Genomic DNA, 111881 nt, shown 5'->3' on the forward strand with positions numbered 1-111881 from the left:
TGAGTTATGCGAAGCAAGTTGGCGCGGCGACGGTCGCCTTGTCCTGCAATCCGGCCTCGACCATTGCCGGCATCGCCGACATCGCCATCTCGCCGGTTGTCGGGCCGGAAGTGCTGACAGGCTCGACCCGGCTGAAATCGGGAACCGCGCAGAAGCTGGTGCTCAACATGCTGACCACCGCCAGCATGATCCGCATCGGCAAGAGCTACCAGAACCTGATGGTCGACCTCAACCCGTCCAACAAGAAACTGGTCGCCAGGGCAACCAGGATCGTCATGCAGACCACCGGTTGCGCGGCGCAGCAAGCCAAGCAAGCGCTCGCCCAGACCGGCAACGATGTGAAGCTGGCGATCCTGGTGACGATCACCGGCATGGGCGTCGAGGAGGCGCGCGTGGCTCTCGGCAAGGCCGGGGGCTTCCTTCGAAAGGCAATCAGCGACACGACAGCATGAAGCCGCATGAGACAAGACGGCGTGAAGCCGCATAGACTGGGCCGATACTCCAAAGCATGTGTGTCTTGGAAGCGGTCCGCAGAAACTGCAAGGCATCGAGTTCAATCATAATGGGAGACGAGAATGGTTCACCTCACAAGAAAGCTGCTGTCGGGCATCACGCTGGCGGCGATGCTCGGCGTGGCCGCGGTTTCAACGCAGGCGAATGCAGCGACGCTGCATATGGCCTGGTCGCAAGACGCCACCGGGCTTGATCCGCACAAGCAGACGGCCTTTTCGTCGCTGCGGCTGCTGGAGCTGATCTATGAGCCGCTGGTGCGGGTCGACGCCAGCCTGCAGATCATCCCCGCCATCGCCACCTCTTGGGAATTCTCCAAGGACGGCAAGGAGCTGACTTTCAAGCTCGATCCCAAGGCGAAATTCCAGGACGGCACAGCGGTGACCTCGGCCGACGTCAAGGCATCGTTCGAGCGCATCCTCGACGAGAAGACGGGCGCGGCCGCCCGCGCCAACTTCCTGTCGATCGCCAGCATCGACACGCCCGATGCGACGACCGTCGTGTTTCATCTGTCGCAGCCCGACGTGCCGATCCTGACGGCGATGAGCGACGTCAACGCGGCCATCGTTCCGGCAAGCGAGATCAAGGCCGGCTCGATCGGCACCAAGGCGGTCGGCTCGGGACCGTTCAAGCTCGACAAATGGGATCCCAATGCCAAGGAAGTGCTGAGCGCGAACAAGGATTGGGCCGGCGGCGCGACCGGAGTCGACGGCATCGAAATCAGCGTGCTTCCCGATGAAGCCGCGATCCTGGCCGCCATGCGCACCAAGCAGATCGATTTCGCACTGCTCAACGACCCGCTTGTCGCCACGCTGGTGCCGAAGGAAGCCAGCCTGCAGCTGAACCGCGTGCCGGTGCTCGCCTATCACGTGCTGCAGCTCAATCCCTCACGCAAGCCGATGACCGAGCTCAAGGTGCGCCAGGCCATCTCCTGCGCCATCGACCGGCAGGAGGTGCTGGACACCGCTTCGCTCGGCGAAGGCAAGGTCACGGGACCGCTGACGATCCCGGCTCTGGCGACTGATCCGAGCCAGCTGTTCTGCTACAAGCGCGACGTCGAGAAGGCCAAGAAGCTGATGGCGGAAGCCGGCTATGCCGACGGCTTTTCGGCGACCGTGATCGGTGCCACCGGCGAGCCGCCGACGGCGGCGGCGGAAGCCCAGGTCATCCAGTCGCAGCTGGCCGAAATCGGCGTCAAGCTCGACATCAAGATGATGGAGCTGAATGTCTATGTCGACGCCTGGCTGAAGGGCGATTTCGACATGGCGATCGCGCTCAACGGCGGCCGTGCCGACCCCTACACCATGTACAACCGCTACTGGACCAAGGCAGGCAATTTGCAGAAGGTGGCCAACTACATCGACGACACGCTCGACAGCCAGATGCAGAAGGGCCGCGCCGAGACCGATCCGGCGGCGCGCAAGGCGATCTTCGCCGAGTTCGAGAAGCACCTCGCCGAGATGTCGCCATGGATCTGGCTCTACACCTCGTACAGCTACACGGCGCAGCAGAAGAACATCGCCGGGTTCGTACCGACGCCGACGGGCACGCTGTTCAGCCTGAGCAAGGTGACCATCCAGCAGTAGCCGGCGGCCTTGGACGAGAGGACTTCTTCGCGTGAATTATCTGATGCGACGACTGGCGACGTTTCCTCTCGTCCTGCTTGGCGTGTCCATCCTGGTCTTCGTTGCGATCCGGATGGTGCCGGGCGATTCGATCACGGCAATGCTGGGCACCGAGGCGGGCCTGCTGACGCCGGCGCAGCGTGAGTCGCTCGCCGCCTATTTCGGCATCGACCAGCCCTGGTTCGTCCAGTACTGGCGCTGGATAGGCGGCATCCTGCACGGCAATCTCGGCATCTCGGTCACCTATGGCAGGCCGGTGCTCGACGTCATCGTCGAGCGCTTCCCGCTGACGCTCGAGCTGGCCATCCTGTCGATGATCATCGCGCTTGCGGTTGGCATGCCTGCCGGGATCTTTGCCGCCACGCACAATGAGAAACTGTCCGATCTCGGGGTGCGCATCGTCGCCATGCTCGGCCAGTCGACACCGAGCTTCGTGCTTGGCCTGCTGATCATCTACACGCTGTCGGCCGGCTTCGGCGTGCTGCCGGCGATGGGCGAATTCGCGCCGCTCTGGCAAGATCCCTTGCGCAATCTCAGCCAGCTGATCCTGCCTGCCATCACGCTCGGTTTCGCCTTCGCAGCCTCGGTCACCCGCATATCGCGCTCGGCCATGCTCGACGTGCTGAGCGACGACTACGTGCGAACCGCGCGCAGCAAGGGCGCCTCGGCGCGCAGCGTCATCTGGCGGCACGCGCTGCCCAATGCGCTGATCCCGGTCGTCACGCTGAGCGGCATCGAGTTCGGCTATCTCCTCGGCGGCGCCGTCATCGTCGAGCAGATCTACGCGCTGCCCGGTCTTGGGCGAATGGTGCTGGATGCGATCCAGCAGCGCGACTATGCGCTGGTGCAAGGCGCCGTGCTGTTCATCGCCTTCAACTTCATGATCGTCAATCTCCTGGTCGACCTCGCCTATGTCGCGCTCGATCCGCGCATCCGGCTGGGAGAGCCGTGATGCGCATCCTGCGCGCCATCTTCAGCCACGGCAGCGGTCGCATCGGCGGCGTCATCGTCGGCGTCTATCTGTTGGTCGCCATCCTCGGCATGCTGGGGCTGACGCCGCACAATCCCATCACGCAATACCGGGTCGATCGGCTGCATGCGCCCAACGGCGCCTACTGGATGGGCACCGACCTGTTCGGCCGCGACGTCGCCAGCCGGCTGATGGCGGGCGTCGGACAGTCCTTCACGGTCGCCTTCTTCTCGGTCGCCTTCGCGACCCTTGCCGGCACCGTGCTGGGGCTGGCCGCCGCCTGGCTCGGCCGCCGCTGGGACGGCGTCCTGATGCGGATCATGGATGTGCTGCTGGCCTTTCCGGCAATCCTTTTGGCCCTGCTCATCGTCACGGTCGCCGGGCCGGGCACATGGACCAGCGTCGTTGCCATCGGCATCGTCTACACGCCGATCTTCACCCGCGTCGTGCGCGGCCCCGCTTTGTCGCTCAAGGCGCGCGAATTCGTCGACGCCGCGCGCACCTTCGGCAGCAGTTCGAGCTACATCGTGACCCGCCATCTGCTGCTCAACCTGGTGGCGCCATTGACCGTCCAGGTGACGCTGGCGCTGGCCTGGGCGCTGTTGACGGAGGCGGGCCTGAGTTTCCTTGGGCTCGGCACGCAGCCGCCCGCCGCCTCGCTCGGCCTGATGCTGAGCGACAGCCGCAATCTGATGGAGACCGCGCCGTGGCTGATGATCTTCCCCGGTCTGGCGATCATGATCAGCATCCTCGGCTTCAACCTGCTTGGTGATGCCTTGCGCGACATCCTCGACCCGAAGATGCGGAGGGCGCCGGCATGACCCCGCTGCTGTCCGTATCGGATCTGCGTGTCGGCTTCGGTCGCAATCCGCAAGCCAATGAGGTGGTGCGCGGCGTCAGTTTCGACCTCGCCGACGGCGAGACACTGGCCATTGTCGGCGAAAGCGGCTCGGGCAAATCCGTCACCGCCTTGTCGATCAACCGTCTCATCGATTTCGGCGGCGGCCGCATCACTGGCGGGGCGATGAAGTTGAAGCGGGCCGATGGCAGCGTCTTCGACCTGATGAACGCCTCCGAACCGCAACTGACCGGCATTCGCGGCGCCGAGATCGGCATGATCTTCCAGGAGCCGATGACCTCGCTCAATCCGGTGCTGACCATCGGCAGGCAGATCGAGGAATCGTTTCGGCTGCACCGTGGGCTGACCGGCAGGCAAGCCACGGCGGCAGCCAAGGATGCGCTCGACCGCGTGCGCATTCCCGACGCCGCGCGGCGGCTGAAATACACCCCCAACCAGCTGTCCGGGGGAATGCTGCAGCGGGTGATGATCGCCATAGCGCTGGCCTGCAATCCGCGCCTGCTCATCGCCGACGAGCCGACGACGGCGCTCGACGTCACGGTGCAGGCGCAGATCATGGCGCTGCTGGCCGAGTTGAAGCGGGAAACCGACATGTCGATGATCTTCATCACCCACGACATCGGCCTGGTCGCCGGCATCGCCGACAGGGTGATGGTGATGCAGAACGGGCAGGCCGTGGAGCAAGGCGAGTTGAACCAGATCCTCGATCGTCCGCAGCATCCCTACACGCAGCACCTGCTGCAGGACGTGCCGCATTTCGCCAATGGCAGCGCGACGCGCGCCGACGGGCAGCGCGACACGGGTGCAGCCAAGGAACCGGCCTTGAAGGTGGATAACCTGGTTGTACGATTTCCCCTCAAGAGCAGCTTCTTCAGCCGCGCCACAGGCGCGGTGCATGCCGTCGATGGCGTCGATTTCGACCTGATGCCCGGCGAGACGCTGGCCATTGTCGGCGAGAGCGGTTCGGGCAAATCGACCACCGCGCGCGCCGTCCTGGGGCTGGTGCGGTCGACACGCGGCAGCTTCTCGGTCGGCGTCCGAAAGGCTTCGGCCGAGCAGAGCGCCCTGCCCGTGCAGATGGTGTTCCAGAACCCCTATGCCTCGCTCAATCCAAGGCTCAGCATCGAGAGCATCCTGGCCGAGCCGGTGATCGCCACCGGCGGCCGGGTGAATGCCGAGACACGGGCTAGGATGGCAAGCCTGCTGGAGCGCGTCGGACTGCCGAAGAACAGCCTGGAACGCTACCCCCACGAATTCTCCGGCGGCCAGCGGCAAAGGCTGTGCATCGCCCGCGCGCTGATGCTCAACCCTTCCGTGGTCGTTCTCGACGAAGCGGTGTCGGCGCTCGATGTTTCGGTGCAGGCCAAGGTGCTGGAGTTGCTGGTCGACCTGCAGCGCGAGTTCGGGCTGGCCTATCTGTTCATCTCGCACGACATGGCCGTCGTCGAGCGGATCGCCCACCGGATCGCCGTCATCTATGCCGGCCAGATCGTCGAGATCGGCGACGCGACCTCGGTGCTGTCGAGGCCGCAGCATTCCTATACGAAGAAGCTCATCGCCGCCGTTCCGACCATCGACCGGCGCCACGAACATTTCGAACTCGACACGCGCCAGGTCCCCTCACTGGTGCGCCCGCAGGGGTACGAGCCGGCGCCGGCGAGATGGGAGCAGTTTGGGGCTGATCATATGGCGAGGGTAGAGGTGTGATTACGGGACAGCACCCCCCTCTGTCCTGCCGGACATCTCCCCCGCAAGGGGGGAGATTGGATGTCGCATCGGCCTTCGCCAATCTCCAAAGTCTGAAGGCTGACGRCGCGCACGAACTGCCAATCTCCCCCCTTGCGGGGGAGATGCCCGGCAGGGCAGAGGGGGGTGGGACGGAACGCTGCCTTTCAGATGGAGGCTCGTGTTGAGCGCCCTCGCCCAGCTCTTCGATCGCGCGTTCGCACCGCTGAAAGCCGCGGTGGTTGCCAAGCGCATCCCGGGCGGCGTCCTCGGCATTGTCGACAGAAATGGCGCTCGCGTCGTCAGGTCGGTCGGCTCCGCGCAGCTCGTGCCGAAGGCGCGCCCGATGCACGACCAAACCTGGTTCGACCTGGCGTCCTTGACCAAGGTGATCTTTACGACACCGCGTATCCTGGCGCTGGCCGAAGACCGCCTCATCGATCTCGATGCGCCGCTGATCTCCGCTCTGCCGGACCTTCGCCAGTATGATGCGCAGGCCTGGGAACGGAAGGTGACGTTCCGCCAATGCCTTGGCCACCAGACGCCTTTTCCTTCTGTCGAGCCGATCTATACGTATGGACGCGATCCCGAGCTGCTGCGCGCCTTCATCCTGCAGCGCGAATGGCGCGCCCGCGACCCGGTCTATTCCGACATCAACTTCATCCTGCTCGGCTTTGCGTTGGAGCGGATGTCGGGAAAAACAATCCGGAACATGGATCCCGGCCCGGGCTTCGCTTTTTCCGCCGAGCCGGATGCGTCAGCCGCGACCGAGGACTGCACCTGGCGCCATCGCGTTTTGTCCGGCGAGGTGCACGACGACAATTGCGCGGCGCTGCAAGGGGCCGGACATGCCGGCCTGTTCGGAACAGCCGCTTCCGTCCTCGATTTCGCGCAGGGGCTATTGGACGGCACGGGTGCGTCCGAGCGTTCGATTGAGCTGATGCGAACGCCCCTGTCCGCAACCCGCACCCATGGCTGGGAGCGCCGCTATGGGGGCTGGTCCGGCGGGGCGCTGTGCAGCCCGGAAACCATCGGCCACACGGGCTTCACCGGCACCGGACTGTGGATCGACTTCGACAGCGGCAAGGCCTGGACCTTGCTCACCAACCGGATCCATCCGACACGTCATTTCGACAGCGGCATCGCTCCGCTTCGGCAGGCGGTCGGCGATCTTGTTAACGAGGATTGTTAGGGAAGTGACCATGGAACCAATCTGGGCCGTCGGCCTGATGACCGGCACCGTGCTTGACGGCAACATCGACGTCGCGCTGATCAAGACCGATGGTGAGCGGATCGACGATTTCGGCACCTATCGGCTGATGCCCTATCCCCCGTCGATCCGCTCGCTGCTGGAAGAGACGCTGAGCGAGGCAAGGGTCTGGAATTTCACCGGGCCGGAGCCGGCGATCTTTCGCAAGGCGGAGGAAGCCCTGACGCGAGCCCAGTCGGCGGCGGTCAAGGAACTCGTCGAAGGTTACGGCATGACGATGGCCGATATCGGCGTCGTCGGCTTTCACGGCCAGACCGTCCTGCATCGCGCACCGCAGGTGGGCAGGCTCGGCCAGACCCGGCAGCTCGGCGACGGCGAACTCATGCACGCAATCCTCGGCACCAAGGTCGCCTATGATTTCCGCTCAGCCGACATGCGCGCCGGTGGCCAAGGCGCGCCATTGGCCGCGGCCTATCACACCGCTTTGATGCGCAGCGCCGGCGCCAGTGGCGAGGTGGCTGTGCTCAATCTCGGCGGCGTCGCCAACATCACTTGGTGGGATGGCGCCGACAACGTCGTCGCCTTCGACACCGGACCTGCCAACGCGCCGCTCAATGATTTCATCAAGTCGAAGGGGCTCGGCGACATGGACCGCGACGGCGCGCTTGGTCGCGCGGGAACAGTGGATGAGGCACGGCTGGCGAAACTCCTGCAGCACCCTTATCTGACCAAGCCCTACCCGAAATCGCTGGACCGTTTCGACTTCGGCGCCGCCATGGCGGACGGCCTGAACGCCGAGGATGGCGCAGCCCTTTTGACCGCCTTCACCGCTGCCGCCGTCGGCAAGGCGCTCGACCTGTTGCCGCGCCGCCCGAAAAAACTCGTGGTCAGCGGCGGCGGCCGCCACAACCCGACAATGATGGCGATGCTCGCCAGCCGCGCCGGCGTCGAGGTGGTGCAGGCCGAAAGCCTTGGCTGGAGCGGCGACGCGGTGGAGGCGGAGTGCTTTGCCTTCCTCGCGGTTCGCGTGCTGAGGGGTCTGCCGATCAGCTTCCCCAGCACGACCGGCGCACCGCAGCCGATGCGCGGCGGACGGCTGGCCGGTTAAACCAGCGTTTTGCGCAGGAAGATGCGGCTGCGTCCGACCGGGAAGTCGGCAAGCGTTCCGAAGGGCTGATAGCCCTGGCGCTGATAGACCTTGGCGGCATGCGGATTGAAGGTGTCGATCCAGGCATTCCGACAGCCGCGAGCCACCGCTGCCTGCTCGGCCGCATCCAGCATGTTGCCGGCCATCTGCTGACCGCGCAGCCTTTCATCGACCCACAGCCACTGCACGTAGAGCCAGCCCCAGGCGGTGTAGCCCGAGATGCCGGCGACGACCGTGCCGTCCTCGTCGCGCAAGAACACGGCCAGGGCCTTTCTTTCGGAAGCACCAACATCGCCGTCGTTGAACGCCGTCAGCCGTTCGGCGAGAAAGGTGAGTTCTTCCGGCGAGGGATTTGCCGTCGTTTCAAGTGTCGTCTTCATGGCCTTTTCCGAGATGCGCAGCTGGATACAAAGGCAGCGTTACGAGGGGCATGGCGCTTGTGCAATGTCTATATCTGGCTCCGAACAGGGTGCGTATCCGCATCGCCGCCATTGCGAAACTCGGACGCTGCAATGCCGTAGCGCTTGAGCTTGTCGTAGAAGGTCTTGCGCGGCACGCCGAGTGCGTCGATGGCGCTGCGCACATCGCCGCCGTGGTCGCGCAGCGCGTCGCGGATGAGTTGCGCCTCGTAGTGGCCGACCCGTTCGGGCAGCGTGGCCGCCGGCTCCGGCAACTGCGCGGGAACCGTTTTCGTATCGTCGTCCGGACCGAGGCCGAGCGCGACGCGATCGGCAAAATGTGCAAGCTCGCGCACATTGCCCGGCCATGCATGCGACTGGAGATGATCGCTGACCGCCGCGTTGACCCCGGCGACCGGCCGGCCGAACCGTTCCGCGGCCTTGCCGAGGAAGTGGCCGAACAGCATTGGGATGTCGCCGCGCCGCTCGCGCAACGGCGGAATGCGCAACGTCACCACGTTGAGGCGGAAATAGAGATCCTCGCGAAAGTCGCCGCGCTGGTCCTGCCGTCCGAGATCCACCTTGGTCGCCGCGACGACCCGGAGGTCGACGCGCCGGGTCTCGTTCGAGCCAAGCGGGGTGACGCTGCGCGTTTCGAGCACACGCAGCAGCTTGACCTGAAGGGCCGGCGGCATGGATTCGATCTCGTCGAGGAACAACGTGCCGCCGCTGGAGTGCTCGATGCGGCCGATCCGTCGCCGCTGCGCGCCGGTGAACGCGCCCGCCTCGTGGCCGAACAGCTCGCTCTCTATGACGGTCTCCGGCAGCGCACCGCAATTCAGCGCCACGAAGGGCTTTGCGCGCCGCCGCCCCCATCGGTGCAGGAGGTCGGCCACCACCTCCTTGCCGGTTCCGGTCTCCCCTTCCACCAGCACGTCGACGTCCATGTCGGCGATCTGCCGCAAGGTCTCGCGCAACCGCCGGATGGCTGGCGCTTCGCCGATCAGCGGCAGGCCGTCGGCAGCCTGCGCCGCGGCTTCTCGCAGCCGCCGGTTCTCCATCACCAGCCGCCGCTTCTCCGATGCCCGTCTGAGTGCCTCGACGAGGCGGTCACTGGCATAGGGTTTCGGGATGAAATCATAGACACCATCCTTGAGCGCTGCCACCGCGAGATCGACGTCGCCATGCCCGGTGACCAGGATCACCGGTATGTCGGGGTCGATCGCCTTGACGCGATCGAACAGCTGCAGCCCGTTCATGCCCGGCATGCGGATGTCGCTGACGACCACGCCCTCGAAATTCCTGTCGACGACGGCAAGCGCCGCCTCGGCCGCGTCGAGCGCGACCACCGCGAAGCCGGCAAGCTCGAACAATTGCGTGGTGGCGTGAAGCAGGTCCGCATCGTCCTCGACGAGCGCCACCAGCCCTGATGCGTCTGTCATTCAATTCGCCTCAAGTCGATGGTGAAGGATGCGCCGCCGGCGCTGCCGGGATCGAGCCGGAGCGTACCGCCCAATTCCTGGGCGATCTCCTGCGAGATCACCAGTCCGAGGCCAAGCCCCTTCTCCTTGGTGGTCTGGAACGGCATGAACAGATTGCCGGCCGCCTCCGGGCCGAGGCCAGGGCCGTTGTCGCGCACCGAAATCAGCACCCTGTCGTCGCGCTCGGCGATGTCGATCTCGATCTCGATGCGGGGATCGGGCTGGTCCTTCATCGCGTCCAGCGCATTCTGCAACAGGTTGACGAGGATCTGCTCGAGCCGGATACGGCTGGCCATGACCACCGGCGACGCGCTGCCGCGCGGCTTGACGATGGTCACGCCGGAATCACGGATGCGGCCGGACAGAAGCGACAGCGCGCCGTCGATCGCCTCGCGCACCGGCAATGGCGAGGCGGCGACGCCTGGCCGCCGGGCAAAGGTGCGCAAGGTGCTGGTGATCGCGCCGATGCGCTCGGTCATCGAAACGATCGATGTCAGATTGCCGCTGACCGGCTCGGTCTTGCCGGCGTCGAGAAAGCGGCCAGCGTTCTCGGCATAGGTGCGGATGGCGGCGACAGGCTGGTTGATCTCGTGCGCCACGCCGGCGGCGATCTGGCCGAGGATGGAAAGCCGGTTGGCCTGGGCGAGATCGTCACGCAACCGGCGGACCTTGGCTTCGGCGTTCTCACGCTCGGCGATTTCGCCGGCAAGTGCGGTGTTGGAGCGCGTCAGCTCGGCCGTCCGGGTGCTGACCCGGCTCTCCAGTTCGGCGTTCATGCGCGCCAGCGCCTCCTGCCGCAGCCGGCGGGCGCGCCGGCGCCGGGTGAGCACGAAGGCAAGCAGGCCCATGAGCTGCAACCCGAGCAGCGTGGTCAGGCGCGCCGTGTTGGCGGCGGACGACAAAGCGGCGTCGGCGGGCGTCAGCAGCCACAGACGCCAGCCGGGCACCGCACCGGGCAGGTCCTGCACCACTTCAACGAACTGGCGCGACTTTCCGGAGCTGTCGATTGTCGCCAGGCCGTCACCGGCACCGCGTCGCAACGGCAGCGGTTCGAAGCCGGCATCGGCCAGCTGAAGCTGCTCGCGGGCAGCAGCGGCGTCCTGCGCCGAGAGTGGCGCCAGGGCATGAAACCGCCACTCGGGCTGGCTGGTGGCCAGCACCACGCCGCGTTCGTCGGTGACGAAAACAAGAAAGCCGCTGGAGCGCCAATTGGCTTCGACGCGGTCGAGCTCGACCTTCAGCACCGCAACGCCAAGCGGCTTGCCGCCATCGTCGACGCGGCTGGCAAGATAGAGGCCCGGCCGGCCGCTGATCGTGCCGAGGCCATATTGGCTGGCAGCACTCGTGGCCATCGCCTCCTGGAAATAATGCCGAAAATTATAGTCGATGCCGACAAAGCTCGTCGGCTCGCCGGCATTGCTGGCTGATATCGCGATGCCGGCCGTGTCGATGACATAGATGGCTGACGCCGATGCATCGCCGGCAATCGCCCTGAGCTTGTCGTCGAGGGCCGCTTCTTGCATCTTTCCGGCCCGGCGCAGCGCCCCGCGCACGGCATCGTCGCGTGACAGCACCAATGGAACCAGGCGCTGCTTTTCGATTTCGCCGGTCAGGGTTCCCGCCGCCAGCGGCAGGGCGGCAAGCGCTCCGTCGCGCAGATTGTCGGCCGCCTGGCCGGTGGCGATGCGACCGGCGATGGCGATCGCGCCTGCCAGAACCGCAAGAGCGACGACCACGACACGCCAGCGGCCATCGCGCAGCCGGGCCACCGCTTCGCGCAGCAATTCACGGCCGGCCGCGTACCCCCTATCGATGCCTGCTTGCGACGTCTGCCCTCTCCCTTTTCCTCGCGGCCCGTTTTTCCCCGCAGCCTTGGGGCCCAGTGTAATGCGAAATTCCGCCCAGGCAAACGCTGCCTGTGCGGAAATCCGCACAGGCATTCGCGGCAAAGCGGCTGACAACCGCCGAAATCCAGGGATTCCGGCCTTTCACCGATCTGGCACAGCGCTTGCAAAAGTCCTTGCAGCGGCGCGCGACCGGAGCGCCGCGACGGGAGAAGTCACGCAGGGCGGTGCATTTCCGCCCCTCCGGCAAGGGAGAGTTCGATGCACATCGCAGACCAATCAGGCGCGCCTTCCGCGCAGCGCAAGCCTTTCTATGCCCAACTCTACGTGCAGGTGCTCGTCGCGATCACCGTCGGCATCCTGCTCGGTCACTTCTATCCGTCGATCGGCGAGAGCATGAAGCCGCTCGGCGACGCCTTCATCAAGCTGGTCAAGATGATCATCGCCCCGGTCATCTTCCTGACCGTAGCGACCGGCATCGCCGGCATGAGCGACCTGCAGAAGGTCGGACGTGTGGCCGGCAAGGCGATGCTCTACTTCCTCACCTTCTCGACGCTGGCGCTGATCATCGGCCTTGTCGTGGCCAATGTCGTGCAGCCGGGTGCCGGCTTCAACATCGACCCGGCGACACTCGACGCCTCGACCGTCAACACCTATGCCGCCAAGGCGCATGACCAGTCGGTCACCGGCTTCCTGATGAACATCATCCCGACGACGATCGTCGGCGCCTTCGCCGACGGCGACATCCTGCAGGTGCTGTTCTTTTCGGTGCTGTTCGGCATTTCGCTGGCGCTCGTCGGCGACAAGGGCACGCCGGTCCTCAACTTCCTGCAGGCGCTGACGACGCCGATCTTCAAGCTGGTCAGCGTGCTGATGAAGGCCGCACCGATCGGTGCCTTCGGCGCCATGGCGTTCACCATCGGCAAATACGGCATCGGCGCGGTCATCAACCTCGCCATGCTGGTCGGCACCTTCTACGTGACGTCGCTGCTGTTCGTGTTCGTCGTGCTGGGTGCTGTCTGCCGCTATAACGGGTTCTCGATCCTGTCCTTGATCCGCTACATCAAGGAAGAGCTGCTGCTGGTGCTGGGCACGTCCTCGTCGGAAGCCGCCCTGCCCTCGCTGATGGAAAAGATGGAGAAGGCCGGCGCCAAACGCTCGGTGGTCGGCCTGGTCATCCCGACCGGCTATTCCTTCAACCTCGACGGCACCAACATCTACATGACGCTGGCGGCGCTGTTCATCGCGCAGGCGACCAACATCCATTTGTCGATCGGCGACCAGATCCTGCTGCTGCTGGTTGCCATGCTTTCCTCCAAGGGCGCCGCCGGCATCACCGGAGCCGGGTTCATCACCCTGGCCGCCACGCTGTCGGTCGTTCCGGCGGTGCCGGTCGCCGGCATGGCGCTGATCCTCGGCGTCGACCGCTTCATGTCGGAGTGCCGGGCGCTGACCAACTTCGTCGGCAATGCCGTCGCCACGCTGGTGGTGGCACGCTGGGAAGGCGAACTCGACGAAGCCAAGCTCGCCAGGGCACTGGCGGGCACGGCCGACGACAGCCTGCCGGCTGATCTCGTTCCCGCCGAGTAATCCGAGCGCTTCAACACCAATCAGCGGCCGGAAGCCCATGGCTTCCGGCCGCTGCCGTACAGATGACAACAATGTCAGGCGGTTTTGCGCAGCGGTGCCAGCGCCTTGCCGTCGGTGGCGAAGAGATGGCAGCGGGAGGGGTCGGCCTGCATGGCGATGGGGCTGTGCAGCGGTGTCGTGTCGATGCCCTCGGTCTGAACGACGAGCCTCGTCTTCTCGCCGATGTCGGCATGCAGGATGGTCAGGCCGCCCAGCCGTTCGGCCAGCACCGCCTCGCCCTTGAACTGGCCCGCATCCGCGATGCGGATATGTTCCGGCCGGATGCCGAGCAGCAGCTCGCTGTCTTGTGCGAGCGCGCCCGCCTCGACCGGAACGACCAGGCTGGATCCGCCCGGCAGGGCAACGGCAACGCCATCCGCGTTGGCGGACAGAACCCTGACCGGCAGCATGTTCATCTTCGGCGAGCCGATGAAGCCGGCGACGAAGACATTGGCTGGCCTGGCATAGAGGTCGAGCGGCGTGCCAACCTGTTCGATCGTGCCGCCATTGAGGACGACGATCTTGTCGGCCATGGTCATCGCCTCGGTCTGGTCGTGCGTGACATAGACGATGGTGGCGGCGAGCCGTTCGTGCAGCTGCATCAGTTCCAGCCGCATGTTGACGCGCAGTGCCGCGTCGAGGTTCGACAGCGGTTCGTCGAACAGGAACACCTTCGGCTGGCGCACGATCGCGCGGCCGATGGCGACACGCTGGCGCTGGCCGCCGGACAGCTCCTTCGGCCGCCGCTCGAGCAGATGCGACAATTGCAGCACCTCGGCCGCCGCCTTGACCTTGGCGTCACGCTCGACGACCGGCAGCCCGGCGATCTTCAGCGCAAAACCCATGTTTTCGGCGACCGTCATATGCGGATACAGCGCATAGGACTGAAACACCATGGCGAGGCCGCGCTCGGAAGGATCGACCTCATTGATGCGCGCGCCATCGAGCATCAGCTCGCCGGAGGTGATCTTCTCGAGACCGGCGATCATGCGCAGCAGCGTCGACTTCCCGCAGCCCGACGGGCCGACGAAGACGACGAACTCGCGGTCGCCGACATCGAGGTCGACGCCCTTGATCACCTCGGCATTGCCATAGGATTTGCGCACGCCGCGCAGCTTGAGCTCAGCCATTGAAGTCCCTCCTCGCATCCGGATATGTGCTTGGACCGACAGGCATGCGTGCCGCCAGCGTACGTCCGTCATCGAACAGGACAAGGCTGGCAGCACCAACCAGCCCGGCGTGGCGGCCAAGCTGGGCCTGAACGACCGGCACGTCGCGATAGGCACGCATGGCCCGCTGCCTGATGGTTGCCTCGATGGCAGGTGCCATGAGGTCGAGGCCATTGGCAATGCCGCCGCCGACGACCAGCACGTCAGGCGAATAGAGATGCAAAAGATTGGTGAAGCCGATGCCCAGCCATCGGGCCTCCTCCTCGAGCAGGGCCAAGGCAAGCTCGTCCAGCAGCCGTGCCGCCTCGACCACGTGACGGCCGGTCACTTCACCGTTGCCCGAGAGGCGCCGGAGCGCCGAGCCATCAAAGGGTGCTGTCGCGGCGTTGGCGCGGCGGCCGAGCGCGGTGCCCGAGGCAATGGCCTCGAAGCAGCCGACGACACCGCACATGCAGCGCTCGCCTTCATTGGTGATGGTCATGTGGCCGATCTCGGCGGCAAGGCCACGGCGGCCATGCAGGATGCGCCCGTCGACGACGACGCCGCCGCCGATGCCGGTGGAAACCGTGACGAAGACCAGCGAGCGGGCGCCGTGACCGGCGCCGAAGCGCCATTCGCCGAGTGCCGCGGCATTGGCGTCGTTCTCCAGCCGCACCGGCAGGCCGAGCCGCCGTTCGAGGATATCGGCAAGCGGCACGTCCAGCCAGCCGGCGAGTGTCGGCGGTCCGACGGCGATGCCGGCCAGCGGATCGAGCGGTCCCGGCGCGCCGACGCCGACGCCGACGATGGCGAGCGCCGGCGCCTCGGCGTGTATGGTCGCGGCCAGCGCCTCGATCTGGCCGATCACCACGTCGGGGCCAGCCTGCGCCTGTGTCGGCACTGCGGAGAACGCCAGGATCTTGCCTTCACGGTCGACCAGGGCGGCACGAAGCTCGGTGCCACCAAGATCGATCGCAAGGGCGGCTTCGTTGCTCATGCCGCGACCTTCAGGCCATGCAGCCAGCCGATGCGGCCGGCCAGATCCTTGTCGCCGAAGGCGAGCGAGCCGAGGACCACGGTTTCGGCGCCGGCGGCACGCAGCAATGGCACGGTCTCGTGGCGGATACCGCCATCGGCGGCAAGAACCACGGCCGCCTCGCGGCCGGCCTCTCGCAGGATGGCGCGGGCAGCACCCAGCCTGTCGCAGGCCCCGTCCGAAAGGCTCTGGCCCTTGACGCCGATGGCAGTGCCAAGCAGCGTGACGAAGGCGACCTCCGGGACGAAGGGCGTCACCATCTCGACCGGCGTCTCCAGCCTGAGCACGACGCCGGCTTCGGCACCGAGTTCCCGCGCCAGCCGGACGGCGCGCAGTCCCGCCTCGCCGTTCTCGGCATGGACGCTGATCATGTCGGCGCCGGCCTCGATGAATTGGCGCGTCTGCGACTCGACTACCGCCGCATCGACCATCAGATGGACATGGATGGGTTTGGCCGTCAGCCCAGCGATGCGGGCGACGAGATCGGGAAAGAACAGGAAGGACGGCGCGAAATGACCGTCCGCCACATCGATGTGGTGAAGGTCGACATAGGGCTCGATGCGCTTCAGGTCGCTCTCGAAATTGACGAGGTCGGCGGACCACAGCGAGAATTCAGCGATCATGCGATCGCGCGGCAGTGCGGCGATGGCGGCCTGGCCTGAGAGAGGTTTCGAGATCATGACTGGTCCTGGTTGTTGAAAAGATCCTCGAGGAAGCCCGCGATAGCGGCGCGGACCTCGGCGAAATGACGATCCTTGTCGGTGGCCTTAGGCGTCACCTCGGCAAAGGCGGCGTTGGGGATGCTGTCGGCGAGGAAGCGGGCGGTCGCCAGCGGATGGATGAGATCGATGCCGCTGCCGATGACGAGCGCGGGGATAGCGAGATTCCCGGCAGCCGCCGGCGTGACGCCGGGCCCATCGTTGGCGATCGCCCGCATCACCTCGGCGAAGACAGCCGCATTTTCGCGATCGAAGAAACCAAGCAGGGAAGCAAGATTGTCCGGCGCTTCGCTGCGAAAACGGGTCCCTGTCGCGGAGGCCGCGAAGGCGTTGCGCGCGTCCTCCAGCGGACGGTCGCGGATGAGCTTCGCCACCTCCGAGAAGGGCCGCATGTTCTGCGGCGCGGGATCGAAGCTCCAGGCTGGGCGCACCAGCACCAAACCCAGGACGCGGTCCGGATAACGGCTTGCAAGCCTGAGCGCGATCGCCGCGCCCATCGAGACGCCGCCGGCGACGAAACGGTCGAGCCCGGCCGCGTCGGCGGCGGCCAGCACGTCGTCGGCAAACATGGCGATCGAAAAGGGCCGCGTCGAGCCGGCGCCAGAGCCGCCGTGTGCGCGGCATTCGACGGTCAGCCGGCGGTATGACAGGCTGTCGGGAAAATTCTGCGCCACCTGCGCCGCATCACCGCCGAGACCATGCTGGAAGATGACCGGAAACCCCTGCCCGGTATCGAAGACACAAAGCGCCGCATCGTCGCGAAGCATGACCGTCGGAGCGGTGTCCATCAGAGGAGCCTCCGCAGGAAGGCCGCGACGCCGGGGGCTTCGCCGGCGGACAGCCCGTGGGTGACGAGCGCCCTGTCGAAGCCCACCGCCTTCAGCCGCGCGATGAAATCCGGGAAGTCGACGATGCCTTGGCCGGCGCTGGCAAAACGGCCGTCACCATAGCGGTCCTTGGCGTGCGCCATGGCGATGTGGCCGGCCGCCTCGCCGATCGCGGCGGCGACAATGGTACGCGCTTCGCCGGGCGTCGCATGTTCGAACAGGTTTGCCGGATCAAGCACGATCTTCAGGCGCTTCGATCCCATCTCGGCGATCAGCCTGCTGGCATCCTTCGCAGAGGTGACGATGTTGGCCTGCTCGGGCTCGATGCCGAGATCGACACCGGCGGTTTCGGCCAGCGCCAGCGCCTTCGCCATCTCGGTGGCCATGTCGGACCAGGCCGCCGGGTCGGCATTGTCGGGATGGTATGCCCATTGGTCGGCGGCGTTGCGCGAGCCGGTGCAGAGCGTGACCAGGGGAATGTCCAGGGCAGCAGCAGCCTCGATGACGACGGCAAGGCGCCTGAGGCCATCGTCGCGGACGGCCTTGTCGGGATGCACCATGTTGTAGGTGCCCGATAGTGCCGCGAGCGAAACACCGCTCGACTGCGTGGCGGCGCGGATCGCCGCGATGGCGTCCGACGGCACGGCATCCGGCATTGACGGCAGGCCGGCGCAGGCGAGGTTGAACTGCGTGGTCTCATAGCCAGCATGCCGCACGGCAGCCAGCACGGCGGCTGGCTCGGCGCCTGGAAAGGTCTTGGCGAAAATGCCGAGACGCATCACACCGCCCCCGAAACCGAGGCGAGCTCAACCCGCTCGCCTGATACCACCGAGCGCGCGATGGCGACCATGGCGCGGATCGACGCGACGCCGTCCTCGACGTTGGCGCCGCGCATCGGCGCGCCTTCGAGCACCGTTTCGGCAAGAGCTTCCAGCTGGCGGCGGAAGAAATGGCCGTCAGCGCCGAGCGGCTTGTGGGCCGTGGCCGACTTCTCGTGAAAGATCTCGACCTCGCTGGCGCGGAAGTACCAGGGGTTGAAGGTCTTGGCGATGACAGAGCCGTTCTCGCCATAGAGCTGGAAACCTTCGTGCCAATCCATCCGAACGGCAACGGTGAGATCGAGATGGCCGAGCGCGCCGCTGGCGAATTCGGTCTCGACGAACCAGCAATAGGCGCCAAAACGCTCGTTGAGGCGGGCGCGCACGGCGACGATATCGCCGCACAGGAAGCGCGCCGTGTCGACGAGATGCGAGCCGTGCGCCAGCATGAAATACTGCCTGAGATCAGCCTTCGGATTGCCGCTCGGTTTCCTCGCCAGTTTGCTGGTGACGGGCAGCGGCTGAACGGCATCGGTGTTGGTATAGCGATAAGTGGAATCGCAGTACCAGGCCTTCAGCGCCAGCACGTCGCCGATCTCGTCGCGGACGAAATCGCGCGCCGCCTCCAGCGCGGGATCGAAGCGCTTCATGTGGCCGACCTGCAGGACCTTGCCGGAGCGCCTGACCGCCTCGGCCAGCGCCTCGCCCTCCTCCACCGAGGTGCCGATCGGCTTTTCGCACAGCACGTGCTTGCCGGCATCGAGCGCCTTGATCGACATCGGCACGTGATAGGCGTCCGAGGTGGCGACGATCACCGCTTCCAGTTCGGGATCGGCGAGCATCGCGTCATAGTCGGCATACATCTTCCGCGGCTCGTAGGTAGCACCCATGCGGGCGAGAAGGTCGGGTGCGGCGTCGCAGATGGCGTAGAGATCGGCATTGCTGGCCTTGGCGCAGGATTGAAGATGCGCAAACTGCGCGATGGGGCCGCAACCGAGCACGCCGACCCTGAGGCGTCTGTCCTGTTTCTTGATCATCGTCTCGTTCTTCAGGCGCCGTAGCTGCGCATTGTTTGGCGGTTGGTCTTGACCGCGCCGGCGGGGTCCGCGGCGGCGGTGTCGGATTCCTCTTCGAGCACCAGCCAGCCGGTGAAACGCGGCGCGGTGCCGGCGATCTCGATGACCGCCGGGGTGTCGCAGACGCCTTGACCGAGCATGGCCCATTTGCCCTTGGCGTCGACGTCCTTGAGATGGACGTAACGGATGCGGTCGCGGTGGGTGCGCAGCGTGTCGAGCATGTCCTTGTGGCCGCGCAGGATGTGGCCGGTATCCGGCACCCAGCCGACCAGATCGGGGTCGAGCAAGGCAAAGATCGTGTCGTATTCGGCGCGGTCGAAGAGCAGCGTGTTGTGGTGCGAACTCGGATGCACCGCGACATCCACACCGGTCTTGCGGCCGATCTCGGCAGCGCGATTGTAGAATTCGGCCGATATGGCGAACTTGTCTTCGCGCGGACCATCGGAGACGACGGTCGCCGAGCCGATCGATACCAGTGCGCCGGGAAAGTTCGCGGCAAAGCCTGTCCAGCGCCGGGCGGCTTCGAGGTCGCTTGCCAGCGCCTCTTTCAACGTGAAACCGCTCTTCGAGCCAAAGGCAAAGGAAACGAGGTTGAGGCCTCGGGCGTCGAGCGCGGCAGCGAATTCAGCCGGCCTGTCGGCGTAGCGGCCGATCATGGTGTCGGTGATCTCGATGCCGGCATAGCCGCCATCTTCTATCGCCTTCAACAGATCGTCGGGGCCGCCGGTCCAGCCCTTGCCCAGCATTTCCCAGGTGAAGGTCTGGCAGCCGACCTTGAGCTTCGTCTCCGTCATGTCATTCATTCCTTGACGCCGCCCTGGGTCAGTCCTTCGATGATGTGGCGCTGGAAGAACAGCACCAGGAGGATCAAGGGCACGGTCACCACGGCGGAAGCCGCGGCGATGTCACCCCAGGGGACGTAATAGAGGTTGGTGAAGTTGGCGATGCCGACCGGTATCGTCTGCCGATCGATGTTGGAGGTGAAGGCGAGCGCGAACAGGAATTCGTTCCACGCGGTGATGAAGGCGAGCAGGCCGGTGGTCACCAGGCTCGGCAGCGACATCGGCAGGATGATGCGCCAAAGCAGGCCGGGCACGCTGACGCCATCCATGCGCGCCGCCTCGTCGATCTCGCGTGGCAGCGTCTCGAAATAGCCGAACAGCACCCAGGTCACCAGCGGCAGGCCGAGCGCCAGGTAGGTGATGATCAGCGCCGTGTAGGTGTCGAGCAGGCCGAGATTGGTGGCGACCAGATAGAGCGGGCCGACCAGCGCGATCTGTGGGAACATCGACACAGAAAGGATGACCATCAGAATGCCGAAGCGGCCCTTGATGTTGAGCCGCGACAGCGCGAAGGCGGCCAGCGAGCCGACGAACAGGCAGAGGAACGTCGTTGCCAGGGAGACCACCAGCGAGTTCCAGACGTAGCGGTGAAGCTGCTTCTCGACAAAGGCGTTGTAGTAGTGCTCCAGCGTGAAGGGATCCGGGATCAGCGATGGCGAGCCCGACGTCAGCGCCTTGTCAAGCTGGAACGAGGTCGAGAACTGCCAGATGAACGGACCGCCCGACCAGACGAGGATCAGCAAGGCGCCGAGATAGATGGCGAAGGTCTGCAGCGGCGAGCGCGTGTCGTTCATTGCGCTCTCCTGATCTGGCGGACGAGGTACAGGCAGAACACCAGCGCGATGATGCCCTCGGTGGCAAACATCGCCGTCGAGACGGCCGAGCCGTAGCCGAACTGCAGCGTCGAAAAGAGCACCTTGTAGGACAGCGTCGAAAGCGTTTCGGTCGAATCGGCCGGGCCGCCACCGGTCAGCACGTAGACGAGGTCGAATACGCGGAAGGCGTCGAGCGCGCGGAACAGGCCGGCGATCAGCAAGGTCGGCATCAACAGCGGCAGGCGGATGTACCAGAAGGTGATCCAACCCTTGGCGCCATCCATGCGCGCCGCCTCGATCAGCGAATTGGGCACGGTCTGCAACCCGGTCAGAAGCAGCAGCGCCATGAACGGCGTCGTCTTCCAGACATCGGCGATGATGATGGTGATCATCGCCGTGTCGGTGGAGCCGTACCAGTTGATGTTCTGGTCGATCAGCCCGGCATGCAGGAGGATGTAGTTGATGATGCCGTTCTGGCCGTCGAACAGCCAGCCGAACATCTTGGAGGTGACGACGGTGGGCATCGCCCACGGCACTAGCATGGCCGCGCGGACGAGCCCCCGCCCCTTGAAGGCTTCGCACAGGATGAGCGCCATGCCGAGCCCGATCACCGTCTCCAGCACGGTCGAAGCGGTGGTGAACCAGATCGTGTGCCACCACGCATTCCAGAACTGCGGGTCGCCCCACAGCTCGACATAGTTGGAGAAGCCGGTGAAATCCTGTTCCTGCGTGATCAGCGAGGTGTTGGTGAGCGAGAGGTAGAGCCCGTTGACGATCGGGTAGAAGGAGACCGACGCCAGCGACACGAAGGCCGGCGTCAGCAGGAGCAAGGCCCACAAGGCGCCCGGAAGCGCCTTGCCGAGACGCCGCGGCCGGCCGACACTGGGAATGGTGGCCGCCGCGGACATTGGTTCAGCCTACGATCTTGTCGATTTGCGCCGCCGTCGCGTCCATCTCGGCCTGGACATTACCGGAGACCAGCGCCTTGGAGATGCCGGACTGCAAGGCAAGCGTCACTTTCGCGTATTCAGGCGTGATCGGCCGCGCCGTGGCGCCGGTGAAGACTTTCTCCAGGCTGGCCATGAACGGCTGTTCCTTCTTGATCTGTGCGTCCTGGAACAGCGCCGGCCGCGTCGGTGCGAGGCCGAAGTTCAGCGCGATGCGGTGCTGGACCTCGGTCGACGACAGCCAGGTCAAGAGCTCGATCGCGGCTTCGCGCTGCTTCGAGTTGGCATTGACGCCGAGCTGGTAGCCGCCGAGGCAGGCCGAGCTCTTGCCGCCGGGGAACGACGGCAGCGGCGCGACGCCGACCTTGTCGACCACCTGGGAAGCCTTGGCGTCCTGGGCGATCGGGTAGACATAGGACCAGTTGCGCATGAACATCGCCTTGCCCGAGGTAAAGGGCTGGCGCGACGGTTCCTCGTCCCAAGACAGCACGTCCTTCGGGCTGATCTTGTTGGTGGCGAGGGTGTCGTGCAGGAACTGGATCGCCTCTACCGCGCCCTTCTGGTTGATCAGCGACGACTTGCCGTCGGGCGCCAGGATGGCGCCGTTGTTGGAGGTGATGATCTCGACCGCGTCGCAGACCAGAACCTCGGCCTGCTTACCTTGCCAGAGGTAGCCGTAATCGATGTCGCCGGCCTTCTGCGCTGCGGCGGCAATGGTCGCCATGTCGGCCCAGCTTTCCGGCACCTTGCCGCCATGCTTTTCCAGCACGTCCTTGCGGTAATAGAACATGCCCGAATCCATGAACCAGGGAAGGGCGGTGAGCTTGCCGCCATAGGTACAGGCATCGAGGGTCCCGGTGAAGTAGGCGCTGCGCTTGTCGGCCGGGAAATACTCGTCCAGCGGCAGCGCCCATCCGGCGGCGGCAAAGCCGGCGATCCAGATCACGTCCTGGCTGAAGACGTCGGGCGTGCCGGTGCGGCGGGCGAGCTGCTGCACGAGGCCCTGGTAGACCTCGGTCGAGGAGCTCGGGGGCGGCAGTTCGATGTTCTTGACCAGGATGCGGTCCTGCGATTCGTTGAAGGCCTTGATCAGGTCGCCAAAGGTCTCCTTGCCGAAGAAGGCGGCGCTGGCGAAGCTGATCTCGGCCCGGCTCTGGGCGCGAGCTCGGCCAATGCCGAGCGACGTCCCTGCCCCGAAAGCCGCCGCGCCGAGAAGGCCGGCGGAACCGATGAGAAATTGCCGGCGATCGGCGATGGTGACATGCCCAATCGACTTGGAACCGCTGCGCGGCCCCTTCCTTGACTCGTCCATGTGTAGTCCTCCCAGAGTTGACGGCAGCCACTCCCGCCCGTCCAACTTCGCACATGATTTATAAAAAATTGTCGCGCGTCAAGATTTAAACTGCATAATGGTGCATCAATATGCTTATGACTTGGGCGAAGGATGGCCACGTGAACGAAGAATCGCCGATCCTGACGGACGGACGCCGATTGGAGGAATAATGGAAAAGCTTGGTGTAGGGGTCATAGGTTGCGGCAACATCGCCATGACCTACATGCGCAACGCAGCACTTTTTGCAGGCGTGGAGTTGAAGGCCTGCGCCGACATCTCCGCGGAGGCGGCTGCCCTGCGGGCCCGCGAATACGGCATCAGGGCAATGGGCGTCGATGCCCTGCTTGCCGATCCCGAAATCGGCCTGGTTCTCAACCTCACCATTCCCGCCGTGCATTTCGACGTCACCATGTCGGCGCTTTCGGCCGGCAAGCACGTCTTCACCGAAAAGCCGCTTGCCACCTCGGCCGCCGACGGACAACGACTGGTCAGCGAGGCGAAGTCGCGCGGCCTGCTGCTTGGCTCGGCGCCCGACACCTTCCTCGGCGCTGCCGGACGCCGCGCGCGTCGGCTGATGGACGCCGGCGCCATTGGCCGTCCGGTCACCGGCACCGCCTTCATGATGGGCCGCGGCATGGAGCACTGGCACCCCAACCCGCAATTCTACTACCAGCCTGGCGGCGGCCCGGTGTTTGACATGGGCCCCTATTATCTGACCATGCTGGTCAACCTGCTTGGCCCGGTCGAGCGTGTCATGGCGATGGCGACGCGCGGCCAGGAGGAAAGGCTGATCACCGCCGACGGACCGTTCAAGAACACCACATTCAAGGTCGGCACGCCGACCAACGTGCTGTCGCTGCTTGAATTCCGCTCCGGCGCGACGGTCACCTTCGGCGCCTCGTGGGACGTCTTTCGCCACTCCAACCACCCGATCGAGCTGCACGGCACGGAAGGCTCGCTACGCCTGCCCGATCCCGACACGTTCGGCGGCACGGTGTCGCTGTCGGAGCGAGGCGCCGACTGGAAGGATTTTGCCAGCGAAGGCGACCTCTACGGCGCCCGCAACTGGCCCTATGCGGCGCCCGACCGCGCCAATTACCGCATGCTCGGCGTCGCCGATCTGGCGCGTTCGCTTCAATCCGGTAACACGCCACGCGCCTCCGGCAACCTCGCGCTGCATGTGCTTGAGATCATGGAGGCGATCCTGCGTTCCGGCGAGGGCCAGGGCTCGGTGATGGTCGCGGGCGAAGTCACCCAACCTGCGCTGCTGACCGAGGAAGAGGCAAGCGACCTGCTTGCCTGAGGATATGACGATGACACTCGACCCGGATGCGCTGCAGGTCCTCGAAATCGGCCGCGCGGCTGGCGGAAAGCCGTTCGAGAATGGGGACGTGGCGGCGGCGCGGGCCGCTTACAACGCTTCGTTCCCGACACTGCAGGGCGAGCGCGAACCGGTCGCTGCGACCCTGGAAAAGCGGATCGAAGGGGCGAACGGTCCCATCTCGGTCCGCATCCATCGCGGCCTCGGCGCACCACAAAGCGGGGCGCCGGCGCTGCTCTACCTGCATGGCGGCGGCTGGGTCGTCGGCAACCTCGATTCGCATGACGAGATCTGCCGCTGGTTGGCCAATCTCGGCGGCGCCGTCATTGTCTGTCCCGACTATCGCCTGGCACCGGACCACAAGTTTCCCGCCGGGCTGGAGGATTGTCAGGCGACACTGCGCTTCATGACGCAGAACGCCGCCGCTCTCGGGATCGACCCATCCCGCATCGGCGTTGCCGGCGACAGCGCCGGCGGCAATCTCGCCGCCGTGCTGGCGCTGCTTTCTCGCGATGGGCTGGCGCCATCCCTCGCCGCACAGATCCTGATCTATCCCAACACCGATGCGCGGCAGACGGCCGACAGCTACCGGCGTTTCGGCGACGGTTTCGGGCTGACGGCAACCACCATGGCATGGTTCCGCGACCACTATGTGCGAACGCCTGACGACATCGTGGACTGGCGCGTCTCGCCCTTGCTGGCACCCGATCTCGGCGGCGTCGCGCCGGCTTTCGTCGCACTTGCCGGCTGCGACATCCTTGCCGACGAAGGCGAAGCCTATGCCGAACGCCTGCAAGCCGCGGGCGTGCCGCTGGTCCTGCGGCAATGGCCGGGCAAGATCCACGGCTTCGTCTCGATGGGGCGCCATATCCCCGCCGCGCGGCAAGCGGTGGCCGAAGCGGTGGCGGCCTGGCGCCAGTTCGAGAAGGATCGCTGAAGCTGGACGCTCAGGCCGACTGACGCATCACCAGCGTCGCGCCGAGCTTGACCCTTTGCGCCATGCCCTGCCTTGGCGGTTCGGCCTCGTCCAGCAGAGCTAGCAGGATCTCGACGCTGCGGCCTGCCATGGCGGCGAAATCCTGTGCCATGGTGGTCAGTGCCGGACAGGTGTAGCGGCTCAGCGGATGATCGTCATGCGCGGCAACGCGCAGATCGCAGTCAGGTCTGCGGCCGATCTTCAGTCCGCGCGAGAACGCGGCCGCCATCACGCCGAAGGCCAGACGATCATTGGCGCACAGGATGGTGCGGCCTGGCAGACCGCCAACATCGAGTGTCCTTTCCATCCATTCATGGCCGATGCGCTCGAAGTCCCAGGTGTAGTCGCGCGCCGCGTCGATGACGACCGGTTCCAAGCCGGCGACTTTCATCGTCGCGATGTAGCTTTGCAGCCGCTCCCCCGAATTGTGGTTGACATGCGGAATGTCGACATAGACAGGCGGTTCTCCGGACCGGTTGAGATAGTCAACCATGGTCGACGTGCTCTGGTGGTTGTCGTTGCCGACGAAGGGCGTGTCACCCTCGATATAGGTGTCGAAATAGACGATCGGAATGTCCGTCCCGAGCTTGTCGAAAACGTTACGGTCAGAGGCCAGGCCCAGCGGCGCGATGATCGCGCCGGCGACCTTAAGCGATAGCAGCGTCCTGACCGATTCCGCCTCCAGCTTCTGCGAGCCATGCGAAGAAATGACGATCGGCCAATAGCCCTCGTCGCGGCAGCGAAATTCGATGCGGCTGACCATCTCGGCATAGAACGGGTCGGTGATCGTCGGTACGACGATGCCAATGTTGCGGGTGCGCTTGCGGTTGAGATTGCGGGCGAAAAGATTCGGCTGATAGTCCGAAGAACGCAACGCGGCTTCGATGCGTGCCCGCGTGGCCGGCTTCACGCTCGCCGGATCGTCAAAATATTTCGACAGCGTCGGCCGGGACACGCCACATGCCCGGGCAAAATCATCCATCGTGCGGTGCGTCTTCTCCGCCATCGAACGTCAGGTCCCTCTTGCCCACACCCGCCGATCGGAACGATCCGCCCGTCACCAGTCATGCGGCCGTTGTCCGAAGGCGGCAATGCTTGGCCGAACTTATTCAGTCAATTTTCACAGTTTCCAGTACAGCGCGAAAACATTACGAGCGTCAATTTATTTGTTGACGATATGAAAAATGACATTCCTCGATCAGAACGAAGGCTCCCGTCGTGCGTCGGGATTCCAGATCGCCGTGTGACGGGATAGGTTCCGACTAGATGCTTGCCGCGCGGGCCATCGGCAAGGGTCCGGCTTGCCAAATGCCGCCGTGCCGCCCATACACGGCTGGGCAATCGCCCCCGCCCCGTTCACGCCCCACCTGCCAGGGATCCTGTCCGATGTCTGCGACGCCGTACCCCCGGGCAAAGCCGTGACGGATCCCTCCGTGCCATCTCTCGCCAGCCTGGGCTGGACGGATTTTTTCGGCGACCAGCTCGAACCCGGCGAAGCCAATCTCGTCCCTGCGCGGATCGCCACGGTCCATCGCGACCGCCTGACCGGCCTGTCCCAGGCAGGGCCAATCGATCTCACGCTGCCGGCGCAGGCGAACACCGGCGACTATGCCGTTGGCGACTGGGTGCTCGTCGACGCGCATGAGTGGCTTGTGCAGCGCCGCCTGACCCGCAAGACGGTGCTGGAACGCCGCACCCAGGGCGGCAGGGTGCCGCAGCTGGCAGCGGCCAACGTCGACACGCTGTTCATCGTCACCTCATGCAATGCCGACTTCAATCCAGCCCGGCTCGAGCGCTATCTGGCGCTGGCCAACGAAGCCGGAACGACGCCGGTGATCCTGTTGACCAAGGCCGATACCGCAGCCGATGCCGAGGCGTATCAGCGGCAGGCTGCCGCGCTGCAACGCGGCCTGGCGGTGGTGACGCTGAATCCGCGCACATCGGATGCGGCGACCGCGCTCGCCGCCTGGTGCGGTGCTGGCCAGACGGTCGCGCTGGTGGGCTCCTCCGGCGTCGGCAAATCGACCCTGGTCAACACGCTGGCCGGATCGGGCCAGCGCTTGCCGCAACAGACCGGAGACATCCGCGAACACGACGCCAAGGGGCGCCACACCACCACGTCGCGGTCGCTGCACGCCATTGCCCGTGGCGGCTGGGTGATCGATACGCCGGGAATGCGGACGCTGCAGGTCAGCGACGTCGCCTACGGCATCGACACGCTGTTTGCCGAAATCACCGAGCTCGCGCCGCTCTGCAAGTTCCGCGACTGCACCCACGTGCATGAACCGGGCTGCGCGGTGCAGGCTGCCTTGAAGGCAGGCACGCTCGATCCGGAGCGTCTTGCCCGCTGGCGGAAACTGTCCGACGAAAACCAGAGCAACACGCCGGTTCAGAGCGGACCTCGCGGAGCCAAATCCCCCGGCGGTCGCGGAAAAAGGCGTTGAACGACCGAGGCACTGCCCCTGGCTTCAGAGCCGCGCCGTGCCGAAAACACGATCCCAGAATATGGACGTGACACCGAAATTGACCGTTTCGTCGACATGATGATGCACGGCGTGACGGCGCTTGAGTGTGTAGAGATAACTCGGATGGGAGGGATGCCAATGATGGATCATGTGATGGACGCTGATGTACCAGAGGTAGCCCAGCATCAGCCCGCAACTTACCGCGCTTGCGGCGGCGAAGCCTGAAATCATCCAGACCGGGAAAAACGCGACCAGCGCATGCACTCCCAGACTGAGCCAGGTCGGCGTGCCCACCGAACTGCGCTCTTCGACATGATGACGATCATGCAGGTCCTTGATGTAGGGAATGTGGTGAAGGACGAACCTGTGCAGGACGTATTCGGTCAGCGTCCAGAGCAAGAGGCAGGCGACGACAGTGACTATCCAGCCCGGCGCATTGTCTTCGCCGGCCTCGATCAGCCCGGCCACTGCCAGCACGGCGATCACCAGCGGGTACGCCACGAAGTCGCTGTAGTAGCCAATAAGCCCGAGTTGCATCGTCACGCCTCATCTAGCCTTCGAGCCGCCAAATAAGCGATGGTCAGATTGCCGGACTCGCGGAAGAGGAGCAATGCAGTCGCACCTGACATAGCGTCGCAATCATTCGGCGCAAGGTCGGCGCCCATGACCAGGGAATCGGTGGACCGCCGCCTTCGCAATCAGCTTTACAAACGGACATTAAAAAATGGCAAAACGTAGTGCGGGGTTGCTGATCTACCGCCAAGACGACGGCGGTCTTCGGGTGCTGCTGGTTCATCCGGGCGGACCGTTCTGGGCGAAGAAGGACGATGGCGCGTGGTCGATACCGAAGGGCCTCGTCGATGAGAACGAGGACGAGTTGACGGCGGCGCGACGCGAGACCGAGGAAGAGCTCGGCATCAAGGTCGATGGTCCCTTCACGCGGCTCGGCGACTACAGGCAGCCGGGTGGAAAGATCGTCGTGGCGTGGTCCGTCGAGACGCGTATCGACATCGATGTGGCAGCCATCAGGAGCAACACCTTCACCATGGAGTGGCCGCCAAGGTCGGGATCGATGAAGGAATTCCCGGAAGTCGACAGAGCCGGCTGGTTCGCCTTGCCCGAGGCCGAGGTCAAGATCCTCAAGGGGCAGCGACCGATGCTGTCGGATCTTGCCAGGCAAAAAGACGCCGAATGATGATCGCCGGCGGTGCGGCCCTTATAGCGCGCCGCGCTTTGAGGCTATGTTTTATGCATGTCGTTGTCCCAAGACCGGGACCATTTTTGGGCGACCTGCATCAGGCCGCGGACTCTTAAAGGCGAAGCGCCAATCTGATGGCCGCCAAGGCCAAAACAACTCCCCGCGCACGCGAGAACAATCACTAACGCCGAATGTCGCAATTGAGCGCCAGCTCGGCGTATCTCATGGCGACTCTCTCACTGCTCCCGGTACAAATTATTGGTCTGGTCAGTTGACTCAAGGAGAATTTGCATGCGCGGTCATTGCTTATGTGGCGCTATTGCTTTCGAAGTCGATGGCCCGGCACAAGCATGCGTGAGCTGTCATTGTGAAAGTTGTCGGCGCCAATGCTCTGCGCCGATGACCACCTACATTGGCGTCCTGGACAGCCACTGGCGATGGCTGGGCAAGCCACCGAAGGTATTCAACTCTTCTCCCGGTGTGGAAAGAACATTTTGCGATGAATGTGGCTCGCCGCTGTCCTTCCGCTCAAAGAACATGTCCGGTGTCATGCATTTTTTTGCCGCAGCGATGGAGGAGCCGGGAAAATTTGTACCCACGCTGCATGTCGCTTTTGAGGAGAAGCTCCCTTGGTTGAAACTCGCCGACGGCCTGCCGACACGGTTTGGGCCTGACTATACGAAAAACTAGTAAGGCAGGCCGACATAGTTCTCGGCGAGCGCAGTCGACGCTGCACGCGAGTGTACGAGGTAGTCGAGCTCGGCCTCCTGGATGCGCTGGCCGAAATCGCCGGTGTCGGGAAAGCGGTGCAGCATCGTCGTCATCCACCAGGAGAAGCGTACCGCCTTCCAGACCCGTGCCAGCGCCTTGCCTGAATAGGCGTCGATGCCGGCCATCGATTTGTCGCGGTAGAAGTCGCGCAAACCGGCAAACAAGTAGCGCACATCGCTGGCGGCGAGGTTGAGGCCCTTGGCGCCGGTCGGCGGCACGATGTGGGCGGCGTCCCCGACCAGGAACAGCCGGCCGAAACGCAGCGGCTCGGCAACGAAGGAGCGCAGCGGCGCGATCGACTTCTCGAAGGACGGACCGGTGACGACGCTTGCCGCCGTCTGCTCCGGCAACCGGCGACGCAACTCGTCCCAGAAGCGGTCGTCGGACCACGCCTCGACGCGGTCGCCCTCGGGGCACTGGACATAGTAGCGGCTGCGATGCGTCGAGCGCATCGAGCACAGCGCAAAGCCCCGCTCGTGGTTGGCGTAGACCAGTTCGTGATCGGCCGGCGGCACTTCCGCCAGCACGCCGAGCCAACCGAACGGATAGTGGCGCTCGAAGGTCTTCAGCGCGCGCTCAGGCACCGATTTGCGGCTGACGCCGTGATAGCCGTCACAGCCTGCAATAAAATCGCACTCGATGCGATGGGTGACGCCGTCCTTGTCATAGGTGGCAAAAGGCGCCTTGCCGTCGAAATCGTGCAGCGTGACGTTTGCCGCCTCGTAGATCGTGGTCAGTCCTGCCGCATCGCGCTTGTCCATCAGATCATGCGTCACTTCGGTCTGGCCGTAGACGGTGACATGCCTGCCGCCGGTCAGCGCCTCGATGTCGATGCGGTGCAGGCGTCCGTCGAAGGCGAGCGAGATGCCGGCATGCGGCAGCCCTTCGGCGTGCAGCCGTGCCGCGGCACCCGCTTCCTCCAGCAGTTCGACGGTACCCTGTTCGAGCACACCGGCGCGCACGCGGCCGAGCACATGCTCGCGGCTGGCGCGCTCCAAAATGACCGTCTCGATACCGATCGTGCAAAGAAGCTGGCCGAGCAGCAGGCCGGACGGTCCTGACCCGACGATGACGATCTGCGTGCGCATCAGCGTCCCAGGCTTTCGACCTGCCCGGCCAGTTCGGCGGCAAGGCGCATCGACGCGGCTGTCGCCACCACCATCTGGGGCAGCAGCAGCCATTCCAGCGTCCAGGCCGCGCCCGAACGCTCCTGCTCATGCACCACGGCCTGATGCATGCCGGAAAGCTGCGTGGCGTTGAAACGGGCCAGCGCCACCAGCGCCTCGGCCTTTACCGGATTCTGCTTGTGCGGCATGGCCGACGAGCCGCCACCGCCCGAAAACCCGATATCGGTGCCGCCTTGCGCCATCAGCGCGATGTCCTGGCCAAACTTGCCGAGGCTGCCCGTCACCAGCGACAACCAGCCGGCGAAATCGGCGAGCGCGTCGCGCTGGCTATGCCATTGCGGCGCATCGGCAAGGCCAAGCTTTGCCGCAAGGGCCGCGCGCACCGCCGGCCCCTTGTCATCCAGCTTTTCCAGAGTGCCGGCCGCGCCGCCGAACTGCACCACCAACAGGCGCCTCGACTGTTCCGACAATCTCTGCTGATGCCGTTGCAGCGGCACGCGCCACGCCATGATGCGATCCGCCACCTTGATTGGAACCGCCGGCTGCATGCGCGTCATCCCCGTCAGCGCCCTGCCCCCGAAGCGCTCTTCGAGTGAGGCGAGGCGCATGCCGGTTTCGGTCAACAGGAGGCTGAGATGTTCGACGACGGATTTGAGCCGAAGCATCAGGCCTGTGTCGACGACATCCTGGCTGGTCGCGCCAAAATGAACGGAGGCACCATGCGGTTCGCCGGCCGCTGCCCTGATCTGGCGCACCAATTCCGGCACGATGACGCCGTCCCTGGCGACACCGGCGCGCAACAAGGCGGTGTCGGGCCGGAATGTGCTGAGCCCCGCCACGATGGCTGCTGCCGCCTCCCCCGTGATCAGTCCGTTTTCCGCCTCCACGTCCGCCAGCGCGCGCTCGAAGGCGAGCATCGCCTCGATTTCCGCCTCGACGGAAAAATGCCGGCTCGCTTCCTCGTCGCCGAGAAGAGCGGAGAGCAATGGATGGTCGAAGGGCGAAACGGTCATGGCGCGGGCCTCCTAGCTGTCGAAGAAGACCGTTTCCTTCTCCCCCTGGAGATGGACGTCGAAGACATAGATATCGCCGGTGCGCTCGGCGATCAGCGTCGGTACACGAATGCGGTGCTCGATGCGCGCCAGGATCGGATCCTGCGCATTGGCCTTCTCCTCGTCGGAAAAATAGAGCCGTGTGTGCAGGCCGAGATTGATGCCACGGGCAACGATCCAGAGCGTGATATGCGGCGCCATCAGGCGGCCATCGGCGAAAGGCACGCGACCCGGCTTGATGGTGTCGAACGTGCACAGGCCGGTGTCCATGTCTGTCGGGCAGCGGCCCCAGCCGAAAAAGTTCGGATCGGCCGTGCCGCGCAGTTCCGCCGGCGAATTGTAAAGCCCGTCGGCATCCGCCTGCCAAATCTCGACCAGCGCGTCCTTGAGCGGCGTGCCGGTGCCGTCGAGCACGCGGATGCGCAGGCCGATGCGCTCGCCCTTGGTCTTGTCGTTGACCATGGTCGCACCAAGATCGCTCGCATAGACGCCGCCGATGCCGCAGAAATTGGGCGTCAGCCCGATATGGACGTAGGGTCCCGCGGTTTGCGAGGGGCTTTCCCTGAGCCGGTCGAGCGACTGGGCCATCAATTGCCCTCCAGCCTGTTTTCGAACAGCGAGGAGCGGCGCCCGCGCAGCACGATGTCGAACTTGTAGGCGCGCGCGTCGAAGGGGATCGTCGATTGCATGTCGAGCGCGGCGATCAGCGTTTCGATCGCTGCCTTGTCGGGAATGCCGCGCGCGATGGGGCAGTGCCAGATCAGCGGGTCGCCCTCGAAATACATCTGCGTGATCAGCCGTTGCGCGAAGCCATGGCCGAAGACCGAAAAATGGATGTGCGATGGCCGCCAGTCGTTCGGCCCGTTCGGCCAAGGATAGGGACCGGGCTTGACGGTGCGAAAGGCATAGCCGCCATCCTCACTGGTGATGGCGCGGCCGCAGCCGCCAAAGTTCGGGTCGAGCGGCGCCAGGTAGCCGTCCTTCTTGTGACGGTAGCGGCCGCCGGCATTGGCCTGCCAGAATTCGAGCAGCGCGCCGGGCACGCCAACGCCACGTTCGTCGAGCACCCGCCCATGGACGATGATGCGCTCGCCGATGGCCCTCTCGCCGGGTCTGGCGAAATTGTGGATCAGGTCGCCATCGAGTTCGCCGAGCATAGCGTGACCGAAGACCGGCCCTGCAATCTCCGACAGCGTGTTATCGAAGGCGAGCAGCGCCTTCTGCGGCGAACGCAACACGGAAGTCTTGTAGTTCGGCGTCAGCGCCGGCGGATGCCAGGTCCGGTCGCGCTGGAAAAAGGCGCCGGTCTCGGGCTTCCGGTTCGATCCGGACTCAGCGGGCATTCTTGGCTCCGTCCATTTCCGAAAACACGTCCTTGGCGATCTTGAAGGCACGGTTGGCGGCCGGCACGCCGGCATAGATGGCGACATGCAGGAACGCTTCGCAGATGTCGTCGCGCGAGGCACCGGTGTTGGCGGTGGCGCGCACATGCATGGCGACCTCCTCATCATGGCCGAGTGCTGCCAGCAACGCCAGCGTGACGATCGAGCGCTCGCGCTTGGTGAAGCCCGGCCGTGCCCACACCGTCCCCCAGGCGGCCTCGGTGATCAGCTCCTGGAAAGGCTGGTCGAAACCGGTGGCGGCGACCTCGGCCCGGTCGACATGCGGATCGCCGAGCACGGACCGCCGTACGCCAAGGCCCGTGCGATATCTGGCGGTGTTGCCGGGGACTTCATCCATGGGTTTCGGCTCCAAGGGCAAGCGATGCGATAAAATGGCGGATCAGGGCGACAAGTGCTTCGGGCTGTTCGACACAGGGAATATGTCCGGCGTCGCGGATGATCTCGAAGCGCGCGCCGGGAATGAGAGCGGCCAGCGAGCGGACAAGATCGGGAGGCGTCGAGCCGTCCTGATCACCGGCGATGCAAAGCGTCGGTACGGAGATACGGCGCGCGGCCTCGCTGAAATCGGCGTCGCGAACGGCCGCGCATGTCCCGAGATAGCCGGCGAGCGCCTGCCTGGTCAGCATGTTCCAGTAGCCGTCGAGCTCGGCTGAACGCGTTGCGTGGAAGCTGGGGGTGAACCACACTTTGAGCACCCCATCGGCAATCTCCTGGATCCCTCTGCTTTCGACCGTTGCGATGCGCGTGTTCCAGCTGTCCGTCGTGCCGATCTTGTGGGCCGTGTCGCACAGGATCATGGCCTCGACGATCTCGGGTCGCCTGGCGTAGAGGCCTTGCGCGACCATGCCGCCCACCGACAGGCCGCACAGTACGACCTTCTCCAACCCGAAATGATCGAGGAGCGCCGAGAGATCGTCGACATGATCGTCGATCGACCTGATGTCGCCGATGTCGGACAGGCCGTGGCCGCGCTTGTCATAGACCAGCAAAGGCATTTCCCCATCAAGAGCCGAGACAATTTCGTCCCAGATCCGGAAGTCGGTGCCGAGCGAATTGATGAACACGATCGGGCGCGCGCTGCCGTTCGCCTCGACGTGACGGTGGTGCAGCGTGATGCCGCCGATGGTGACGAATGGCACGATTTCGATCCTCCATCTCCACATTGCACAAGGCATTTGGTTCGGTAAAATGATATTTTGCGCCGTTTCATTAACTTAGGGGTTATCAAATCCATGTCCGAGAGCCGCATCCGGTTCCGTCACCTGCAGGCATTCCTGGAAGTTGCACGGCAAGGAAGCGTGGCGCGAGCGGCCGATTTGCTGCATGTCAGCCCACCGGCGGTGACCAAGACGTTGCGCGAACTGGAAGAGGCGCTCGGCGTGGCGGTGGTCGAACGCGATGGCCGCGGCATCAGGCTGACGCGCATCGGCGAGATCTTCCTTCGCCATGCCGGCACGGCGATCACGGCGCTCAAGCAAGGTGTCGATTCCGTCCGGCAGGATGGGGCGGTCAACCGGCACCCGATCCGCATCGGCGCGCTGCCGACAGTGTCAGCGCGGGTGATGCCGCTCGCCATGACCCTGTTTCTCAAGGAGGGCACCGGGGCGGCGATCAAGATCGTCACCGGCGAGAACGCGGTGCTGCTCGAACAATTGCGCACCGGCGCGCTCGATCTCGTTGTCGGGCGGCTGGCAGCGCCGGAGAACATGACCGGCTTCTTCTTCGAGCACCTCTACTCCGAACAGGTGCTGTTCGTGGTGCGAGCGGGACATCCGCTGCTTGATCCCGGGCAGGACGTGTTCGCGCGCCTCGACGAATTCCCGATGCTGATGCCGACGCGGGAATCCGTCATCCGTCCCTTCGTCGACCGGCTGTTCATCACCAACGGCATGACCGCGCCGGCAACCGAGATCGAAACCGTCTCGGACTCGTTCGGTCGCGCCTTCCTGCGGCAGAGCAATGCCGTCTGGATCATTTCGGCCGGCGTCGTTGCCAATGAACTGGGCAGCGGTGCCTTCGTCGCCTTGCCGGTCAACACCGAGGAAACCAAGGGCCCGGTCGGCCTGACCATGCGGACGGATACCGCGCCCTCGCCGGCCTTCTCCATCCTGCTGCAGACCATCCGCGAAGCGGCAAGGCAAGGCAGCTGACGTCTCGGACATTCCAACCGGACGTCGTCTCGGCCGGGCAGTTTCCTAACCCAGGGGTTAATGAAACACCGCAAAATATCATTTTACCGAACCAAACCGGTGGTGCACTGTGACGATGGAGGAGCCACAGAGGGAGGAAAATATGACCCACGCCATTGGCAGCAGATCCACCATTCCGGGCCTATCGCGACGCCAGTTCATCGCCACATCGATTGCCGGCGGCGCAGCGCTCGCGCTTGGCGGCCGCGGCGCCTTTGCTCAAGCAGGCGACACGCTCAAGGTCGGCTTCGTCAGTCCGCGCACCGGGCCGCTCGCCGGTTTCGGCCAGACCGACGGCTACGTGCTCGATCTGGCCCGCAAGGCGCTGGCCGGCGGCCTCGACTTGGGCGGCAAGAAGTACAGCGTTGAAATCCTCGACCAGGACACGCAGTCCGACCCATCGCGCGCCGGCCAGTTGGCCAAGGACCTGATCAACAACCAGGCCATCGACCTGATGCTGGCCGTGYCGACGCCCGAGGTGATCAACCCGGTGGCCGACGCCTGCGAAGCCGCAGGGGTGCCGTGCCTGTCGACAGTCATGCCTTGGGAGGCCTGGTATTTCGGCCGCGGCGCAAAGCCCGGTGCACCCTCGCCGTTCAAATGGACCTATCATTTCGGCTTCGGCGTCGGCGAGTTCTTCAAGACCTACATCTCGCAATGGAACCTGATCGAGACCAACAAAAAGGCGCGCCAATCTGGCGCCGCTGCTGGCCAAGCAAGGGTTCACCATCGTCGATCCCGGCGCCTATGAAACCGGCACCACCGACTATTCCTCGCAGATCGCGCTGTTCAAGCAGGAAGGCGTCGAGATCTTCAATTCCTTCCCGATCCCGCCGGACTTCGCGGCGTTCTGGCGACAGGCGGCACAGCAAGGGCTGATCAAGCAGATCAAGATCTGCCAGGTCGCCAAGACCGGCCTGTTCCCATCCGACATCGAAGCGCTCGGCGATCTCGGCATGAAGATTTCGAGTGCCGCCTACTGGCACAAGGCCTTCCCCTACAAGTCGCCGCTGACCGGCGTTTCGGGAACCGAGCTGGCCGACGGCTACGAGGCGGCGAGCGGCAAGCAGTGGACGCAGCAGCTTGGCGCCTCGATGTCGTTGCTCGACGCCGGCTTCGTAGCGCTGAAGGCAAGCAGCGACGCCAAGGACAAGGCCGCGGTGGCCAAGGCGCTGAGCCAGCTCAAGACCGAGACGATGATCGGCAAGGTCGACTTCACCAGCGGCCCGGTTGCCAATGTCTCTCCCGGCCCGATCATCGGCACGCAATGGGTGGCCGCCAAGGAAGGAGCCAAGTTCCCGCTCGACTATGTCGTGACCGAGAATGCCACGGACCCGAAAGTGCCCGTCGAAGCCAAGCTTGTGCCTTACAACGGCTGATGGACCGCTGACGAGGATCGCCTGGTGACCCATCCGCAAAAACAGGCGATCCTCGCCGCCGCCGCTATCCACAAGCGCTTCGGCGCACTTGTGGTGCTGGATGCCGTCGACTTCACCATGGCTGCCGACGAGGCGGTCGGCATCGTCGGCCCGAATGGTGCAGGCAAGACGACACTGCTCAGCGTGCTTGCCGGGGCTTTTCCACCAAGCTCGGGCACGGTCAGCTTCAAGGGCGGCGATGTGACGCCGCTGTCGGCGACGCAACGTTGCCGGCTCGGCCTGGTGCGCACGCACCAGGTGCCAAAACCGTTCAGCGGCATGACCACCTTCGAGAATGTCTTCGTCGCCGCCTCGCACGGCGCCGGTCTCGGCCGCGACGAGGCCTATGAGGAGGCGCTCGGCTCGCTGAAACTGTGYGGCATGCTGGGCGTTGCCAACCGCCGCGCCGAGACGCTCGGACTGCTCGACCGCAAGCGGCTGGAACTGGCAAGGGCGCTTGCCGCAAGACCGACGCTGCTGCTGCTCGATGAGATCGGCGGCGGCCTGACCGATGGCGAAGCCGGCGAACTTGTCGACACGATCAAGGAATTGCGCCGGCGCAAGATCGGCATCGTCTGGATCGAGCACATCGTGCATATCCTGCTGCAGGTGGCCGAGCGGCTGATCTGCATGGATGCCGGCAAGATCATCGCCGATGGCGAGCCGCAAGCGGTGATGGCCGACCCTGAGGTCGTGCGTGCCTATCTCGGCGGAGGCCCGAAATGAGCCTGCTGTCGGTCGAGAACCTGGTTGTCCGGCATGGGCTGCTGCAGGCGGTGCGCGGCGTGAGCTTCACGATCGAACGCGGCGAGACGCTGGCGCTGGTCGGTGCCAATGGCGCCGGCAAGACGACGCTACTCCGGGCCATCGCCGGGGCGCATCAGCCGGCCGCCGGCCGCGTGCTGCTCGACGGCGCCGACCTCACCAGCGTGCCGTCCCACAGGCGCGTCGGGATGGGCATCGCGCTGGTGCCGGAAGGACGAAAACTGTTCGTGCAGATGACGGTCGAGGAGAACCTCCTGCTTGGCAGGACCGTCGGCCGGCCGGGCGACTGGAGTGTCGACAAGGTGCTCGAGATGTTCCCCAACCTCAAACCGCGCCGCCATGCCAGGACGGGCCACCTCTCGGGCGGCGAGCAGCAGGCGACGGCGATCGGCCGGGCCTTGATGAGCAACCCGGAACTGCTGTTGCTCGATGAGGTTTCGCTCGGCCTGTCGCCGCTGATCGTCGACCGTGTCTACGCCGCGTTGCAAGGGCTGATCGCTTCAGGCACGACGATCATCCTGGTCGAACAGGACCTCAACCGGGCGCTCGCTGTATCCGACAGGGTCATCTGCATGCTCGAAGGGCGTGTCGCGCTCGAAGGACCAAGCAAGGAGGTTTCGCGCGACGAGGTGACGAAGGCCTATTTCGGTCTGCACCGGAAAAGCACCGGAAGCGTTCCGGCATGAGCAACCAGATCATCCAGGGCATCCTTCTCGGCGGCTATTACGCGCTGATCGCCTGCGGCCTGTCGTTCATGTTTTCGGTGATGCGCATCATCAACCTCGCGCATGGCAGCCTTGCGGTGCTTTCCGCCTATGCGCTGTGGTTGCTGGCCTCGCGATTCCACGTCTCGCCCTTTGTCGGCCTGCTCATTGTGCTGCCATTGATGGCGGCGATCGGCTGGGCGCTGCAGCGCTTCCTGCTCGAACGCAGCGCGCGCGGTGGAGCCCTGCTGCCGATCCTGACGACGTTCGGCCTGGCCATCGTCATCGACAATCTGTTGTTCGAGCAGTTCGGCGCGGATACGCGTTCGCTGGCGCCCTATATCGGCAGCCTGTCCTATGATTCCTGGGAATGGCCAGGCAGCATCTATGTCGGCAAGCTCGCGGTGATGATGTTTGCCACCGCAATTGTCCTGCTCGGCGGGCTGCAATTGTTCCTCACGCACACCAGGCTTGGCCGCTCGATCCGCGCCACCTCGGAAGACCCCGATACGGCCGGCCTGGTCGGTGTCGATGCCCGCCGCGCCAACGCCATTGCCGCGGCCATCGCCATGGTCACGGTTGGCCTTGCCGGTGCGTTCCTGGGCATGCGCGCTACCTTCGATCCCTATGCCGGGGCGCCGCAATTGCTGTTCGCCTTCGAGGCGGCGGTGATCGGCGGCGCCGGTTCGCTGTGGGGAACGCTGATCGGCGGTATCGTGCTGGCGCTTGCCCAGACGCTCGGCGCACAGGTGCATCCGCAGGGGTTTCTGATCGGCGGCCACGCTGTCTTTCTCGTCGTGCTTTTCGTGCGGCTGTCCGCGTCCGGCCTCGGCCTGCGCGGCCTGCTGCGCCTCGGGAAGACGTCATGAGTGCTCCCGCCGCCATGCCTGTCATCGAGCGCGGCACGGCGACATCGCGGATTGCCGCGATGGCCGTCGCCGTCATCATCGCCTTGCTTGCGATCGCGCCGCAGTTCCTGTCGGCCGGTGCGGTCGACCGCATGACCGCACTGTTCATCTATGTGATCCTAGCGGCGATGTGGAATGCGCTGGCCGGCTTCGGCGGGCTGGTCTCGGTCGGCCAGCAGGTGTTCTTCGGCCTCGGCGCCTATTTCGCCATCCGGCTGGCCGATGCGGGCCTCAACCCGTTCCTGGCGCTGTTCGCCTCCGGACTTGTCGTTGGCGTGGTGTCTATCCCGCTCTCGCTTTTCATGCTGCGGCTGAGAAATGGCGAATTCGCCATCGGCATGTGGGTGATCGCAGCACTCACGCATCTCTTGGTCAATCTCGACCGGCTGGTGCAGGGCGAAACCGGCACCTCGCTGATCTCGCTGAATGTCTACGACGCCGGCACTAGGCGAGCGACGATCTACTGGCTGGCGCTGGCCTCGATGACCGCGCTGCTTGCCATCCTGTTTGGTCTGCTGCGCGGCAGCACCGGTGCCGCGATCCGGGCGATCCGGGACAATGAGGACGCCGCCGCCTCGGTCGGCGTGCGCGTCACCGGCACCAAGCGGCTGCTGTTCGTGCTTGCCGCCTTCGGCATCGGCATTGCCGGTGCGCTGTGGCTGGCGACCTCCATCACCTTCCAGCCGAAGACCTACTTCAACGTGCAATGGACCGCCTACATGATCTTCATGGTGCTGGTCGGCGGCATCAGCACTTTCGAGGGCGCCATTCTCGGCGCGCTGGTGTTCTTCCTCATCGAGACATGGTTCGGCGGCACCGGTGTCTGGTATCTGGTCGGGCTTGGCGCCACGGCGGTGCTGTTCTCGCTTTTCCTGCCGCGCGGCCTGTGGGGGACGATCGAGGAGCGCTTTGGGCTTCGCCTGCTGCCGGTCGGTTATCGCGTCAGGCTCGCGGCGGCCTCCGCAGATGACGACGCGACGCCACAACAAACCAAGATGCATCAGGAAAAGGCATGACCATGCTCTTCGGCAAGACCATCCTTGTCACCGGCGTCGCTTCCGGCATCGGCGCCCGCACCGCGGAACTCGCCGGCCAGTTCGGCGCCGATGTGATCGGCGTCGATGTGCGTGAGCCGGCTGCCGCGGTTGGCAGCTTCGTCAAGGCCGACATCTCGTCGAAGGCCGGTGTCGACGATCTCATCGCGCGTCTGCCGCAGCGTATCGACGCACTCTGCAATGTCGCTGGCCTCTCCGGCAACACCGGTGCGGCGGCGACACTGGCCGTCAATTTCTTCGGGCTGCGGGCGCTTTCGGAAGGTCTTGTGCCAAAACTTCGCGAAGGCGGCGCCATCGTCAACGTCGCCTCGATCGCCGGCTATGGCTGGCGCGCCCATCTCAACCGCGCCGCCTCGATGGTCGGCATCGAAGGTTTTCCCGATGTCGCCGAGGTGGTCTGCGACCATGCGGTCAGGAACGAGGAAGGCTATCTCCCGTCTCCAAGGAACTGCTGCTGCTATGGACCTTCCGTGCGGCGCACCAGGACCTGTTCAAACGCCGCGGCATCCGCGTCAATGCGGTAAGCCCTGGCCCGGTCGAGACACCGATCCTCAAACAGTTCCGCACCGTGCTCGGCGACGCCCGCGTCGACAGCGACATTGCCAGGGTCGGGCGCGCCGGCACAGCGGGCGATATCGCACCGGTGGTGCTGTTCCTGTGCTCGGATGGCGCGCGCTGGATCAACGGCGCCAACGTACCGGTCGACGGTGGCCTCGAAGCATCGATCAATGCCGAAATGTTCGGATTCTAGACCATGATTCCGAAAAGCGGGAACCGGTTTTCGGAAAAGATCATGGTCACACAAGAATAGAGGGATGGAGACAGTCATGGACATCGGACTTCTGATCGACGGCGACGAACGGGCTGCCTCGGGTGCGGCGTCCTACGAGCGCATGGATCCGTTCACCGGCAAGCTGGCGACTCGCGCCGCCGCAGCCAGCATTGCCGACGCCAATGCCGCGGTCGAGGCCGCAGCGGCCGCCTTTCCGGCCTGGTCGAAGACCGGGCCTGGCGAGCGCCGCGCCTTGCTGAGCAAAGCGGCCGACGTCATGGCCTCGAAGGTCGGCGAATTCACCAAGCTGATGATGGAAGAGACCGGCGCGACCGGCCCGTGGGCCGGCTTCAACGTCATGCTGGCGGCCAACATGCTGCGCGAGGCGGCGGCGATGACGACGCAGATTTCGGGCGAGATCATCCCATCCGACAAGCCGGGCACGCTGGCCATGGCCATCCGCCAAGCGGCCGGTGTTTGCCTCGGCATCGCGCCGTGGAATGCGCCGGTCATTCTCGGCACCCGCGCCATCGCAATGCCGATCGCCTGCGGCAACACGGTGGTGCTGAAAGCTTCCGAAATGTGCCCCGGCACGCACCGGCTGATCGGCCAGGTGCTGGTCGAGGCCGGCCTGCCGAAGGGCGTCATCAATGTCGTCACCAACGATCCGAAGGACGCCGCCGGCCTTGTCGAGGCGCTGGTCGCGCACCCTGCAGTCAAGCGCGTCAACTTCACTGGCTCGACCAAGGTGGGCAGGATCATCGCCGAACTCGCCGGACGGCACCTGAAGCCGGCGCTGCTCGAACTCGGCGGCAAGGCGCCGTTGCTTGTGCTGGACGATGCCGACATCGACGCGGCCGTCAACGCCGCCACCTTCGGCGCGTTCATGCATCAGGGCCAGATCTGCATGTCGACCGAGCGTCTGATCGTCGACGAAAAGGTCGCCGATGAATTCGTTTCCAAGCTCGCGGCGCGCGCGTCGCAACTGCCGGCGGGCGATCCACGCGGCCATGTCGTGCTGGGCTCGCTGATCAGCAGCCAGGCGGCCGACAAGATGGAGGAACTCGTCACCGATGCCGTCGCCAAGGGCGCCAGGCTGGTGGCCGGCGGCAAGCGCAGTGGCACCGTGGTGGAAGCGACCTTGCTCGACGATGTCACGCCGGCCATGCGCGTCTATGCCGAAGAATCCTTCGGGCCGGTCAAGCCGGTGATCCGGGTCAAGGGCGAGGACGAGGCCGTGCGTGTCGCCAACGACACCGAATACGGCCTGTCGTCAGCGGTCTTCAGCCGCGACATCAAGCGCTCCATGGCGGTCGCTGCGCGCATCGAAGCCGGCATCTGCCATATCAATGGCCCGACCGTCGGCGACGAGGCACAAATGCCGTTCGGCGGCGTCAAGGGCTCGGGCTATGGCCGTTTCGGCGGCAAGGCATCGATCGCCGAGTTCACCGATTTGCGCTGGGTGACGATCGAGGATCCGGGCCAGCATTATCCGTTCTGACTGCCTTCATTCGGACGGTCAGACCGCCTGTGAGGGCGTGAAGCGAACGCTGGCGGATCGCATCTGGCCAGGCGCCAGCACGATGCGGCCGGTGTCGATGCCCCCGTCGCGGTTGAAGGCATCGGTGATGTTGGTGACGGGCTCGGCGCAAAAGAACGGCTCGCCGGGCGGTGTGTAGAGAACGAGGAAATCGAGCGGCACCTCGGCCTCGATCTCCAGTTGCCGTCCATGCTCCGGCCAGCAAATCCGGGCCCGGCCCGTCCATCCGGTGAAGACGGTATCGAAGTCCGTCTCGGACACATCGAAGCCCGTGGTCGGGTTGGCACCGGCCGGCGGCAGGACGTGGCGGGTTGGCAAGATATCCGCATCGGTCTCCCACATGCCGGACACCGGCGCCTGGACATGCGTCCACGGCGTCGATGGGAAATAAGGATGCAGGCCGAAGCCGGCCGGCATCGGCGTGTCCGAGAGATTGCGCAGCGAAATGGTGATGCCCAGACTGCCATCGGCGAGCGAGATGACTTGCTCGGCCTCGTAGCTCCATGGCCAGGAGTCGGCGGCGTGGCGATAACGCAAGACGACAGTGCTGGATTCGTGCCGCCCGACTGCCCATGGCCGACGCCAGCCATGGCCGTGCTCATGATGCGGATCGTCGGGCGCTGTCGGCAGAGTGATAGTCCGGTCGGCGAAGGCGAAGCGACCATCCCTTATGCGGTTGGAATAGGGAACCAGCGGGAAGCAGGCCATGGCGCCGGCATCGCGGCGTCTGATCGCCGCCGGATCGGCCGGGCGTAGCCAGTCCACGACAGAGCCGTCTTGCCGCCAGCGATACGACGCTACCGCGCCGCCGGCGGCCGGAGCAATCTCGGCCGTCGCAATGCCATCGCTGATCGAGATCAGCGCTTGATCCTGCTCGGCAACGGCTGCGGAATTCTTTGTCATCGGCGCGTTCCCATCCCTTGACTCCCATCGCTATGGCTATAAGACATATCATATGAATAGTATGAAGAATAAGAAATCTTTTAGCACGGCGCGCACTTCGCGCGTCGCCGTCGCGGTTTCCAGCGGCTCCACGGCACTGCATGCGACGGTTGTCGAGCAGATCGGGTTGCGCATCGTGCAGGGCGATTTCCTGCCCGGCGAGGCACTGCCCAATGCGGACGATTCCAGCGAGATGCTGGGGGTCAGCCGCACGGTGCTGCGTGAGGCGATCAAGGTGCTGGCCGGCAAGGGGCTCGTCGAATCGCGGCCGAAGACCGGGACAAGGGTGCGTCCCCGCTCCGACTGGAACTTCCTCGACCCGGACGTCCTGTCGTGGCGTTACGCCAGCGGCGTCAGCGCCGACGATGTGCGGGCGCTGTTCGAACTGCGCCGGGCCATCGAGCCGATGTCGGCCGCACTTGCCGCGCAGCGCGCCACGCCGGCGCAGATCGCCGAGATCAACGCCGCACTCGCCGAAATGGAAGCCGTTGTCGACGACGGCGACCGCTTCGCCAAGCCTGATCTGCTGTTCCACCAGACCATTCTGCGCATGACCGGCAACGAGCTGATCGGCTCGCTCGCGGCATTGGTCGAAACCGCTCTGGTGATGAGCTTCCGCCTCTCCAACGACAATCCGGAAGGACAGCGCCACTCTTTGCCGCTGCACCGGGAAGTGGCTGAGAAGATCGCCGCGCGCGATGCCGCCGGCGCGCAAAAGGCGCTGCTGGTGCTCATCGACGATGCCGAGGAAGACGTGCGCCGCAGTGTCGAGAACCGCAACAGGCGCCGCGCCAATCGAGAGCTGGCATCGTGACCGAGACCAAACGCAAGCTGCGGTCCGAGGCCTGGTTCGGCGGCGAGGGCAAGAATGCCTTCATGCACCGCAGCTGGATGAAGAACCAAGGCATTCCCGCCGACGCTTTCGACGGCCGCCCGGTGATCGGCATCTGCAACACCTGGTCGGAACTGACACCATGCAACGCGCATCTGCGCGCCCTGGCCGACCACGTCAAACGTGGCGTCTATGAAGCCGGCGGCCTGCCGCTGGAATTTCCGGTCATGTCATTGGGCGAGAGCAACATGCGCCCCACCGCCATGCTGTTTCGCAATCTGGTCAGCATGGATGTCGAGGAATCCATCCGCGGCAATCCTATCGACGGCGTCATCCTGCTGGTCGGCTGCGACAAGACCACGCCTGCGCTGCTGATGGGTGCTGCATCATGCAATCTGCCGACCATCACCGTTTCCGGCGGACCGATGCTCAACGGCAAGTTCCGCGGACAAGATATTGGCTCGGGCACGCATGTCTGGAAATTCGCCGAAGAGGTGAAGGCCGGCCGCATGCCGGTCGCCGATTTCCTTGCCGCCGAACAGGGCCAGAGCCGGTCGGCGGGCAGCTGCATGACAATGGGCACGGCTTCGACCATGGCCAGCATGGTGGAGGCGCTCGGCATCGGCATGCCGGACAATGCCGCGATCCCGGCGGTGGATTCACGCCGTGGCGTGCTCGCCCAGATGGCCGGACGCCAGATCGTCGAGCTGGTCCGCAAGGATGTGACGATCGCGCAGATTCTCACCAGGCAAGCGTTCGAGAACGCCATTCGCGTCAATGGCGCGATCGGCGGCTCGACCAATGCGGTGCTGCACCTGATCGCCATCGCCAACCGTGTCGGCGTCGATCTCAGCCTCGATGACTGGGACCGCCTTGGCCGCGACGTTCCGACCATTGTCGATCTGATGCCATCGGGGCGGTTCCTGATGGAAGATTTCTACTATGCCGGGGGGCTGGCTGCGGTCATGGCGTCGCTTGATGAAGTGGGGCTTCTTCATCGCGACGCCATGACCGTCAGCAACAAGACCATTGGCGAGTTGATCGACGGCGCGCCCAACTACAACACCGAGGTCATCCGCCCGCTGAGCGACCCGCTGACCAGGGAAGGCGGCATCTCGATCCTGCGCGGCAATCTGGCGCCCAACGGGGCGGTCATCAAACCGTCGGCGGCAACGCCCGAGCTGATGCAGCATCGCGGCAAGGCGATCGTCTTCGAAAACATCGAGCACTACTACGCCCGCATCGACGATCCGGAGCTGGATATCGACGCCTCTTCAGTGATGGTGCTGAAGAATTGCGGACCGCGTGGCTACCCCGGGATGGCCGAGGTCGGCAACATGCCGCTGCCGGCCAAGCTGCTGAAGCAAGGCATCTCCGACATGGTGCGCATCTCGGACGCGCGCATGAGCGGCACCGCCTACGGCACCGTGGTGCTGCATGTGGCGCCGGAAGCAGCGGCCGGCGGGGCGCTGGCGCTGGTGCGCGATGGCGATATCATCGAGCTGGACGTGGCCGGCCGGCGCCTGGAGCTTTTGGTGTCGGACGAGGAACTGGCTATCCGCCGACACAACTGGCAGCCGCCGACGCCGCCCGAAGGCGGCTACCAGAGCCTCTATGTCGAGCGCGTCCTGCAGGCCGACAAGGGCTGCGATTTCGACTTTCTCGTCGGTCGGCGCGATGCCGGCATCCCCCGGCATTCCCACTAGAGAGGCGCGCGCGATGGATGAAATGGGCGGCTACGCCACCTACCCCAGCCTCAAGGATCGCAGCGTCTTCATAACCGGCGGCGGCAGCGGCATCGGCGAAAGCCTGGTGCGCCATTTCTGCGCGCAAGGCAGCCGCGTTGCCTTTGTCGATGTGGCCGAGGAGCCGTCCCAGCGCCTGGTGGACGCGATCGCGGCGGATGGACATCGTGCGCCGCTGTTCATTGCCTGCGACCTGCGCAACGTCGAGCAACTGCAGGCGGCAACGGTGCAAGCGATGCAGCACAACGGCCCGATCCAGGTTCTGTGCAACAATGCCGGCAACGATGATCGCCATCAAACCAATGACGTGACGGTCGCCTATTGGGACGACCGCATGGCGGTCAATCTGCGCCACCAGTTCTTTGCGGCGCAAGCGGTGCGCCCGCAGATGGGCTCGCGGGGCGGCGGCTCGATCATCAATTTCGGTTCCATCACCTGGATGGTCGGCGATCCCGATTGCCCCGCTTATGTGACGGCCAAGGCGGCGGTTTACGGCATGACGCGGGCGCTGGCCCGCGAGCTTGGTCCCGAGCGCATCCGCGTCAACTGCATGGTGCCTGGCTGGGTGATGACAGAGCGCCAGATGCGCTTGTGGCTGAACCCGGCCGGAGAGCGGCAGATCGAGGAGCGACAGTGCCTGCCCGACCGGCTGCAGCCCTCCGATATAGCGCGCATGGCGCTGTTCCTCGCCGCCGACGACAGCCGCATGTGCACAAGCCAGCAATTCATCGTCGATGCGGGCTGGGTGTGACCCACACGGCCTCAAGGGAAGAAGGTTACCTCATGCGCCTTGTTCAGTTCAGAATGCCCGATGGCAACAGGCGGGTTGGCCGTGTCTCCGACGACGGAAATCACCTGCACCCGCTCGAAAAGACCGGCACCGTGCTGGAACTTGCCGAAGCGGCAATTGCCGAGGGCGTTTCTATCGCCGCACTTGTCGAGAAGCGGACGGGCACTGCAACGGTCGACTATGACGAGCTGTTGCGCGACGGCCGCGTGCTGGCCCCGGTCGACCATCCGGAACCGGCGCGCTTCCTGGTCACCGGCACGGGCCTGACCCATACCGGCAGCGCCGCGGCACGCGACAAGATGCATGTGCTTACGCATGGCGAGGACGCCGAGGAATCCGATTCACTGAAGATCTTCCGCATGGGTCTCGAGGGCGGCAAACCCGCCGCCGGGCAGATCGGAATCCAGCCCGAATGGTTCTTCAAGGGCGTCGGCACCTGCGTCGTGCCGCCCGGCGCTGCGCTGCCGATGCCGGCCTTCGCGCGCGCCGGCGCGGAAGAGGCCGAGATCGTCGGGCTCTATCTCAATGGGCCGGATGGCCACCCCTATCGCATCGGCTATGCGCTCGGCAACGAATACTCCGACCATGTGACGGAAGCCGAGAACTACCTTTATCTCGCCCATTCAAAACTCCGCTCCTGCTCGATCGGCCCGGAGCTTTTGATCGGCGACCTGCCCGATGAAGTGCGCGGCCATTCCCGCATCCTGCGCGACGGCGCCGTCATCTGGGAGCAGGAGTTCCTGTCGGGCGAGGCGCACATGTCGCATTCGATCGCCAATCTCGAACATTTCCATTTCCGCTACCCGATGCACCGCAGAGCAGGCGACCTGCATGCCTATTTCTTCGGTGCAGCGGTGATGAGCTACGCCTCCGGCATCAAGACGGCTTCCGGCGACGAGTATGAAATCCAGGCACAGACATTCGGCAAGCCACTGCGCAACCGGATGGTGTCGGTGCCGGACGAGGGACTGGTCGCCGTCACCCAGCTGTGACGGCGAAGGTCCGGAAACTGCGGTCCATCAGAACGACAATGGGAGATTAAAAATGGGACTGAAGAAACTGTTTCTAAGAATGGCGACAATCGGGCTCGGCATCGGCCTGATGACTTCGGCAGCCTTGGCCGCGAACCTTCGGGTTCTGGCCTGGGACGGCTACGCCGACCCGGACTGGGTGAAGGATTTCACCGCGGCAACCGGCGTCGGCGTCGATGTCGTGTTCATCGGCAGCGACGACGAGATCTGGGCCAAGATCAAGGGCAGCGAAGGGCAGGACTTCGACGTCTTCGCCGTCAACACCGCCCAGTTGCAGCGCTACATCAAGGCCGATCTGGTGTCGCCGATCGACGTGACGAAGCTGGCCAACCAGAAAGAGGTGCTGCCGCGCTTCCGTGATCTGACTGCGGTGAGCGGCGTCACCAAGGACGGCAAGGTCTATGGCATTCCGTTCTGCTTCGACTCGATCGGCCTGATCTACGACACCGACAAGGTCAAACCGGCGCCGACATCGATGTCGGTCCTGTGGGACCCAGCCTACAAGGGCAAGGTTCTGGCCTATGACAATGGCGAGCACAATTTCTCGTTCACCGCGCTGACGCTCGGCTACAAGGATCCGTTCAATCTGAATGAAGAACAGATGGCGGCGGTCAAGGCCAAGTTGGTCGAACTCAAGCGCAATGTGCTGAGCTTCTACACCACCGCCGACGAGGCGCAGCAGATCTATCAGAACAATGACGTGGCACTGATCTGGGCCAATTACGGCCAGCAGCAGGTCAAGGCGCTGCAGAAGATCGGCGCCCATGTCGCCTACGTCAATCCAAGCGAGGGTGCGCTTGCCTGGCTCGACAACTGGGTCATCTCCAAGGGCGTCCGCGACAATGCGGCGGCCGAGAAATGGATCGACTTCATGCTGAGCAAGAAGGTCAGCGGCGAGCTTTCCGAGCGCACCGGTTTCGGCAACACGGTGACGGAGACCGGCAGCGCCGGCGGCAACGACAAGCTGGTCTGGCTCAACAATGTCGAGGACCCGCTGAAGCGGTCGGACATGTGGAACGAGATCAAGGCCACGCCCTGATCTTTCCGCACGAAGACTTCGAGGGACCCGGCGGTCCGGACGTTCCGGACCGCCGAAGCGTATGCGAGAGTATTCCATGAACCAGAACACCGACCTCTTGACGCTGCGGTCCGTCTCGAAATCCTACGGCACCGTTCCGGTGCTGCACGACATCGACCTGTCGATCAAGGACGGTGAGTTCCTGACCGTTCTTGGGCCGTCAGGCTCCGGCAAGACCACGGTGCTGCGGCTGATCGGCGGGCTGGAACCACTGACGTCGGGCGAGATCCGGCTCGACGGCCACGACATCAGCCGCATGCCGATCAACCGGCGGCCATTCAACACCGTGTTCCAGGACTATGCGCTGTTTCCGCATCTGACCGTTTCCGGCAATGTCGGCTACGGCCTTTCGGTTCGCCACCTGCCGCGCAAGGAGATTGCGCGCCGCGTCGCGGAAGCGCTGGAGCTTGTCCAGCTCGGCCGTTTCACCGACCGCTTTCCAGCCCAGCTCTCCGGTGGCCAGCGCCAGCGCGTCGCCTTGGCCCGCGCGCTGATCTGCCAGCCGCGCCTGATCCTGCTCGACGAGCCGCTGGCGGCGCTCGACCTCGAGCTGCGCCGGCAAATGCAGGAGTTCCTGAAATCCATCCAGCGCGAAATCAAAACCACCTTTCTGTTCGTCACCCACGACCAGGAAGAAGCGATCGGCATGGCCGATCGGATCTGCGTCATGCAGGCCGGCCATATCCGCCAGCTCGGCACGCCGCACGAGCTTTACTACAAGCCGAATTGCGAGTTCGTGGCGCGCTTCTTCGGCGAAAACAATCTGGTGGCCGGAAAGCTTGGATCCGTCCAGGACGAACTGCGATCGATCGAGACGACGCTCGGACGCCTGGTCTGTTCGATCCGTGACCAGCCGCATTTGAAGACCGCCGCGGATGGCGCCAGTGCCTTCGCTGCCTTCCGTCCCGAGGCCTTGCACCTTGCCGATGCAAAGGAAACAGAGAACTGCTTTTCCGGCACGATCGCCGACATGGCCTTTGCCGGCTCATCGACCGTTGCCACCATCACTGTCGACGCCGACCATGCTGCGCAACGCTTGCGGCTGCGCATGCCGAGCCGGGTCGACGGCAGCACGCTGCAATCCGGCGCGACGATCTCCCTCGCGTTTGCGCCGCATGAAGGCCACCTGGTGCTGGCATGAGCGGAACCGGCACGATACCGCTCGCCGAACGGCGATGGTCGCTGCTGGTGACAGTGCTGGCTTTCGCCTTGCCGGTGGTCTTCGTCCTCGTGCCGCTGGCGATCTTCCTCGGCTATAGCTTCTTCAGCGTCGACCAGGGCACGATCGTTCATACGCTGTCATTGGGCAACTATGTCCGCTTCTTCACCGATCCGATCTTTCTTCCGGTATTCTGGAACACCATCGTGCTGTGTCTCTCGGTGGCGGCAATCTGCATTCTGCTCGCCTATCCCGCCGCCTATTTTCTGACGACCCTGAAAGGGCGCTGGCGCTACGCCTTGCTGATGCTGCTGCTGGTGCCGCTGCTGATGAGCTACGTCATCAAGATCTACGCGATCCGCAGCATCCTCGGCCTTAACGGGTTTCTCAACAAGGCGCTGGTCGGGCTCGGCATCCTGCAGGAGCCATCGACGCTTTTCGTGTTCAACATGAACGCCATCCTGCTGACACTGACGCTGCTGCTGATCCCGTTCGCCATCCTGCCGATCTTCCTGTCGCTGGAGCGGATTCCGCAGGTGCTGCTGCGCGCCTCCGACGATCTGGGCGCAAGCGGCCTGCAGACGTTCCTGCGCATCACCTTGCCGCTCAGCCTGCCAGGCGTCGCCTCCGCGGCGAGCTTCGTGTTCGTATTGGCGATCGGCGATTTCCTGACGCCGCAAATGGTCGGCGGGATCAGCGGCTTCACCTTCGGCCGCATCCTCTACAGCCAGTTCGGCACGGCCTATAACTGGCCGTTCGGTGCGGCGCTGTCAGTGGCGCTGGCTGTCGTGGTGATCGCGGCAATTCTTGTCGGCGAGCGCTTCGGCCGCAACCGGGGGACAGCGATATGACCGCCCTGCCCCGGCTATCCACCGTCTTTCTGGCTGCGATCACGACATTGGTCGCGGTGCTGCTCTACAGCCCGCTGGCCGTGCCGATCGTGTCGTCGTTTTTCACCATTGCGCATGGTAATGTCGACTGGTCGTCGCCGACGCTTGCGACCTATGTCGCTCTGGCCGAAAACCATGACATTCTGGCCGCCCTGCGGACCACGCTGATCGTCGGTGTCTGCACCGTCATCCTGTCGGTGGTCAGCGGAACGCTTCTGGCGCTCTACTATCACAGCCGCCGTTCCGGGCGCACGCTGCTGCAGTTCATCATCTTCCTGCCGTTCCTGATGCCGCCGATCATCAGCGGTCTGGCGCTGCTGATCTTCTTCCGCGAGATCGGCCTTGAACGCTCGCTGCTGACGGTGGTCATCGGACATACGGTTTTCGTGCTGGCGATCGTCTATCGCACGGTGCTGATGCGGCTGCAGTCGATGAGCCGCACGCTGGTCGAAGCGTCCTACGATCTCGGCGCCWCGGGCTGGCAAACGTTCTGGCGGATCGTCCTGCCGAACCTCTCGAGCGCCATCGTCGGCGGCGCCATCCTGGCTTTCGCGCTGTCATTCGACGAGACCATGATCACCATCCTGGTCACCGGCACCCAAAGCACGCTGCCGGTGAGGCTGTGGGCGATGATGCGGCTTGGCTTTTCCCCCGACATCAATGCGCTGGTGGCGCTGATCCTGATGTTCACCGTACTGCTCTGCGTGCTCGCCGCGCGTTTTCTCATCCCCAGGCAAGTCGCGACGGAACGGACCTGAGTGCGCGGCAGTCACGGCCGACGGATGTCGCAGTGCCACGTTGACTACAGGCCGGCCGCTAAGGCAGACGGGACCAGGTCGAAGACCCGCCCCGGATTGAGGATGTTTCTGGGGTCGAGAGCTGTCTTCAGCCGCCGCATCGTGGCGATCTCGGCATCGCTGCGGACCAGATGCAGCCACCTCTTCTTGTCGAGGCCGATGCCATGCTCGGCCGAAACGCCGCCTCCCGCTGCCGCCACGCCGCGATAGACGATATCGTATGCCGCCGCCGGATCCATCGTGCGGACCTGGTAGTGCAGATTGCCGTCACCGAGATGGCCGAAGACATAGATGTCGGCGCCGGGATCCATGGCATGGATGGCAGCGTCCGCTTCCCGCAGGAAAATACCCATCCGCGCCAGCGGGATGCTGATGTCGACGCCGACAAGGCCTTTGATCGAAAACAGGACGCGATTGGCGTCCTCGCGCACGGCCCACAGCGCGCGGACTTCGCGCGGCGACTGCGAGACGACCACATCGTCGACCACGCCGTCCTCGACCGCTTGCATCAAGACCTCGGCGAAGCGCTCGCCGTCGCGTTCGGGCTCGCTGCCCTGGATCTCGGCCAGCACATAGACTGGCGAACCCGCCGGCAGCGGCGCCGGCATGTCCATGCTGGCGACCATCGCGTCATAGAGCGGCGCGAAGTTGACCTCATAGGCGGACAACAGCGGGCCGAGCCTTTGCCGCAGCAGCCCAAGCAGGGCGATCGYCGCATCAAGCGATGGGAGTGCGCAGAAGGCGTTTACCTCGGACACCGGCTTCGGATGCAGCCTGAGCGCCGCGCGTGCGACGACGCCAAGCGTCCCCTCCGTGCCGATGAAGAGCTGGCCGAGGTCGTAACCGGAATTGTCCTTGGGCAGGCCTTTCAGCGAGGTCAGCACGCTGCCATCGGCAAGCACCGCCTCCAGCCCCAGAACCTGCGCTCGGTACATGCCGTAGCGCAGCACGCGGATGCCACCGGCATTGGTGGCGACATTGCCGCCAACTGTCGCAGAACCACGCGCGCCGATATCGACGCCGAACATCAGACCGGCGCCGTCGGCCGCCTCCTGCACCGCCTGCAGCGTTGCGCCGGCCTCGGCGACGATGCTGGCGGACTGGCGATCCGGCGCATCGAGACCCGTCATGCGCTCCAGCGACAGCACGATTTCACCCGCCTGCACGCGCGCGGCGCCCGTCAGCCCGGTGCGTCCGCCCTGCACGACAACTGGCTGGCCGAGATCGTTGCATGCGGCGAGTGCTGCCGCGACACCCTGGGTGTCGCGCGGGCGCAGCACCGCTTCGGGGAGAGCGCCAAGCTTGCGATCGGGATCGTCGCGATAGCGTTGGTCCACGTCGGAGCCGGCGAGCACACCGCCCGCGCCCAGCCGGTCGCCGAGAGCAGATAGAAGTTTTTCAGTTTCAGGCGACATTGGCCAATCCTGTTGATGGGCCAATCCTATTCGTGATCGCCTGCCGGTCAAACCCTTGTCCGTGCAAACGAGATGGTTCTCACGGCCATTTATGTGCGAGACAGACTGACCGTCCGGCGTCGATCGCGATGAGATCGGATCGACGCCGGGCGAGAAGCTGTCTTACTGAAGTTTGGCTTGCAGCGCGTTGACGTCGTCGGTGGTCATTTCGCCGTCGGTCGTCACCTTGCCGTCGACGATCTTCCAGAGCCGGAAGGGGCCGGTGATGTCGCCATATTTGTCGAAGGCGACGGGACCGATGACGCCTTCGTAGCGGATCGGCTTGCCGTCCTTGATCAGGCCGAGCGCCTTGGCGAATTCATCCTTGCCGGCAAAGATCGGCGTGCCGGCCGGGTCGACCGCCTTGTACATCGCGTCCTTGATCTTGGCCGGATCCTCGGAGCCGGCAATCGCGATAGCGAGGCCGACAATGGCGCCCGCATCGTAGGAACGGTCGGCCGCCGGATTGGACGGCTCGATGCCGGAAAATTCCTTGTAGTTCTTCGTGAAATAGTCGGTGGAGGCCGTCGGGCTGGTACCGGACGACGTACCATAGGCGTCCTTCAGATAGTCGGCGCCGACGGACTCGATGAAGTCAGGGCTGTTCATGCCGTCATTCAGCAGGAACTTCTGCACGCCACCCTGCGAAATCCAGGTGCGGGCAACCGTCGCGCCGTCGACCGGCGTGCTGACGAGATAGAGCCCGTCCGGCTCGCCGGCCATCGCCGCCGTCACTTCGGATGCATAGCTCGACTGCTTTTCGTTGTAGGGCGTGTCGGAAACGATGGTGCCGCCGAGCGCTTTGTAGGCGCGCGAGAACTCGGCCACCATGTTGACGCCGAAGTCGTTGTTGACATGGATGATCGACAGCTTCTTGAAGCCCTTGTCGACCGCGTATTTGGCGGCGGCGACGCCCTGCAGCGCATCCGAGGTGATGGTGCGGAAGAAGATGCCATTGGTCTTGCCGTCGCGGCCGAGCGCCGTCAGCGTCGGCGACGACGACGCCGGCGACACCTGGACGATCTTGGCCGGTGCCGTGACCGAGGTCAGGATCGGGATCGACACCGACGAGATGATGCCGCCGATGATGACCGGCACTTTCTTGACCTGAACCAGTTGGGTGGCGGCGTCGACCGCGATGTTGCCCTGGCTCTGGCTGTCGCGCGTGTCGGTCGCCAGGTCGCAGCCGCGCACGCCGCCGGCAGCATTGATGTCGCGGAAGGCCATCTCGACCGATTTGGCGCCGGCCTGACCATATTCGCCGGCCGGGCCGGTCAGTTCCATGACGAGGCCGACGGTGATCTTGCAATCAGCCGCTTGCGCAGCACCGGCCATCGTTACGAGGGCGAGCGCGGTGGTGAGTTGAAGTATCGTCTTTCTCATTGTTGTTCCCCTTTGAGCTACACGAACTGGATTACTTGTCTCTTTGTCTGCACATCGGATTAACCCAAAAACCGCTTCGCACTCTATGTCCGATGCTCCTGTTCAGCGTTCCGGCACCTGCAGCCAGGTTTCATGCAGATGTCGCCATAGGACGCCGTTGGGCGCCGATGAACTGGTGGTGAAGACGGCGCTCGACTGGCGGCGGCTGTGCTTGCCACCGCGCAGTTGCGCCTCAACGTAGAAAACGACAATCGTCTCGGCATCCTGCCAGCCCGGACGGATGTCCTCGATCGAAATGGCGAAGCCGTCATCACACGTGGCGCGGCTGGTGCGGACATGGCCGACGACCGCGTCGCGATCGAGAATCTGGCCGTCCGGCGCGACCATGGCGAAGCCGTCGCCCATGACGCGCTCGAAGCGGCTGAAGTCCGCCTTATTGGCGCGCGCCGCAACGAACCAGTCAACGAAAAAGCGATGCAGGTCGACGATCTCGGCGCTGGCGCGTGAAAACAGGGAGGGCTCGCCGCTCATTGCTTCCCCGCATTGAGGTTGTAATGCATGATTGAACCGTGGCGGCCGTGGCGGTCGCGCTCCAGCGTGTAGACATCACCCTCGAGGCCGGCGCCTTGCACGATGACGGCGGCAATCCGCGCCCGGTCCTCGGCATCGAGCGTGATGTCCATGATGCCGGCGTTGGCAAGCGCATGTGCCTGGTTGCGAGCGCCGACGATGACGGCCGCCACGTGCGGCTGCTCCAGCACCCAGGCGCTGGCGATGGTGGCGATGTCGACGCCGTGGCGGTCGCCGACTGCCTTCAGCGCCTGAAGCAACTGCTGGAACAGGTCCCAACCGCCAAAGTCATCGATGATCAGCTTGTATTTGACCAGCGAGCGGTTTTCGAGCGGCGTGGCCGGTTCGGCCACGCCTAGCCATTTGTTACTGAGGAAGCCGCCGGCAACGGAGCCATAGCAGAGGAAGCTGACGCCGTTTTTCGCGGCGAGTGCGGCAAGGCTGTTGCCCGGCCGCTGGTCGAGTACGGAATATTGCAGCTGCTGGCTGACCAGCGGGATGCCGGCGGCGAGGATTTCGGCCAGCCGCGGCGTGTCGAAATTCGTGGTGCCGAGATTGCGCACCTTGCCCTCAAGCCGAAGCTCGTTGAGCCAGCCCATCGCCTCGACATAACGCGGCTGCGCATAGTCCCACCAGTGGAACTGCACGAGATCGAGCCGCTCGGTCTTCAGCCGCCGCAGCGACTGGTCGACGATACGCCTGATGTAGTCGCGGCTGATGCCGGCCAGCCGTTCGAGGTCGGGCACCAGCTTGGTGTGCACCTTCATCCTGGTGGCGACGTCGAGGCCGCGCTCGCTGGCCAGCCGCAGGCGCGCCGCGCCGATCAGCTCCTCGACGCCGGTGTAGATGTCGGCGCAATCATAGGTCCAGATGCCGGCATCGAAGGTGGCGATCAGATCGGTCACCGCCTGCTGGCGGTCGATGGCGCCGTGGCCACCGGCCAGTTGCCAGCCGCCGCGGATGACGCGCGAGATGGTGTAGCCGGAGCCGAGTTCGAAGGTCTGGGTACTCATTTGTCGTCTCCCCGCTTCCGCAGCGGCACGGCCGTGGTCTCGGCATGGCTGAACCGCCGCTTGGCCACCCTGACGATCCTCAGCCGACTGGCGCAATTGGGATCGGGACAGGCGATCTCGGCGTCCGAGGTCATCCAGTCGTTCGGGTGGGTCGGGCGCTGCTTGGCGGCCAGCAACGGCAACACGGCCGATATCGAATAGATCGAAAAGCCCTGGCCAGCCGGCATCGACAGCATCTCGCCCTTGAGCTCGAAATAGTCGCCGGCCTTGGCGCCGCAATAGATCGGCTTGCCCTCCGGGATGACCGCCTCGACGCGAAGATCGAAGAGCTCGAAACTGTCGTCGGCCATTTAGCCCTCCACCAGGCTGAAGGTGACGTCGCAGGCACCATTGCGGCGGATGACGCCGCAAGCGGCGGCGAACCGATCGCGCTCTTCGGCGCGCACTTGCGCCACCACGCTGCCGGCGAGCCAGCCGATTGGGAACAGCAGGCGCGCGCCCTGCCCATAGTAGAGCCCGATGTCGAAGATCGCATTGGGATTGCCGCCCCACATGCGCGGCGGCACATAGGACAGCACGATGTCGCCCGGCTGCGGCGTCAGCGTCGCGTTCTCGGCCGGCAGAGGCCTGGCATAGGGCTGGCCCTCGAGATCGGCAGCGGGAACCGGGCATGAGATTTCGGGCCCCGTCCACATCGCATGGATGCCCGGGACGACACGTGACGTGCCGAGATATGCCTTGAGGAAAGCAGCGTTTTCCGGCGCTTTCTGCGGCAGCAACAGCGCCGTCACGGAAAGCTGCGAGCGTGGCTCGGTGATCCTGATGGCGGTCATGTCTGGTCTCTCGCGGCGGCGGATTGCAGCTTGCTGCGCAGGAAGGTGAAGGGCCGGCTGATGTCGGCGGCCAGCGACTCGCGCGCGGCTTGTGCATCCTGGGTGGCCAGTGCCGTGACGATGCGGCGGTGATACTGGGCGGTGTCGACCTCGCCGGCTTCCGAGAAGGCGTAGATGGCGACACGAATGCAGGGGCCAGATTGCAGCCACAGGCTTTCGATCATCGGGATCAGCACGGCCGAGCCGCAGGAGCGATAGATCTCGAAATGAAAGCTCTGGTTGAGCGTCACTTCGCGATCGACATCCTTCTTGTGTTTCAGAGCCCGCATCTCGTCCCATTCGCCGAGAATGGTCTCGATGGTGGCGATCTGGCGCGGCCCCATGCGGGCGGCGGCCAGCGCGATGGCCTCGCCCTCGATCAGGATGCGGGCACGCAAGAGATCGTCGAGGCGTTCCAGCGTGATCGGCGGCACCCTCACCGAACGGTTGGGCAGCGCCTCCAGGGCCTTTTCGGTGATCAACCGGCCGAGCGCCTCGCGCACCGGCATGGTCGAGGTGACCAGCGCGTCGGCCAGACCACGGATGGTCAGCACCTGGCTTGGCTCGAACAGGCCGCCGATCAGGGCGCGGCGCAATTCCGAATAGACGCGATCCTGCACGGTCTCGCGGCCGACCGGCGCCAGCTGGGCCGCGATGGCCTCGTTGTTCTTTTCGATGGCAGCCTTTTGCATGGAATTCCGTTCTCGGCCGGTTTTCGGCTTGCGGACGAAATTAAAGCCGAATAGCGTGATCAAAGCAAGTGTGATCACAAATCAAAAATCAGCGGCGGCAGCGATCGTCTTCGGCCAGAGGGTTTGATGAGCGAGGCAGTGGAACAGCAGGGGACCCGCGCGCCGGTTCTGACCGCCAGGAACGTCGTCAGGCGGTTCGGCGGCCTCGTCGCCGTCAACGATGTCTCGTTTGATGTCAGGGCGGGAGAAATCCTCGGCCTCATCGGGCCGAATGGCGCCGGCAAGACGACGATGTTCGATCTGCTTGCCGGCAGCATCCTCCCGACCAGCGGCGATATCCTGCTCAACGGCACGCGCGTTTCGGGCGAAGCCGCGCATCTGCGCATCGGTCGCGGCCTTGGCCGCACCTTCCAGATCCCGCGCCCGTTGCCCAATCTGACGCTGATCGAAAACATCATGCTGGCGGCGCAGGGTCAGGCCGGCGAAAAGCTGCTTGCCAACTTCGTCACGCCATGGCGGGTGGTGGCGCAGGAGAAAGCCGCAAGGACCAAGGCGCTCGAACTGCTGGATCTGGTCACCCTCACCCACCTCGCGCATGAACCGGCGCGCGTGTTGTCCGGCGGTCAGCGCAAGCTGCTCGAACTCGCCCGCGTCATGATGGCCGATCCGGCGATCATCCTGCTCGACGAGCCGGCGGCCGGCGTCAACGCAACGCTGCTCGAAGTCATCATCGACCGCATCCGCGATATCAACGCGCGCGGCATCACCTTCCTGCTGATCGAGCACAACATCGACATGGTGACGCGGCTCTGCCATCGCGTCCTCGTCATGGCGAGCGGCCAGTTGCTAAGCGAAGGCACGGCGGAAGAGGTCGCCAGCGACCCGCGCGTCATCGAGGCTTATCTCGGAGGCGCGGCATGAGCGAGACGGTCCTCGATGTCCGCAATCTCGAGGCTGGCTACGAGCCCGGCGTGCCGATCGTGCGCGGCGCCTCGATCACCGTTAGCAAGGGCGAGATCGTCGTCGTGCTCGGCCCCAATGGCGCCGGCAAGTCGAGCTTCATCAAGGCGATCGCCGGCCTTGTCCCGATCACCGGCGGCACGGTGTTTCTGGACGGCAAAGACATAACCGCCGCACCGGCGCACACCATGGTACGGCTTGGCTTGGCCTTCGTGCCGCAGACCGAAAACATCTTCCCGCTGATGTCGGTCGAGGACAATCTGAAGGTCGCCTGCGGCATTCTCGAGCGGCGCGAAATCCCTGCCCGCATCGACGAAATGTATGCAGCCTTCCCCGACCTCGTCCGCCAGCGGCGGACCGCCGCCGGCAATCTCTCGGGTGGGCAACGGCAGATGCTCGCCGTCGCGCGGGCGCTGGTCGTCCACCCCAAGGTGCTGGTGCTCGATGAGCCGTCGGCCGGCCTGTCGCCGAAATTCGTGTCGATGGTGTTCGAGATGCTGGCCGGCATCCGCAAGTCCGGTGTCACCATCCTTTTGGTCGAACAGAACGCCAAGGCAGCACTGGCCATCGGCGACCGCGCCTACGTGCTGGTCGAAGGCAAAGACCGCCACGAAGGCATTGCTTCCGAACTGTGGAACGACCCGGTCGTCGCCGAACTCTATCTTGGCCAGCGCCCCCTCAAGGCAGAGAAAACGCCGCTCGCCGGGAAAGGAGGCGCGGCATGAGCCTGCAATTCATCGTCGACGGGCTTTTGACCGGCTCGATGATCGGCCTTGGCGCCATTGGCGTGACGCTCACCTATTCGATCCTGCGCTTTTCGAACTTCGCCCATGGCGACTTCATGGCCTGGGGCACCTATGCGACGCTGGCCGTCGTCAGCGCCATCGGCGCGACATTCGGCAAGGTGGCGCCGATCGGACCGCTGTCCTTCGGCTGGCCGCTGATCGTCGCACTGATCATCGGCATGGCCTTCACCGCTTTGCTGGCGCTGCTGCTCGACAAGGTTTTGTTTGCGCGGCTGCGATCGCAAGGCCAGGCGATCATCGTGGTGATGGCGAGCTTCGGCGCCTCGATGGCGCTCAGAAGCCTGCTCGAATTCACCTTCACCTCGCGGCCGACCTATTTCAGCCGGGCGATCCAGATCGCCATGCCGGTCGGCTTCGGCATTCGCATCACGCCCGACCAGATTGCTCTCTTGCTGCTGACCGCCGTGCTGGTGCTCGGCGTGCATCTGTTGATGACGCGCACGCAGACCGGCCGCTCAATGCAGGCGCTCAGCCAGAATGCGGCACTGGCCCGCATCGTCGGCATCGATGTCGCCAGCGTGGTGCGTGTGACTTGGATCATCGGCGGCGCGCTGGCCTGTGTCGCCGGCGTGATGATCGGCATTCTGGTACAGATCCGCCCGTTCATGGGCTTCGACATGCTGCTGCCCATGTTCGCCGCCGCCATTCTCGGTGGCATCGGCAGCATTCCCGGCGCCGTGCTCGGCGGCCTGATCATTGGGCTCGCCGAAGCCGGCGCGGTGCAGCTGATCGGCGCCGAATGGCGCGCCGCCGTCTCCTTCATCATCCTGATGGCGGTGCTGTTCGTGCGACCAATCGGCCTGTTCGGTGTGAGGGAACGCTGATGGATCTGCTCGGCTACGGCGCCTTCTTCCTGACCACCGCGCTGATCTTTTCGCTGGTCACGCTGGGGCTCAACCTGCAATGGGGGCTGACCGGGCTGTTCAATGTCGGCCTCGCCGGCTTCGTCGCCATCGGCGCCTACACCTCGGCGCTGCTGACCACACCTGACGATGCCGCGCGGCTCGGCGGCTTCGGCCTGCCGATCCTTGTCGGTTGGCTCGGCGCCATGGCCGTCGGCGGCATCGCCGCGGCACTTACCGGCATGGCCACGCTGCGGCTGAGATCCGACTATCTGGCGATCACCACGTTCGGCGTCGCCGTCGTCGTGCAGTTGGTCGCGCTCAACGCGCAGGGATTGACCGGCGGCCCGTTCGGCATCGGCTTCATCCCGCGTCCCTTCGGCAGCCTCGCCGAGACACCGCTGCTGTTCAACCTGTCCAACCTTGCCGTAGTCTCGGCAGTGACGCTCGTCGCCTATCTCGCCCTGGAGCACCTGTCGCGCAGCCCGTGGGGCCGGGTGCTGAAGGCGCTACGAGAGGACGAAAGGGCGGCGATCTCGCTGGGCAAGAGCGCACGCTTCTATCGCGTCCAGGCCTTTGCCGTTGGCGGCGCCATCATGGCGCTGGCCGGCGCGCTGCAGGCGCATTTCACCGGCTTCATCGCACCGGACAATTACCTGCCGATCCTGACCTTCCAGGTCTGGGTGATGCTGATCGTCGGCGGCTCGGGCAGCAATGTCGGCGCCGTCATCGGCAGCATCCTGGTCTGGGCGATATGGGCTGGATCGGGCACGTTGACCAGCGTGCTGTTTCCGCCCGAACAGCAGGCCCGCGCCGCCGCGCTGCAGATCGCCGCCATCGGTGTCATGCTCTGCGTCATCCTGCTGATCCGGCCGAACGGACTGTTCGGCGACAGACCGCGGCGGCCACGGTTCGGCAAGCGCGCGAAGATGGTCGCCGGCAAGAGCAGTTCCGGGTCATGAATGCCGCGGTCCGGCAGGAAGCGCACGACGTTTCGGTCTGGCATGCCGTCAACCGCAATCGTCGCGGCCGGCCGGCGCTGCAAGGCGGGCTCGATGTCGACCTCGCCATCGTCGGCGGTGGCTTTTCCGGCCTCTCGACCGCGGTACACGCCGCCGGGAAAGGTCTGTCGGTCGCCGTTCTCGAAGCCGAAATCATCGCCTGGGGCGCGACCGGCAGGAATGCCGGTTTCGTCGTGCCGAACTTTGCCAAAATGGACCCGGACAACATCATCGGCCATCTCGGCCCCGAGCGTGGTGAACGGCTGATCGATTTTGCCGCCGGCAGCGCCGACCTGGTCTTTGGCCTGATCCGCCGGCACGGCATCGACTGCGACGCGGTGCAGAGCGGATGGATCCAGCCAGCGCATTCCCCCGCCGCGTTCGAGAAGGTCAAATCCCGCGCCGGGCAATGGGCGCAGCGCGGCCGCCCTGCCGTTGCCTTGGACCGGCAGAGCGTCGAAGCGCTGACCGGCGCGCGCGGCTATGTCGGCGGCTGGATGGATCGTTCGGGCGGCGTGCTCAATCCGGTGGACTACGCACGTGGGCTGGCCGATGCGGCCGAGAAGGCCGGCGCGCGCATCTTCGAGCATACGCGCGTCACCGCGGTCGATCGCACGACGGATTGCTGGGTGTTGAAAACGCCAGAGGGCTCGGTACGCGCCGGCAAGGTGCTGATCGCCACCAACGCCTATGGTGGGGCGCTCAATCCGTTGCTGCAACGAACCTATTTTCCGCTCAAGGTTTTCCAGATCGCCACCGTGCCGCTGCCCCGCGAAATTCGGACGCGTCTCCTGCCCGACGGGCAAGGCGTCGGCGACACCAGGCGCAATCTCTTCACCTTCCGCTTCGACGCCGAGAACCGGCTGATCAGCGGCGGCATGCATATCCTTGGCGCCGGAGCCGATGCGCGCGTGCCGCAGACGATCTGGCGACGGCTCGCCAGGCATCTTGAATTGCCTGACCTGCCGCCCCTTGCCTATAGCTGGTCGGGTACGGCCGCGGTCGAGCCGGACTTCCTGCCGCACCTCATGGACCTCGGGCCGGGGCTCATTGCCGGTCGCGCCTGCAACGGGCGGGGCATTGCCATGACGACGGCGATGGGCAAGGTGCTGGCCGACTGGGCGACTGGAACCGATGCCCGTGATCTGCCGCTGCCGTTTGCGCTGCCGGCGCCGATCCCGTTCCATGGCTTGTTGCGGCACGCACCCAACATGCTGCTCGGCTGGAGCATGCTGCGCGACCGGTTGGACGAAACGAGATAGGCGGACCGTCACCTGGCCGCGTCAAGGTTTGCCGACAGAACAGCGGCTGCCATGGCGATGTCTTGTTCAATAAAGGTCCGGACGGCGGGCCCGCTGCGCTGCTCCAGCGCGGCGACGATCTTGCGGTGCGCGTCGTTCGACTGCGGAACGTAGCGATCAGCCTGCATCAGCAGCTTGAGATACGGCCCGACCCTCCCCCAGAGGTCGCGGATCATATTCAACAGGATCGGCGCGCCGGCATGCTGGTAAATGGCGAAGTGAAAGGCCTCGTTCAGCGTTAGATAGGCCCTGGCGTCGCCCGCCTCGATGGCGTGCTGCATGCCGGCGAGCGTAGCGTTGATATCGACCAGCCCGCTTTCGGTCATCCGCGATGCGGCCATCTCGCCCGCCAGACCCTCGACGGCGATGCGGATGCGCGTCAGTTCCTCGAAGGCGGGGGCGGACAGCAAGGGCACGATAACCGAGCGGTTGTTCTGCATCTCGAGCAGCCGTTCGGCGACCAGCCTTTGCAGCGCCTCGCGGATTGGCGTGGTCGATATGCCGAACGTCTCGGCGAGCTTGCGGATGACCAGTGTCTGGCCCGGGCTGAAGCCGCCGGAAATCAACTCCTGCTTGAGCGCGCCATAGGCACGGTCGTTCAGGGTTTGATGTTCAAGCTTCAGCATGCGCGGCCCGCTCCGGTCACCAGTTCGACAGTGCGCGGTCGAGCGTCTCGGCCAGTTGCTCGGCATTGTCCCTGGCAAAGGGCAGCGGCGGCCTGATCTTGAGCACATTGCCGCGCGGACCGCAGGAGGAGATCAGCACGCCGTCCTCGCGCATGGCCTCGACGACTGCCGATGTCTTGCTGGCGGCCAAGGCCTCGTCGCCCTCCGCCGTCAACTCGACACCGAAATAAAGGCCGTTGTGCCTGACGTCTGCGACCATGCCGTGCCGGCCCTTCAGTGAGCCCAGCAGATCAGCCGTATAGGCGCCGACCATGCGTGCATTCTCGATCAGCCCCTCGCCCTCAATCACCTCGAGAACGGCTATGCCGACGGCGGCCGCGACCGGGTTGCCGCCGAAGGTGTTGAAGTAACCGGTGTTCGAGCCGAAGGAGGCAACAAGCTGCGGCCGTACCATCACCGCGCCCATCGGATGCCCGTCGCCGATCGGCTTGCCCATCGTGACGATATCTGGCTCGATGCCATAATTGGCGAAGCCCCACATGCCCTGGCCGAGCCGGCCGAAGCCGGACTGGACCTCATCGGCAATGACGATGCCGCCGGCTTTTTTGACGAGGCTTGCCGCCTCGCGCATCACGGCCGCATCGGGAAAGAAGATGCCGTCGCTGGAAAACGCCGAGTCCAGAAGCATTGCCGCGGGACGGACATTGCGCGCGCGCATGTCCTCGATGGCGGCGGCGACGTTTTTCGCGAAATCGCGCGCGGCGCGGCCATGATCGCGGAACGTGTCCGGCGCTGCGACAGTGCGGTGCTGCGGGGGCACCGCTTTCACGCCGACCGCGGCCGGCGACAATTGTGCGGTCGCGATCGTCGCGCCGTGGTAGGCGAAGTCGGTGATGATCACGCCGGTGCCGCCGCTGGAATGCTGGGCGATGCGGATGGCAAGGTCGTTGGCCTCGCTGCCGGTGCAGGTGAACATGGCATGGCCGAGATGGGGCGGACAGGTGCCGAGCAATTTCTCGGCGTAATCAAGGATGATCTCGCTGAGATAGCGTGTGTGCGTGTTGAGCGTCGCGGCCTGCCCCGACAGGGCCTCGACGACACGCGGGTGGCAGTGGCCGACCGAAGCGACATTGTTGTAGGCATCGAGGAATTTTCGACCCTGGGCATCGTAGAGCCAGACGCCGCTGCCGCGCACGAGATGGATCGGGTTGCGGTAGAAGGCGCGGTAGGTTGGGCCAAGCAGCCTGGCGCGTCGCTCGAGCAGGGCGCGCTCTTGTGCCGAAGCGCCGGCATCGGCAGAGGCATTGGCAGGCAAGGACTGGGACACGGGCATCTACTCCGGATTGGAATGGTCGAGAAAATAGCGACGGGCATCAGCGGGCGACAGGCCGTCCAGCCGTTCGAGCGAAGCCCAGACCTCGGTGGCGAGGCGCAAGACATAGTCGCGCTTGGCCGGGAAGCGCTCGGCCTGCCAGCTGGCGATGTTGGCGATGAGCGCAAGCCGAGCCCGGATCAGATCGAAAAGGATGCCCAGCTCTTCGGCCTCGAGCGGTTGCACCGACCGGTAGCCGGCGACAAAGCGCGCGGCCGGCACCAGCGGATGACCTTCCGCCGGCCAGCGATAGACGGCGCCGATGGCGAGATCGCAGATCAGCGGCGAGTGGATCATGTCGCCAAAGTCGAGGATGCCGCTCACGATCTCCTGTCGCGATGCGTCCATCACCACATTGTAGGAGTTCATGTCGTTGTGGACGATCTGGGCGCGCAGTTTCGGGATAACCGGCGCCGCATGCTCCTCGAAGGCATCGATCGCACGCTCGACCATAGCCCGCCGACCAGCGTCGGCGATATGCACCAGCATCGGCCGCGTCTTGGCCACCTTGCGGATATCCCAGAGCAAGTCGCTGCCGGCGGCCGGATGGAAGAAGCCGCGCAGCGCGCGGCCAAGGCGGGCAAGGAAGATGCCGAGATTGCGATCTTGCGCCGGTGATGCAGGCGACCGCGACAGCAACTGGCCGGGCAGATAGGTGACCAGCCGGACGATGCGTGGCGCCGATCCACCGACGCTGACCGTGAATTGCGCCTCTCCTTGCAGGCTTTTGCACACAGAGGGAACCGGCAAGGTCGGGTCGACCGCAAGGATGTGATCGAGTGCCTTGTTCTGGAAGTCGGTGAAGCCCGCTTCTTCCGCCGGATGGGAGATTTTCAGAACAAACTCGCCGTCACCGTCCGTCTGGATGTGGAAATTGTGGTCGCGTTCACCAGGCAACGGACGCGCGGTGCCGGCAAGGCCGTAGTGCCGGCGCAGGATGGCAAGCGCGTCGGCCGTCGAAACGTAGGGCGCGTCCTCGGCCAGTGTGTCCCCGAAGGCATCGGGCATTGCCGCGTTCATGGCCCGGCCTCTGGATCGACGGGCTCAAGGCCGCACCAGTCGGCGATGAACAGCGCGATGGTCTGGGTGACCTTGCGCACCGAGTCCAGGTCGACGGCTTCGTCATAGCCGTGCGGCATGCGGCAGATCGGGCCGTAGACGATCGCCGGCGTGTCGGCATAGAGGCCAAAGAAGCGCGCATCGGTGGTCGCCGAGGTGACATGTTCCGTAAGCGGCTCGCCCCAGACAGCGGTATGGCTGCGGCGCAGCACGGCTTCCATCTCGTCGGCCCCTTGCAGCACATAGCCCTCGGCCATGAAGCCGTTGTAGCTCATCTTGGGCGGGCGGTTGGCCAGGAACGGATCGGCGCGGGCCGCATCGGCGATGCATGCCTCAAGCTCTGCTCTGGCATCCTCGAGCTTCTGGCCGGGATAGGTCGCGACCCGCATCTCGAAAACACAGCGGGCCGGAACGCTCGACGTCCATTCGCCGCCTTCGATCTTGCCGAGATTGAAGCGGATCGGGTGCGGATGGTCGCAAAAATGCGGGTCATCGACCTTGCGCGCATTCCAGACGATTTCGAGCTTCTTCAGCGCCTGGATGATCACGAATGCCTTTTCGATGGCATTGGCGCCGGCCGAAAAAGCGCCCGACGCGTGCTGCGGATCGCCGTCGACCTCGACCCTGAACCAGATCGGCCCGACCTGCGCCCGCATCAGCCTCGGCTCCAACGGCTCGGGGATGAAGGCGGCATCGGCCCGGTAGCCGCGCTGCAGGCAGGCGAGCGCGCCATTGCCGGTGCACTCCTCCTCGACGACCGACTGCAGGAACAATTTCGCGGCCGGTTGATAGCCGAGGCTGCGCAATGCGGTCAGCGCGTAAAGACAGGCGGACAGGCCAGCCTTCATATCACCGGCGCCGCGGCCATGCATCCAGCCGTCCTCGATCGCCGGATCGTAGGGATCGCGCGCCCAGCGGTCGAGTGGTCCCGTCGGCACGACATCGATATGGCCGTTGAGGATCAGCGAGCGACCGGTCGCGTTTCTCGGCGTATGGGTGGCAACGACACTGAAGGCATCGTCATAAGAAACCGCCACGGGTGAAAAACCCGGCAGGTCGCGAATCGCTTCGACATCGACGCGCCACATGTCGACCGCATAGCCGTCGGCCTCATAGGTGGCCGCCATGAAAGATTGCGCGGCATGCTCCTCGCCGCGTTGGGAGGGAAAGCGTACGAGATCGGCCAGGAACGCGACCTGTCGCGCGAAGCCGTCGTCGACCGCGCTGAGAATGGCCTCGTCCGCAATCCGCTCAGGCATTGTATTTCACTTTCATTTGGATGGTGTATCATATCTCATATTCCATTCTCATGAAATGCAAGAGGCAGTGCCGCCAAAAAATCCGATCCAGGCCTAGGCGCTCTTGTCAGACCATTCGCGGGTGTTGGCATCAGCGGTCGTAAGCCGATACTGCTATCGGGCAGGGATGAAGAGGAATGCGTTGATCCCCGAAGACACGATGCCGGCCGAAATCACCGATCTCGCCATTGGCTACCGGCGCCTGCCGGCGGGCAAGCTCGCCAATGCGGTGACGTGGATGGAGGCGCGCGCGCCGCAGCCCGACCTCGCGCAACCCTTGGCCATGACCCGGATCACGACGCCCGACTGCGCGTCCTATCGGGCGATCTTCCTCGAGATCGGCGCCCCCTGGCTGTGGGACCGCGTGTCTGAAATGTCCGACACCGAGGTAACGGAGCACTTCGCCGATCCGCGCCAGCATCTCTACTACGGCCATGATGAAAGCGGCGTGCATCTCGGCATGGTCGAATTCTTCGTCGCCGACAGCAACGAGATCGAGATCACCTATTTCGGCCTGTTCCCGTCCCTGACCGGCCGCGGTTTCGGCAAACGCCTTATGGCCGGCGCGCTCGAGCAGGCATGGCGCCTGAAACCAAGCCGTGTCTGGCTGCATACAAGCAGCTTCGATCATCCCAGCGTGATAGGCTTCTACGGTGCCTGTGGATTTGTGCCGTTCGCGTCCGGTTTTGAGATCGTCGACGATCCCCGGATAAAGGGCACCTTGCCGCGCAATGCCGCGCCGCAGATTCCGCTGATCGAAGCGGAGTGGAGCACCCGCAGTCCGGAGAACCGACAGGTTGCGCGAGCCTGATGAGAACAGCTCCGCAACCCACCCCGCACGCGTCGCCGCATCACCGGCGATGGGTCCGTCGCGAGACCATCCTGTCGACGCTGAAGCGTCACATCGACACGCGCATCGTGCTGTTCGCCGCGCCGGCCGGCTTCGGCAAGTCGACGACGATGGCGCAATGGGCTGCGGAAGCGGCGCGACTCGGCCGGCTGACTGCGTGGCTATCCTGCGAGGCATCAGACAATGATGAGGGTGCCTTCCTGTCGCATCTGGTGGGCGGGCTGCGCCACCTCGTACAGAGCCCGGCGGAGCTCGACCTTGCCTTCCAGTCGAGCCCGATCCCGCAGCTTGACGTCGTGCTCGCCGCGCTGGTGGCGGGATTGGCGGCGCGCGAGGCCGACATCACCTTGTTCTTCGACGACTATCACGCCATCGAGGCGCCGGCGGTGAAGCGGTTCATGGAGCGTTTGACCCGACAGGCGCCGGCCAATGTCGCCTTCGTCATCGGCTCGCGCAGCCTGCCCGACCTGCAACTCGGCAAGCTCAGAGTGCTGGGCGATGTCTGCGAAATTGGCCCCGACGATTTGCGCTTCGCCTCCTCCGAAGCCGAGGCCTTCTTCAACGAGAAGCTCGGTTTGAGCGTCAGCAGCGGCACTGTGGAGACCTTGTGTTCGCGCACCGAAGGATGGGCCGCCGGCCTGCAGCTCGCCTCGCTATCGCTCAGTGCCGCGCATGCGCCCGAAACCGTCATCGGCAATTTCACCGGCGCCAACCGCAACGTCGCTGATTTCCTGATGGGGGAAGTGTTTCTCGAACTGCCGCCTTCTATCGCGAAGTTCCTGCTCTACAGCTCTATCTTCGAACGCTTCAGCGCCGAGGCCTGCCGGGCGGTGATGCGGGCGGCGGATGCCGAGGCGGCGATCACCGAGATCGAGACGCGCAACCTGTTCCTGGTGCCGCTCGACGAGGAGCGGCGCTGGTTCCGCTATCATCATCTGTTCCGCGACTTCCTCAGCCGCGAGATGGAACGACGCGAACCGGAGATGATCGCGCCGCTGCATTTGGCGGCCGCCGAATGGTTCGGCGAACGCAAGATGCTGACCGAGGCGATCGGCCACGCGCTCGCCGCCGGCGACCAGGCCCGCGCGGCGGTGTTCGTCGAGAACAACGCGCTCGACCTCATCGCCCAGTGCCAGCTTCTCTATGTGCGCCAATTGCTGGCGCTGTTGCCCAAAAAGCTGATCGACCAGCGCATCCGGCTGCAGCTTGTCGTGCTGTGGCTGGCGGTGCACAGCAGCCAACCTGAACTTGCCCAACAGACGCTGAGTAATGCGCGCAWGCTGGTCGAGACCGGGCCGGCCGACGGCAAGGATCCCGGCACGTTGACCGGCACCACGATCGATGCGGAACTGGTGGTGCTCGCCGCCGCCGTCCACAGCACACTGGAGCAGTTCGAGCAGGCGCGCGACACCGCACTGGCGGCCCTGCGCGTCATTGCGCCCGACGCCTGGTTCATGGAAGGCGCGACGGCCAATGTCATCGGCTACAATCTCTATGCGCTGGGCGACCTCGACGGTGCGCGCTCGGCGGTGGACGCGGCGCGCAAGGCGCATGAGCGAAGCGGCAGCCTGCTCGGCGTCACCATCGCCAATTGCTACATGGCCGTCATCGAACGCTCGGCCGGCCGCCTGCCCGCAGCCGAACGGCTGCTGCGCGATGCAATCGCCGAAGCCAGGGCGCGGATCGGTCCGAATTCCTATGCCGAAGCGCTGGCGGGCACGCTGCTTGCCGAACTTGCCTATGAGACCAATGCGTCGAGCGAAGCGCTGACCTTGGTCGAGAATCTCGGGCCGCTGATCGAGGGAGCGGCGGTCATCGTCTATCCGCTCGCCAGCGTTCCGACCTATGCCCGCGTGCTGCAGCTGACCGGCCGCGCGGAGGCCGCACTCGATATGCTGGAGCGGGTCTACCTGCGTGTGCGCGGCTCCGTGTATCGTCGTCTCGCTTCGGTGCTTGTCCATGATCGCGTCAGGCTGCTGCTCGACCAGAACCGCGGCGCCGAGGCGCGCGCCCTGCTGAACGAGCATCGCCATGGACGGGCCGAAACCACTCCCACCGTCGCCAATGAATTCGAGTTCTTCGCCGAGGGCCGCCTGCTGACCGCGGAGAAATCCTATGTCGATGCGGCGCGGGTCTTCGACGCGCTGTTGGAGCGCACGAAAAGCGGCGGGCGCATGCGCCGCCATATCCTGGCGCTGATCCAGCGCGCCAAAAGCGCCGGCCAGGACCAACGCGAGGCCGATCGGTATCTGCTCGAAGCGCTGCGCCTTGCCCACCCCTCTGGCTTCATCCGCTCCTTCATCGATGAGGGAAGGCCCGTTGTCGAAGGGTTGATGCGGCTGCGTGCGGCCCAGGCAAAGACCGATCCGGCACTCTCAGCCTATGCCACGCGTATCATCGATGCCGCGCAGACGATGCCTGTGGCGACGCGCAGGCCGGCCCCGCCAGCCGTAGAGAAGGAACACCTCACCCAGCGCGAGGCCGAGTTGCTGCGCTGCCTGACGGAGGGCATGTCCAACCGCGATATCGCGGTCGCGCTGTCGGTCAGCGAAACCACGGTGAAGTGGCATCTGAAGAACATTTTCGGCAAGCTGGCGGTGAGCAACCGGGTCCAGGCCGTGCGCGCCGCGCAAGGGTCGACAAACCTTCAAACCCCTCCGAAAGGAGGGGCATAGATAGCGGGCACAACCCCTCTTTCGGGTCGGGCCATGCCACCGCAAGCCTGTTAGCGTCACCCGGTTTTTAGAGGACGTTGCGGATGGCGACAGGTTACGTTTTTCACGAACAGCTGATGTGGCATGACACCGGCTCCAGCGCCGACATGATGCCTCCCGGCCGTTTCGTGGAACCCGGCCGGCATCTGGAATCGCCCGGCTCAAAGCGTCGGCTGAACAATTTGATCCAGGTCAGCGGCCTGTCGCGCCACCTTGTGCCGATCATTCCCGAGCCGGTTTCGGTCGAGGATCTGCTGCGCGTGCACACCCAACGCCACGTCGACGATATCCGCATGCTCAGCGAACGGGGTTCCGGCTTTGCCGGGCCGCAGGCGCCGATCGGCCTCAACAGTTTTGACATCGCCCTGCTGTCGGCCGGTACCACCTATGCCGCCATGCGCGCYGTGCTGACCGGCCGGGTCGACAATGCCTATGCGCTGGCGCGGCCGCCAGGGCACCATGCCGAGCCCGACCAGGCGTTGGGCAACTGCCTGTTCTCCAACATCGGCGTGTCCGTGCGCCGGCTGCAGCATGAAGGGCTGCTTGGCCGCGCAGCGGTGGTCGACTGGGACGTGCATCACGGCAACGGCACAGAGACGGTGTTCTATTCCGACCCATCGGTGCTGACCATTTCCGTGCACCAGGACAATCTCTATCCGACCGGGCGCGGTGCACTGGCCGACAACGGCAAGGATGCCGGCGAAGGCTACAACATCAACATTCCGCTGCCGGCGGGCAGCGGCACCGGCGCCTATGAATCGACCTTCGACCGCGTCATCGCCCCTGCCCTGCGCGCCTACAAGCCGGACCTCGTCATCGTCGCTTCCGGCTTCGACGCATCGGGTTTCGACCCGCTCGGCCGCATGATGCTCAACAGCGAGTGCTTCCGGCGCCTTGCCGCACGCATGGTGGCGCTGGCCGCCGAGACATCGAACGGACGCCTGATGATGAGCCATGAAGGCGGCTATTCGGAAGGCTATGTACCGTTCTGCGGCCATGCCGTCATCGAGACGCTGGCCAACCATCGCACCGAAGTGGTCGACCCGCTGTCGGACCATATCGACGAATGGGCAGGCCAGGAATTGCAGCCGCATCAGGCTGAAGTGATCGATACCGCCGAAGGACTGCTTGCCGGCCTGCGCCAACGCCTCGCCAGTGCGGCCTGACGCGATGGATTTTGTCGTCACCACGCTCCTCAATGCACTGACGCTGATCAGCATCCTGATGCTGGTCGGGCTCGGCCTGGCGATCAGTTTCGGCCTGATGAACGTGACCAACCTCGCGCATGGCGAGTTCGTCACCGTCGGCGCCTTCGCGGTCTATTTCGTCCAGAGCATCGGCGGTTCGTTCTGGCTGGGGCTGGCCGCCGCACCGATCGCCGGCGCGGTTGTCGGCTGCATCCTCGAGTTCGCCATCATCCGCCATCTCTATTCGCGGCCGGTCTCCACCGTGCTCGCCACCTGGGGCGTCAGCCTGATCCTGCAACAAGGGCTGGAACTGACCTTCGGTCTCGGCGCCAAGCCGGTGACGCCGCCGATCGAAGGCACGCTCGATCTCTTCTTCACCGTCTATCCGGCCTACCGGCTGATCCTGATCACTATTGCCGCGCTGACGCTGCTTGGAGTCGTCCTGCTGATCAGCCGGACATCGTTCGGCCTCGACATCCGCACCGTCATCCAGAACCGCGAGATGGCCGAGGGCGTTGGCATCAACACGCGGCGCACCTATGCCATCGCCTTCACCTTCGGCGCGGCCATCGCCGGGCTCGCCGGCGGACTGGTCGCGCCGCTGGCGATCGTGCTGCCGCAGATGGGAGTGAACTATCTCGCCAACGCCTTCTTCGTCGTCATCGTCGGCGGCGTCGGTTCGATCGGCGGCCTTGTCGCCGGCAGCGTCTTCGTCGGCGGCCTGACGAGTGTCCTGAACTACCAGATATCGCCATCGCTGGCGCAAGCGATCGTGCTGCTCGCGGCCATCGTCGCCGTGCGGCTGCGGCCCAACGGCCTGTTCAACGGGGCATCGCGATGATGGCTGGGGATCGCAACTGGCTGCTGATCTTCGCCGCCTGCGTGGCGCTCGCCATCATCTATCCGCTCATTGCCGATGGCTATCAGCTGACGGTGATCCGCGACGCACTGATCTTCGGCCTGTTCGCGGCGAGCCTCGACTTCTTCTGGGGTCGCACCGGCATTCTGTGTTTCGGCCACGCCGCCTTTTTCGGCATTGGCGGCTACATCATGGCGCTGGTCACGCTCAACGACGCGATCCCCTTCGCCAGCCTGCTTGGCATCATGGGCGCGGTGGCCGGCGCGGCCTTCGTCGCCGCCATCATCGGCTATTTCCTGTTCTTCGGCGGCATCCGTGGCAGCTATTTCACCATCGTCACGCTGGCCATGGGCGTCATCTGCCAGCAGGCCGCGGTCTCCTGGAGCTCGGTCACCGGCGGCGACAGCGGTTTGATCGGCATCCCGCCGATCGAGTTCGATATAGGCGGGCTGCATGTCGATCTCAGCCAGGACCTGCCCTCCTACATCTTCGTCGCGGCCATCGTGGCGGTGGCCGTGCTGGCGCTGTGGTCGATCAGCCGCGGGCGCTGGGGCACGGTGCTCACCGCCATCCAGGACAATGAAGTCAGGGCGGCCGCGCTTGGCCACAACGCGCCCTTGCGGCTGCTCGTCACCTTCGTCCTGTCGGCGGCCATCGCCGGACTTGCCGGCGCCCTTTATGTCTGCATGGCGGGGCTGGTGGCGCCGGACCTTTCGGGGCTGCTTTTGTCGACGGAAGTCATCGTCTGGGTGGCGGTCGGCGGGCGCGGCACCCTGCTTGGTCCGGTGCTCGGCGCCATCTTCATCCAGCGGGCGCAACAGACGATCAGCAGCTTCAACCCGAGCCTGTGGCCGCTGCTGCTTGGCTGTGTCTTCGTCGTCATCGTCTTCATCTTGCCGGACGGCATCCTGTCGATCTACGCGCGGCTGAAAGTCTTGTTCAAAGGCCGGAGGCGCGCGCAATGAGCGATGTCCTGCTCCAGGCCGAAAATGTCGGCATCCGCTTTGGCGGCCTGCAGGCGCTGGAAGCGCTTGATCTCACCGTGCGCGACAAGGAGCTTTGCTGCATCATCGGGCCGAATGGCGCCGGCAAGAGCACCTTCCTCAACGTGCTGACCGGTACGCTGCGCCCGACCAGCGGCAGTGTGCGCTTCCTCGGCCGCGATATCGCCGGCCTGCCGCTGCACCGCATCGCCCGGCTCGGCATCGCCCGCAAGTTTCAGATCCCGTCGGTCTTCCCCAGCCTGTCGGTTGAGGACAATCTGAAGGTCGCGCGGTGGGGGGCGCCCTTACCTGTCCGCCCGGTCGCTGAATTGCTGGAACTGGTCGCGCTCGGCAATCGTGCCGCCACGCTGGCCGGCGAACTCGCGCACGGCCAGAAGCAATGGCTGGAGATCGGCATGGCGCTGGCGATCGAGCCAAGGCTGCTGCTGCTCGACGAGCCGACAGCCGGCATGACGCCGCAGGAGACGCTGGCGACGGCCGAGATGCTGCTGCGGCTCAAGGGCGAATTCTCGATCGTCGCGGTCGAACATGACATCCGCTTCGTGCGAGCGCTGAACTGCGAAACGCTGGTGCTGCATCAGGGGCGCCGGCTGCGCAGCGGTCCTTTCCATGACATCGAGACCGACGAGATGGTCCGCGACGTCTATCTGGGGAGGCGCTGACGATGCTGCGGACAATGGCGATCTCGGCCGGCTACGGCTTGCTCCCGGTGCTGAACGGCATCGACCTCAGCGTCGCGCCGGGCGAGGTCGTCGGCCTGCTCGGCCGCAACGGCGCCGGCAAGACGACGCTGCTGCGCGTCATCGCCGGAGCCTTGCGGGCGAGCGGCGGCGCCATGCTTCTCGGCGACCAGGACCTCACCAATGCGCCGGCCTTCCGCCGCGCGCGGGCCGGCATCGCGCATGTTCCGCAGGGACGCGGCATCTTCAACCAGCTGACCGTGCGGCAAAACCTGGACGTCGGCACACGCGCCGCCAAGGGGCGCGGCGACGGCGGCATTCCGGCCGATATCTTCGGCTATTTCCCGATCCTGCGTGAACGCGAAGCGCAGGTTGCCGGCACGCTCTCGGGTGGCCAGCAGCAGATGCTGGCGATCGGCCGCGCGCTGTGCGGCCTGCCATCGGTGCTGCTGCTCGACGAACCCTCGGAAGGCATCCAGCCGAACATCGTGCAGTCGATCGCCGAGCTGGTGCCACGCATCGCGCGCGAGCGCGGCATCGCGATCGTTCTTGTCGAGCAGAATCTCGATCTCGTTCTCAAGGCGGCGGACCGCTGCCTGGTGATGGAAAAAGGCAGGATCGTGCATGAAGGCACGCCGGAGACGTTCGCTGACGAGACACTGCTCAAGGATCTGTTGGCTCTATAGGCGCGCTTAAAGCCCGCCCGGGATTTGTTGGCTTTGTAAGGCGTGCATGGGGCGCGCCTGGACTGGAAGGGAACACAAAAATGATAAGCAGAAGAACTGTTCTGAAATCGGGCGGCGCCGCGGCCGCCTTCGCCATGGTCGGCGCGCCGTCGATCCTGCGCGCCGCCGACACCGTCAAGGTCGGCCTATCGATTCCGATCACCGGATTACAGGCGATCCTCGGCGAAACGCTGCTCAATTGCTACAAGCTGGCGGCTGCCGAACTCAATGCCGCCAATGGCATTGGCGGCCGCCAGGTCGAATTGTTCATCGAGGACAACCAGACCACGACCAAGGGCGCGATCGACAAGGCACGCAAGCTCCTCAACGAAGACAAGGTCGACGTGATCATGGGCACGATCATCTCGCCCGAGCGTAGTGCGACGCTGTCCGTAACCTCGAAAGCCAAGAAGCTGTTCTTCTACCCGACCAACTTCGAAGGCGGCGAATGCAACCGCTACTTCGTCGCCACCGGCCCTATCCCGATGCAGCAAGTCGACCCGATGATGCCCTGGGTGGCCGAGAACCTCGGCAAGACGATCTATGTCATGGCCTCCGACTATGCCTGGCCGCAAAAGATGACCGAGGCGATCACGGCGGCCTACGAGAAGGCCGGCGGCAAGATCATCGGCGCCGACTACTATCCGTTCGGCACCACGGATTTCGGTCCGGCGTTCCAGAAGATCAAGTCGCTGAAGCCCGATGTCGTCTGGTCGATGGTGGTCGGCAACGACGCCGTCACCCAGCTCAAGCAGTATCGCAGCTTCGACATCAAGCAGCCGCTGATCGCGCCGCTCGACGAGGTCTTCAACAAGGACGCGCTGCCGCCCGGCGTGGCCGCCGGAACCTACGCGCCGCAGCCCTACTGGATGGCGCTCGACAATCCGGTCAACAAGAAGTTCATCTCGAGCTTCCGCGAAAAGTTCGGCCAGGAGAAGATGGTCAACGGCATCGGCGAGGCCGGCTACAATGGGCTGCATCTCTACGCGCTGGCCGCCGAGAAGGCCGGATCGCTGAAGGACGACGATGTGCTGGCGGCATTGCCATCGATCGAGTTCGACGCACCGCAAGGCAAGATCCGCGTCGACGCCACCAACAACCACACGCTCTGCCATTCCTATGTCGGCAAGGCGGCGGCAGATGGCATCGGCTATGAGATCGTCAAGGATTTCGGCGTCATCGCGCCGGTGACGCCTTACTGCAAACTGTAACGAAAAAAGCCGCGCGGTTCAGGCACCGCAAGGTGGCCTGAGCCGCACGGACGTCCGACGGCGACGCCTGCGATCAGGCCATCGATTTCGGCAAAGCAGCCGCCAGTGCATCGACGGCCAGTCGTACCTTCAGCGGCAGATGCGGCGTCTGCAGCCAAAGCGCGTGACAGTCGTAGAGATATCGCGGCTGATCCGACAGCAGCGCCACCAGCGCGCCGGCCTGAATGCGCTCGCGCGCCAGCCAATAGGGCAACCAGGCCAGGCCCATGCCTTCGGCAGCGGCATCGGCGATGGCATCGAGATCGTCGAGCCGCAGCCGGCCGGCCGGTATGAGCTCCTGTGCGGCTTGCCCCTCGCGCACGAACAGCCACGGCTGAACGACCTGGCCGAGCCGGCGGTAGACAATGGCCTGATGGTCGGCGAGATCCTCGATCCGCCGCGGTTCGGCGTGGCGTTGGAGATAGGCGGGCGCTGCGCAGACGACCATGCCCTGGCGCGCGACACGACGCGCGATCACCCCTGCCTTGTCGTCCAGGGCGCCGGTGCGGATGGCGAGATCGAAGCCGTCCTCGGCAAGGTCGGCGAAGCGGTCGCTGAGGGACAGGTCGAGTTCCAGCATCGGATATTGCCGCGCCAGTTGCAGCAGTATGGGGGTCACACAGTGGCGTCCGAAATGCGCCGGCATGGTGACGCGCAGTTTGCCTCGCGGTTCGGAGAACTGGTCGGCGGCGAGCGCATCGGCGGCTTCGGCCTCGGCCAGCACGACCCGGCAGCGTTCATAATAGGCGCGTCCGAAGTCGGTCAGGCTCTGCCGGCGCGTGGTCCGGTTGAGCAGCCGCACGCCCAGCCGTTCCTCGAGAAACCGGACATGCTTGCCCACCATCGGCCCAGACAGATCGAGCGCGACCGCCGCGGCCGCGAACGATCCGAGGTCGACCGCCCTGACGAACACGGCCATGCTCTCAAGCCGATCCATATTCAGAACTCCTGGTTTCTACTGTTCTACCTTTATAGCCATTTATCGCCGAGAATCTTGCCTGCATAGCTCATTCGGTTCAGATAATTTGGAGTAACCCGAATGGCACGTCTTGTTCGCTTCCACCAGCATGGTGGTCCCGAGGTCCTGCGCATCGAGGATGTCGAGCTTCCCGGACCGGGGCCGGGCGAAGTTCAAATCCGCGTCAAGGCGCTCGGCCTCAACCGCGCCGAGGCGCTGCTGCGCGCGGGTGACTATATCGAAACGCCGACGCTGCCCTCCGGACTTGGTCTTGAGGCTGCGGGCATCATCGAGGCAGTGGGCGAAGGTGTGAAGGATTTTGTGCCAGGCGACAGCGTCAGCATCATCCCGCCGCAATCGATGATCCGCTGGCCCGCCTATGGCGAGCTCGCCACCTATCCTGCCGGGCTCGTCGTCAAGCACCCGCCCTCGCTCGACTGGCCAATGGCGGCGGCGGTCTGGATGCAATACCTCACCGCCTATGGCGCGCTGATCGATATCGCCAGGCTGCACAGCGGAGATTTCGTTGTCGTCACCGCGGCATCGAGCAGTGTCGGGCTTGCAGCGATCCAGATCGCCAACAGGGTTGGAGCGACCGCGATTGCGGTGACGCGGACATCGGCCAAGGCGCAGGCCCTGCTCGACGCCGGCGCGGCCTATGTGGTGGCCTCTACCGAGGAGGATCTGGCCGCACGGCTCGATGAAATCGCCGGGCCGCAAGGTATGCGCGTCGTGTTCGATGCGATCGGCGGCCCGATCTTCGAGCCGCTGACGGCGGCGATGTCGCGGGGTGGCATTCTCATCGAATATGGTGGCCTCAGCCGCGAGCCGACGCCGTTCCCGCTGTTTGCCGTGCTGGCCAAGACGCTGACGCTGCGCGGTTATCTCGTCCATGAGATCACCGGCAACCCGGCGAAGCTGGAAGCGGCCAAAGCGTTCATCCTCGAAGGCCTGGGGACCGGCGCGCTGAGGCCGATCATCGACAGAACTTTCCCGTTCGAGCAGATCGTCGAGGCGCATCGCTTCCTGGAATCGAACCGGCAGTTCGGAAAGATTGTGGTGACGGTTTGAGCAACAATCCCTTGAAGGCGCGCCTCTGCATTCCTAATTGCCTTGTGCGGGCCGGGCCCCTCTGACTGTCGCTTCCTTGGCGATTGTGATGTCGGACCGCTATAACGGGCCCGTTTCCATTCTTTTCGGTCAAGCGGGCTCATTCTTTTTTGGTTTGGAGCCCCTGATGACATCTTCCCTCCTTGGTTTGGTTTGCCCCTCCTGCCGCGTCGCGCTCGTGATGAGCGAACGCCAGGGGATCGAGATCGATTATTGTCCGCAGTGCCGAGGCGTCTGGCTTGATCGCGGCGAACTCGACAAGATCATCGAGCGTTCCGGCAGGGACGCTGCGCCTGTGCAACAGCCACAGCCGGCAGCATTCTCCCAGCCGCAACAGGGCCAAGGGCGCGATGACGATTATTCCCGCTCGCAGGGCCACCGCTATCCGAAGCGGAAGAAATCATTCTTCGAAGAGTTGTTCGATTGACCGCATGATGCCCGGCATCCGGGCCGGCGTTTGCTGAAAATTTCCGAAACCACATCGAAAAAAGGCCACCCCCGATGACTTCTCGCTCAAGCCGATTTGCCGCCCTGATTGCAGGGCTGGTCCTTGCATTCTCCATGGTCGCGATGGAGCATGCCGAGGCTCGTCGCGGCGGCAGTTTCGGCAGCCGTGGCATGCGTACGTTCCAATCGGCACCGCCGACCAGAACGGCACCAGCGCCGACCGCTCCGGTCGAGCGTTCCATGACGCCCAACACCGGCGTGAACACTCCGGTGCGGCAACCGCAGGCTGGCCTGCAGAGGCCCGGTTTCATGAGCGGCTTCGGTGGAACGATGATGCGCGGCCTGCTGCTCGGCGGCCTGATCGGCCTGCTCGTCGGCCAAGGCTTCGGCGGCCTGGCCGGCATGTTCGGTTTCCTGCTTCAGGCCCTGCTCATAGGTGGCGCAATCATGCTGGCCATTCGCTTCTTCCGGTCGCAATCCGCGGGCGGCCCTGCCTCGGCACTGGCCGGTGCAGGCAATGCACAATCTTCCAATGCCCAGGCTTCGAGATTTGAGAACCGCGCAACGGTACAGCAGCAGGCGGACACGGCACGCTCCTTTACAATTCCCGGTTTTGGCGGCGGTTCGGGTGGAGGCTCTCCAGCCACCGGTTCCGAGGAGATCACGCTGGCTCAGACCGACCTCGACGCATTCCAGCAGCTGTTGACTGACGTCCAGGAAGCATTCGGGCGCGAAGACCATGCCGCCCTACGCCGGGCGACGACCCCCGAGATGGTGTCCTATCTGTCCGAAGAGCTGGCCGACAATGCCCAGAAGGGTCTCAGGAACGACGTATCGGACATCACTTTGCTGCAGGCCGACATCGCGGAAAGCTGGCGCGAGGATGACCGCGACTACGCCACGGCCGCACTGCGCTACGAATCTCGTGACGTGATGCGCCAACGTGCCACCGGCAAGGTCGTCGAAGGCGACGATGAGCATCCGACAGAGACGACCGAGCTGTGGACATTCATGCGGGAGAACGGCTCGAACTGGAAGCTCTCGGCAATCCAACAGGCTTGAGCCCCGGCCAGTTTTGTTCCGAGGCCTCGACAGTAGTTGCGGGCGTTCAGCGCACGTTCCTGACGCACATCGGCGTGCCGATCTCGATGGCCCGTCCGGCGTCGGTCAGCATGCCGATGTCGGTGTCGCGCCCTGAGAATACAGGCGTCTCGCGATTCAAGCGGCCGATAAATACCAGACAGGCATTGCGCATTGTTTGCTCCCCTGCCCGCCAGCGCTTCGGCGCGCGGGAACGGCCTAGATTTCGCCTGTTCATGCTTGCAACGTAGCCCCATATGTGAAAATACTATTTACAAAAGAAGATTGACCGGAGGAAACGTCGTGCTTTCAGGCGCTTTGATGCGTGCTCCAGCACCTCTGCGGTGCCCGCCACAGGGCTGGCGGAGCCGACCATGAACGGTTTCGCGCCCACCGTCGGCGTCGCCTCGACGCACCCCGCCAACATGCCTGAGGAGCACGCCGCCCTGCCGGTTTGGAACGCCGAAAACTGGTTCTATGAGGACTGGCCGGTGGGCCAAAAAATCCGCTCGTTGCGGCGCACCATGGCGGAAGGCGACAGCCACCTGTTCAACACCCTGGTGCTCGACATCCACCCCTATGTGCAGGACCAGATGTTTGCCGAGACGGAAGGCATTTTCGGCAAGCGGCTGATCGCCGGCGCTTTCGTATTCTCGGCTGGCCTCGGGCTGGTCGCCACCAATTGCATCAATGCCTTTTCCTATGGTTACGACAGACTGCGTTTCATAAAGCCTGTCTTCATTGGCGACACGATTTATTCGATCCGCTCCAACCTCGACAAGAAGCCGCGCTACAAGGAGATGGGGCTGATCCGCGCCAGCTACGAGGTGTTCAAGGGCGAAGGCGAACTCGTTCTCTACTGCGAGCATCTGCAGACGGTGAAGTACCGCAACCCGGCCGACTTTGTCGGCAAGACGGAGAAATAGCGATGCCGGCAGCAGCCGAATTGCCGCTTACCGGTCTCGTCGTCGTCGACATGAGCCAGTTCCTGTCCGGGCCTTATTGCTCGCTCAGGCTGCTCGACCTCGGCGCCCGCGTCATCAAGATCGAGCGTCCGGATGGCGGCGACCTGTCGCGCCGGCTCTATCTCAGCGACACCGAGATCGGCGGCGATTCCACGATCTTCCATGCCATCAACCGGGCCAAGGAAAGTTTTGCCATCGACCTCAAGAACGAGGCCGACCTCAAGACGCTGCGCGGCCTGCTGGCCAAGGCCGATGTGCTGATCCAAAATTTCCGGCCGGGCGTCATCGAGCGGCTCGGCTTCGACTACGAGGCCGTCCGCAAGATCAACCCGCGCCTGGTCTACGCCTCGATCAGCGGCTATGGCGAAGAAGGCCCATGGGTCAAGCGCCCGGGCCAGGACCTTTTGGCACAGTCGCGCTCCGGTGTGATGTGGCTGAACGGCGACGAGGACCAGGGCCCGGTGCCGTTCGGGCTCGCCATCGGCGACATGCTGGCCGGTGCCGCCTGCGCGCAAGGCATCCTGGCAGCACTTGTGCGGCGCGGCATCACCGGCCAGGGAAGCCATATCGAAACCAGCCTGCTGGAAGCGCTGGTCGATTTCCAGTTCGAGGTGCTGACCACGCATCTCAACGACGGCCGTCGCTTGCCGCGGCGCTCCAGCTTCCGCAGCGCGCATGCCTATCTCTCGGCGCCTTACGGCGTTTACCCGGCCAAGGACGGTTACCTCGCCATCGCCATGACGCCGATCCCCAAGCTGGCCGACCTGCTGTCACTTGGCGAACTGGAGCCCTATCGCGACAAACCGGCATCCTGGTTCACGGCGCGCGACGACATCAAGGCGATCATCGCGCAAAGGATCGCCACCAAAACCATCGACGAGTGGCTTGGTATCCTGGAGCCGGCCGACATTTGGTGCGCCAAGGTGCTGACCTGGCCGGAAATGCTGGCGAGCGAAGGGTTCCAGTCGCTCGACATGCTGCAGACGGTGACGCGCGAGGACGACGTCTCGATCCTCACCACCAGTTCGCCGCTCAGGGTCGACGGTGTCAGAGCCAAGGTCGAACGGGCGGCACCGCGCATTGGCGAGCACAGTGCTGCAATCCGCGATGAGTTCGGGCTGTGAGCGAGCCCACGCCCGTGCCCGTCCTCAGGGGCATGACCTGGAGCCATCCGCGCGGCTACGATCCGATGGTCGCCTGCTCGTCGCTGTGGAAGCAGACGACCGGCGTTGCCATCGAATGGGACAAGCGCTCGCTGCAGGATTTCGAGTCCTTCCCGGTCGAGGAACTGGCGCGGGCCTATGACCTCATCGTCATCGATCATCCGCATGTCGGCCAGATCACGGCGGAGCGCTGCCTCGAGCCGCTCGACCTCACCGGCCGCGAGGCGGAGCGCGCGGCCCTTGCCTCGGGCAGCGTCGGAAAATCCTATCCGAGCTACAGCTGGCAGGGACGGCAGTGGGCGTTCCCGATCGACGCGGCAACACAGGTCCAGGCCTGGCGGCCGGATGCACTCGATGCGCCGCCATCGCGTTGGAGCGAGGTGCTCGATCTCGCCCGGCAAGGCCGCGTGCTGTTGCCGTTGCGGCCGCCCCATTCGCTGATGGTCTTCTACACGCTTGCCGGCAATCTCGGTCATGCCTGCGCGACCGATCCCTCCCACGATCTCATCGACATTGAGACCGGCAGCGACGTCTTCGAGGCTATGCGCGAGATCGCGGCACTGGTCGACCCGACTTGCTTCGAGATGGATCCGATCGCCGTCTCGGAGCGCATGGTAGAAGCCGATTCCCGCATCGTCTGCGCGCCGCTGATCTATGGTTACGTCTCCTATGCGACGGCTGGGTTCCGCACGCACCGCCTGGCCTTCGCCGATATCCCGGTCATCGGTTCCTGCGGCCCCATCGGTTCGGCGCTTGGCGGCACCGGCATAGCGGTTTCAGCCTTCTCCAAGGCAAAGGATGCAGCGATCGACTTCGCCTACTGGGTCGCCAGCGGCGATGTCCAGCGCGGTGCCTATGCCGCCGCGGGCGGCCAGCCCGGCCATGCCGCGGCGTGGGAAGATCAGATGGTCAACGCCGCGACCGGCAACTTTTATCGCGATACGCGCGTGACGCTGGATGGCTCATGGGTGCGGCCGCGCCATGACGGCTACATGGCGTTCCAGCAGGCGGCGTCCGACCGCATCGTCGCCGGCCTGACATCCAGGCACCGGGCTGGTCAGGTCGTTGCCGATCTCAATCGCCTGTTCCGAGAAAGTGTTCCGGTGCAGGTGTCCCGCGCTGCGGCGAGAACGAACGAACCCAGCTAGTCGAGCCGCCACAGCTTGCGGGCATTCGCGAACAAGAGCCTGTCGCGTTCATCGACGCTGCAGCCTGAAAGCAGCGCATGGGTCGCGGCCACCCAGGTCGAGAGGCCGCCGCCAAGCGTGCAGACCGGCCAATCGCTGCCCCAGACGACGCGGTCCCAGCCGAACGCATCGATGGTGTGTTCGACATAGGGCCGTAGCGTCCCGGCTGTCCAACTGCCGGGATCGGCATAGGCGACGACGCCGGAAATCTTGGCCATGACATTCGGGCGGCGCGCGATCTCGCTCACGTGTTCGCGCCATGGATGTTCGCCACTGCCCTTGATATCGGGGACACCGCAATGGTCGAGCACGAACTGGACATCTGGCGCCAGGTCGGCAAGCGCGATCGCCTTGGGAATCTGGTGCGGCAGCACGACCAGATCGAAGGTCAGGCCGGTGCCGCCAAGCCGCTTGATGTTGTCCAGAAACAGCGCGCCGTCCGAGAGATCGTCGGGCACGACATGGAGGACGCGGCGGAAACCCTTGACGAAGGGATCTGTCCGCTGCCGCTCGAGATAGGCGGCAAAGTCTGCTTGTTCCGGCCGGCAGGACGCGATCGCACCGGCCAGCATGCTGCCGGGCTGCATCGACAACTTTTCGACACGAGTGGTCTCGGCTTCGATGTCCGCCGGATCGACGTCGACCTCCATATGCAGCACGCGCCCGACGCCGACGCGGTGGGCCTCCACGGCGTATTCCTCATAGGAAAAATCGCGGTCAAGCGCCGGCACGCCGGCAAGCCAGGGATAGCGCAGCACCGAACGATCGATGAGATGCAGATGGGTATCGACGATCACTGTAGCTCCTCCTCTTGGGTCGTCAGATCATCTCACGGAGGAATTCTTCATTCAAATAAGAATTCATGTCGACGATCCGACCGCCGATCCGGCCAGGTGCGACAGCTTTTCGGCCGTGACCAGCAACAGTTCGATGGTCCTGGTGATGTCAGGCGCGGAGGGCGCGTTGACGACGGTGATGTAGGGAATCGACAGTGCCGCGATCGCCTTGCCGTCGGAACTGCGCACCGGTGCCGACAGGTTGAAGACACCGGCGGTCTGCATCGAAGCCATCATCTCGTAACCACGGTCGCGGATCTGGTCGAGCCGGGCGAAGAACTCGGCCGATTGCGCGGTCTTGTCGGTGCTGCGGACGTGCTCGGAAATCATCATCTGCCGCTCTTCCTGGGAGCGGAAGGCGAGCAACACATGGCCCGAGCCGGTGTCGAACAGGCTGATGTGCGAGCCGACGCGGATCGAGATTCCCCAGTAGTTCGGTGCCTCCTGCTGGGCGATCACGACGGCGGAACCACGATCAAAAACAACGAGTTGGTTGGCCTGCTGCGATGTCTCTGCCAGCTCGCGCATCAGCGGCGTTGCGTAGGAAACCAGCCGCCGCACCGGCGCATGCAGTTGCGCCAGGCCAAACAACTTCAGCGTCAGCGAATAGCGGTCGCCATCCAGCCGGGTGACATAGCCGCGCCGCACCAGCCGGTCGAGCATGCGGTAGAATTCGTTGGGGCTGCGGTCGAGTTTCTTGGCGATTTCGGCTTGCGTCAGGCCGCCGTCCACGCCGGCCAGCAGTTCGAGGATGTCGAGCCCCTTGTCGAGCGCAGGCGCGCGATAGCGCTCGTCTTCGCTGTCATCCATGGCGCATCTCTCCAGTGAATTCGATTCTTCATATACGCAGGAACGCAGCCGACGGAAACAATTTTCGCCTTGACGTACCCGTGAATGTTTTGTTTGTATATGAATGTAGCACTTCTTGTCATCAGACGAGTTGCGGTCGCCGGTGAGGCGCACCAAGGGAGGATACCAATGAACAGATTGCTTTCCGGCGTGTCCGCCGGCGCATTGTTGCTTGCATTCGGTGCAGGCGCTGCCCTTGCCGGCGACCTGCCCGGCAAGTTCGAAGGCGTCACCATCGACGCCAAGCTGATCGGCGGCCAGCAATATGAAAAACTCTATGAGCGCATCCCCGAATGGGAGAAGCTGACCGGCGCCAAGGTCAACATCCTGACCAAGAAGAACGGCTTCGACATCGACAAGGAGCTCAAGTCCGACATCGCCTCGGGCAGCACCAACTGGTGCGTCGGCTGGAACCATTCGTCGTTCGCGCCGCAGTATACGAGCCTCTACACCGACCTCAGCAAGCTCTTGCCCAAGGCAGAGATCGACGCCTTCGTGCCTTCGACGATCAAGTCGGCAACCATCGACGGCAAGCTGGAGATGCTGCCCCGCGCGCAGTTCGACGTTTCGGCGCTCTACTACCAGAAGAGCCTGTACGAGAACGCCGACAACAAGACCAAGTTCAAGGCCAAGTACGGCTATGATCTGGTGCCGCCGGACACCTGGAAGGAAGTCACCGACCAGGCCGAGTTCTTCGCCAAGCCGCCCAATTTCTACGGCACCCAGTTCGCCGGCAAGGAAGAGGCGATCAATGGCCGTTTCTACGAGATGGTGGTCGCCGAAGGCGGCGAGTATCTCGACAAGGACGGCAAGCCGGTCTTCAACTCCGAAGCCGGCATCAGGGCGCTCGACTGGTTCGTCAACCTCTACAAGGCCAAGGCCGTGCCCGCCGGAACCACCAACTATCTGTGGGACGACCTTGGACAGGGTTTTGCTTCAGGCACCGTCGCCATCAACCTCGACTGGCCGGGCTGGGCCGGCTTTTTCAACGACCCGAAGTCGTCGAAAGTCGCCGGCAATGTCGGCGTCAAGGTTGCGCCGAAGGGCTCGTCGGGCAAGCGCACCGGCTGGTCCGGCTTCCACGGCTTCTCGGTGACCGAGAACTGCCCCAACAAGGAGGCCGCGGCGTCCCTGGTGTGGTGGCTGACCAACGAGGACAGCCAGAAGCTCGAGGCCGCCGCTGGTCCGTTGCCGACCCGCACCGCGGTCTGGGACTGGGACCTGCAGCAAGCGGCAAACGACCCTTACAAGAAGGAGGTCCTTGCCGCCTTCCAGGAAGAAGCCACGCACGCCTTTGCCGTGCCGCAGACGCCTGAGTGGATCGAGATCTCGAACGCCGTCTATCCCGAGCTGCAGGCGGCGATCCTCGGCGACAAGACTTCCAAGCAGGCACTGGATGAGGCCGCCGCCAAGGCGACGCAGATCCTCCAGGACGCCGGCAAGCTCTAGCGACTGCTCCCAAGACGGCCTCCCCCATCAGCGATGGGGGAGGCGATCGCGCCTTGCCGGGGCGAGTGTGCTGACCGATCCATGATAGCCTTCCGTTCCCCGGTCCGGGCCTCGACGAAGAAGAGGCACCGATAGTTGAATGCAACACCCCACAGGATCCTGATGAAGGGCTTCAAGCCATCCCCGCCATTCCTGCTGCTGCTTCCGGCTGTCATCGTGCTGGTGGCGGTTGTCGTGGTGCCGCTGCTTTTGTCGCTCTATTCCAGCTTCACGCCTTTCCGCCTGACGCGGCCCGAGACTTTCTTCGTCTTCATCGGCTTCCGGAATTATCTTTCGATCCTGTCCAACACCGATTTCTGGTGGGCGTTCGGCCGCACCGTGCTGCTGCTGACGATCGCGCTCAATCTCGAAATGCTGCTTGGCCTCGGCTTGGCGATGCTGGTCGAGAAGGCGACGCGCGGCCAGCGCATCCTGCGCACGCTGATGATGTTTCCGATGATGTTCTCGCCGATCCTGGTCGGCTTCCAATTCAAATTCATGTTCAACGACAATATCGGCCTCGTGAACAATGCCTTGCAGTCGCTCAGCGTCACGCAGGACGCGATACCGTGGCTGATCGAGAGCCATCTCGCCTTCATCGCCATTTCGATCGCCGAAATCTGGTCGTCGACCGCGATCTTCGCCATCCTGATCCTGGCCGGCCTGCTCGCCATGCCCAAGGAACCGATCGAGGCGGCACGCGTCGACGGCTGCACGCCATGGCAGACATTCCGCTATGTGACGTGGCCGTTCGTCATGCCCTTCGCCTACATCGCCATGACCATCCGCTCGCTCGACGTGGCGCGCGCCTACGACATCGTCAAGATCATGACCGATGGCGGACCTGCGGGCCGCACCGAGCTTTTGTGGACGCTGGTGGCGCGCACCGCCTATAGCGACGGCCGCATGGGCATGGCCAACGCCATGGCCTATTTCTCGATCCTGCTGTCGATCGCCTTCACGGTCTATTTCTTCAACAAGCTCGCCGCGGCGCGCACGCAGATCGGTGCGGAGTGGTGAAGATGGACGAGAATTCTTCCGCCCGCTTGAAGCGCCGGCTCACAGGCATCGTCTACCGCATCGGCCTGTTCCTGGCGATGCTGACCATCTGCCTACCCGGTCTGTGGATCGTGTTGTCGTCGCTGCGGCCGACCGTCGAGATCATGGCCAAGCCGCCAGTGTGGATCCCGCAGGAGATCTCGTTCGACGCCTATGTCGCCATGTTCAGCGGCATCGGCAGGGGCGGCATCCCGGTGATCGAGTATTTCCGCAACTCGCTGATCATCTCGGTGACGTCGACGATCATTGCGGTGGCCATCGGCATGGCCGGCGGCTATGCGTTTGCGCGCTACCGCTTCCGCGGAAAGTCGAGCGTCTTCCTCGGCCTGATGCTGACGCGGACGGTGCCAGGCATCGCGCTGTCGCTGCCGCTGTTCTTCCTCTATGTGCGGCTCGGCATCATCGACACGCATTTCGGACTGATCCTTGCCTATGTCGCGCTCAACGTGCCGTTCACGATCTGGCTGATCGACGGCTTCTTCCGCCAGGTGCCGAAGGACCTCGCTGAAGCGGCGCAGATCGACGGCTGCACGCGCTGGCAGGCGTTCTGGCAGGTCGAGTTCCCGCTCGCCGGGCCGGGCATCGCGTCGGCCGCCATCTTCGCCTTCCTGACCTGCTGGAATGAATTCGCGCTGGCTTCGCAGCTGACCCGCTCGGTGAGCGCCAAGACGCTGCCGGTCGGCCTGCTCGACTACACGGCTGAGTTCACCATCGACTGGCGCGGCATGTGCGCGCTCGCCGTGGTGATGATCATTCCGGCGCTCACCCTCACCTACATCGTCCAGAAACACCTTGTCGGCGGCCTGACCTCCGGCGCGGTGAAAGGCTGACCCATGGCAACCGTTTCCCTCACCAAGCTGACCAAGCGCTATGGCAATGTCGGGATCGTGCACGGTATCGATCTCGATATCGCCGACCGCGAATTCATCGCGCTGGTCGGCCCCTCCGGCTGCGGCAAGTCGACGACGCTGCGCATGATCGCCGGGCTGGAGGAGATCAGCGCCGGTTCGATCGAGATTGGTGGCCGCATCGTCAACGACCTGCCGCCGCGCTCGCGCAATATCTCGATGGTGTTCCAGTCGTATGCGCTCTATCCGCATATGACGGTGCGCGAGAATCTTGGCTTCTCCCTGAAGATCGCCGGTGCGGCCAAGGACGACATGGACCGACGCGTCGCCGAGGCCTCGGCCATCCTCGGCCTCGACACGCTGCTCGACCGCCGCCCGTCGCAACTGTCCGGTGGCCAGCGCCAGCGCGTTGCCATGGGCCGCGCCATCGTGCGCGATCCCGACGTCTTCCTGTTCGACGAGCCGCTCTCCAACCTCGACGCCAAGCTGCGCACGCAGATGCGCACCGAAATCAAGAAGCTGCATGCCAAGGTGCAGTCGACGGTGATCTATGTCACCCATGACCAGGTCGAGGCGATGACGCTTGCCGACCGCATCGTCATCATGCGCGACGGTTACATCGAACAGGTCGGAACGCCCGACGAGGTCTTCCGGCGGCCGGCGACGCGCTTCGTCGCCGGCTTCATCGGCTCGCCGCCCATGAACCTGCACGAAGCCACGATCGATGGTGGCCAGATGGTTTTCGCCAGCGGTGAAAAACTGCCGCTGCCTGGCCAGTTCAAGTCCAATGTCGCCACCGGCGACAAGGTGGTGTTCGGGCTGCGGCCTGACGATATCTATCCGACCGGCCATGGCATCAGTTCCGGCGGCGCCGCCGACGTCCACCAGATCGAGCTGCCGATCACCGTCACCGAGCCGCTCGGCAACGAGACGCTGGTGTTCGTCGAATTCAACGGCACTGACTGGGTGTCGCGCATGCTGAACCCGAGGCCGCTGAAATCCGGCGAGCGGATCGCCATGAGTTTCGACATGTCGCAGGCACATCTGTTTGCCGCCGACACCGGGAAGACATTGCGGAGCTGACGACATGGCCAGAATCGAGAAAGTCGAACTGCGGATGGTGGACCTTGTGCCCAAGGTCAAGCGCACCGACGCCATCCAGAGCTTCGTCAGCCAGGAAACGCCCATCGTGACGATCACCGATTCCGACGGCGCGGTCGGCACCGGTTACAGCTATACGATCGGCACCGGCGGCTCGTCGGTGATGCGGCTCTTGTCCGACCATCTGGCACCGCGCCTGATCGGCCGCGACCCCGACATGATCGAGGCGATCTGGCACGATCTCGAATTTGCCACCCACGCCACCACGATCGGCGCGATCACCGCCATCGCGATCGCCGCGATCGACACGGCGCTGTGGGACCTGCGGGCGAAGAAGCAGAACCTGCCGTTGTGGAAGCTGGCCGGCGGCGCCAAGGATCGCTGCCCGCTCTACACGACCGAAGGCGGCTGGCTGCACATCGAGACGCAGGCGCTGGTCGACGATGCGCTGGCCGCCAAGGCCAAGGGCTTTCGCGGATCAAAAGTGAAGATCGGCAGGCCGCACGGCTCGGAGGATCTCGCCCGCCTGTCTGCGGTGCGCAGGGCGGTGGGCGACGGCTACGAGATCATGACCGACGCCAATCAGGGGTTCTCTGTCGACGAGGCGATCCGGCGCGCGGCCAGGCTGCGCGAGCTCGATCTCGCCTGGATCGAGGAGCCGCTGCCGGCCGACGATATCGACGGGCACGTGCGGTTGTCGAACTCGACGCCGACGCCGATCGCCATCGGCGAGTCGCTCTATTCCATCCGCCATTTCCGCGAATACATGCAGAAAGGCGCCTGTTCGATCGTCCAGGTCGATGTCGGCCGCATCGGCGGCATCACGCCCTGGCTCAAGATCGCCCATGCAGCGGAGGCCTTCGACATTCCGGTCTGCCCGCATTTCCTGATGGAACTGCATGTCAGCCTGGCCTGCGCAGTTCAGAACGGACGCTATGTCGAGTACATTCCGCAGCTCGACCAGTTGACCGGCAAGCATATGCGCATCGAGGATGGCCAGGCGCTGGCGCCCGACGAACCGGGCATCGGCATCGATTGGGACTGGGACGCGGTCAAGGCCATGAGCATCGCCGAATTCACCACGGCGATCACCGGATAGGAGACTGATATGCAGCGGATGGGGATGGTTCTGGGCCTGAAGCCGGAAAAGGTCGAGGAGTATGTCCGCCTTCATGCCGCCGTCTGGCCGGACGTGCTGACCATGATCTCGGCCTGCAACATCAAGAACTACTCGATCTACCTGAAGCGGCCGGAGAACCTGCTGTTCAGCACGTTCGAATATCACGGCACCGACTACACGGCCGACATGGCCAAGATGGCGGCCGACCCGAAGACGCAGGAATGGTGGGCTGTTTGCATGCCTTGCCAGGAACCGCTGGCGACGCGCGGGGAAGGCGAATGGTGGGCAGCGATGGACGAGGTCTTCCATCATGATTGAAGGCGGTTTCGACCCTGCCTCACTCGCCCAGTCCTGGCCCAGACCTTCGACGCCCCGGCCGATCGTCACCTTCGGCGCCGGGTCGATCGTCGGCGACGCGCATTTCCCGGCCTTCAGGAAGKCCGGCTTCCCGATCGCCGGGCTTTACGATCCCGATCATGCTCGAGCTGAAAAACTGGCCACCCAATGGGGTGTGACAGCCTTTCGTTCCGCCGAGGAGGCTGCCGCCGTCAAGGGCGCGATCTTCGACCTCGCGACGCCGCCCTCCCGCCATGCCGATGTGCTGAAATCCTTGCCTGACGGCGCGGTGGCGCTGATCCAGAAGCCAATGGGCAGCAACCTCACTGAAGCAACCACGATCCTCGAAATCTGCCGCGCCAAAAAGCTTCAGGCAGCGGTGAACTTCCAGCTGCGCTTCGCGCCGATGATGCTGGCGCTCAAGGACGCCATCGCCAAGGGCTGGCTCGGCGAGATCGTCGACTTCGACGCCTGGCTGGCGCTGGCGACGCCGTGGGAACTGTGGGAATTCCTGCTCAAGGCGCCACGCGTCGAGATCGCCATGCATTCGATCCACTATCTCGACCTGATCCGGCAGTTGCTCGGTGACCCCCGAGGCGTGCACGCCAAGACGCTCGGCCATCCCAACCATGCGGTGGCGCAGACGCGCACCAGCGCCATTCTCGACTACGGCAACACCGTGCGCTGTGCGCTGTCGATCAACCATGACCACAAGTTCGGCCGCCGGCACCAGGCCTGCGAGTTCCGCATCTGCGGCACCGAGGGCGCTGCCTTTCTCAAGCTTGGCCTCAACCTCGATTATCCGCGCGGTGAACCGGATGTGCTGGAAATCTATCCGAAAGGCGGGACGGACTGGGTCGCGGTACCCTTGGCCGGCGAGTGGTTTCCCGATGCCTTCGTCGGCCGCATGGCCAATGTCCAGCGTTTTGCAGCCGGCGAAGACGCGAAGCTGATCAGTCCGGTCGAGGATGCCTGGAGCACGATGGCGCTGGTCGAGGCGGCCTATCAATCGAGTGCGGCACCGGCGACACCGATCGCGGAAAGACCCTGATGGAACAGATCCAGTATTTCGAGGACTACGAGATCGGAGCGTCGCGCCTCACCAGCGGCCGCACCATCACCGAAACCGACTTTGTCGTCCATGCCGGCCACACCGGCGATTTCTTCCCGCATCACATGGACGCCGAGTTCATGAAGACGACGCCATTCGGCCAGCGCATCGCGCATGGCACGCTGGTGTTCTCGATCGGCATCGGGCTGACGGCGACCGTCGTCAATCCTGTCGCCTTTTCCTATGGTTACGACCGGCTGCGCTTCATCAAGCCGGTGTTCATCGGCGACACGATCCGGACGCGCACCACCATCGCGGCCAAGGAAGACGATCCCAAGCGGCCGGCTTCGGGACGGGTCATCGAGCGCTGCGAAGTGATCAACCAGCGCGGCGAAGTGGTGCTGGCGGCCGACCACATCTACATCGTCGAACGCAAGCCGGCGGAGAGCTGAAGTTCAGGGCACCTAACGATGGTTCCCTATGTGGATGCAAGTATGCCCGTATACGCGCGCGATGCTAGGCCATAACTTTCGTCGCCCTATTTGCGAGAATTGTCCTTGCGAACGTGGCCGCTGACCTGCACGCCGTCCTCGGCGCGCAGATACAGGAAGCCGGGAATGGACAGCAGCGGGATGATCGCGGTCAGCAGGAACACCTGATGAAAGCGCCCCGGTGTCACGATGTGGGTTTCCCCGGCAACCAGACCCAGCACCATAGCGGCGATTGAAACGCCGAGCGAAACGCTGAGCTGCTGCAGGACGCCGCCGAGGCTGGTGGCGCGGCTCAATTTGTCCGCCGGCAGGTCGGCGTAGGACAGCGTGTTGGAGGTCATGAACTGCGCCGACCGGATGATGCCGAACACGAAGACGTAGAGGCCGATCATCCAGTGTGGCGTGTCGACGCCGATCAGGGCGAAGCCCGCCACAGCGGCGGAGCCGACAAGCGCACTGCCGATCAGCACGACATTGAAACCGAAGCGCCGCAACAGCGGCGACAGCAGCGGCCGAATGAGCAAGGCGCCGAAGCTGCCGACGAATGTCAGCGAGCCGGAGGTAACCGGGCTCATGCCAAAGCCGACCTGCAGCATCAGCGGCAACAGGAACGGCACGCCGTTGAGGCCGACACGGCACAAGCCGCCGGCCAGCGTACCGACCCAGAACGAGCGAAACCGAAACAGCGTCAGGTCAACTGCCGGCGCGACGACGCGGCGCGCATAGCGCCCGAACGCGAGCAGCAGCAGGACCGCCGCTGCCAGCACCAGCACTGTCGCCGAGACAGGGATGATCGGCCGGCCGATGCTTTCCAGCCCGAATTGCAGCAGTGCGACGCCGCATCCCACCATCAGGAATCCGGCGAAGTCGAAACGTTGCACCGCTTCCTCATGGAAATCGTCGACAAAGCGCAGCGCAGCGGCAATGCCAAGGCAGCCGAACGGCACGTTGACATAGAATATCCAGCGCCACGAGGCATATGTGGTCAACAGGCCGCCGAGCAGCGGCCCGATGACAGGTCCCATGATGGCGGGCAAGGTCATGTACGTCATGGCGGTGATCAAGCCGCTGCGCGGAAAGCTGCGCAGCAGGATCAGCCGCCCGACGGGCGTCATCATGGCACCGCCCAGCCCCTGCAGCGCGCGCATCGCCAGCAGCATGCCGAAACTGCTGGCGATGCCGCACAGCGCCGAACCAAGGGTGAAGGTGAAAAGCGCCAGCGCGAATACTCTTCGTGCGCCGAACCTGTCCGCGAACCAGCCGCTGACGGGGATGAACACGGCCAAGGTCAGGATGTAGGTGGTGATCGCCAGGTTCAGCCTGACCGGTGTCGTGTCGAGGCTGCGCGCGATGGCCGGGATCGCGGTGGTGATGATGGTGGAATCGAGCTGCTCCATCAGAAACGCGATGGCGACGATGATCGGAATGATTAGCCTCAACCTCGGGTCGCGCTCGGTGGCAAATTGAGGCTGTTCCAATGCTGTGGCCAATTCCGTCATGCAGGCGGCTATATGTTGCAGCCCAAGCTGGCGCATCCGCGTTCAAAGGCAAGATTGCCTTGTGCGCGCCAGCCAGCCGAGACCTGACCGCACGGCCTGTCTTATGGTCCGACAAAAAGGCAAGCGGTAGTCAATTTGGGCTTGATGGAGGTCAACAAATCTTGACCGCGGCTATCCCTGCGAGGACATTGGCAAACGGCCGTTGCGTGGAGTTTTCCGGTTCATTTGCGTTTCAGCGAATGTCGTCCCGATTTCGTGAAGGAACGTGTCGAGTGAGAGGTCGTTTTCCTCCCCATGTATGTCTCGCATGAACAGGAGGCATCCTCATGAAAAGGCAAATAGCATTCATCACTTCCATCGTACTGGCGTTGGCCACGAGCGCGATCCCGTTGACCACCGACGCCAATGCCGCGGTCGTGAGGCACCATAGTGTCCACCACACTGCTGCCCATCACGGTGGCGCGCATCGACACGCTGTGCGTGGTGGACATGGGCACCGCGGCGGGTGGGTCAGCGGCGGTTGGACCGGCGACGATCGGGTCGGCGATGATGGCTGGATAGACGGCTACTACAATGGCTACGGCAGTTACGACGGCTACGCCGGCGACTATTGCCGAACCATCCAATGGACGCTCGACCTGTGCGGCCCCCACGGTCCCTGACCCTCATCCGGCCGTAGCGCGCCTCAGGCAGGACGCCTTTCCGCGAAGTCGAACCGGCAATGGTCGTGCCGGCCATCACAGGCGCAGTATGTCTCCTCGCATTCGACTTGCGTCGGTGCCGCAAGACCGAGCAGGAACGAGAAGGCGCCGGTGACAAAACCCTCGAACATGTAGCAGACGCGCTGGCCTGGCCCCTGCCCGGCCTCCAGCGCGAAGATCGAATTCCTCAGGCTGATGCTGCCGAAGCGCCCGCCCACATCCAGCGTGTCGATCGAGAACTGGCCCCAGCCGCGCTGCGACAGGCGCTGGAAATAATGGCGGAACGTCGCCTCCGGATCGAGGCCCTTGCCCTGCACCTGCGCCTCGCACCATTCGATGGCGGACTTTGCCGTCGCGGTGCGCAGGATGGCGCGATAGGCGTCGCGCCCGAGGGCTGCCTCGACCGCGAGATGATTGTTAACCAGGAAGTGCCTGGGCAGGTAGACCATGGGCAGCCCGTCGGTCCGCCAGATGCCGCTTGTCTCGTCGACATCGATCGGAACCGCGGGCTGCATGATGCCTACGCTGCTTGGCGCTGCGCGGCGACCGAGGCCGACTGGTCCTTGTAGAGCTCGCCGTCCTTCATGATGACGACAAGGTTCTTCTCATGCACCATCATGTCGAGGTCCTTCAGTGGGTCGCCATTGACCAGCAGCAGGTCGGCGATGAAGCCTTCCTTGACCATGCCGAGCTCGTCGCCGAGCCCCATCACCTGGCCGCCGAGCCGCGTGCCGCATTGCAGCGCCTCGCTCGGCGAATAGCCGAGCAGGTCGACGAAATGCTTGAGGTCGCGCGCGTTGGTGCCTTGCGGCGTCTGCGCGAAACCATAGTCGCCACCGATCAGTGCGCGCACGCCGCGCTTGCGCAATTCGGTGTATACCTTGCGGCTGTCGTCGAGGATGCGCTGCATGCCGAACTTGACCGCCATCTCGTGGGTGAAGCCGAAGGGCTCGCCCTCGTAGAGTGTGCCGTAGATGATGCCGATGGCCRGGCCGACGAAGATGCGGTCCTTGGCCGATTCCAGCGCATCGAGCGCTTCCTCGTCGGCGGATTCGCAGTGATAGATGACGTCGACGCCGCACTTCACCGCGCGCTTCACCGAACCTGCGGCGCGGGCATGGCAGTTGATCTTCTTGCCGAAGTCGCGCCACCGACACCGCCGTCATCACTTCGGCTTCGCTCATCACGGTCAGGCCGCCATGCGCCGCGGGGCTCAGATCATCGCCGGAAATGTTGATCTTGATGTTGTCGGCGCCTTCGCGGCAGCACAGGCGCACCGCCTTGGTGATCTCCTCGACGCCGTCGGCGATCATGCCGAAGCTCTCGTGATACATGTGCTGCTGGCGCTCGTCGCCGAGGCCGCCGGTTACGGTGATTTCCGGACTGCCGGCGCGCATGCGCGGTCCCGGCAAGCGGCCGGCATTGATTTCGTTGCGGATGACGATGTCTAGCCTGAGCTTCGAGGTCGCGGCGCTGTAGGCGCTGGTGAAGCCATGGTCGAGCAATGTCTTGGCATTGCGCATGGTCAGCAGAAGATGCTCCTCTGGCGGAATCAGGCCAAGGTCGGAATCCTTGATCGCGCCGCCGAAGGAGATGTGGGCGTGGCCTTCGACAAGGCCCGGCATCAGCGTCATGCCGCGGCATTCGATCGTCGTCGCGCTGTCACCGGACAATTGGCCGGGCGTGCGCGCAATGGTGACGATGCGGCCATTCTCGACCAGCAGATCGGCTGGAAAGGCATCGGCGCCGGTGCCATCCCAAATCATGGCATTTCGAAACATCACTCTTGTCATGACATCGTCCTTTCGGAGTTGGCGGGGTTATTGGTTGACGGCTTGCGCAGTAATGACGTCGTCGGCAACGACATTGGACAGGATGCCGACGTCTTCCAATTCCACTTCGCAGACGTCGCCATGTTTCATGAACAGCTGCGGCTTGCGCGCCATGCCGACGCCGGACGGCGTGCCGGTGACGAGGATATCGCCCGGCTCGAGTGTGATCGCTTCACTGATGATCGAGATCAGCGAGGCGACATCGAAGATCATGTCGCTGGTCGAGGCGTTCTGGACGACCTCGCCGTTGAGGCGCGTCTGGATGCGCAGCCCCTTGCCGCCCGGCGGCAATTCGTCTGCCGTCACGAAGATCGGCCCGAAGGAGCCAGTGCCGTCGAAATTCTTGCCGACGGTCCACTGCGGCGACTTGGTCTGGAAGTCGCGGATCGAGGCGTCGTTGAAGATGGAGTAGCCGGCGACATGGCTCAGTGCCTTGCCAGGGGCAATGTGGCGGCCGGCCTTGCCGATGATCGCCACCATCTCGCCCTCGTAGTCGAGCTGGATCGAGGCCTCCGGACGGCGGATGGCCGCGCCATGCCCGATCAGGCTGGTCGAGAAGCGGGCGAACAAGGTCGGATAATTCGGCGGCACGAAGCCGCTCTCGATTGAATGGTCGACATAGTTGAGGCCGACGCAGATGATCTTGCCCGGTGCCGATAGCGGCGGCAGCCACTCGACCGCTTGAGGATCGATCCGCCGTCCGCTGGCCAGCCGCTCGCCTGCCGCCTGCAGCGCCTGCGTGCCCTCGGCGATGAGTTCCTCCAGTCGTCCGGGAAACATCGCATCGCTTTCGTCGATGCCGCGGAACTCACCTGCCGACAATGCGATTGCCAGTCCGGGTCCCCGCGGCGATTTATAGGCTGCAAATCGCACTGGCCACATCCTCGCTTGTGAAGGCTGGACTTTGTTCAGAAATTATATATCTGTCAACATAGAATATATTATTTTGCATTCTGATTCCTGCCTGGGATAATGTATGAGGGCATTCGATGGACAGATTCGGCCGCGGGCGAACCAATGGCTAGGGAAGGCTCGATCAATCTCACCCAGGGCGCGTATGAGGATTTGCGCGCCGACCTTTTGTCGTGCCGCATCGCACCGGGCAGCCGGCTCAAGGTGCAGGAACTGTGCGACAGGCTGTCCGTCAGCCTCGGCGCCATCCGCGAGGCGCTGTCGCGGCTGACGTCCGAGGGCCTTGTCGTGGCCGAACCGCAACGCGGCTTCCGCGCCGCGCCGATCTCGGCCGAGGATCTGGTCGACCTCACCAAGACGCGCATCCAGATCGAAACGCTGTGCATCCGCCGCGCCATCGAGGTCGGCGACGTCGCCTGGGAATCGCAGCTGGTCGCGGCCCTGCACCGGCTGTCGCGAACGCCAGAGCACACACCGGACCATCCGGTGCATTCGAGCGACGAATGGGCGACCGCGCATGCGGCCTTCCACAAGGCGCTGGTTGGCGGCTGCGACAGCCGCTGGCTGCTGCGCCTGCGCGACCAGCTTTACGACCAGAGCGAGCGCTACCGCCGCCGTTCGGTCTCGCTGGCACCCAATGCCCGCAACATCAGCAAGGAACATCAGGACCTCGCCAATGCCGTGCTCGACCGCAATGCCGAGAAGGCAGCCGAATTGCTGGCGGCGCATCTGGCAGTGACCACCGACATCCTGCTGGCGGCCGAAGCCGATGACCTGCCGGCGCGCGAGAAAATTGTGCGGGCGTAGCGATTCACTTTCGAGGTCCTCGGACAGGAGGCAAAACGCCGCCCGTTCGCACGGGCGGCGTTTTGCGTCATCAGCCTATTGGCGCAGATTGGTCCAGATACGATCGTAGGCGCGGATCGCCTTCTCGTCGCATGACGGCGCAAACGAGATCTTCAGATCGGCCGGCGGGTTGAACTCCGGCGAGCCGCCAATATCCGCCGCCAGGTATTTGTTGGAACCAGCGATCGCGCTCTGGTAGCCGGTGTATTTCTGCTGCAGCGCGATGTTTTCGGGATCCATCAGGAAGTTGAGGAACTTCTTGGCGTTGTCGACATTGGGCGCGGTCGAGGGCACGGCGACATTGTCCATCCAGCCGACAACGCCTTCCTTGGGATAGACGTATTTGACCGTCGACTTCTGCTGGCGTGTCGCCAGCGCCTTGCCCGACCACTGCTCGTGCATGACCGTCTCGCCAGCGACTTGGCGCTCGACGATGCCGTCGGAATTGTAAACCTTGACGAAGGGCTTTTGCGCCTCGAGCAAAGCATCGAGCTCCTTCAAATCCGCCGGATTGCTGTTGCACTGATCCTTACCGAGATAGACCAATGCCAGCGACATCACCTCGGTCGGCGAGCCGAACATGCCGACCTTGCCCTTGAGTTCCGCCGGAGGATCGAAGAGCGGCTTCAGGCTGTCGGTCGGGCCTTTGTAGACGGCGGTGTCGACCGAATAGGACGTGGTGCCCCACACCCATGGCACGGTGTATTTCGCATCCGGATCCCAGGACCTGTGCTGCCATTTCGGATCGACGTTCTTGAAGTTCGGCATCGCCCCAGCATCGACTTCCTGGAACAGCTTCTGCTTGACGAAGATCGGCACGAAGTCGTTGCTGATGATCATCACGTCGTAGCCGGCCGCACCCGAGCTCAACTTGGCGAGCGCGGTCTCGTTCGAATCGTAGGTGTCGATGGTGACCTTGATACCGGTCTCCGCCTCGAACTTCTTGATCATTTCGTCCGATGTGTAGTCGGTCCAGTTGTAGATGTGCAGTTCGCCGGAATCGGCGAGCGCCGTGGTGGTGATGGCCCCCATGATGGCGGTGGCCAAAGCTATTGCTGAAAGTCCTTCTTTCCATTTGGTCACGGTCGTTCTCCTCTGGTTTTCTTATTTCTAGGCAAGCTTATTTGCGTCGTCCGACGAGCAGCGCCGCTGCGACGAAGACGATGGAAACGGCAAGAAGGATGGTGGAGATGGCGTTGACCTCCGGCGTCACGCCAAGCCGCATCATGCCGTAGATATAGACCGGCAAGGTGGTCGAGCCGGCGCTCGACACCATCATCGAGATCAGGAAATCATCGAGCGACACGACGAAGGCCATGATGGCGCCGGCCGAGATCGCCGGGATCAGCAAGGGCAGCGTGACGCGGCGAAACAGCCGCCATTCGTCAGCATAGAGGTCGCGGCCAGCCTCCTCCAGCGTGCCGCCCATGTCGCGCAGCCGCGCCTGGATCGGCAGCAGCGCGAACGGAATGCAAAAGACAGTGTGGGCGATCATCAGGTTGATGAGCCCGTGATGCATGCCGAGCCCGGAGAAGAAGATCAGCGTGGTGATCGCCACGACGATCTCCGGCACGACCAGCGGCATCGCGATCAGCGCTGTTGCAGCACTCCGCCCGAAGCGCAGCCGGCCGCGTTCCAGCGCCAGCGCACCGGCCGTGGCTATGGCCGTCGAGGCGATGGTGGCGACGATCGCGATGATGACGCTGTTGAAGGCAGCCTCGCGGATCGAGCCGTTGTTGGCGACCGCCACGAACCATTTGAAACTGAAGCCGGCCCACACGGTGACCAGCCGGCTCGAGTTGAAGGCATAGATTACCAGGATCAGCAGCGGCGCGTAGAAGAAGAGGAATATGAGAGCGGTGTAGGCCGACAGGCCGGGCGTATGCCGCCAGTCGAAGGGTTTTGCGCCATTCATCGCCGCCCCTCCTGTGCCTTGCGCGACCGGATGACGAAGACGGTCAGCACGACGACCGTCACGACGGTCGAGAGAGCTGCCCCAAACGGCCAGTTGCGCGACGAGGTGAACTGCATCTGGATCAGACTGCCGATCAAAAGCTTCTTGCCGCCGCCAAGCAGGTCGGGCGCCAGGAACGAGCCGAGCGCCGGCGCGAAGACAAGCGTGGCGCCGGCCAGCGCGCCGGGTCTCGCCAGCGGCCAGACGATGCGGCGGAAGACCGCGGCGCGGCTGGCGTAGAGATCGTGCGCGGCCTCGATCAGACGCGGGTCGATGCGCTCCAGCGTCGAGTAGATCGGCAGCACCATGAAGGGCAGGAAGGTGTAGACGAGGCCGAGCAGGATCGACCCGTCATTGTAGAGCAGCGGCAGCGGATCGGAGATGATCCCGGCATGACGCAGCGCACCATTCGCCAGGCCTTCGTCGCGCAGGATGAGGATCCAGCAATAGGTGCGGATCAGTGTGTTGATCCAGAACGGCAGCGTGACGGCAAACAGCAGGACCCGGCGGCGCTCCGGTGCCTGGCAGACGATGTACCAGGCAACCGGCAGGCCGAGCACCAGGCAGATGAGGGTCGTGGCAATGGCGAGGTAGATCGAACGCAGGATGATCAGCGCATAGCTCGGCGAAAACACCAGGCTGTCGTCGAAGTCGCGCTGGTACAGGAACTGGAGATAGGCGTCGAATGTCGCCGGCGCCGTGACGCCGCCATAGGGGTTGGCGGTCATGAACGAATAGGCGACCGCAAGGAACAGCGGCAGCACCATGAAAATGCCGATGACCAGCATGGCGGGTGCGATCAGCAGGTAGGTGCGGTTCGGACCCATCGCCGCCTCAGTTCGCCAGTTCGCGTTCGACGTCGCGGGCCCAGTCGACGACGACCCTGTCGCCTGTCGCCAATGCCGCACCACCGCGCGAGCGCGACTGCAGCCTTGCTCCCTCTTCCAGGACAATCTCGTAGAGCGTGTCGGAGCCGAGGAAGGTGATGGCTGACACCGCTCCTCTGGCGTGGCCTGTGGCGTCATCGGATGCCGGTGATACGACGATGTGTTCGGGACGCACGACGATCGTCTTTGCAGGGTCGCGGCCAAGCGCTGCAMCCGGCAGCAGGTTGGACTCGCCGATGAAATCGGCAACGAAGCGGTCCTGCGGATTGTCGTAGATGTCGCGCGGCGTGCCGACCTGCAGCACGTCGCCACTGCGCATCACCGCGATCCTATCGGACATCGCGAGCGCCTCCTCCTGGTCGTGGGTGACCAGCACGAAGGTGATGCCGGTTTCGCGCTGCAGCCGCTTCAATTCGCTCTGCATGCCCTTGCGCAGCTTGAGGTCGAGGGCCGACAGCGGCTCGTCGAGCAAAAGCACGCTCGGCTTCGGAGCAAGGGCACGCGCCACCGCGACGCGCTGCTGCTGGCCGCCCGACAGTTGCGCCGGGCGGCGCGTGGCGAAGCCTTCGAGCCGCACCATTTCCAGTGCTTCCCTGACGCGCTCGTCGATCAGCGATTTCGGCGTGTTCTGCATTTCCAGCCCGAAGGCAACATTCTCGGCGACGCTCATATGCGGGAACAGCGCGTAGCTCTGGAACACCGTGTTGACCGGCCGTTTCTGCGGCGGCAAGGCGGCGACATCGCTGCCGGCGATGCGGATGGCGCCCGAGCTCGGCGCCTCGAAGCCGGCGATCAGCCGCAACAAGGTCGTCTTGCCGCAACCGGATGGGCCAAGCAGGGTGAAGAACTCATTGTCGTAGATTTCGAGGCTGACATGATTCAGGGCTTGACCCGGATCGGCGTCCCTGGTCACGAAGGATTTTGACACGCTTTGGATGTCGATCATAACCGGCAAATTCCTGGGACTGCGGTGAGATGGCCGTGCCTGCTGGGAACCATCACGGTCATTCGAAACCGTGCCTAAAAATTCGCTCCAAAATTATATTTGTCAACAAATAATATATTGTTTTTGCTCTCTGACACGTGAAAGTGTGGCAGGGAACCGGCTATCCTCCGCGCCCACCCCTTTGCGTGTCGTGATGGTACGCCGGTAGGTTCAGAGCACCTTGCCACTGTCGGGATCGAGCAGGTGCATATGGGCCATCCCGAGCGAGAGTGTCGCCACCTCGCCCGGCTTCGGCGTCGAAGCGGGATCGATGCGCGCCGTCGCCTCCGCGCCGGCGATCAGCACATGCAGCAGCGTCTCCATGCCCATCGGCTCGACCACCTCGACCGGCGCTTTGATGTCGACGACGTCGGGCCGCTCGCGCTGCTCGGTGATGTGCTCGGGACGCAGGCCGAATTCGAGTTCGCGCCCGGCATGGCTGGCATAGTGGGCCGTACGGGCAGCCGGGACGGCGAGGGCCGTGCCATCACCGAGCACGACTGCGAGCCGGTCGCCGCGCGCTTCCAGGCGGCACTTGAAGAAGTTCATGCCGGGGCTGCCGATGAAGCCGGCGACGAAGCGGCTGGCCGGTTCATGGTAGAGATCGTTGGGCGGCCCGATCTGCTCGATGCGCCCCTTGTTCATCACCACGACGCGGTCGGCCAGCGTCATCGCCTCGACTTGGTCATGGGTGACGTAGACTGTCGTGGTCGCGACCTTCTGGTGCAGCTTCTTGATCTCGGCGCGCATCTTCACCCTGAGCTTGGCGTCGAGGTTGGAGAGCGGTTCGTCGAACAGGAACACTTTCGGCTGCCGCACCATCGCGCGGCCCATCGCGACGCGCTGGCGTTGGCCGCCAGACAACTGGTGAGGCTTACGCTGCAGCAGTTCGCTGAGGTCGAGAATGTCGGCGACACGGGCGATGCGCTGCGTCACCTCGCCGTCCGGCACCTTGCGGATGCGCAGGCCGAAAGCCATGTTCTGCGCGACCGTCATCTGCGGATAGAGCGCGTAGCTCTGGAAGACCATCGCGATGTCGCGATCCCTGGCCTGGACGTTGTTGACCAGCCTGCCGCCTATATGGATCTCGCCGCCGCTCGGCCTGTCCAGTCCCGCCACCATGCGCAGCGTCGTCGACTTGCCGCAGCCGGACGGCCCGACGAGGACGACGAATTCGCCCTCTGCGATATCGAGATCGATATCGTGCACGACCTTCAGATTCTGGAAGCTCTTCGAAACCTTCCTCAGTTCGACGTCTGCCATGGCGCTATTCCCTTGCCGTGGGCGCGAACATGTCGAGCGCCAGTGCCGCGGCGCCGATCACGCCGGCGTCGTTGCCGTGTTCCACCGCCACGATCAAAGGTGGCCGGCCGGGCTTGAGCAGCACGAAATCCCTGACATTGCGGGCGATACGATCGGTGAAGAAAGGGCCGGCCAGCGCCAGGCCGCCACCGATGATCGCCGCCTCGATGTTGAGCATGTTCGACATGATGCCGATCATCTGACCGAGCCAGCGCGCCACCTCGTCGACGACCTGCAGCGCGATGGGGTCGCCTTCCTTGGCAAGATCGCAGACGGTCTCGGCGTTGGTGGCGTCGGTGTCCGGCTTGAGCTGGCGATAGCGATTGACGAGCGCGCGGGCGCTGGCGAGGTTCTCGACCATGCCCGGCACCGGATCGGCAATGTCGGTGCGGGCCGGATCGAGCGAGATGCAGCCGAGCTGTGGCGGCAACCCGTCCGGGCCGTCGATCACCTTGCGGTCGATGACCATGGCGCCGCCAATGCCGGTGCCGAGCGTCAGCAGCGCAAAGCGGGAGAAGGGACGACCGGCGCCGTGCCGCATCTCGCCATGGGTGGCGCAGACGGCATCGTTGCGGACGATGGCCGGGACGCCGAAGCGGATGCCGAACAGTCTTGACAGCGAACCCTTCAACAGCGCCGGGATCGCCGGGCATCGGCCATTCAGCATACCGGTCTCGGGATTTGGCGTGCCCGGCACACCAATGCCGATGGCCGTGATGTCCGGATACTGCCGCGTCAGCTCGTCGGTGGCCTTGGTGACCAGATGGACGAAATCCGCGAACTCGATATCCCGATGCACCGGGACAGCGCCGCGCGCCAGCACCTTGCCCGAACCGTCGACGGCGCCGAGCTTGACCAGGCTGCCGCCAATGTCGATTCCGATCGCGGTTACCATCAGGCCTCCTTGCGTATGCGCACGTTGAGCCTGCGTCCGAGATTGGGATAGATCATCTTGTCTGGATCGATGCCACGCGCGATCGCCAGTTCGCAGCCATACCATTGCAACGGGATCGGCGCCCAGCAACCGGCGAGCCATTGCTGTTGTGGCTCGGTCGGCCAGCTGACATCGAGGTCGAAGCGGGTCGGATGGCCGGAGAGGTTGAGGACGACCGTTCGCGGTCCGAGTTCGGCCAGAGCCTCGCCAAGATTGGCGGCGACCTTCGCCTCGGCCTCGGTCTGCGCGATGGCGATCACCAGGCTGTTGTCCGTCGTGCCATAGACATGCCCATGCAAAGCCTCCTCGGTGTCGAAGGCGGCTGTCGGCACGCCGCTGATCTCGGCGATCTTGAGCGATGCCTCGAGCGCGGTGCCGAGATGCGTCGCCTGTCCGGCGACCAGTATGTAATCCGGGACGCCGAAGCGGGCGACCAGATCCTTCGCTGCGGCGAGACCGGTTTCCGCTGTCTGCTCCAGTTGTCCGAGAAGCTTCGACAGATCGACCGTCTTGTTGGCTAGCTTGGCGGCAACCGCCAGCACCGAGATGACGGTGGCGGTATAGCCCATGGTCTTCGGGCCGACCGTCTCCGGGCCGATCGGCATGACGATCACCTCGGCACCGGTCTCGGTAATCAGGCTGCCCTCCTCACCAGTGATGACAAGGGTGGGAAACCCGCGCGCCACCGCCAGGCGCACCGCTTCGATCGTGGTGATGCTCATGCCGGACTGCGAGGCGGCCAGAACCAGCGTCCGCTGGTCCGATGCCTTGGGCGGCAAGCGCAGGAAAGCCTCCGGTTCCTTGGCGATCACCGAGGCGCCCGTCCCCTCCTCCAGCGCTTCAGCGCCAGCCAGCAGCGCATTCATCGAGGAGCCGGTGCCGAGCAGCACGATGCGCTGCGGCTTCTGGCGCAGGCTGGCGAACCGATCCAGATCCGCGCCGATGGCGGCGGGCAGCCCGGTCAGGGTCGAAGGCTGCCGGCGGATGTATTTGCCTATCTGCATCTTGATGTTCCATCAGTTCGAAATTGTAGAAGTCTTGCGAAAATCTGTCGGCCATGACGTCGGCTATTTGCTGTAGCCCTTGCTCAGGCCGCTGATGAACTGCCGCGAGAACAGGGTGAACAGCAGGACGAGTGGCACCGCGCCAAGCGTCAGCGCGGCGAGAAGTGCGGGGTAGTCGTTCATGAACTGGCCGACGAATTGCTGCACGCCGAGCGTCACCGTCTGGTTCTGCCGGCTTGGAGCCAGGATCAGCGGGAACCAGAGGTCGTTCCAGACCGGCAGCATCGTCAGCGCGGCCACCGCGGCGAGGCCGGGCCTGACCAAAGGCAGCACGATCCAGAAGGTGCGCAGCTCGCTTGCGCCATCCATGCGCGCTGCTTCCTTGAGATCTGTCGGAACGGTGCGGAAATATGTGACCATCAGCGTTACCGCGATCGGGATGCTCATGGCGGTGTAGACGAGGATGAGGGCCGCCAGCGTATCCATCAGCTTCCAGGCGAGCATCATCTGGATGAGCGGGATCGTGCCGAGCCGGATCGGCAACATGATGCCGAGCACGAACAGGCCAGCGAGCAGCGAGGCGACCCGCACGCGATATTCGACCAGGGCGAAGGCGGCGAGCGTCGACAGGACCACCGTCAGCACGATCGTCGTCACCGTGACGATCAGGCTGTTGCGGTAGTTGACGATGAAATTGCCGCGCGTGAAGACCCGCTTGTAGCCTTCGAGGCTGAAGGTCTTGGCCGTCGGCAGGTCGAACGGACCACCGAAGATCGCCGGCGTCGTCTTCAGCGAATTGATGATGACGATCAGCACCGGTCCTATGGCGAGCAGGACAAAGAGGATCAGCAGTGCGTGGACGATGATGCGCTCCAGCGTCCAGGGCTCGCGGTCCTGGCGGCGGCGGGTAACTGGCATGGTGAGGTCAGGGGCGCTCATGTCAGCTCCTAGACCGAATAGGATTTCAGGCGGCGCTGGATCAGCCAGAAATAGACCGATGTCACCAACAGAACCGTGAGGAAGATGATCGTCGCGACCGCGGCACCGAGGTCGAGATCGGCAAGCTGCCCGCTCGAACCGAAGAAGGTCCGGTAGAAATAGGTGCCGAGGATGTCGGTGCTGTAGTTGGGTCCGGGCGCCGATCCGTTGAGCGCGAACACTAGGTCGAAGCCGTTGAACGTCCAGATGTAGGTCAGGATCGCGATCAGGCCGAATTGCGGCGCGATCAGCGGAAACTTGATCTTCCAGAACGTCGTCCAGCCGCCAGCGCCATCGATATTGGCGGCTTCGGCCAGCGGCAGCACGGCAAAGACCAGGTAGACGGCCAGGGCCGGCAGCACGAACAGCAACAGGTTTCTGTAGGCGGCAGCGGGAGATATCAATTGATGACCTCTTGTTCACGCCGGCATGGATGTGCCGGCGTGCCCGAAGGCTTCGCGCATGCCTCGCCGGCTGGCAAGACATGCGCAAGGCGTTCCCGGATTACTTCTTTTGCGGTCCGTACCAGGAGGCGAGCCCGGTCTGAAGCTCGGTGGCGACCTGCTGAGGCGTGACGTCCGACTTGGTGAACATCACCTGCAGCAGACGCCAGGTCTCGTCGTCGAGCGGAGGCGTGCCGGCGCTCAGGCGATCCAGCGCCAGCCGCGGTGTCAGCTCAGCGCCTTTCTTGAGGTCGGCGAAATCCTGCGCCAGCTTGTTCTTGTAGGTGACCGGCTTGCTGCTCATGGCAAAGAAGCCGGGCGCGGCGTTGACATAGAGCTCCTGGAATTCGGGTCCGGCGACCCAGTCGAGGAAGGTCTTGGCCGCTTCCTTGTGCGTGCTCTTGGCATTGATGCCGATGCCCATGTCCGGCATCTCCTGCAGGTAGCGCTGGTCGCCCGCCTTCGGCACCGGCGGACCGAACACGCCGATATTGAGGCCGGTCGAGGTCGCCTGGTTGATGTCCCATGAGCCGTCCGGGAGGATGGCCGCCTTGCCGAGCGTGAACAGCTGCGTCATGTCGGCATAGTTCAGGCTTTCCTGCCCGGCCGGCAGGAACGGCTTCCAGGCTTCGAAGGCGGCGATGGCATCGACGAATTCGGGGTCRGTCAGTTTCTTCTTGCCGTCGATCAGGCCGAGCCGGCCCTCCTCGCCCTTCCAGTAGGCCGGACCGATGCTGTAGAGGCCGTTATAGGCGAGTTGCCAGGATTCGGCCGAGCCGTAAGCCAGCGGCGTATAGCGGCCGTCCTTCTTGATCGCCTGCAGCACATCGATGAACTCGGCGCTGGTGGTCGGCACCTTCAAACCCAGTTCCTTGAAGATGTCGGCGTTGTAGTAGAAGCCGGCGAGCACGGCGGCGACCGGCAGACAGTAGGCCTTGTCGTCGGCGCCCGACCAAGCGGCGCGGGACGTCTTGTCGAAGTTTTCCAGGCCCGGCAGCCCTTCCAGGGATTCGAAATAGCCGCGCTTGATCCATTCGCGATTCACGTCGAAGGGGCGGCAGGTGATCAGGTCGCCGCCGGCGCCGCCTTCGATCTGCGACTGGATGGCGGCGTTGTATTCATTGGTGTTGATCGGCGCGAACTCGACCTTGATGTCGGGATGCTTGGCTTCGAAGGCGGGCAGGATGGTGTCCTGCCAGACCGCGATATCCTCGGTCCGCCAGCTGTTCAAGGTGATGGTGACCGGGTCGGCAAAAGCGGCGCCTACGCCGCCTGAAAACATCACGCCAAGCGTCGCCGCCAGCGGGATCGATACACGCATGGAACGCATTTTCCTGCTCTCCCTCAAGATGGTGCCCCGTGTGGATTCACGATTTTGCACTGTTGCCTGGGACCATACCTACTGATACATGTTGTGACAAGTGGTATTGTGTTGTCTTTTCCTGTTGTATGGTTGTCCGGACTGGGCACCACCAAACCGACGGCAAGAAATTTGGGAGGATTTGATGATTGGAGTTGGAATTCTGGGCTCGGGCTTTATCGCCGAGACCTATGCGGATTCGCTGCTCGACGTACGCAATGCCGAACTCGTGGCCTGCTCCTCGCGCAGCTTCGAGCGCGCCGAAGCCTTCGCGAAAAAGTGGGGTCCAAAGGTCACCGCCCACAGGGATATCGACGCCCTGTGCGCCGATCCGGCGGTCGCGCTCGTGGTGATCGCGCTGCCCAACGAGATCCACCTTGAAGCCGTCAGGACCACTGCCAGGCACGGCAAGGCCGTCATCTGCACCAAGCCATTGGCGCGCACGGGCAAGGAAGCGCAGGAAATCCTCGATATCGTCCAGCGTGCCGGCATCTGGCATGGCTATGCAGAATGCGCCGTGTTTTCCCCCAACATCGCCAAGGCCCACCAGATGATACAGGCGGGCGGCATCGGCAATCTCCTCACCATGCGCGCCCGGGAAGCACATTCGGGGCCGCACGCGCCGCATTTCTGGAACGCCGAGCTCGCCGGTGGTGGCGCCCTGCTCGACATGGGCTGCCACACCGTCGAAAGCGCCCGCCACTTCTTCGGCAAGGACAATTTGATCACCGAGGTGATGGCGTGGGGCGCGACGCTGGTCCACGGTGATAAGACAACCGGGGAAGACACGGCGATCGCGCTGCTGAAATTCGCCGGCGGCCAGCTCGCGACGATCGAATCGTCGTGGATCGAAAAAGGCGGCATGCAGCTTCGCCACGAACTGGTCGGCTCGGCCGGCCGCATCGTCACCGACACATCCGTCGGCCCGGTCTGGGGTTTTATCGAAAAGCCGGTGGGCTACCTCGTCGAGAAGGCGGATTCCGAGACCGGCTGGGTCTATCCGGTGCCCGAGGAGACCCGGGCCTACGGTTTTTCACAACAGATGCGGCATTTTGTGGAACACTTCGCGGCTGGGACGACGCCACTGGAAACCTTCGAGGATGGGGTCATCGTTAACCAGGTAATTGACGCCTGCTACCGTTCGATGCGAACGGGCGTCTGGGAAAAGATCAGGGCAGATGGTAACTGAAATGGAGGGCTCGCCACTGCAGTCGGACGGACCCGAACCGCTCTGGCGACAAGCGGCCGATGCGATCCTGCAGGAGATCGCCGCCGGCAAGCTTGCTTCGGGCGCGCGGCTGCCGCCCGAGCGCGATCTGTTCACGCGCATGTCGATCAGCAGGGTGACCTTGCGCCGGGCCCTGCAAAGCCTTGTCGAGGAGGGTGTGCTGACGCCTTCGCATGGGCGCGGCTGGTATGTTTCGGCCAAGGTTCCGAAAGAGTTTCCCAACACGCTGGAATCCTTCAGCGAGACCGCCAGGCGTCTCGGTCTGGCGCCCTCCTCCGACGTGTTGCGCGCCGAGGAAGCACCCGCCTCGCTGGACGAGGCCGAGGAGCTGTCGATCGCACCCGGCGCGACGCTGTTCCACCTGGAAAGGATCCGCCGCCTCGACCAGGTTCCGGTCGCCGTCGACACCTCGTTCTTCGCCCTCGCCCTCGTCCCCGATCTCGGCCGCGTCGACTTCCGCACCGCGTCGCTGTTCGGCCTGCTGATCGATGCCGGCGTTGATCTGGCGCGCGCCGAAACCACGATCGAGGCGCGCGGCGCCGATCCTACCCTCGCGCGCCACCTCGACATCGACGTCGGCAAATCCACCCTGGTGATGCGTCAGCTCATCGTCGATGCGACCGGCCGGCCGCTACTGTCGTCTACAATCCGATATGCCGGCGACCGCTATCGCCTTCGCACGTCGTTTTCGCGGACAGGCCGGTCCGCGGGCCGCGCCGCTGGCTAGCCGCCGGATCGCAACCGTCCAGGCATGCTTGTCAACAACGGCGGCGCGCGAACGCCTCGCCGCGTGAAATGCTCTTTGCCGGGTGGAAATCCCGATGACACCCGGTACTATCTGCAAAAATATCGAAATCGGGAGGCTGCGGGTGCAGACCAAGAAGATCATCAATGACGGCAACCGCGCCGTCGACGAGATGCTGGAAGGCATCCTGGCCGCGCATCCCCGCCATCTCAAAAGCGTCGACGGCAGTTCACGCTCGATCATCGCCCGCGACGGACCGCGCCAAGGCAAGGTGGGCCTCGTCATCGGCGGCGGCTCGGGGCACGAGCCGAGCTTTCTTGGCTTCGTCGGCAAGGGGCTGGCCGATGCGGCGGCCATCGGCAACGTCTTCGCCTCGCCGCCGCCAGACCCGATCCTCGAATGCGCCAAGGCGGTCAGTGCGGGCGCCGGCGTCCTGTTCATGTATGGCAACTATGCCGGCGACGTGATGAATTTCGACATGGCCGCCGAGATGGCTGATATGGACGACATCGAGGTGCGCACGGTGCTGAGCACCGACGACGTCGCCTCGGCACCGCGCGACCAGCGGCACAAGAGGCGCGGCGTCGCCGGCAATTTCTTCATCTTCAAGGCGGCCGGTGCTGCCTGCGACCGGATGCTGTCCTTCGACGAATGCGAGCGCATCGCCGGGAAAGCCAACGAGAACACCTTCACCATGGGCGTCGCGCTGTCGCCCTGTTCGCTGCCGCAGACCCGCCGGCCGAATTTCGAGATCGGGCCTGACGAGATGGAGATCGGGATGGGCATCCACGGCGAGCCCGGCATCGCGCGCGGAAAACTGAAAACGGCCGACGAGATCACCGACGAGATGCTGGACAAGATCCTCGACGAGATGGCGCCGGCACGCGGCGACAAGGTCGCCGTGCTCGTCAATTCGCTTGGTTCGACGCCGCTGATGGAACTGTACATCATGAACCGGCGGGTGAAGCGCCGGCTTGATGACATCGGTGTATCCATTCACGCAACCTGGGTCGGCAACTACTGCACCTCACTCGAAATGGCCGGGGCCTCCATCACGCTACATCGGCTGGACGGCGAGTTGCAGACGATGCTGGACCACCCCTGCGACTGCGCCATGTTTCGCGCCGGCTAGACCATGATCCCGAAAAGTGGGGTTCCGGTTTTCGGAAAAGTTCATGGTCAAACAATAGACCTTCAGCGGCAAGGGACAAAGACATGACGACAATCGATACAGCCCGCCTTGCCGGCATGTTCGCGGCCATCGCGGACGCGATGTCAGCCGACAGGGACCGGCTGTGCGCGCTTGACGGTATTATCGGCGACGCCGACCATGGCATTGCGATGGAGCTCGGATTCTCCGCAGCACGCGATGCGGTAGCGGCACTGGACACCGGAGCCACCGATCCGACCACCTTGCTGAACACTGCGGCAAAGTCGTTTCTGAATGCCGTCGGCGCCTCCTCGGGTCCGCTCTATGCCACTGCGTTCATGCGCGGCGCGGCAGCCGTGAAGGGCAAGGCGTCGCTTGACGACGCCGACGCGGTCGCAATGTTCCAGGCCATGGCCAAGGGCATTCAGGATCGCGGCAAGGCCGAGCCGGGCGAAAAGACGATGATGGACGCGTGGGGTCCGGCAGCGCAGGCGGCGGGCGAGGCGCTGGCCTCCGGCAAGGGTCTGGTGGACAGTCTCGAGGCTGCTGCCCAGGCGGCGAAGGCAGGCGCGGAAGCGACCAAGGCAATGATCGCCGCCAAGGGCCGGGCGTCGCGCCTCGGCGAAC

Annotated in this window: 112 protein-coding genes and 2 pseudogenes (2 of these 114 cut by a window edge); 63 read left to right on the forward strand and 51 right to left on the reverse strand. The window is 64.4% G+C overall.

Going from position 1 to position 111881, the window contains the following annotated elements; genetic code table 11:
• The 7 genes from murQ to AC1D0I_RS06575 form a co-directional block, all read left to right on the forward strand.
• Positions 1-452: the end of an N-acetylmuramic acid 6-phosphate etherase gene (gene murQ / locus AC1D0I_RS06545; protein ID WP_477300782.1), read on the forward strand. Its footprint begins 472 nt before the window's first position; only the last 452 of its 924 coding nucleotides appear in the window; the start codon falls outside the window, past its left edge; its stop codon occupies positions 450-452.
• Positions 453-575: 123 nt separating this feature from the next.
• A complete protein-coding gene (locus AC1D0I_RS06550; protein WP_477393832.1) occupies positions 576-2096 on the forward strand; it encodes an ABC transporter substrate-binding protein in 1521 nt (506 codons plus the stop codon).
• A 31-nt stretch (positions 2097-2127) separates the two neighbouring features.
• Positions 2128-3087, forward strand: coding sequence for an ABC transporter permease (locus AC1D0I_RS06555; protein ID WP_477393834.1), 960 nt, complete (start codon positions 2128-2130; stop codon positions 3085-3087).
• Positions 3087-3926: an ABC transporter permease gene (locus AC1D0I_RS06560; RefSeq protein WP_477393836.1), complete on the forward strand. Its 840-nt coding sequence runs from the start codon at positions 3087-3089 to the stop codon at positions 3924-3926. Before AC1D0I_RS06555 ends, AC1D0I_RS06560 begins: the two co-directional genes overlap by 1 nt.
• Positions 3923-5671, forward strand: coding sequence for an ABC transporter ATP-binding protein (locus tag AC1D0I_RS06565; protein WP_477393838.1), 1749 nt, complete (start codon positions 3923-3925; stop codon positions 5669-5671). The genes AC1D0I_RS06560 and AC1D0I_RS06565 overlap by 4 nt, the downstream gene beginning before the upstream one ends.
• 202 nt (positions 5672-5873) lie before the next feature.
• Positions 5874-6881 (forward strand): serine hydrolase domain-containing protein, encoded by a 1008-nt coding sequence (locus tag AC1D0I_RS06570; protein WP_477393840.1) that lies wholly within the window; start codon positions 5874-5876, stop codon positions 6879-6881.
• A 10-nt stretch (positions 6882-6891) separates the two neighbouring features.
• A complete protein-coding gene (locus AC1D0I_RS06575; protein WP_477393842.1) occupies positions 6892-8007 on the forward strand; it encodes an anhydro-N-acetylmuramic acid kinase in 1116 nt (371 codons plus the stop codon).
• Here the strand turns inward: AC1D0I_RS06575 and AC1D0I_RS06580 are convergent.
• From AC1D0I_RS06580 to AC1D0I_RS06590, 3 genes are all read right to left on the reverse strand, one after another.
• Positions 8004-8426, reverse strand: a complete 423-nt coding sequence (locus tag AC1D0I_RS06580) for a GNAT family N-acetyltransferase (protein WP_477393844.1) — start codon at positions 8424-8426, stop codon at positions 8004-8006. The genes AC1D0I_RS06575 and AC1D0I_RS06580 overlap by 4 nt on opposite strands.
• 68 nt (positions 8427-8494) lie before the next feature.
• Entirely contained in the window at positions 8495-9886 is a 1392-nt protein-coding gene (locus AC1D0I_RS06585) for a sigma-54-dependent transcriptional regulator (RefSeq protein ID WP_457151411.1), read from the reverse strand.
• Positions 9883-11859 (reverse strand): sensor histidine kinase, encoded by a 1977-nt coding sequence (locus AC1D0I_RS06590; protein WP_477393846.1) that lies wholly within the window; start codon positions 11857-11859, stop codon positions 9883-9885. Before AC1D0I_RS06590 ends, AC1D0I_RS06585 begins: the two co-directional genes overlap by 4 nt.
• Positions 11860-12030: 171 nt before the next feature.
• Between AC1D0I_RS06590 and AC1D0I_RS06595 the strand changes: the two genes are divergently transcribed.
• A complete protein-coding gene (locus tag AC1D0I_RS06595; protein WP_095080972.1) occupies positions 12031-13359 on the forward strand; it encodes a dicarboxylate/amino acid:cation symporter in 1329 nt (442 codons plus the stop codon).
• 74 nt (positions 13360-13433) lie between these two features.
• Here AC1D0I_RS06595 and AC1D0I_RS06600 read toward each other — a convergent pair whose 3' ends face one another.
• The 10 genes from AC1D0I_RS06600 to AC1D0I_RS06645 are packed head-to-tail and all read right to left on the reverse strand — an operon-like array spanning position 13434 to position 22938.
• The gene (locus tag AC1D0I_RS06600) at positions 13434-14528 is read right to left on the reverse strand and encodes an ABC transporter ATP-binding protein (protein ID WP_477393848.1); all 1095 of its coding nucleotides are present in this window, start codon (positions 14526-14528) and stop codon (positions 13434-13436) included.
• A complete protein-coding gene (locus tag AC1D0I_RS06605) occupies positions 14521-15543 on the reverse strand; it encodes an ROK family protein (RefSeq protein WP_477393850.1) in 1023 nt (340 codons plus the stop codon). The genes AC1D0I_RS06600 and AC1D0I_RS06605 overlap by 8 nt, the downstream gene beginning before the upstream one ends.
• Positions 15540-16262 carry a ribulose-phosphate 3-epimerase gene (locus AC1D0I_RS06610; RefSeq protein ID WP_477393852.1) on the reverse strand — a complete coding sequence of 241 codons (723 nt, stop codon included), beginning with the start codon at positions 16260-16262 and terminating at the stop codon, positions 15540-15542. Before AC1D0I_RS06610 ends, AC1D0I_RS06605 begins: the two co-directional genes overlap by 4 nt.
• A complete protein-coding gene (locus tag AC1D0I_RS06615; RefSeq protein ID WP_477393854.1) occupies positions 16259-17089 on the reverse strand; it encodes an alpha/beta fold hydrolase in 831 nt (276 codons plus the stop codon). Before AC1D0I_RS06615 ends, AC1D0I_RS06610 begins: the two co-directional genes overlap by 4 nt.
• Positions 17089-17907, reverse strand: coding sequence for a sugar phosphate isomerase/epimerase family protein (locus AC1D0I_RS06620; protein WP_477393856.1), 819 nt, complete (start codon positions 17905-17907; stop codon positions 17089-17091). Before AC1D0I_RS06620 ends, AC1D0I_RS06615 begins: the two co-directional genes overlap by 1 nt.
• The gene (locus AC1D0I_RS06625) at positions 17907-18983 is read right to left on the reverse strand and encodes a Gfo/Idh/MocA family protein (RefSeq protein WP_477300809.1); all 1077 of its coding nucleotides are present in this window, start codon (positions 18981-18983) and stop codon (positions 17907-17909) included. Before AC1D0I_RS06625 ends, AC1D0I_RS06620 begins: the two co-directional genes overlap by 1 nt.
• 11 nt (positions 18984-18994) lie before the next feature.
• Positions 18995-19816 (reverse strand): sugar phosphate isomerase/epimerase family protein, encoded by an 822-nt coding sequence (locus tag AC1D0I_RS06630; RefSeq protein ID WP_477393858.1) that lies wholly within the window; start codon positions 19814-19816, stop codon positions 18995-18997.
• 5 nt (positions 19817-19821) lie between these two features.
• The gene (locus AC1D0I_RS06635) at positions 19822-20658 is read right to left on the reverse strand and encodes a carbohydrate ABC transporter permease (RefSeq protein ID WP_457151421.1); all 837 of its coding nucleotides are present in this window, start codon (positions 20656-20658) and stop codon (positions 19822-19824) included.
• Positions 20655-21587: a carbohydrate ABC transporter permease gene (locus tag AC1D0I_RS06640; RefSeq protein ID WP_477393860.1), complete on the reverse strand. Its 933-nt coding sequence runs from the start codon at positions 21585-21587 to the stop codon at positions 20655-20657. Before AC1D0I_RS06640 ends, AC1D0I_RS06635 begins: the two co-directional genes overlap by 4 nt.
• A 4-nt stretch (positions 21588-21591) precedes the next feature.
• A complete protein-coding gene (locus tag AC1D0I_RS06645) occupies positions 21592-22938 on the reverse strand; it encodes an ABC transporter substrate-binding protein (protein WP_095080954.1) in 1347 nt (448 codons plus the stop codon).
• A gap of 190 nt (positions 22939-23128) precedes the next feature.
• Here AC1D0I_RS06645 and AC1D0I_RS06650 point away from each other — a divergent pair, with 190 nt between their 5' ends.
• Both AC1D0I_RS06650 and AC1D0I_RS06655 read left to right on the forward strand, forming a co-directional pair.
• Positions 23129-24262, forward strand: a complete 1134-nt coding sequence (locus AC1D0I_RS06650; RefSeq protein WP_477393862.1) for a Gfo/Idh/MocA family protein — start codon at positions 23129-23131, stop codon at positions 24260-24262.
• A 10-nt stretch (positions 24263-24272) separates the two neighbouring features.
• Entirely contained in the window at positions 24273-25217 is a 945-nt protein-coding gene (locus AC1D0I_RS06655; protein ID WP_477393864.1) for an alpha/beta hydrolase, read from the forward strand.
• 10 nt (positions 25218-25227) lie between these two features.
• Here AC1D0I_RS06655 and AC1D0I_RS06660 read toward each other — a convergent pair whose 3' ends face one another.
• Positions 25228-26262 carry a LacI family DNA-binding transcriptional regulator gene (locus tag AC1D0I_RS06660; protein WP_477393866.1) on the reverse strand — a complete coding sequence of 345 codons (1035 nt, stop codon included), beginning with the start codon at positions 26260-26262 and terminating at the stop codon, positions 25228-25230.
• A gap of 373 nt (positions 26263-26635) precedes the next feature.
• On the opposite strand from AC1D0I_RS06660, the gene rsgA reads away from it, so the two are divergent.
• The gene (gene rsgA / locus AC1D0I_RS06665; protein WP_477394028.1) at positions 26636-27700 is read left to right on the forward strand and encodes a ribosome small subunit-dependent GTPase A; all 1065 of its coding nucleotides are present in this window, start codon (positions 26636-26638) and stop codon (positions 27698-27700) included.
• A gap of 24 nt (positions 27701-27724) precedes the next feature.
• Here rsgA and AC1D0I_RS06670 read toward each other — a convergent pair whose 3' ends face one another.
• Positions 27725-28258, reverse strand: a complete 534-nt coding sequence (locus tag AC1D0I_RS06670) for a sterol desaturase family protein (protein WP_477393868.1) — start codon at positions 28256-28258, stop codon at positions 27725-27727.
• Positions 28259-28445: 187 nt separating this feature from the next.
• Between AC1D0I_RS06670 and AC1D0I_RS06675 the strand changes: the two genes are divergently transcribed.
• Complete coding sequence (locus AC1D0I_RS06675) at positions 28446-28916, forward strand: NUDIX hydrolase (protein ID WP_477393870.1); 471 nt, start codon at positions 28446-28448, stop codon at positions 28914-28916.
• 294 nt (positions 28917-29210) lie between these two features.
• Positions 29211-29609, forward strand: a complete 399-nt coding sequence (locus AC1D0I_RS06680) for a GFA family protein (RefSeq protein ID WP_477393872.1) — start codon at positions 29211-29213, stop codon at positions 29607-29609.
• On the opposite strand, the gene pobA is transcribed toward AC1D0I_RS06680, so the two are convergent.
• Genes pobA through pcaD form a run of 6 tightly spaced genes read right to left on the reverse strand, consistent with a single transcriptional unit; the run spans position 29606 to position 34411 of the window.
• Complete coding sequence (gene pobA, locus AC1D0I_RS06685; protein ID WP_477393874.1) at positions 29606-30778, reverse strand: 4-hydroxybenzoate 3-monooxygenase; 1173 nt, start codon at positions 30776-30778, stop codon at positions 29606-29608. The genes AC1D0I_RS06680 and pobA overlap by 4 nt on opposite strands.
• Complete coding sequence (locus tag AC1D0I_RS06690; protein WP_477393876.1) at positions 30778-31830, reverse strand: 3-carboxy-cis,cis-muconate cycloisomerase; 1053 nt, start codon at positions 31828-31830, stop codon at positions 30778-30780. The genes pobA and AC1D0I_RS06690 overlap by 1 nt, the downstream gene beginning before the upstream one ends.
• A gap of 12 nt (positions 31831-31842) precedes the next feature.
• Positions 31843-32457 (reverse strand): protocatechuate 3,4-dioxygenase subunit alpha, encoded by a 615-nt coding sequence (pcaG, locus tag AC1D0I_RS06695; protein ID WP_477393878.1) that lies wholly within the window; start codon positions 32455-32457, stop codon positions 31843-31845.
• Positions 32457-33212 (reverse strand): protocatechuate 3,4-dioxygenase subunit beta, encoded by a 756-nt coding sequence (gene pcaH, locus AC1D0I_RS06700; RefSeq protein ID WP_477393880.1) that lies wholly within the window; start codon positions 33210-33212, stop codon positions 32457-32459. Before pcaH ends, pcaG begins: the two co-directional genes overlap by 1 nt.
• Positions 33202-33609 carry a 4-carboxymuconolactone decarboxylase gene (gene pcaC, locus AC1D0I_RS06705; protein WP_095080935.1) on the reverse strand — a complete coding sequence of 136 codons (408 nt, stop codon included), beginning with the start codon at positions 33607-33609 and terminating at the stop codon, positions 33202-33204. Before pcaC ends, pcaH begins: the two co-directional genes overlap by 11 nt.
• Complete coding sequence (gene pcaD, locus AC1D0I_RS06710) at positions 33602-34411, reverse strand: 3-oxoadipate enol-lactonase (RefSeq protein ID WP_477393882.1); 810 nt, start codon at positions 34409-34411, stop codon at positions 33602-33604. Before pcaD ends, pcaC begins: the two co-directional genes overlap by 8 nt.
• Positions 34412-34504: 93 nt before the next feature.
• Here pcaD and pcaQ point away from each other — a divergent pair, with 93 nt between their 5' ends.
• The 8 genes and pseudogenes from pcaQ to AC1D0I_RS06750 all read left to right on the forward strand — a co-directional run bounded on the left by pcaQ (position 34505) and on the right by AC1D0I_RS06750 (position 42584).
• On the forward strand, positions 34505-35422 hold the full coding sequence (pcaQ, locus tag AC1D0I_RS06715) for a pca operon transcription factor PcaQ (protein WP_477393883.1): 918 nt from the start codon (positions 34505-34507) through the stop codon (positions 35420-35422).
• Positions 35423-35564: 142 nt separating this feature from the next.
• Positions 35565-36840 (forward strand): annotated as a pseudogene (locus AC1D0I_RS06720) (ABC transporter substrate-binding protein).
• Positions 36841-36861: 21 nt separating this feature from the next.
• Positions 36862-37605: an ABC transporter ATP-binding protein gene (locus AC1D0I_RS06725; protein ID WP_477394030.1), complete on the forward strand. Its 744-nt coding sequence runs from the start codon at positions 36862-36864 to the stop codon at positions 37603-37605.
• Complete coding sequence (locus tag AC1D0I_RS06730) at positions 37602-38330, forward strand: ABC transporter ATP-binding protein (protein ID WP_477393885.1); 729 nt, start codon at positions 37602-37604, stop codon at positions 38328-38330. The genes AC1D0I_RS06725 and AC1D0I_RS06730 overlap by 4 nt, the downstream gene beginning before the upstream one ends.
• Positions 38327-39217 (forward strand): branched-chain amino acid ABC transporter permease, encoded by an 891-nt coding sequence (locus AC1D0I_RS06735; protein WP_477300842.1) that lies wholly within the window; start codon positions 38327-38329, stop codon positions 39215-39217. The genes AC1D0I_RS06730 and AC1D0I_RS06735 overlap by 4 nt, the downstream gene beginning before the upstream one ends.
• Positions 39214-40272 (forward strand): branched-chain amino acid ABC transporter permease, encoded by a 1059-nt coding sequence (locus tag AC1D0I_RS06740; RefSeq protein ID WP_477393886.1) that lies wholly within the window; start codon positions 39214-39216, stop codon positions 40270-40272. Before AC1D0I_RS06735 ends, AC1D0I_RS06740 begins: the two co-directional genes overlap by 4 nt.
• Before the next feature lie 2 nt (positions 40273-40274).
• Positions 40275-41062 (forward strand): annotated as a pseudogene (locus tag AC1D0I_RS06745) (coniferyl-alcohol dehydrogenase).
• Positions 41063-41138: 76 nt separating this feature from the next.
• Positions 41139-42584, forward strand: a complete 1446-nt coding sequence (locus AC1D0I_RS06750) for an aldehyde dehydrogenase (protein WP_477393888.1) — start codon at positions 41139-41141, stop codon at positions 42582-42584.
• Between the two features lie 18 nt (positions 42585-42602).
• On the opposite strand, the gene AC1D0I_RS06755 is transcribed toward AC1D0I_RS06750, so the two are convergent.
• Positions 42603-43526: an aldose 1-epimerase gene (locus AC1D0I_RS06755; protein WP_477393890.1), complete on the reverse strand. Its 924-nt coding sequence runs from the start codon at positions 43524-43526 to the stop codon at positions 42603-42605.
• A gap of 61 nt (positions 43527-43587) precedes the next feature.
• Here AC1D0I_RS06755 and AC1D0I_RS06760 point away from each other — a divergent pair, with 61 nt between their 5' ends.
• From AC1D0I_RS06760 to AC1D0I_RS06795, 8 genes are all read left to right on the forward strand, one after another.
• Complete coding sequence (locus AC1D0I_RS06760) at positions 43588-44379, forward strand: FadR/GntR family transcriptional regulator (protein WP_477393892.1); 792 nt, start codon at positions 43588-43590, stop codon at positions 44377-44379.
• Positions 44376-46103, forward strand: a complete 1728-nt coding sequence (locus AC1D0I_RS06765; protein WP_477393894.1) for an IlvD/Edd family dehydratase — start codon at positions 44376-44378, stop codon at positions 46101-46103. Before AC1D0I_RS06760 ends, AC1D0I_RS06765 begins: the two co-directional genes overlap by 4 nt.
• A 13-nt stretch (positions 46104-46116) precedes the next feature.
• On the forward strand, positions 46117-46893 hold the full coding sequence (locus tag AC1D0I_RS06770) for an SDR family NAD(P)-dependent oxidoreductase (RefSeq protein WP_477393896.1): 777 nt from the start codon (positions 46117-46119) through the stop codon (positions 46891-46893).
• A 32-nt stretch (positions 46894-46925) separates the two neighbouring features.
• Positions 46926-47924: an AraD1 family protein gene (gene araD1, locus AC1D0I_RS06775; RefSeq protein ID WP_477393898.1), complete on the forward strand. Its 999-nt coding sequence runs from the start codon at positions 46926-46928 to the stop codon at positions 47922-47924.
• Between the two features lie 52 nt (positions 47925-47976).
• Positions 47977-49002: an ABC transporter substrate-binding protein gene (locus AC1D0I_RS06780; RefSeq protein ID WP_477225879.1), complete on the forward strand. Its 1026-nt coding sequence runs from the start codon at positions 47977-47979 to the stop codon at positions 49000-49002.
• 76 nt (positions 49003-49078) lie between these two features.
• Entirely contained in the window at positions 49079-50182 is a 1104-nt protein-coding gene (locus AC1D0I_RS06785) for an ABC transporter ATP-binding protein (protein WP_477393900.1), read from the forward strand.
• Positions 50179-51051 (forward strand): ABC transporter permease, encoded by an 873-nt coding sequence (locus AC1D0I_RS06790; RefSeq protein ID WP_095080915.1) that lies wholly within the window; start codon positions 50179-50181, stop codon positions 51049-51051. The genes AC1D0I_RS06785 and AC1D0I_RS06790 overlap by 4 nt, the downstream gene beginning before the upstream one ends.
• Positions 51048-51848, forward strand: coding sequence for an ABC transporter permease (locus tag AC1D0I_RS06795; RefSeq protein WP_477393902.1), 801 nt, complete (start codon positions 51048-51050; stop codon positions 51846-51848). Before AC1D0I_RS06790 ends, AC1D0I_RS06795 begins: the two co-directional genes overlap by 4 nt.
• 44 nt (positions 51849-51892) lie before the next feature.
• On the opposite strand, the gene AC1D0I_RS06800 is transcribed toward AC1D0I_RS06795, so the two are convergent.
• From AC1D0I_RS06800 to AC1D0I_RS06830, 7 genes are all read right to left on the reverse strand, one after another.
• Complete coding sequence (locus AC1D0I_RS06800; RefSeq protein ID WP_477393904.1) at positions 51893-53302, reverse strand: FAD-binding oxidoreductase; 1410 nt, start codon at positions 53300-53302, stop codon at positions 51893-51895.
• A gap of 162 nt (positions 53303-53464) precedes the next feature.
• A complete protein-coding gene (locus tag AC1D0I_RS06805; protein WP_457150385.1) occupies positions 53465-54724 on the reverse strand; it encodes an ABC transporter substrate-binding protein in 1260 nt (419 codons plus the stop codon).
• A 102-nt stretch (positions 54725-54826) separates the two neighbouring features.
• On the reverse strand, positions 54827-55255 hold the full coding sequence (locus AC1D0I_RS06810) for a DUF4440 domain-containing protein (RefSeq protein ID WP_095080910.1): 429 nt from the start codon (positions 55253-55255) through the stop codon (positions 54827-54829).
• The gene (locus tag AC1D0I_RS06815) at positions 55252-56307 is read right to left on the reverse strand and encodes an aldo/keto reductase (RefSeq protein ID WP_477393906.1); all 1056 of its coding nucleotides are present in this window, start codon (positions 56305-56307) and stop codon (positions 55252-55254) included. Before AC1D0I_RS06815 ends, AC1D0I_RS06810 begins: the two co-directional genes overlap by 4 nt.
• Positions 56304-56657: a TIGR04076 family protein gene (locus AC1D0I_RS06820; RefSeq protein ID WP_477284029.1), complete on the reverse strand. Its 354-nt coding sequence runs from the start codon at positions 56655-56657 to the stop codon at positions 56304-56306. Before AC1D0I_RS06820 ends, AC1D0I_RS06815 begins: the two co-directional genes overlap by 4 nt.
• Positions 56658-57140: a DUF3830 family protein gene (locus tag AC1D0I_RS06825; protein ID WP_477393908.1), complete on the reverse strand. Its 483-nt coding sequence runs from the start codon at positions 57138-57140 to the stop codon at positions 56658-56660.
• Positions 57137-57871: a GntR family transcriptional regulator gene (locus AC1D0I_RS06830; RefSeq protein ID WP_477393910.1), complete on the reverse strand. Its 735-nt coding sequence runs from the start codon at positions 57869-57871 to the stop codon at positions 57137-57139. Before AC1D0I_RS06830 ends, AC1D0I_RS06825 begins: the two co-directional genes overlap by 4 nt.
• Before the next feature lie 126 nt (positions 57872-57997).
• Between AC1D0I_RS06830 and AC1D0I_RS06835 the strand changes: the two genes are divergently transcribed.
• From AC1D0I_RS06835 to AC1D0I_RS06855, 5 genes are read left to right on the forward strand one after another with little or no spacing between them, the layout of a single operon-like run.
• Positions 57998-58792 carry an ABC transporter ATP-binding protein gene (locus AC1D0I_RS06835; RefSeq protein ID WP_477393912.1) on the forward strand — a complete coding sequence of 265 codons (795 nt, stop codon included), beginning with the start codon at positions 57998-58000 and terminating at the stop codon, positions 58790-58792.
• On the forward strand, positions 58789-59556 hold the full coding sequence (locus AC1D0I_RS06840; RefSeq protein WP_477393914.1) for a branched-chain amino acid ABC transporter ATP-binding protein: 768 nt from the start codon (positions 58789-58791) through the stop codon (positions 59554-59556). Before AC1D0I_RS06835 ends, AC1D0I_RS06840 begins: the two co-directional genes overlap by 4 nt.
• The gene (locus AC1D0I_RS06845; protein ID WP_095080901.1) at positions 59553-60461 is read left to right on the forward strand and encodes a branched-chain amino acid ABC transporter permease; all 909 of its coding nucleotides are present in this window, start codon (positions 59553-59555) and stop codon (positions 60459-60461) included. Before AC1D0I_RS06840 ends, AC1D0I_RS06845 begins: the two co-directional genes overlap by 4 nt.
• Positions 60458-61441, forward strand: coding sequence for a branched-chain amino acid ABC transporter permease (locus AC1D0I_RS06850; RefSeq protein WP_477394032.1), 984 nt, complete (start codon positions 60458-60460; stop codon positions 61439-61441). The genes AC1D0I_RS06845 and AC1D0I_RS06850 overlap by 4 nt, the downstream gene beginning before the upstream one ends.
• Entirely contained in the window at positions 61438-62742 is a 1305-nt protein-coding gene (locus AC1D0I_RS06855) for an NAD(P)/FAD-dependent oxidoreductase (RefSeq protein WP_477393916.1), read from the forward strand. The genes AC1D0I_RS06850 and AC1D0I_RS06855 overlap by 4 nt, the downstream gene beginning before the upstream one ends.
• Positions 62743-62750: 8 nt before the next feature.
• On the opposite strand, the gene AC1D0I_RS06860 is transcribed toward AC1D0I_RS06855, so the two are convergent.
• The 4 genes from AC1D0I_RS06860 to AC1D0I_RS06875 are packed head-to-tail and all read right to left on the reverse strand — an operon-like array spanning position 62751 to position 67097.
• Entirely contained in the window at positions 62751-63407 is a 657-nt protein-coding gene (locus tag AC1D0I_RS06860) for a GntR family transcriptional regulator (RefSeq protein WP_477393918.1), read from the reverse strand.
• A 16-nt stretch (positions 63408-63423) separates the two neighbouring features.
• Complete coding sequence (locus AC1D0I_RS06865) at positions 63424-64740, reverse strand: aspartate aminotransferase family protein (protein ID WP_477393920.1); 1317 nt, start codon at positions 64738-64740, stop codon at positions 63424-63426.
• Entirely contained in the window at positions 64741-65799 is a 1059-nt protein-coding gene (locus AC1D0I_RS06870; protein ID WP_477393922.1) for a phosphotransferase, read from the reverse strand.
• Positions 65796-67097, reverse strand: a complete 1302-nt coding sequence (locus tag AC1D0I_RS06875; RefSeq protein WP_477393924.1) for an ArgE/DapE family deacylase — start codon at positions 67095-67097, stop codon at positions 65796-65798. Before AC1D0I_RS06875 ends, AC1D0I_RS06870 begins: the two co-directional genes overlap by 4 nt.
• Positions 67098-67278: 181 nt before the next feature.
• Here AC1D0I_RS06875 and AC1D0I_RS06880 point away from each other — a divergent pair, with 181 nt between their 5' ends.
• The 8 genes from AC1D0I_RS06880 to AC1D0I_RS06915 all read left to right on the forward strand — a co-directional run bounded on the left by AC1D0I_RS06880 (position 67279) and on the right by AC1D0I_RS06915 (position 76366).
• Entirely contained in the window at positions 67279-67947 is a 669-nt protein-coding gene (locus tag AC1D0I_RS06880) for a GNAT family N-acetyltransferase (RefSeq protein WP_477393926.1), read from the forward strand.
• Complete coding sequence (locus AC1D0I_RS06885) at positions 67947-70661, forward strand: winged helix-turn-helix domain-containing protein (protein ID WP_477393928.1); 2715 nt, start codon at positions 67947-67949, stop codon at positions 70659-70661. Before AC1D0I_RS06880 ends, AC1D0I_RS06885 begins: the two co-directional genes overlap by 1 nt.
• 83 nt (positions 70662-70744) lie before the next feature.
• Positions 70745-71866: a class II histone deacetylase gene (locus tag AC1D0I_RS06890; protein WP_477393930.1), complete on the forward strand. Its 1122-nt coding sequence runs from the start codon at positions 70745-70747 to the stop codon at positions 71864-71866.
• 4 nt (positions 71867-71870) lie between these two features.
• Positions 71871-72728 (forward strand): urea ABC transporter permease subunit UrtB, encoded by an 858-nt coding sequence (gene urtB, locus AC1D0I_RS06895; protein WP_477393932.1) that lies wholly within the window; start codon positions 71871-71873, stop codon positions 72726-72728.
• Positions 72725-73711: a branched-chain amino acid ABC transporter permease gene (locus AC1D0I_RS06900; RefSeq protein WP_477393934.1), complete on the forward strand. Its 987-nt coding sequence runs from the start codon at positions 72725-72727 to the stop codon at positions 73709-73711. Before urtB ends, AC1D0I_RS06900 begins: the two co-directional genes overlap by 4 nt.
• Positions 73708-74412: an ATP-binding cassette domain-containing protein gene (locus tag AC1D0I_RS06905; protein WP_477393936.1), complete on the forward strand. Its 705-nt coding sequence runs from the start codon at positions 73708-73710 to the stop codon at positions 74410-74412. The genes AC1D0I_RS06900 and AC1D0I_RS06905 overlap by 4 nt, the downstream gene beginning before the upstream one ends.
• Before the next feature lie 2 nt (positions 74413-74414).
• On the forward strand, positions 74415-75116 hold the full coding sequence (locus AC1D0I_RS06910) for an ABC transporter ATP-binding protein (protein ID WP_477393938.1): 702 nt from the start codon (positions 74415-74417) through the stop codon (positions 75114-75116).
• An 80-nt stretch (positions 75117-75196) separates the two neighbouring features.
• On the forward strand, positions 75197-76366 hold the full coding sequence (locus tag AC1D0I_RS06915; protein ID WP_477393940.1) for a substrate-binding protein: 1170 nt from the start codon (positions 75197-75199) through the stop codon (positions 76364-76366).
• A 73-nt stretch (positions 76367-76439) separates the two neighbouring features.
• Here the strand turns inward: AC1D0I_RS06915 and AC1D0I_RS06920 are convergent, their stop codons facing one another.
• On the reverse strand, positions 76440-77342 hold the full coding sequence (locus AC1D0I_RS06920; RefSeq protein ID WP_477393942.1) for a LysR family transcriptional regulator: 903 nt from the start codon (positions 77340-77342) through the stop codon (positions 76440-76442).
• 102 nt (positions 77343-77444) lie between these two features.
• Here AC1D0I_RS06920 and AC1D0I_RS06925 point away from each other — a divergent pair, with 102 nt between their 5' ends.
• The 3 genes from AC1D0I_RS06925 to AC1D0I_RS06935 all read left to right on the forward strand — a co-directional run bounded on the left by AC1D0I_RS06925 (position 77445) and on the right by AC1D0I_RS06935 (position 79982).
• Positions 77445-78434: a zinc-dependent alcohol dehydrogenase family protein gene (locus AC1D0I_RS06925; RefSeq protein WP_477393944.1), complete on the forward strand. Its 990-nt coding sequence runs from the start codon at positions 77445-77447 to the stop codon at positions 78432-78434.
• A gap of 166 nt (positions 78435-78600) precedes the next feature.
• Positions 78601-78900 (forward strand): TFIIB-type zinc ribbon-containing protein, encoded by a 300-nt coding sequence (locus AC1D0I_RS06930; RefSeq protein WP_477394034.1) that lies wholly within the window; start codon positions 78601-78603, stop codon positions 78898-78900.
• A gap of 74 nt (positions 78901-78974) precedes the next feature.
• Complete coding sequence (locus tag AC1D0I_RS06935) at positions 78975-79982, forward strand: Tim44 domain-containing protein (RefSeq protein ID WP_477393946.1); 1008 nt, start codon at positions 78975-78977, stop codon at positions 79980-79982.
• A 46-nt stretch (positions 79983-80028) separates the two neighbouring features.
• Here the strand turns inward: AC1D0I_RS06935 and AC1D0I_RS06940 are convergent, their stop codons facing one another.
• The gene (locus AC1D0I_RS06940; protein WP_477393948.1) at positions 80029-80175 is read right to left on the reverse strand and encodes a hypothetical protein; all 147 of its coding nucleotides are present in this window, start codon (positions 80173-80175) and stop codon (positions 80029-80031) included.
• A 199-nt stretch (positions 80176-80374) separates the two neighbouring features.
• On the opposite strand from AC1D0I_RS06940, the gene AC1D0I_RS06945 reads away from it, so the two are divergent.
• From AC1D0I_RS06945 to AC1D0I_RS06955, 3 genes are read left to right on the forward strand one after another with little or no spacing between them, the layout of a single operon-like run.
• Positions 80375-80926 (forward strand): MaoC family dehydratase, encoded by a 552-nt coding sequence (locus tag AC1D0I_RS06945; RefSeq protein ID WP_477393950.1) that lies wholly within the window; start codon positions 80375-80377, stop codon positions 80924-80926.
• A 2-nt stretch (positions 80927-80928) separates the two neighbouring features.
• Positions 80929-82089 (forward strand): CaiB/BaiF CoA transferase family protein, encoded by a 1161-nt coding sequence (locus tag AC1D0I_RS06950; RefSeq protein ID WP_477393952.1) that lies wholly within the window; start codon positions 80929-80931, stop codon positions 82087-82089.
• A gap of 32 nt (positions 82090-82121) precedes the next feature.
• Positions 82122-83276: an extracellular solute-binding protein gene (locus AC1D0I_RS06955; protein ID WP_477394036.1), complete on the forward strand. Its 1155-nt coding sequence runs from the start codon at positions 82122-82124 to the stop codon at positions 83274-83276.
• Here the strand turns inward: AC1D0I_RS06955 and AC1D0I_RS06960 are convergent.
• Together AC1D0I_RS06960 and AC1D0I_RS06965 are read right to left on the reverse strand one after the other, a co-directional pair.
• Positions 83273-84112 (reverse strand): amidohydrolase family protein, encoded by an 840-nt coding sequence (locus tag AC1D0I_RS06960; RefSeq protein WP_477393954.1) that lies wholly within the window; start codon positions 84110-84112, stop codon positions 83273-83275. The two genes, AC1D0I_RS06955 and AC1D0I_RS06960, sit on opposite strands and share 4 nt — an antisense overlap.
• Before the next feature lie 63 nt (positions 84113-84175).
• Entirely contained in the window at positions 84176-84961 is a 786-nt protein-coding gene (locus AC1D0I_RS06965) for an IclR family transcriptional regulator (RefSeq protein WP_184871614.1), read from the reverse strand.
• Positions 84962-85129: 168 nt separating this feature from the next.
• Here AC1D0I_RS06965 and AC1D0I_RS06970 point away from each other — a divergent pair, with 168 nt between their 5' ends.
• From AC1D0I_RS06970 to AC1D0I_RS07005, 8 genes are all read left to right on the forward strand, one after another.
• On the forward strand, positions 85130-86449 hold the full coding sequence (locus tag AC1D0I_RS06970; protein ID WP_477393956.1) for an ABC transporter substrate-binding protein: 1320 nt from the start codon (positions 85130-85132) through the stop codon (positions 86447-86449).
• A 162-nt stretch (positions 86450-86611) separates the two neighbouring features.
• Positions 86612-87508 carry a carbohydrate ABC transporter permease gene (locus tag AC1D0I_RS06975; protein ID WP_477394038.1) on the forward strand — a complete coding sequence of 299 codons (897 nt, stop codon included), beginning with the start codon at positions 86612-86614 and terminating at the stop codon, positions 87506-87508.
• 2 nt (positions 87509-87510) lie between these two features.
• Positions 87511-88377: a carbohydrate ABC transporter permease gene (locus AC1D0I_RS06980; RefSeq protein WP_477393958.1), complete on the forward strand. Its 867-nt coding sequence runs from the start codon at positions 87511-87513 to the stop codon at positions 88375-88377.
• Between the two features lie 3 nt (positions 88378-88380).
• Positions 88381-89478, forward strand: coding sequence for an ABC transporter ATP-binding protein (locus tag AC1D0I_RS06985; RefSeq protein WP_477300918.1), 1098 nt, complete (start codon positions 88381-88383; stop codon positions 89476-89478).
• A gap of 4 nt (positions 89479-89482) precedes the next feature.
• Entirely contained in the window at positions 89483-90595 is a 1113-nt protein-coding gene (locus tag AC1D0I_RS06990) for a mandelate racemase/muconate lactonizing enzyme family protein (protein ID WP_477393960.1), read from the forward strand.
• Between the two features lie 9 nt (positions 90596-90604).
• Positions 90605-90934 carry an L-rhamnose mutarotase gene (locus tag AC1D0I_RS06995; protein WP_477393962.1) on the forward strand — a complete coding sequence of 110 codons (330 nt, stop codon included), beginning with the start codon at positions 90605-90607 and terminating at the stop codon, positions 90932-90934.
• Complete coding sequence (locus AC1D0I_RS07000) at positions 90930-92003, forward strand: Gfo/Idh/MocA family protein (RefSeq protein WP_477394040.1); 1074 nt, start codon at positions 90930-90932, stop codon at positions 92001-92003. Before AC1D0I_RS06995 ends, AC1D0I_RS07000 begins: the two co-directional genes overlap by 5 nt.
• The gene (locus AC1D0I_RS07005) at positions 92000-92455 is read left to right on the forward strand and encodes a MaoC/PaaZ C-terminal domain-containing protein (protein WP_167391954.1); all 456 of its coding nucleotides are present in this window, start codon (positions 92000-92002) and stop codon (positions 92453-92455) included. Before AC1D0I_RS07000 ends, AC1D0I_RS07005 begins: the two co-directional genes overlap by 4 nt.
• 86 nt (positions 92456-92541) lie before the next feature.
• On the opposite strand, the gene AC1D0I_RS07010 is transcribed toward AC1D0I_RS07005, so the two are convergent.
• The gene (locus tag AC1D0I_RS07010) at positions 92542-93972 is read right to left on the reverse strand and encodes a DHA2 family efflux MFS transporter permease subunit (RefSeq protein WP_457153942.1); all 1431 of its coding nucleotides are present in this window, start codon (positions 93970-93972) and stop codon (positions 92542-92544) included.
• 347 nt (positions 93973-94319) lie between these two features.
• Here AC1D0I_RS07010 and AC1D0I_RS07015 point away from each other — a divergent pair, with 347 nt between their 5' ends.
• Complete coding sequence (locus AC1D0I_RS07015) at positions 94320-94655, forward strand: hypothetical protein (RefSeq protein ID WP_477393964.1); 336 nt, start codon at positions 94320-94322, stop codon at positions 94653-94655.
• A gap of 23 nt (positions 94656-94678) precedes the next feature.
• Here the strand turns inward: AC1D0I_RS07015 and AC1D0I_RS07020 are convergent, their stop codons facing one another.
• Entirely contained in the window at positions 94679-95209 is a 531-nt protein-coding gene (locus tag AC1D0I_RS07020) for a DUF5943 domain-containing protein (RefSeq protein WP_457155144.1), read from the reverse strand.
• A 5-nt stretch (positions 95210-95214) separates the two neighbouring features.
• Positions 95215-95781, reverse strand: coding sequence for an amidohydrolase family protein (locus tag AC1D0I_RS07025; protein ID WP_477393966.1), 567 nt, complete (start codon positions 95779-95781; stop codon positions 95215-95217).
• On the opposite strand from AC1D0I_RS07025, the gene AC1D0I_RS07030 reads away from it, so the two are divergent.
• The gene (locus AC1D0I_RS07030; RefSeq protein WP_477393968.1) at positions 95759-96145 is read left to right on the forward strand and encodes a hypothetical protein; all 387 of its coding nucleotides are present in this window, start codon (positions 95759-95761) and stop codon (positions 96143-96145) included. The two genes, AC1D0I_RS07025 and AC1D0I_RS07030, sit on opposite strands and share 23 nt — an antisense overlap.
• 369 nt (positions 96146-96514) lie before the next feature.
• Here AC1D0I_RS07030 and AC1D0I_RS07035 read toward each other — a convergent pair whose 3' ends face one another.
• Positions 96515-97399: a fumarylacetoacetate hydrolase family protein gene (locus tag AC1D0I_RS07035; protein WP_477225851.1), complete on the reverse strand. Its 885-nt coding sequence runs from the start codon at positions 97397-97399 to the stop codon at positions 96515-96517.
• 144 nt (positions 97400-97543) lie between these two features.
• Between AC1D0I_RS07035 and AC1D0I_RS07040 the strand changes: the two genes are divergently transcribed.
• Positions 97544-98245 carry a GntR family transcriptional regulator gene (locus AC1D0I_RS07040; RefSeq protein ID WP_095080829.1) on the forward strand — a complete coding sequence of 234 codons (702 nt, stop codon included), beginning with the start codon at positions 97544-97546 and terminating at the stop codon, positions 98243-98245.
• Positions 98246-98320: 75 nt separating this feature from the next.
• Here the strand turns inward: AC1D0I_RS07040 and AC1D0I_RS07045 are convergent, their stop codons facing one another.
• The 10 genes from AC1D0I_RS07045 to AC1D0I_RS07090 all read right to left on the reverse strand — a co-directional run bounded on the left by AC1D0I_RS07045 (position 98321) and on the right by AC1D0I_RS07090 (position 108092).
• Entirely contained in the window at positions 98321-99367 is a 1047-nt protein-coding gene (locus AC1D0I_RS07045; protein ID WP_457154442.1) for an extracellular solute-binding protein, read from the reverse strand.
• Positions 99368-99404: 37 nt separating this feature from the next.
• Positions 99405-100199 carry an ABC transporter permease gene (locus AC1D0I_RS07050; protein ID WP_477393970.1) on the reverse strand — a complete coding sequence of 265 codons (795 nt, stop codon included), beginning with the start codon at positions 100197-100199 and terminating at the stop codon, positions 99405-99407.
• Positions 100196-101065 (reverse strand): ABC transporter permease, encoded by an 870-nt coding sequence (locus tag AC1D0I_RS07055; protein WP_477300935.1) that lies wholly within the window; start codon positions 101063-101065, stop codon positions 100196-100198. Before AC1D0I_RS07055 ends, AC1D0I_RS07050 begins: the two co-directional genes overlap by 4 nt.
• Positions 101066-101072: 7 nt before the next feature.
• Positions 101073-102071 carry an ABC transporter ATP-binding protein gene (locus tag AC1D0I_RS07060; RefSeq protein ID WP_477393972.1) on the reverse strand — a complete coding sequence of 333 codons (999 nt, stop codon included), beginning with the start codon at positions 102069-102071 and terminating at the stop codon, positions 101073-101075.
• 210 nt (positions 102072-102281) lie between these two features.
• The gene (locus tag AC1D0I_RS07065; protein WP_477300938.1) at positions 102282-103373 is read right to left on the reverse strand and encodes an ABC transporter ATP-binding protein; all 1092 of its coding nucleotides are present in this window, start codon (positions 103371-103373) and stop codon (positions 102282-102284) included.
• A gap of 4 nt (positions 103374-103377) precedes the next feature.
• Positions 103378-104307 (reverse strand): ROK family protein, encoded by a 930-nt coding sequence (locus AC1D0I_RS07070; RefSeq protein WP_477300940.1) that lies wholly within the window; start codon positions 104305-104307, stop codon positions 103378-103380.
• Positions 104307-105350 (reverse strand): SIS domain-containing protein, encoded by a 1044-nt coding sequence (locus AC1D0I_RS07075; protein WP_477300942.1) that lies wholly within the window; start codon positions 105348-105350, stop codon positions 104307-104309. Before AC1D0I_RS07075 ends, AC1D0I_RS07070 begins: the two co-directional genes overlap by 1 nt.
• A 63-nt stretch (positions 105351-105413) precedes the next feature.
• Entirely contained in the window at positions 105414-106268 is an 855-nt protein-coding gene (locus tag AC1D0I_RS07080; protein WP_477394042.1) for a carbohydrate ABC transporter permease, read from the reverse strand.
• Between the two features lie 29 nt (positions 106269-106297).
• Positions 106298-106732: a carbohydrate ABC transporter permease gene (locus AC1D0I_RS07085; protein ID WP_477393974.1), complete on the reverse strand. Its 435-nt coding sequence runs from the start codon at positions 106730-106732 to the stop codon at positions 106298-106300.
• Positions 106733-106832: 100 nt separating this feature from the next.
• Positions 106833-108092 (reverse strand): ABC transporter substrate-binding protein, encoded by a 1260-nt coding sequence (locus tag AC1D0I_RS07090; protein ID WP_477393976.1) that lies wholly within the window; start codon positions 108090-108092, stop codon positions 106833-106835.
• Positions 108093-108276: 184 nt separating this feature from the next.
• On the opposite strand from AC1D0I_RS07090, the gene AC1D0I_RS07095 reads away from it, so the two are divergent.
• The 4 genes from AC1D0I_RS07095 to dhaL all read left to right on the forward strand — a co-directional run.
• On the forward strand, positions 108277-109320 hold the full coding sequence (locus AC1D0I_RS07095; RefSeq protein ID WP_477393978.1) for a Gfo/Idh/MocA family protein: 1044 nt from the start codon (positions 108277-108279) through the stop codon (positions 109318-109320).
• On the forward strand, positions 109310-110086 hold the full coding sequence (locus AC1D0I_RS07100; RefSeq protein WP_477393980.1) for a GntR family transcriptional regulator: 777 nt from the start codon (positions 109310-109312) through the stop codon (positions 110084-110086). The genes AC1D0I_RS07095 and AC1D0I_RS07100 overlap by 11 nt, the downstream gene beginning before the upstream one ends.
• 142 nt (positions 110087-110228) lie before the next feature.
• Positions 110229-111236 carry a dihydroxyacetone kinase subunit DhaK gene (locus AC1D0I_RS07105; protein WP_477393982.1) on the forward strand — a complete coding sequence of 336 codons (1008 nt, stop codon included), beginning with the start codon at positions 110229-110231 and terminating at the stop codon, positions 111234-111236.
• Between the two features lie 83 nt (positions 111237-111319).
• Positions 111320-111881 carry the 5' portion of a dihydroxyacetone kinase subunit DhaL gene (dhaL, locus tag AC1D0I_RS07110; RefSeq protein WP_477393984.1) on the forward strand. Its footprint extends 80 nt past the window's final position, so the window shows 562 of its 642 coding nt (coding positions 1-562); the start codon lies at positions 111320-111322; the stop codon falls past the right edge of the window.

This window comes from Mesorhizobium sp. P2_D1 (genome assembly GCF_056404455.1).

Excerpts from the sequence above, each read along its gene's own strand:
- AC1D0I_RS06550 (WP_477393832.1), top strand. The coding sequence starts at position 576 with ATGGTTCACCTCACAAGAAAGCTGCTGTCGGGCATCACGCTGGCGGCG.
- AC1D0I_RS06560 (WP_477393836.1), top strand. The coding sequence starts at position 3,087 with ATGCGCATCCTGCGCGCCATCTTCAGCCACGGCAGCGGTCGCATCGGC.
- AC1D0I_RS06565 (WP_477393838.1), top strand. The coding sequence starts at position 3,923 with ATGACCCCGCTGCTGTCCGTATCGGATCTGCGTGTCGGCTTCGGTCGC.
- AC1D0I_RS06575 (WP_477393842.1), top strand. The coding sequence starts at position 6,892 with ATGGAACCAATCTGGGCCGTCGGCCTGATGACCGGCACCGTGCTTGAC.
- AC1D0I_RS06580 (WP_477393844.1), bottom strand. The coding sequence starts at position 8,426 with ATGAAGACGACACTTGAAACGACGGCAAATCCCTCGCCGGAAGAACTC.
- AC1D0I_RS06585 (WP_457151411.1), bottom strand. The coding sequence starts at position 9,886 with ATGACAGACGCATCAGGGCTGGTGGCGCTCGTCGAGGACGATGCGGAC.
- AC1D0I_RS06595 (WP_095080972.1), top strand. The coding sequence starts at position 12,031 with ATGCACATCGCAGACCAATCAGGCGCGCCTTCCGCGCAGCGCAAGCCT.
- AC1D0I_RS06600 (WP_477393848.1), bottom strand. The coding sequence starts at position 14,528 with ATGGCTGAGCTCAAGCTGCGCGGCGTGCGCAAATCCTATGGCAATGCC.
- AC1D0I_RS06605 (WP_477393850.1), bottom strand. The coding sequence starts at position 15,543 with ATGAGCAACGAAGCCGCCCTTGCGATCGATCTTGGTGGCACCGAGCTT.
- AC1D0I_RS06610 (WP_477393852.1), bottom strand. The coding sequence starts at position 16,262 with ATGATCTCGAAACCTCTCTCAGGCCAGGCCGCCATCGCCGCACTGCCG.
- AC1D0I_RS06615 (WP_477393854.1), bottom strand. The coding sequence starts at position 17,089 with ATGGACACCGCTCCGACGGTCATGCTTCGCGACGATGCGGCGCTTTGT.
- AC1D0I_RS06620 (WP_477393856.1), bottom strand. The coding sequence starts at position 17,907 with ATGCGTCTCGGCATTTTCGCCAAGACCTTTCCAGGCGCCGAGCCAGCC.
- AC1D0I_RS06625 (WP_477300809.1), bottom strand. The coding sequence starts at position 18,983 with ATGATCAAGAAACAGGACAGACGCCTCAGGGTCGGCGTGCTCGGTTGC.
- AC1D0I_RS06630 (WP_477393858.1), bottom strand. The coding sequence starts at position 19,816 with ATGACGGAGACGAAGCTCAAGGTCGGCTGCCAGACCTTCACCTGGGAA.
- AC1D0I_RS06635 (WP_457151421.1), bottom strand. The coding sequence starts at position 20,658 with ATGAACGACACGCGCTCGCCGCTGCAGACCTTCGCCATCTATCTCGGC.
- AC1D0I_RS06640 (WP_477393860.1), bottom strand. The coding sequence starts at position 21,587 with ATGTCCGCGGCGGCCACCATTCCCAGTGTCGGCCGGCCGCGGCGTCTC.
- AC1D0I_RS06645 (WP_095080954.1), bottom strand. The coding sequence starts at position 22,938 with ATGGACGAGTCAAGGAAGGGGCCGCGCAGCGGTTCCAAGTCGATTGGG.
- AC1D0I_RS06650 (WP_477393862.1), top strand. The coding sequence starts at position 23,129 with ATGGAAAAGCTTGGTGTAGGGGTCATAGGTTGCGGCAACATCGCCATG.
- AC1D0I_RS06655 (WP_477393864.1), top strand. The coding sequence starts at position 24,273 with ATGACACTCGACCCGGATGCGCTGCAGGTCCTCGAAATCGGCCGCGCG.
- AC1D0I_RS06660 (WP_477393866.1), bottom strand. The coding sequence starts at position 26,262 with ATGGCGGAGAAGACGCACCGCACGATGGATGATTTTGCCCGGGCATGT.
- AC1D0I_RS06670 (WP_477393868.1), bottom strand. The coding sequence starts at position 28,258 with ATGCAACTCGGGCTTATTGGCTACTACAGCGACTTCGTGGCGTACCCG.
- AC1D0I_RS06675 (WP_477393870.1), top strand. The coding sequence starts at position 28,446 with ATGGCAAAACGTAGTGCGGGGTTGCTGATCTACCGCCAAGACGACGGC.
- AC1D0I_RS06680 (WP_477393872.1), top strand. The coding sequence starts at position 29,211 with ATGCGCGGTCATTGCTTATGTGGCGCTATTGCTTTCGAAGTCGATGGC.
- pobA (WP_477393874.1), bottom strand. The coding sequence starts at position 30,778 with ATGCGCACGCAGATCGTCATCGTCGGGTCAGGACCGTCCGGCCTGCTG.
- AC1D0I_RS06690 (WP_477393876.1), bottom strand. The coding sequence starts at position 31,830 with ATGACCGTTTCGCCCTTCGACCATCCATTGCTCTCCGCTCTTCTCGGC.
- pcaG (WP_477393878.1), bottom strand. The coding sequence starts at position 32,457 with ATGGCCCAGTCGCTCGACCGGCTCAGGGAAAGCCCCTCGCAAACCGCG.
- pcaH (WP_477393880.1), bottom strand. The coding sequence starts at position 33,212 with ATGCCCGCTGAGTCCGGATCGAACCGGAAGCCCGAGACCGGCGCCTTT.
- pcaC (WP_095080935.1), bottom strand. The coding sequence starts at position 33,609 with ATGGATGAAGTCCCCGGCAACACCGCCAGATATCGCACGGGCCTTGGC.
- pcaQ (WP_477393883.1), top strand. The coding sequence starts at position 34,505 with ATGTCCGAGAGCCGCATCCGGTTCCGTCACCTGCAGGCATTCCTGGAA.
- AC1D0I_RS06730 (WP_477393885.1), top strand. The coding sequence starts at position 37,602 with ATGAGCCTGCTGTCGGTCGAGAACCTGGTTGTCCGGCATGGGCTGCTG.
- AC1D0I_RS06735 (WP_477300842.1), top strand. The coding sequence starts at position 38,327 with ATGAGCAACCAGATCATCCAGGGCATCCTTCTCGGCGGCTATTACGCG.
- AC1D0I_RS06740 (WP_477393886.1), top strand. The coding sequence starts at position 39,214 with ATGAGTGCTCCCGCCGCCATGCCTGTCATCGAGCGCGGCACGGCGACA.
- AC1D0I_RS06750 (WP_477393888.1), top strand. The coding sequence starts at position 41,139 with ATGGACATCGGACTTCTGATCGACGGCGACGAACGGGCTGCCTCGGGT.
- AC1D0I_RS06755 (WP_477393890.1), bottom strand. The coding sequence starts at position 43,526 with ATGACAAAGAATTCCGCAGCCGTTGCCGAGCAGGATCAAGCGCTGATC.
- AC1D0I_RS06760 (WP_477393892.1), top strand. The coding sequence starts at position 43,588 with ATGAAGAATAAGAAATCTTTTAGCACGGCGCGCACTTCGCGCGTCGCC.
- AC1D0I_RS06770 (WP_477393896.1), top strand. The coding sequence starts at position 46,117 with ATGGATGAAATGGGCGGCTACGCCACCTACCCCAGCCTCAAGGATCGC.
- araD1 (WP_477393898.1), top strand. The coding sequence starts at position 46,926 with ATGCGCCTTGTTCAGTTCAGAATGCCCGATGGCAACAGGCGGGTTGGC.
- AC1D0I_RS06780 (WP_477225879.1), top strand. The coding sequence starts at position 47,977 with ATGGGACTGAAGAAACTGTTTCTAAGAATGGCGACAATCGGGCTCGGC.
- AC1D0I_RS06785 (WP_477393900.1), top strand. The coding sequence starts at position 49,079 with ATGAACCAGAACACCGACCTCTTGACGCTGCGGTCCGTCTCGAAATCC.
- AC1D0I_RS06790 (WP_095080915.1), top strand. The coding sequence starts at position 50,179 with ATGAGCGGAACCGGCACGATACCGCTCGCCGAACGGCGATGGTCGCTG.
- AC1D0I_RS06805 (WP_457150385.1), bottom strand. The coding sequence starts at position 54,724 with ATGAGAAAGACGATACTTCAACTCACCACCGCGCTCGCCCTCGTAACG.
- AC1D0I_RS06810 (WP_095080910.1), bottom strand. The coding sequence starts at position 55,255 with ATGAGCGGCGAGCCCTCCCTGTTTTCACGCGCCAGCGCCGAGATCGTC.
- AC1D0I_RS06815 (WP_477393906.1), bottom strand. The coding sequence starts at position 56,307 with ATGAGTACCCAGACCTTCGAACTCGGCTCCGGCTACACCATCTCGCGC.
- AC1D0I_RS06820 (WP_477284029.1), bottom strand. The coding sequence starts at position 56,657 with ATGGCCGACGACAGTTTCGAGCTCTTCGATCTTCGCGTCGAGGCGGTC.
- AC1D0I_RS06825 (WP_477393908.1), bottom strand. The coding sequence starts at position 57,140 with ATGACCGCCATCAGGATCACCGAGCCACGCTCGCAGCTTTCCGTGACG.
- AC1D0I_RS06830 (WP_477393910.1), bottom strand. The coding sequence starts at position 57,871 with ATGCAAAAGGCTGCCATCGAAAAGAACAACGAGGCCATCGCGGCCCAG.
- AC1D0I_RS06835 (WP_477393912.1), top strand. The coding sequence starts at position 57,998 with ATGAGCGAGGCAGTGGAACAGCAGGGGACCCGCGCGCCGGTTCTGACC.
- AC1D0I_RS06840 (WP_477393914.1), top strand. The coding sequence starts at position 58,789 with ATGAGCGAGACGGTCCTCGATGTCCGCAATCTCGAGGCTGGCTACGAG.
- AC1D0I_RS06845 (WP_095080901.1), top strand. The coding sequence starts at position 59,553 with ATGAGCCTGCAATTCATCGTCGACGGGCTTTTGACCGGCTCGATGATC.
- AC1D0I_RS06855 (WP_477393916.1), top strand. The coding sequence starts at position 61,438 with ATGAATGCCGCGGTCCGGCAGGAAGCGCACGACGTTTCGGTCTGGCAT.
- AC1D0I_RS06860 (WP_477393918.1), bottom strand. The coding sequence starts at position 63,407 with ATGCTGAAGCTTGAACATCAAACCCTGAACGACCGTGCCTATGGCGCG.
- AC1D0I_RS06865 (WP_477393920.1), bottom strand. The coding sequence starts at position 64,740 with ATGCCCGTGTCCCAGTCCTTGCCTGCCAATGCCTCTGCCGATGCCGGC.
- AC1D0I_RS06870 (WP_477393922.1), bottom strand. The coding sequence starts at position 65,799 with ATGAACGCGGCAATGCCCGATGCCTTCGGGGACACACTGGCCGAGGAC.
- AC1D0I_RS06875 (WP_477393924.1), bottom strand. The coding sequence starts at position 67,097 with ATGCCTGAGCGGATTGCGGACGAGGCCATTCTCAGCGCGGTCGACGAC.
- urtB (WP_477393932.1), top strand. The coding sequence starts at position 71,871 with ATGGATTTTGTCGTCACCACGCTCCTCAATGCACTGACGCTGATCAGC.
- AC1D0I_RS06900 (WP_477393934.1), top strand. The coding sequence starts at position 72,725 with ATGATGGCTGGGGATCGCAACTGGCTGCTGATCTTCGCCGCCTGCGTG.
- AC1D0I_RS06905 (WP_477393936.1), top strand. The coding sequence starts at position 73,708 with ATGAGCGATGTCCTGCTCCAGGCCGAAAATGTCGGCATCCGCTTTGGC.
- AC1D0I_RS06910 (WP_477393938.1), top strand. The coding sequence starts at position 74,415 with ATGCTGCGGACAATGGCGATCTCGGCCGGCTACGGCTTGCTCCCGGTG.
- AC1D0I_RS06915 (WP_477393940.1), top strand. The coding sequence starts at position 75,197 with ATGATAAGCAGAAGAACTGTTCTGAAATCGGGCGGCGCCGCGGCCGCC.
- AC1D0I_RS06920 (WP_477393942.1), bottom strand. The coding sequence starts at position 77,342 with ATGGATCGGCTTGAGAGCATGGCCGTGTTCGTCAGGGCGGTCGACCTC.
- AC1D0I_RS06925 (WP_477393944.1), top strand. The coding sequence starts at position 77,445 with ATGGCACGTCTTGTTCGCTTCCACCAGCATGGTGGTCCCGAGGTCCTG.
- AC1D0I_RS06930 (WP_477394034.1), top strand. The coding sequence starts at position 78,601 with ATGACATCTTCCCTCCTTGGTTTGGTTTGCCCCTCCTGCCGCGTCGCG.
- AC1D0I_RS06935 (WP_477393946.1), top strand. The coding sequence starts at position 78,975 with ATGACTTCTCGCTCAAGCCGATTTGCCGCCCTGATTGCAGGGCTGGTC.
- AC1D0I_RS06940 (WP_477393948.1), bottom strand. The coding sequence starts at position 80,175 with ATGCGCAATGCCTGTCTGGTATTTATCGGCCGCTTGAATCGCGAGACG.
- AC1D0I_RS06945 (WP_477393950.1), top strand. The coding sequence starts at position 80,375 with ATGAACGGTTTCGCGCCCACCGTCGGCGTCGCCTCGACGCACCCCGCC.
- AC1D0I_RS06950 (WP_477393952.1), top strand. The coding sequence starts at position 80,929 with ATGCCGGCAGCAGCCGAATTGCCGCTTACCGGTCTCGTCGTCGTCGAC.
- AC1D0I_RS06955 (WP_477394036.1), top strand. The coding sequence starts at position 82,122 with ATGACCTGGAGCCATCCGCGCGGCTACGATCCGATGGTCGCCTGCTCG.
- AC1D0I_RS06965 (WP_184871614.1), bottom strand. The coding sequence starts at position 84,961 with ATGGATGACAGCGAAGACGAGCGCTATCGCGCGCCTGCGCTCGACAAG.
- AC1D0I_RS06970 (WP_477393956.1), top strand. The coding sequence starts at position 85,130 with ATGAACAGATTGCTTTCCGGCGTGTCCGCCGGCGCATTGTTGCTTGCA.
- AC1D0I_RS06975 (WP_477394038.1), top strand. The coding sequence starts at position 86,612 with ATGAAGGGCTTCAAGCCATCCCCGCCATTCCTGCTGCTGCTTCCGGCT.
- AC1D0I_RS06980 (WP_477393958.1), top strand. The coding sequence starts at position 87,511 with ATGGACGAGAATTCTTCCGCCCGCTTGAAGCGCCGGCTCACAGGCATC.
- AC1D0I_RS06985 (WP_477300918.1), top strand. The coding sequence starts at position 88,381 with ATGGCAACCGTTTCCCTCACCAAGCTGACCAAGCGCTATGGCAATGTC.
- AC1D0I_RS06990 (WP_477393960.1), top strand. The coding sequence starts at position 89,483 with ATGGCCAGAATCGAGAAAGTCGAACTGCGGATGGTGGACCTTGTGCCC.
- AC1D0I_RS06995 (WP_477393962.1), top strand. The coding sequence starts at position 90,605 with ATGCAGCGGATGGGGATGGTTCTGGGCCTGAAGCCGGAAAAGGTCGAG.
- AC1D0I_RS07015 (WP_477393964.1), top strand. The coding sequence starts at position 94,320 with ATGAAAAGGCAAATAGCATTCATCACTTCCATCGTACTGGCGTTGGCC.
- AC1D0I_RS07020 (WP_457155144.1), bottom strand. The coding sequence starts at position 95,209 with ATGCAGCCCGCGGTTCCGATCGATGTCGACGAGACAAGCGGCATCTGG.
- AC1D0I_RS07030 (WP_477393968.1), top strand. The coding sequence starts at position 95,759 with ATGACGTCGACGCCGCACTTCACCGCGCGCTTCACCGAACCTGCGGCG.
- AC1D0I_RS07040 (WP_095080829.1), top strand. The coding sequence starts at position 97,544 with ATGGCTAGGGAAGGCTCGATCAATCTCACCCAGGGCGCGTATGAGGAT.
- AC1D0I_RS07050 (WP_477393970.1), bottom strand. The coding sequence starts at position 100,199 with ATGAATGGCGCAAAACCCTTCGACTGGCGGCATACGCCCGGCCTGTCG.
- AC1D0I_RS07055 (WP_477300935.1), bottom strand. The coding sequence starts at position 101,065 with ATGGGTCCGAACCGCACCTACCTGCTGATCGCACCCGCCATGCTGGTC.
- AC1D0I_RS07065 (WP_477300938.1), bottom strand. The coding sequence starts at position 103,373 with ATGGCAGACGTCGAACTGAGGAAGGTTTCGAAGAGCTTCCAGAATCTG.
- AC1D0I_RS07070 (WP_477300940.1), bottom strand. The coding sequence starts at position 104,307 with ATGGTAACCGCGATCGGAATCGACATTGGCGGCAGCCTGGTCAAGCTC.
- AC1D0I_RS07075 (WP_477300942.1), bottom strand. The coding sequence starts at position 105,350 with ATGCAGATAGGCAAATACATCCGCCGGCAGCCTTCGACCCTGACCGGG.
- AC1D0I_RS07080 (WP_477394042.1), bottom strand. The coding sequence starts at position 106,268 with ATGCCAGTTACCCGCCGCCGCCAGGACCGCGAGCCCTGGACGCTGGAG.
- AC1D0I_RS07095 (WP_477393978.1), top strand. The coding sequence starts at position 108,277 with ATGATTGGAGTTGGAATTCTGGGCTCGGGCTTTATCGCCGAGACCTAT.
- AC1D0I_RS07100 (WP_477393980.1), top strand. The coding sequence starts at position 109,310 with ATGGTAACTGAAATGGAGGGCTCGCCACTGCAGTCGGACGGACCCGAA.